Here is a 115343-nt window from a genome sequence, read left to right on the forward strand (position 1 = left end):
AGATGGGTATAAGAGACAGCCCCCAAACCCTTTTTCCTACCCACAAGGCGCGGGGGAACCCACGCCAACTAGCAACAAATTCGTAAACCATGGATTGCAAGGCTAAAGGTTTGGGTTTCATCCTTCATCCTTCATCCTTCATCCTTGTCAGAGGTTATATGAGTCACTACATTTCGATTACCGAGAGCGAACGCGCAGAGATGCTGAAGGCGATTGGCGTTGCCGATGTCGCTGATCTCTTTGTCGATGTTCCTGCTGATCTTCGGTTTCCAACGCTCGATCTGCCCGCCGCGCTTGCCGAAGGTGAAATGGCCCGCGAATTACGCCGCTTGAGCAGCAAAAACAGCGATGTGCTGAACTACAGCTGTTTCTTGGGTGCGGGAGCCTACAACCACTTTATTCCTGCCGCAGTCGATTCGTTGTTGCGTCGCTCGGAGTTCTACACCGCCTACACGCCCTACCAGCCCGAAATTTCGCAAGGCACGCTGCAAGCGATTTTTGAATATCAATCGCTGATGTGTGGCTTGTTGCAAATGGATGCCGCCAACGCTTCGCACTACGATGGAGCAACGGCCATGGCTGAAGGCGCAATTATGGCGATCAATGCAACTCGCAATCGACGCAAAATTGTGGTGGCTCCATCGGTGCATCCGCAATATCGCGGCGTGTTGCGCAGCTATACCCAAGGCTTGGGCGTAACGATCACTGGCGACGAAAATCCGGCTGCGAGCGTGGCTGATGCTGCGGCCTTGGTCGATAACGAAACTGCGGTGTTTATTGTGCAATCGCCTGATTTCTTGGGCGTGCTACACGATTTGAAACCAGTCGCCGAGCAAATTCACGCTGCTGGCGCACTCTTGTTGATGGTTACCAACCCAATTGCTTTGGGCTTGTTCCAAACTCCAGGCATGGTTGGAGCAGACATCGCCGTGATGGAAGGCCAGCCTTTGGGCATTCCGCTCAGCTTTGGCGGGCCATACGTTGGCGTATTCAGCTGTACCGAAAAGCTTTTGCGCCGTATGGCTGGGCGTTTGGTTGGCGTAACCACCGACCTCAATGGCCAATTGGGCTATGTGTTGACGCTGCAAACCCGCGAGCAACATATTCGGCGCGAAAAAGCAACCTCGAATATTTGTACCAACCAAGGTTTGATGGCCTTGGCTGCGACTATTTACACCTCGTTGATGGGCAAAACAGGCTTGCGCAAAGTTGCTGAGCTGTGCTATCAACGCGCCCATTATGCTGCCAAAGCCATTGGTCAGCTTGATGGCTACGAAGTGCTTGAGCAAGGGCCTTTCTTCCACGAATTTGTGGTGCGTTGCCCTCGGCCTGTGGCGGAAATTACCCAAGCCTTACATGCTCAAGGCATTATCGGCGGCTACGATGTGAGCAAGGATTATCCACACTTGGGTAATGCCATGCTGATCTGTGTCACCGAGCAAAATACGAAAAACGATATTGATCACCTCGTCGCAGTGTTGGGAGGCTAAGCCAATGCATACCTACGAACCACCAATTTTTGAATTGAGCAGCCCCGGCAAGATTGGCGCAGCCCTGCCCGACGCTGGCGTGCCCGAAACCGAGTTGCCAGCCCATTTGCTGCGCGACGACGATTTAGCAGGCTTGCCAGAAATTAGCGAAACCGAGGTGGTGCGCCACTTCACCCGTATCTCACAGCGCAACTTCTGCATCGACACCGGCATGTATCCGCTTGGCTCGTGTACGATGAAGTACAATCCCAAAATTCACGAAGATGCTGCCCGCTTGCCCGGCTTTGCCTTCATTCACCCCTTGCAAGCAGAAGAAACCGTGCAAGGTGCCTTGCAGTTGACCTATGAATTGCAAGATATTTTGGCCGAAATTTCGGGCTTTGATCAAGTTTGTTTGCAGCCAGCAGCTGGCGCGCAAGGCGAATTTGCGGGCATTTTGGTGTTCCGCGCCTACCACCTTGATCGTGGCGACGATCAGCGCGATGAAGTGCTGTGCCCCAACTCGGCCCACGGCACGAATCCAGCAACTGCCGCAATGGTCGGCTTCAAAGTGGTCGAAATTGCTACCGACAGCCGTGGCAATGTTGATTTGGCTGATCTGCGGGCCAAAGTTGGGCCACGCACCGCTGGCTTGATGCTGACCAACCCAAATACCTTGGGCTTGTTTGATGAACATGTGCACGAAGTTGCCAAAATTGTGCATGAAGCTGGCGGCTTGATGTATGGCGATGGCGCGAATTTCAACGCCATTTTGGGCATCGTCAAGCCAGGCGATGTTGGCTTCGACTTTATGCACTACAACTTGCACAAAACCTTTACTACGCCCCACGGCGGCGGTGGCCCTGGCTGTGGGGCAGTTGGTTGTAAAGATTTCTTGGCCGATTATCTGCCCGGCCCAATCGTGGCGCTCAAAGATGGCCAATACACCCGCCACACGCCAGCCAAGAGCATTGGCCGTCTGAAAGCCTTCAAAGGCAACTTCGGCATGTTCGTGCGCGCTTACACCTACATTCGCATGCTCAGCGCCGCTGGCTTGCGCTCGGTCAGCGAGCACGCCGTGTTGAACGCCAACTATCTGCGCGTCAAGTTGGATAAAATTTATCCTGTGGCCTACGATCGCACCTGTATGCACGAAGTTGTGTTGCAAGGCAAAATCAAAGGTGCGCCAAGCGTGCATACCTTGGATATTGCCAAGCGCTTGATCGACTTTGGTTTCCACCCACCAACAGTCTATTTCCCCATCAGCGTGGCCGAATCGATTATGATCGAGCCAACCGAAACCGAATCAAAGCGCAACTTGGATGCCTTTATTGATGCGATGAAGCAAATTGCACTTGAAGCTGTCGAAAGCCCTGAGCTCTTGCATGCAGCGCCAACCACCGCGCCAGTGCGCCGGCTCGATGAAGCAACCGCTGCCCGCCGCCCAATTCTGAAATACGATCAAGCGGCAATCGCAGCCTTGCTCAGCAAATAACCCTCGCAGTTTGGCTCTAGGCTATCGGAATTGTTTGATTTTCTCCAAATCGTTCCGATAGCCCAACGCCGCAGGCCAGAAACCGCGAAGAACACGAAGATCGCGAAGAAGGTTTTTTAGCCACAGATTCCACAGATTATTTTGATGATGTTCTACTGGCCCATAGCCTAGAGCCAAAAGCCCATAGCCTTCATTCCTCATCCTTCATCATTCCTCCTTTTCTTTAGCCACAGATTCCACAGATTGTTTCGATTATTGTTCTACTGGCCCATAGCCTGATCCCCAGCCCCTGATCCTTACAAGGGTAGGTTTTTAATAAATGGTGGTGTGTGGATCATGCCCTCACCCCCCAGCCCCCGCTCCCACGAAAACGCGAGCGAGGGGGAGCACCCGTTTTCACCACAAATTATGCAAAACCCCCGCCATTAAAGCCCCTCTCCCGTGGCGCGGGAGAGGGGTGAGGAGATCTTAAAACCTACCCTTGTAAAAGCCCCTGATCCCCAATCCCCATGTTCTCTGTTCTATGCTCTCAGTTTTTTATGCCACCTCGCTAAACATGGCGATCAATTGCTCAATCGAATTGTCGCTATGCAGCATTTCGGTCGAGGCGAGGGTCAATTGGGTTACTTCCGCAGCTCGCTTGAGCATCGTTTGTTCAAAGGCAGCAATTGCCACATGGATTGAGGAAAATTTTGCGCTGGTTAGGAATTTGGCTAGTTCAAGCGCATCTTGCAAGGCCATATTGACCCCTTCGCCAGCATAGGGCGGCATCACATGAGCTGCATCACCAATGATCGTCAGGTTTGGCTGGGCTTCCCAAGCTTGATCAAGCGGGTAATAGTATTGAGGTCGCGGCACAAACGTCATTTCATCACCAGCAAAGAGCGCTTGCCACGCAGCATCCCATTCAGCAAAGGCTTGTTTGAACCATGCCAAGACCGAGTTTTTATTGTTAAAATCGATTCCGCAGCTCTGAACCCATGCTTCGGACACCTTGCAGCCGGTATAGAAGGCTAAACTGCCATCACCTTTGGCGCTAAGAATTAACGATTGTTGCTTGCCAAGCGCAAACACTTTGCCCCCGTCAACCAGTTGATATAACACAGGCGCGTGCTTCGCCGCAGCATACAGATTGCCCTCAACAATCGTGATGCCTGAATAGCAAGGTGCAATCGGGCTAAGGTATGGGCGAATCTGCGAACGAGCGCCATCAGCGCCAATTACCACGTCGACTTGAGCCGTAGTGCCGTTTTTGAATCGAAGCAACCACCCATCACCAGCGTGTTCCATCGATGCAAACTGGCAATCCCAAACTACGGTATCGGGAGCAAGTGAATCAAGCAAGATTGTGCGTAGCGGCCCGCGATCAATCTCTGGACGCGATTCATGCTCATGCTCATTATCCCAGTCGTAGCTGATCGCTAGCTGTGGATCAACGATGCGTAATTTGCCTGCTTCTGGCCGATGGTGAGCATAAAAAGCCTCAATCAAGCCAGCTTGGCGTAAGGCCGCCAACCCAGATTCTTCGTGCAAGTCGAGCGTTGCGCCTTGAACCCGACTCGCGCGGCTGGCATCACGTTCGTATACTTGAACCTTTACTCCTTGTAATTGTAATAAACGGGCTAAAGTTAAGCCGCCCGGGCCGCCACCAACAATTGCTACCGTTTTTTCAGCAAGCAGCATATCAACTCCTTGAGCAATCAAAGCATTCAATTCAGTACCAAACCAAGCAGGCTTGGTTTACAATAAGGCCGAGTCATCAAGCGTTGATAGTGCACTCGTCAATACAAAATACTCAACCTAACAGTGTTAGTCTAACACTGTTAGGTTACTTGTTAAAAGCTTGTTTGTCAAGAGGTTAATCACGATTGTTATGCCAATTTCAAAAAGCCAAATTGTTGCTATTGCGCTCGAAATGCTTAATCAGGATGGTTTAGAAGGGGTTACGTTGCGGCGACTTGCGACGCAATTGAATGTAAAGGCTGCCTCGCTTTACCACCATATTCCGAGTAAAGAACATTTGCTCGATGCAATGGCGGGCCAGATTTTAGCCCAAGGCTTTGCTGGTTGGGATTTTACGAATGATCAGCGTGACTGGGCGGAGTGGCTCAATCTGCTGGCGCAGCAATTACGTCGTAGCTTGTTAGCCTATCGCGAAGGCGCGCGGGTGGTTGCTGGTGCGCACCCCAACGCTGCTGCTACCTTGATGCTGCTGTGGGATTTGACGGTGCGGGTTTTAGTCAATGCTGGATTTGCGTTAAACCAAACGATCGATATTACCTTGACCCTGATTAACTTCACCTTTGGCTGGGTGATTGAAGAACAAACCTCGCCGCCAACCGCCCAGAATCCGCATGCACCTGTCAGCGAACTATCGGCGCTGGCCCACCATTCGTCACTCTTTGCCCAAGCGTTCAGCGAGTGGTTGACGCGTGATACTGATAGCCATTTTTCTGCCGGAGTGCGCATGATCATCAATGGCGTTAGCATAGAAAAACCAGTCTAGCTAATTAATTCACGAAGGTTGGCTATGCTCTATGTGTACTGGTACATCACGTTAACCACCGCCTGATCCCCTCACCCCAACCCCGCTCCCGTGGCGCGGGCGAGGGGCTTGAATCCCGTGGTTCTCCCCCAATTCCTTGATAGAAAAGAGGCTGCCCCCTCGCCCGCGTTCAGTGGGCGAGGGGGGTGGGGGGTGAGGGACCATGATTGCCAATCCAATGAACCAGTACATCTATGTTCTATGTTCTTTGCTCTATGTTCTATATTCTTTGCACTGCAAGCGGGGCGCGGCTATAATGGCGCATGAATCGGTGACTGGCGACACACAAACGTGGGCAACCACGGGGGAGCCGATTTGCGCAGATGCCGCTCGCCTGGGCAAAGGGTTTTTCGCCCTATGTACACCGCGAATGGAGCTTTGGTTCATGCGAGCTATTGTCAGTGTTTCAGATAAGTCGGGGTTGGCGGATTTTGCTCAGGGCTTGAGCGATTTGGGCATCGAATTATTTTCAACTGGCGGCACCAAATCGGCCTTGGTAGGTGCTGGCGTGCCAGTGCGCAGCGTCAGCGATTTGACGGGCTTTCCCGAAATTTTGGAAGGTCGGGTCAAAACCTTGCATCCTGGCGTACACGCCGGGATTTTGGCGCGCCGCGATAAACCTGCCCACGTTGCACAATTGAGTGAGCACCATATCGGCGTAATCGATTTGGTCGTGGTCAATCTCTATCCGTTTGCCCAAACGATTGCCAAACCTGACGTTACGTTGGAAGAAGCGGTCGAGCAGATTGATATTGGTGGCCCAACCATGGTGCGGGCCTCGGCCAAAAATCATGCCCATGTGCTGATCGTGATCGATCCTGCTGATTATCCACGCGTCTTGGAGGCGTTGCGCAACCAGCAAATTACCCCCGAACTGCGTCGTCAACTGGCTGCCAAGGCTTTTGCCCACACCGCCGCCTACGATAGCGCAATCGCTGCGTACCTGACCGATGAAACCTTTCCGCAGCAATTGCCCTTGGCGTGGGAATTGGCTCAATCACTGCGCTATGGCGAGAATCCACATCAAGCAGCGGCTTTTTATCGTGCTCCCAATGCTGCCGCCAACACCTTGGCCCAAGCGGTGCAACATCAAGGCAAAGAGCTTTCCTACAACAATTTGCTCGATGCCGATGCAACGTTGCAAGTGATTCAAAACTTCGATCAGCCAACCGTGGCGATTATCAAGCACACCAATCCATGCGGGCTGGCTTCGGCAGAGGATTTAGTGGCAGCGCACAAAGCGGCGCGGGCAGGCGATCCGCTTTCGGCTTTTGGCGGGATTGTTGGGGTCAATCGTCCGGTTGATCAGGCTTTGGCCAATGTGCTGAAAAAATATTTTTACGAAGTGATTATTGCGCCAGCCTTTAGCCCTGAAGCCTTGGCAATTCTGGCCGAAAAGCCCAATTTGCGCTTGTTGAGCGTCGATACCAGCCGCTCGGCCAGCAACGATTGGGAATATCGGAGCATTGGCGGCGGTATTTTGGCCCAGCATGTCGATCGCGTTGGCAATGATCATTTGGAAGCATGGCAGGTTGTAACCAAAACTGTGCCAAGCGACGAACAACTGGCAGCCTTGCAATTTGCTTGGAAGGCTTGTGCCAGCGTGAAATCGAATGCAATTGTGCTTGTGCAAGGCGAGGAATTGGTTGGCATGGGCGCTGGTCAGCCGTCGCGGGTCGATTCGGTGTTGACCGCAATTCGCAAAGCTGGCGAGCGGGCCAAGGGTAGCGTGCTTGCTTCCGATGCCTTCTTTCCCAAAGCCGATGGCATTCAGGCGGCGATTGAGGCTGGCGTGAGCGCGATTGTGCAGCCTGGCGGCTCGCAAGGTGATGATGAAGTAATTGCTGCTGCCAACGCCGCAGGCATTACGATGATCTTCACCGCAACGCGCCACTTCAAGCACTAAAATCAACGACGAGCCAGCGCTGGTCGGTTTGCGGCCTCGCTGGCCTCTTTTTAGCTGAAAGAAAGTGATGTTATGGTCGAACTAACCTACGATAGCCAAGGCCTGATTCCGGCGGTGGTGCAGCACGCCCGCAGCGGCGAGGTCTTGATGGTTGGCTATATGAACGCCGAAGCGCTGGCCAAAACCCAAACCAGCGGCTTGGTGACCTTTTGGAGCCGTTCGCGTCAAGAATTATGGACTAAGGGCGAAACCAGCGGCAATGTGTTGAAATTTATCGCGGCCCGTACCGATTGCGATAACGATGCCTTGTTGATTTTGGCTGAGCCAAGCGGCCCAACCTGCCATACTGGCGAACGCTCGTGCTTCCATACCACGCTTGATGGCACCAAACGCGAAGGTAGCGCTGTGCCGTTGGCCTTCGTCAGCCAATTATTTGAATTTTTGCGCGAGCGTGAGCAAACCCGCCCAATTGGCTCATACACCACCTATTTGCTGGAAAAAGGCGTTGATAAAATTGGCAAGAAAATCGGCGAGGAATCAGCCGAGGTGATTATCGCGGCCAAAAATGGCAATGCAGATGAACTACGCAACGAAGCGAGCGATTTGATCTATCACTTGTTTGTGCTGTTGCTCAATCAAGGTGTTTCGCCAGAAGATGTGTGGTTTACCTTGCGCGAACGTCATGGCCGCCAACGTGAGGAAAAACACTAACTATGCCAAGTTTTCAACGTCCAGCAGATTTGGCTTCGGTCGAAATTCTTGGGGTGCGCGTCGATGACGTAACCATGGATGAAACGGTCGATTTGATTGCAGCAATGTTGGCTGCTGGCGGCGTGCATCAAATTGCCACAGTTAATCCTGAGTTTGTGATGGCGGCCCAAACCAATGTTGCCTTTCGCGCTACCTTGGCAGCAACCAGCCTGTCGGTTCCCGATGGCACTGGTTTGCTGCATGCGGCGCGCTGGCAAGGCAAACAGTTGCGCGCCAAAGTAACTGGCATCGATTTGACCGAGCGTTTGGCTGCCGAGAGTGCCGAGCGTGGCTGGAAAATCTTTTTGCTCGGCGCAGCCGACGGAGTTGCTACCAAAGCAGCGGCGGTGCTGCAAGCGCGCTATCCGAAATGCCAGATTGTTGGCACTTGGGCTGGCTCGCCGCGCGAACCAGATCAAGCGGCGATTGCTGCCGAAATTCGGCGTAGCCAGCCAGAGATTGTGTTGGTGGCCTATGGCGCGCCAGCCCAAGATTTGTGGATTCGGCGTTATGGCGCGCTGCTGGGCATTAAATTGGGAATCGGCGTTGGTGGCACGTTTGATGATCTGGCTGGTTTGCGACCGCGAGCGCCGCAATGGATGCGCAAATTTGGGCTAGAATGGTTATGGCGATTAATTCGGCATCCACAGCGTTGGCGGCGAATTTTTACTGCTGTGGTGCTTTTTGGTTGGGCGGCTTGGCGCGAAGCTCAACGCATCAAACGAGGCTAAATCTATGCAAACAACCGTAGAAGAAGAGTTATTTTGTGTTAATCACCCCAAAGAGGCAACGCTCTTACGCTGCTCGAAATGTTTGAACCCAATGTGTGGGCGCTGCGCGGTGCGCACACCAGTTGGTTGGCGCTGCCCCGATTGCACTGGTGCGGTCGCTGGCCGCACTGGCTATTATGTGCCAACCTTGCTTAGCCAAGTTACCAAGCAACAATACCTCAAAACAATTGCGGCTATGCTTGGGGTGGCTATTCTGGGCGGCATTGCTTGGGGCCAATTTCGCTTGGTTGGTGGTTGGGGTGATTGGAGTTTTTGGTTTGTGTTTGCAATTAGCCTCGTGAGCGGCGAAGTCGTTGGCCGAATCTCCAACGAGCGGCGCAACCAGCAACTGATGTGGATTGCAAGTGCAGGTGTGGTGCTAGCGGCAATCGTCGCGCTGCTTTGGACGTTGGGTGTGAGCAACGAAATTAACCCAAGCCAATGGACGCTCTATCTTGGCGAGCCACTTTCGCGGCGTTACCTTGGCCTAACCTTGCCGAATGGATTTTTTGTGGTGTTGGGAGCGCTCTTTGCTGCTCAACGAGTACGCGAGTAACATGCATCAATTATCATTGATCACCTATCCTGAAGTGTTGGCAGTGGCTCGGTTGGATGTTGGCCAGCAATGGCCTGAATGGGCTATGCAAAGCCCGTTTGTGAGTATAAGCCGCACCAGCGACGAACTCTCGATCGTGTGTGAAAGCCAGTTTGTGCCAGCAGGTGTACAGGCCGAACGCAATTGGCGTGGCTTGCGGGTGGCAGGCAGCTTAGATTTTAGTCAAGTAGGGATTTTGGCCAGTTTAGCAGCGCCGCTAGCTCAAGCCCAGATCAGTATTTTTGTGCTATCTACCTACGATACCGATTATCTTTTGCTTCGCGAGCACGAATTTAGCGAAGCTGTGGCAGTCTTGACGGCGGCTGGGCATACGATTAGCTGAACCGTGGAGCTGAAGGATTTGAGCTATGCCGACGACTGAGGCGTTGGTACGGGCACGCGCTGAGTTGGAATGTATTCAAGAATTTGGCCGCGTCATTCACACTACCCGTGATCGCTTTGTAGTCTACGAATCGTTTTACCATTTGCTTGAGCAGGTTGTGCCGATTGATCAGGGTACGATTAGCTTTTTTGATCAACAACAAGCCTTGCGCCATGTGTATGTGATTGCCCATCGGCGCGGGAGCTTTGCTGATGAGCCAGTCACGATCAAGCAGCATACGCCGAGCGCCTGGATTTTGCGCCATAAAAAGCCGTTGCTCTTTGACGATATTTATAATGCTAGCCATAGCGACATCAACCTTGAGCATGCACTAGGAGCTGATTTCCATCATGCCAGTTCTAGCTGGCTGGGCTTGCCAATTATGCTCGGCAGCCAAGTTTTGGGCTTGGTCACGATTCAACATCACGAATTGGCGGCCTACGGCGAGCGTGAATTGCAGCTCTTGCAAACCCTCAGTTTAATGCTCGCCACCACAATTAATCAAATTCAGCGCATCGAACAATTGGAAGTCGTACGTTTAGCCTTGAGTGCCCCGACGATTCCGGTTGATCAACATTTATGGATCGTGCCCGTGATTGGGCGGGTTGATCAGCAGCGCCTAAGCATTCTGCAAACGATTCTTTTGGGCCATGTCGAACGCCAGCGCATTCGCTATGTTGTGCTGGATTTAACTGGCATGCGCTCATTCGACCCGCAAGCAACGGGCTTGTTCAACAAATTAATTGGAGCGTTGCGCTTGTTGGGTGCAACCTGCATCATTAGCGGGGTGCAAGCTGAAAATAGCGCGGTGCTTAGCCCAATTCTCAGCCAGCATAACGTGGTGGTTGTGCGCGATGTGCAGCAAAGTTTGCGCTATCTCAAGCGCCAAATTTGAGCGAGGTGTGTATGAGTGTGTATGAAGGCAGCCGCCATCATCAGCCGGTGGCCCAAACGATTGTGGCGATTCACGAATTGATTCGAGCAATTTTGCTGCCGCGTGATTTGGCTGATGTGTGTCGCACAATTTTTCAGCAATTGCATAACGTTTTGCAATTCGATGCTGGCTTTATCGAGCACTATCAGCCCAAAACCGATACCATGCAAACGATCTACTCGATTGACGAGGGCATTGAGAAAACCGAGCCGTATACGTGGGATTATCGGCGCTCCAAAGTAGTAGCTTGGATTATTGCCAACCGCCAATTGATACGCTTTGATGATTTGCATGAAGATTTGAGCAAACGATTTAGCATCGAAAACACCCGCAGTTTTGGCCAAACAGAAAAACGTTCGCGAGCATGGATGAGCGTGCCATTGCTGATTGGCGACGATTTTATTGGGGTTTTGAATATTCAAAGTTACCAAGCTGCTTTGTATGGCGAGTTTGAAGAAGCTTTACTGACCACGGTTGCTAGCTCGGTGGCCTTGGCCCTCGATAACGCCCAAGTATTGGCTGAGCTTGAGCTTGAAGTGAGCGAGCTTGATATTCCACGCATCCCGCTTTCCGATGATGTGTTGATTGTGCCATTAATTGGCGTGCTTGATCGTTTGCGTTGGGAAAACCTGACCCAGACAATTCTCGAAACCTTGCGCGAGCGTGGCAATGAGCATGTGTTGCTTGATGGTAGCGGCCTGCTGACCTTCGACCCCGATGCAATTCAAGCGATTAGTACGATTGTCAAAGCGATTGAACTGATCGGAGCCAAAAGCATGCTGATTGGCTTGCGCCCAAGTTTGATCGAAGGCCTAATTCGGGCTGGCATTCATCTCAAGAATATTCGCACCGCCCGCGATTTGCCCATGGGCTTGGCGATGTTGGGCATTCGCTAATTAGCGAAGGTTATTGATAATTATGCCCATTCCAAGCCCGACAATGAGCGTACCCATGCCAGTCCAGGTTGCGATTGCGATTAGTGGCCAGTGCCACGCATGGATGAGGATGGTGCGTAGTTGCCTCCATTGAAAGTAACTAATGCCAGTTGAAATTATCAGGAACGTGGTAAAAACGATCCATAGGTAATTTATCGATGGATCTGGGTCTGAGCGTTGCATAATCGATATGATAATCACAGATACTACCAAAAATGCTGCGCCAAGCCCACTTACTGCACTCTCTGCAACCCATGATTTAACCGCTACTTGCTGATACAAGGCAGCCCGTTGAATTATACTGGCAACGCCGATGGTCAGAAAGAGCGGGAAACCGAGCAATATAGCAATCGCTTGCACTCCTGCCACATTAAACGAGAGCTTCTCGACAAATTGCTGTAATCCGTTGCGTACTGTATGTGAAATAAGTGCCATTACAAACGTGCCTAAGAGCATGCTCATGCAACTTAAGCTAAACGCTAAAATGTTGTAGCCAACCCAGCGCCGCCAACGCTTGGGTGCATTGATCGTGTTATCAACGGCGATTGGCACCCGATAGCTTGGTTGCATTTGCTGCTGATCATAAACCTGATACTGATAATTGGCATTTGGTGATTGCTGCTCATTGGCTAGGTCTGGTGGTTCTTCATGCATCTGCTGCTCCTGCAATTAGCCTTCGATTAATGATTTTAGGAAGCCGACTAAAATACAGAGAATCGGCACGATGATACAGCTGGCCATAATTGCTAGCAAAACATAGATCAGCCCACAGCCCCAGCGTTTAACGTGCTGCCCTCGGGCATTAGGGATTGCTGGCACAAAATAACCGAGTTGAGGATTATTGCGTGCATACTGCTGCTTATCATAAGGATATGGATGGCGACCATACTCATAGGGTTCGCTGATTGTGATGATTGGTTCTTGGCTATCAACTTTAATAATTGGTTGCGGTGGCTCAATTGGTGGTTGATCTTCGCTCATCGCTTGCTCCTAGCTGTACTGGTACATCAGGTTAACCTCGGTTTGATCCTCTCGCCCGTGCGTGGGGCTTTAACACGCTCATTCTGCGCACTGCGTCGGGGAAAACGCGGGTGCTCCTCCTCGCCCGCGTCCAGTGGGAGAGGGGGCTGTCAAGGGTAGGTTGTGAAGATCCCCTCACCCCAACCCCTCTCCCGTGCGCGGGCGAGGGGTTTTACTCCCGTGGTTCGCTCTCAATTCCTTGAAAAAACGCATGCTCCTCCTCGCCCGCGTCCAGTGGGAGAGGGGGCTGGGGGGTGAGGGACCATGGTTGCCAATCCAATGAACCATTAGAAATAGCTGCTTACGAGAGAGCCAATTCCTATTCCCAGAACGAACGTGCCGATGCCTGTCCAGATGGCGATGCTGACGACGACCCATTGCCATGCATGCTCGACTTTTTTGCGTAGTTCAATCCATTGTACCCAGCTAATGATACTGGAGGCAAGCACAAAGCCTTGAAACATGAAGCTAATATAATTGTCAAGCGCTGGAAATTTGATTGGCAGCTGATCATGGAGCCAAGCAAGCAAGGCAAGTGTGCCAACAATTGTGCTGTAGTTAACCCAAGTACTACGTTTAATCCCTTCTTCCATTGTTGCCCACTGAAGTAGCGTGACGAGATAGATGGTTATAAATGTAGGAATACCAACCATCATGATAAAGATTAACCCATCCGACATGGGTGCTTGGCCAGCAGAACCAGAATCTTTGAGTGTTCCAAAAATGAACATACAGCCAGCAACCAAGCTTGGAAATAGGATGCAGCTTAGCCCAAAGCCAAAACAATTGATCGCAATCCACTGCATCCAATGATTTGGTTGAACAGGATCTGCTGGCTGAGCCGCTGGAACGTAATAATTAGGTTTATTTGATGTAATTGGTTCTGGTTCTTCGCTCATCTGATTCCCCTTTTGGTTATTTCCCACTCATAGCTTTTAGCGCATAGATAATCCCACCCCCAAGAACCAGCGTGCCGATGCCTGTCCAGATGCCAATGCTTATGAGCATCCATAACCAGGCACGCTGAGTTGTTTTGCGCAGTTCGAGCCATTGCACCCAACTAATAATGCTGGAGATAAGCGCAAAGCTCTGAAATACGAATAATGTATAGTCGCCAAGCGAGGGAAATGTGATTGGCAGTTTGTAATAGATCCACGCAAGCACGCCAACTGTGCCAACGGTGGCGCTGTTGTTGAGCCACGTTGATCGATTAATTCCATCGCCAACGACCGACCATTGCAGCAAACTTGCAGCATAGATGCTTGCGAATGCAGGCACTCCGACCACAAAAATGAGGCTAAAACTCTTGGATATTGGGGCTTGTGTGGGAGATGCTGTGCGGTCGAAAGCGCCAAAAATAAAAATACAGCCAACCACCAACAAGGCAAATATTAAGCAGCTCAACCCAAACGCGAAACAATGAATCGCAATCCACCCTTCCACGTTATTCGATTCATCATTATCTGCAACTAGGGCTGATGGCACGTAATAATGAGGTTTCGTTGGGTTCGGTGGCGTTTGCTCTTCGCTCATTGGTTACTCCTTCGGCTAGTGGCGCATTAAATTGCGTAGCCAAAAGCCCAAGCCAGCCCCCCAAATCAAGCTGCCTAAAGTTGTCCAGGTAAGGATAGAGATTAATCCCCATTGCCAAGCGTTATCAACCAACTGGCGAATTCCACGCCATTGAATCCAACTAATTGCGCTTGAAGTAAACCCAAAAATAAAGAAAATCGCCCAGATATAGCTGGCGAGGGTTGTTGGCTCGTTCTTGGACAGAATCAGATACCCAATTCCAACAAAGCTCAATGTTCCAAGGGTTGCACTATTAAGGCTCCAGAAGAGCCGCTTGAAATGGTGCTTAATCGCCAAACTTTGCAGCAAACTGGCAATCCAGATTGTGATAAACACGGGAATTATGAGGATGATCCACAGATTGGGTTGCAGCGCCCGCTGGCCGTTGATCAGTGGTAGTTGCACATTGATCGATCCAATGCTGAAGATGAACGTAAGGTTGAGCACTGGATAGATGATGCTACTGACGAAAAATGCTAAACAATTTATCCCCAGCCAAGCGAGCCAGTGCCTTGGTTGCTTGTGGGCTACAAGCTGGGTCGCTGGAACGTAATATGTCGGTTTCGTTGGGTTCGGTGGCGTTTGCGGTTCTTCACTCATCAACTCAACTCCTTACCATTGGCTTGAATCTGAAATTAAGCAGTATTACCAAACAGGTATCATAGTAGCAACACCAATGCAAGGAGCAGGCTGCCAAGGAGGATGCTCATGCTGCTCCAGGTTAAACTGCTGATCCAAACCCAATCGCGCGGATATTCGACAACAGCTTGAATTTCAAGCCCTTGAATTAATGCTGTGCCAAACGAGGTTATGCTAAAAACGATCAATAAGGAAATAATCAGCGTAAAACCGTAATGTTGGTTGAGGCTTTGGAGGCTAAACTGAGCCAAAAACATACTTGTTGGTAGCAGCAGCCCAGCTGTCAAGGCCGATTTGGCGACCCAAGGCCTGCGTGGGATCGCAGCACCAAAGGCTGTATGTTGGATCATGGCAACGGGAATAGCAGTTAATGCTGCCATGATTCCCAAACCGAGCATAAAAAATAACAGATTTTCGCTGTCTAGCTGGTCAAATATCAACGGGTGCATGTTTTGGATAAAAGTAGCAATGATCACAATAATTGGAAAGATTATGATTGCGCCAAAGCAAGCCACGCCATTAACTGCAACCCAGCGTTTCCAACGATTTGGCTGATTGAGGTTGGTTAACCGCGCAATCGGCACATGATAGCCTTGGGGCGAATCGGCACTTACTCGCTGCTGAGGATTAATCGGTGGTTCGAGCATAAAAACCTCTCTTTTCTCTCGATAGGTTTGCTGATTAATTAGGTGTGCTGGGTTTCTTCGCTCTGTGTCGCTGAGGAAACCCGAGCTGGATTGGCGCTAGGCTCAATCCAGCGCTGCTCGCTACTGGGCTGTGGTTTAGATTTGGCCTGCCATTGCCATCGCAAAGAAGCCAAACATGCCGCCAACCACCAAACCACCAAGGATTGTCCAGGTTAGCCCAGTGGTGATAAGCCATTGCATTGGCCTTTGTGCAACTTCTTGGACTTCAAGATATTGCACAAAGGCTGTTCCAAACGAGGTCACGGCAAAAATAAACGTTACCATGAGCATATAAATCAAAAAATTGCCCTCGCCAATTGGCGACAGCTGAAGTAGCTCTCCAATGAGAAAGGTGCTGAGCGGCAGTAAAATTCCAACTGCGAGCGCTGTTTTGGCAATCCATGGCCACAACGAAACTTTACTATACAAGGCTCCACGTTGAATCAAGGCCACAACTGCGGCAGTAATCGCGCCAGATAAACCATAAATAATAAACCCAACCAGGTTTGTATTTTCTAAATTGTCAAAATTTTGAAAATTTGAAGTTGTGTCGGCAGCAATAATGATCGCAAGGATAAAAAAGAGAGTGATGAAGGTTGTTGCTGCGACGAAAAAACCGAGCACATTCATACCGACCCAGCGCGTCCCTCGGTCGGGTGCGTTAATATCGGCCATGATCGGTTGCGGCCCCATATACGCAGGGTTGCCATACACAACTGGTTGTTGTTGATAGCCATAGGGCGCTTGCGGTTGACCATAACCTTGTTGTTGAACATACGGCGCTTGTGGCTGACCATAGGGTGCTTGCGGTTGGCCATAGGGTGCTTGCGGTTGACCATAACCTTGTGGTTGGTAGCCTTGTGGTTGACCATAGGGCGCTTGCGGTTGGTAGCCTTGTTGCTGGCCATAGCCATATGGTGCCGGATTCGCTGGCAACTCTTGGCTTGATCCATCAAAGGCCCTCGTTACTTGGGGCTGGAGCGCTTGGGTTGGAATTGGTTGGTCTAGGTTGGCGGGATTTATAGGCGTGGTTGGGGGAATGCGATCAGACATAAACACATCTCCTGATAGATCCAGCGCGTTGCGCAGGCTTGAATTTGGAATTAGCTGCTTAGCAATTGTAGCACTAATGCAATTGAGCGTGCCTACGGGGTTATAGAGATCAATCCAACGACGCTGATGGCAAGGCCTATCCACGTTGCGACTGTAATTTTTACCCAATCGTTAGGTCGTTGGGCCATTTTTCTAACTTCGGACAGTTGAGCTAATGCAGTTGCCAAGGCAATGAGCGCAATGCTCGCAATCAAATGCAGCCTGCTGATTAAATCTTGATGGCTACTTGATATAATCCGTGGTTCAATGATGAACATAAAGATCGCTATGCTTGCCCAGCTTATAAAGGTTGTGATCAAACCGGTTTTTAATATCCATGGCCAGAATGAAACCAGCTTGTCTAATCCATCGCGTTGGGCGATAGATCCAACCATTGCACTCAAGCCAATGATTGCCCCTAGTATCCCAATTGAAAGCGTTGGATTAAGCTTTGGTTTATCGAGCCAGTCAAGGTTGAAGGGCTCATACACGGCGACCATGAGTATGCAAATCACGAATCCATAGAACACTGCAAAAGCGAACATAAAGGCCAGTACGTTATAGCCAAACCAGCGCCTCCAACGTGTGGGCTGCTTCACGTTTTGGCTTGGAACCTGATAGCTTGGGGCTTGATTATTAAGCTGTTGGGGCTGATTGGCAGCATTTAATCTGGTGCTTAATGGTTGATCTGCCATCGTTCTCTCCTCTGCATATACCAACGAGCGCCCTGAGGACGCTCGTTGGTTCGTTCGCTTAACGTTAGATAGATTGCGCCTATGGATGGCGAGGTGGTGCAATCGTCACGCCTGCTGGTGGCTTGACTCCCGGCCCGTACAAATAGAAATCTTCCCATGGGTAGTAGCGGGTGAAGAAGCGTTCGCGATTGGTTGCGCCATTGGCATTGGTGATGACGCGATACATCGTCACATCCATGCCAGCCCGACCATGGACAAGTTGCTCAACCGCACCACGGCGCATGGTTTTGTCGTATTGCCAAACCGGTTTGCCTGGTTGTTGCTCATTGGAGTAGGTTGGGCCTTCCATGCTGGCGCGCCGGCCATCGCCATAGCCCCACAACGTGAAGGTTACCCGACCTGCGCTGGTGTCGGTATCCGTCCACATGAAAATATCGGTGCCTAAATCGTTCTTCCAGCGGAAATCGACCTCGGGCACGAACACAGTTGCATCGAAGCCCAAAATATTTTCATAGTAGTAGACGATGTAGCTATGGCCGTAGCGCTCGACAATTGGCAAGCCGCTGTTGAAAACAGCCCGATACATGGTGGTTGAAACTTGACATAAACCGCCGCCAACCACTTTTTCGAGCTTACCATTGACAATCGCATAGCCATCGGTAAAGCCAGCTTCTTCGGAAACATCGCCAACATTTTGGTTGAACGAAAAGACTTGGCCAGCTTTGACGGTAATGCCTTTGAAGCGATCAGCCGAGCGCTTGATGTTGTTAATCCGTTCGGCGTTCGAACCGCGATAGTAGGTCGTTGCACCGCCGAGTTTTTGCACTTCGCGGGCTGGCTTCAGCAAATTTTGATCAATGCCCATACGGGTGATGTATTGTTTGCCCAAAAGCCCTTGCTGAATTTCCCACTTGGTGCCAGCGTGCTCTGGATGCCATTCCATCCGGGCGCGTTCAAAATATTGCACGGTATAGGTTTGGCCATCTTCGGCGTTAACTTCGGAGAATTCCTCACTAATTGGGTAGCCAAAGGTGTACAAGCCACCATGGTTGGTCCAATAATCGCGGAAGCCACCGCCTAATGAGTGCCCCGACTCAGGATAGAAGGTTGCGCCTTCGTAGCTTGGGCCAGTGCGCCAAGCGAATGGCTCTTCAGCTTCGCGACCTTCGGCGGCAACCGCGCCCAAACGGGTGGCCAAAATATAATAATCAGTATCCTTGTTTTCAGGGTGAATTTCCAAGCGAGCGCGCTCGAAATATTGCACCTGAACCCCATTCTCCCAAATCACTTCGGTTAATGGCAAGCCAAACACTTCGAGATCGCCTTGGCGTTCGTAGAAGCGTTTTACATCAAACGAGATGTTGTGGCCCGTTGCCGGAAAATAGCGATACGGCTCCCATGCAGTAGTTTGTTGGGCCTGCACGGCAGCACTAACTGGAGCTGTTGGTACTGCTGGGGCAAGCCCAAAGAGTGCCAATCCCAAGACCAGTGACGGTACAATCCGCCAACGTTGACCTGGCATAGTCCATTCTCCCAATTGCTAGTGATTCAGTATTAGGTCATTGTACGCGTCAGTTAAGCTTGCGTCAATGGTGAGAATTGGTGATTGATGGCTGGTTGCCCCAATCGTAATTGTATTTGCTGAGCTTCAAAACTTGCCATGGTTCAACCCGTTGTACACCTGGCAAGGGCGCAATATGGTCGGCCAAAAGGTCTAACAACTCATCGGTTGAGCGCAACCATGCTTCTAACACAACATCATAACTGCCCAACGTTAGGCCCACAAAATGCACATTTGGCAAATTGCATAACGCTTGTTCAATCTGGCGTTGATAGGCGCGATCGATTTGCATGCCGATGATTGCCACCACTTGATAGCCTAAGGCATAGGGCGAAGCAACTGCCACAATCTTAATCAAACCGTCTTCGACCAAACGCTCAATGCGGCGGCGCACGGTTGGCTCGCTGCTGCCAACTTTGCTGGCAATTGCCCGATTGGGGAGGCGGGCATCGGTTTGCAAGACTTCTAAAATGGCATGATCAAGCTCGTCCATTGTCATAACGTATTCCTCCAATGTGGACTGACGAAACACACTCTTCGGGGTTTGGCACAATGACGTTTTTCGTCAGCATTTTGTTCCCAAATTTGTTAGGATCATTGCATATCGTTGAACTGATGATTAATTTGGGCTATGCGACGCTGCATGCGCTTGATTAATTCCAATTTTAGGAGTTTCACAATGGCTTGGTTTTATTTAGTCGTGGCAGGTGTTTTAGAAATCGGTTGGGCTCTTGGCTTGAAATATAGCGAAGGGCTAACTAAACTTGGCCCAAGCATTGCCACTGGCGTGATGTTACTGGGGAGCATGGCGCTGTTGGGGATGGCCTTGCGTGATCTGCCCTTAGGCACCGCCTATGCAATCTGGACTGGGATTGGCACGGCGGGCACGGCAATTTTGGGCATCTGGCTGTTTGGCGAATCGGCCCAGCCTTTGCGCTTGGCCTGTTTGGTGATGATTGTTGCAGGTATTATCGGGCTAAAATTCTTGGGTGGCAAGCCTGCCTAAGCTGGTAATATTGAAGATCCCCTCACCCCAACCCCTCTCCCGTGGCGCGGGAGAGGGGCTTTAAACGGTGGTTTTACCGCAATGTGTTGGCAAACAATCGTGGCTCCCCCTCGCTCGCGTTCAGTGGGAGAGGGGGCTGGGGGGTGAGGGGCTTTAATCCTACCCTTGTAAAGTCTCTACAGGATATTGGCAATTTAGCCATGCAAATGCACGGTTAGGCACGTCCCTTCACCAACCACACTATCCACATCGAGCGTGCCACCAAGTTCTCCGGCGCGCTCCGACATACTGGTTAGCCCCAAATGTCGTCCGCTGCGCTCCAATAAATCTGGGTCAAAGCCACAACCATTATCTTTTACCATTAAGGTTGTCGATTTGCTGGCAAAGCTAAAGCTGACTCGCACGTTGGTTGCTTGGGCATGGCGCAACGCATTTGAAATCGCTTCTTGGGCAATGCGATACAAGCCAGCAGCGTGGGATGGGCTGAGCACTGAATCCTCGCCCTCACACTCCAAATTAATTGCCACATCTTGGGCATTCAAGCTAGCAATATGTTCATGCAACGATTTGATAATGCCATGTTCTTGCAACGGCGTTGGCCGCAATTGCAAGAGCAACTCACGCATTTCGCCAAGCGATTGATGGGCCGCAGCTTTCAAGCGATCAATTTGGGTGGCCGCCCGCACTGGGTTGCGCTCCACTTGGGCGCGGGCAGCTTCAGCAGTCAAGGTCATGCTAAACAATGTTTGGGTGACCGAATCATGCAATTCACGGGCTAAGCGTGAGCGCTCTTCTGCTTGGGCTGCACGGCGAGCTTGATCATACAAACGAGCTTGCTCAATCGCGATTGCCGCCGAGGTAGCCAAGCCTTCGGCCAAAACCAATTGCTGCGGCCCAAACGGGGCATCACGATCAGGCGTTGCCACCAACACAACCCCTAAAACTTGCTCCTTGATGCTCAATGGCAAGGCCAACAAGGTTTGGTAGGGAATCGTTGGCGAAACCGCATGAATTACGCGTGCGCAGCCTTGCTTGATGACTTTGGCCAAGGTTGGTTCGTTGCTCAGCGAGGTTGGGTTGGCCCAGCGCATGCGCAGATAATTGTGGTCGCCCATTGCACCTGCTTGGGGAGTCAAGCGCTCGCCCTGTTCATCAAGCAACAACACCAACACATCTTCAGCATGCAAGGCCTCGCCAATCGCGGCGGCGGCGCGTAACAACACTTCGGGCAAGTGCAAGGTCGAGCCAACCGTACGGGTCATTTCCAACAGCAAGGCCATTTCGGTGGCGCGCCGTTCTGCTGCCGCAAATAAATGCGAATTGTGCAAGGCCAAAGCTGCTTGATTGGCAAAATTGGCAACTAAGTGGCCATCATCGGCGGTGTAGGCATTTTCGCGATGGCTATCGATCGTCAGAATCCCAACCGTGCGTTCGCCAACGCGCAATGCAACTCCAATCCATGAACGAATTGGCCCAGGTTGCATCACAAACGAAGGATCTTTGCGCACATCGCCCAACACCACTGGCCCAGGCGAGCCAACCACCCGCCGCGCTAGTTCATTTTCGGGCACTGAAATGCGCAAATCATAGACTTCATTGTTCATGCCACGGGCAGCAATCACCTGCAACTCATCATCTTCGAGTTGTTGCACCGAGGCGCTATCGAAGGTAACCACCCGTTCAAGTTGGCGCAGAATACAAGCCAGCACTTCATCACGATCAAGCGTGGCATTCAAGGCAACTGAAACTTCGTTCAAGGCGGTCAATTGCGCCACATACGAACGAGTATCATCGAGCAGGGTTTGCAACTGATTGGTCGATTGATCGCGCTCGGCGGTGCGTTCGTCGATGCGGCGTTGCAGGCGTTGATGCGATTGTTGCAAATCTTCGTAGGCCCGTTCGAGCGTGGCATAATCAGCTTGGATGCTGTTATATTCGCTGTCGAGGGCGCTATGCGCTTGAGCCAATACCATGCGTTCGCGTTCGGTGCGTTGAATGCTCGTCCAGGCTTGGCCCAGCAATAAGCTCAATGAGCCAAGCGTAATCAATAATGCCAGCCAGTGTGGGGCAATCCAGAGCCAGCCAACCCCAATTAATACGCCAAGCGTTGCCAAGCCAAAACTCATGGCTGGGGTTAATCGGGGTTGTGGGGTGGGTCGTGCTTGATTGGTTGGGGCATCAAGAACACGCATAACTGGCTCCTTACTATGGTTAATCATGGCGTTGAATCGCCAAAAATGCTTGTTCAACTTGGCGGCGTGTATCCGCGAGCGAACCGCTATTATCAATTACAACATCAGCATGGGCGATTTTATCGGCCTGACTATTTTGAGCATTAATCCGTAGCAAGGCTTCGGCTTCGCACATTCCACGGTGTTCGATCAAGCGGGCCAATTGGATAGCTGGGTCGGCGCTCACCACCCAAACTGCATCACACATGGCCGGATAGCCACTTTCGATCAGTTTAATTGCATCGATCACGACGACTTTGGTTTGCAATTGCTGTTGGGTTTCCAGCCAAGCCAGAATGTATTGGCGCACTGCTGGATGCACCAAGGCTTCCAACCGCCGCAATTGGGCTTGATCGGCAAATACGATTTGGCCAAGGGCTTGGCGATTAATTGGCTGGCCCAACGTTTGGTTTTGCACAATTGCTAGACCAAAGGCTTCAACGATTGGCAGATAGGCGCTACCGTCAGGCGCTTGTACTTGATGCACCACTGCATCAGCATCACAAACCGCTGCGCCTAATTCTTGCAGCATCGCCACAACCGTGCTTTTGCCACATGCAATATTGCCAGTTAATCCAATTCGATACATACAAGCCCTTAATAAAGGATGAATTATGAATTATGAATTATGAAGTTTTTAACCACGAAGGACACGAAGAGCACTAAGGCACTAGGCTTGTGGCACTAAGCTAGCGGAACAATTGTTGGTATTTTCAAACAATCTCCGCTAGCCGATAGCCTTCATCCTATAGCCATAACTCTCTGCGCCTCTGCGTTAAAACCTTCGTGCTTTTGATTTCTGCCTTCTGCCTTTTGATTTAGCCTTCATCCCTCATAATTCATCCTTCATAATTTACTTAGGCTCCGACTTCCTCGGCCAATTGCTCCCAGCGGGCATACAAATCGCAGAGTTGCTTTTCGAGCGCGGCGTATTGGCTACCAAGCTCGCCAATTTTGCGTGTATCTTGCTTGGTTGAGGCCTGCATAATTTCTGCATCAAGCGCAGCTTTGCGTTGCTCCAATGTGGCAATTTCACGCTCAAGATTTTGCAGTTGGCGTTTGGCGCTGGCTGGCACTGGCGTGGGATTAGCTTTGTTGGCCTTGGTTTGGCGCTCGGCGGCGCGTTTGGCCTCGATGGCGGCGGCTTCAGCAGCGCGGCGTTCGTTTTCACGCTGGGCTGCTAAGGCCGAATAATTGCCCGGGAAGCGGGTAATGCTACCATCATCATTCACCAACCACAAGGTATCAGCAACCGCATCAATAAAATAGCGGTCGTGCGAGACAAAGAGTAATGTACCATTAAAATCATTAAGTACACCTTCAAGTGCTTCGCGGGCCTGAATATCCAAGTGGTTGGTTGGTTCGTCGAGCATCAAAAAGTTGCCGCCGTTGAGCATCAACTGCGATAACGCGACGCGCGAACGCTCGCCCCCAGAAAGATCGCGAATTTGCTTGAACACATCGTCGCTGGTAAACAAGAAGTTGCCGAGCATTGTGCGCGCGCGGGTTTCGCCCATTTGCGGGTTATGGCGCAGCACTTCATCTAAAATCGTATTTTTGAAATCAAGCCCTTCGTGGCCTTGAGCATAGTAGCCAAGTTGCACATTGGCCCCAACCTCAAAGCTGCCAGCGAGCGGCTTAAGTTGATCAACCACGGTTTTGAGCAAGGTTGATTTGCCGCTGCCATTTGGCCCAAGCAACGCCACCCGTTCGCCACGCATCACATACAATTCATCAAATTGCAATAGAGTGGTGTTTTGGCCGTTCTCGGTGTAGCCAACGCCAAGTTGCTCTAAAGCCAGCACCACATCACCAGAACGAAGATTGGTCTGCAAAGCAAATTTCAACTCTTTGCGACGTTGCGGGCCTTCTATTGCCTTGACATGGCCGTGAATGCTATTCCAGCCTTCTTTGAAGCGGTTGAGCCGACGTTCGCGGCCTTTGGCTTCGCGCGCGCGCACCCCAGCCTTGAAGCGCCGAATAAACTCTTCGGTTTTGGCGATCATCTGCTGTTGGGCTTCAAATTCTTTGGCCAACCGTTCCATGCGTTCAGCTTTAATTGTTTGATATTTTGAATATGAGGCGGCGTAATCTTGCAAGCGGCCCCATTCCATTTCCCATGTGCGGTTTGAAACGCGGTCGAGGAAGTAGCGGTCGTGGGAAATAACGATTAATGTGCCATCCCATTCGCGCAAAAAGCTTTCGAGCCATTCCAAGGCCGCCATATCGAGGTGGTTGGTTGGTTCATCGAGCAAGAGAATATCGGGATCGCCGAGCAACGCCACTGCCAGCGCAGCGCGGGTACGTTGGCCACCGCTAAACTGAGCGATTGGCTGCGTCCACTGGGCATCAGTAAAGCCAAGCCCTTGAATGGTGCGGGTGATGCGATGTTCTTTTTCGTAGCCGCCAGCATGCTCATAGCGATGTTGCAACTCGCCATAACGCTCCATTGCCTGCTCCCACTGCGGATCATCGGGATTGGCGATGGTTACTTCGAGCTGGCGCATTTCATCTTCGATGCTGCTCAGGGCGGCAAAAGCGGCGTGCGCTTCGCGCTCCAAGGTCGAATTGGGGGCAAACGTCGCTTCTTGGGCTTGATAGGTGACGCGCAAACCGCGTGAGCGATGCAAGGCACCTTCGCTGGCGCTATCGATGCCAGCAATAATTTTCATCAACGTCGATTTACCAGCTCCGTTAACCCCAACTAAGGCAATTTTATCGCCACGGGCCACTTGGAACGAAATAGCTTGAAATATTTGATCGGCTCCAAACCATTTGCCGAGATCATTTGCAATTAAGACAGACATTAGCGGATGCTCCTCAAGGTTTTCCCCATGATACCATTGCTTTAAGTTTTGGCTATCAGTCTTGAGGAGCACGCCTACTTGCTGCGTTCGGTCGAGCAGGAGCCGCTAAAATGCCAAAGCGGCGCGATCGTCGTTGATCGTGCCGCTTATTCCTCAAGCCACAAGCAAACCTGGTTTATTCGGCGAGTCGGTAGCCAACACCCCATTCGGTCAGCAGAATTTTCGGCTGACGGGGGTTGTCTTCTAATTTGCGCCGTAAATGCCAGATATACACTTTCAGCGAATCGTGATCTGATTCTTTGCCACTGCCCCAAATCGAGCCAAGCAATTTTTCGTGGGGCACAACTTGGCCAACGCTATCAGCCAGCAAAATCAACAACTGATATTCGGTTGGCGTGAGATCGATCACTTTATCTTTGACTTTCAACTCGCGGCGTTGACGATCGAGCACCATCAAGCCTTCGCCAGCGGTGATAATTGGCCGTTGCGGTGGAATTCGGCGCAACAAGGCGCGCACGCGGGCCAGCAGTTGGCTTGGGCTATACGGCTTGGTCATATAATCATCGGCACCGCTATCCAAGCCCGAAACGATTTGTTGGTCTTGAATGTTGGCCGTGAGCATCAGAATTGGCACATTGCTGAACTCACGAATCCGTCGACAGGTTTCGTAGCCGTCCATGGCTGGCAACATCACATCCAAAATGATTAAATCGGGTGTGAGCGAGCGGACATACTCGATGGCAGTTGGCCCGTCGTAGGCAATTTGAACCCGATATTTTTCCATGGTTAATTGCAACGAGAGCAACTGGGCTACATCGGGTTCATCATCTACAACTAAAATTAATGGTTGTTCCATACGTGAGAGATCCTCTCCAAAAAAACACTAACCCGATTTTTTAGGGCAATAATTCTGATAATACATGATCCATCTCAGTCTCGGTAATCGCATTAATCCGAGTATACCGAATAATCCCTTCAGAATCAATAAAAAAAGTCACTGGAATATTAAAAATTCCAAATGCTTGTTGGGCAACCCGCTCGTTATCGAGCGCAATCGGGTAGGTTACAGCATAACGTTGAATAAAGCGCCGAATTTCCTGATCCTTATCTTGATCGGTCAGGTTGATGCCGACGACGGCGATTTTATCACCATAGCGCTCGGCTGTGCGCACTAAAGCTGGCATTTCTTCCTTGCATGGCTCGCACCACGAGGCCCAAAAATTAATAATTAAGGGCTTGCCACGGTATTCGGTTGGGTTAAAGCTGCCGCCATCAACCGTTTTGAGCACCATAGCAGGCACTGGGCGGTCAATGCCCACCACGGTTTGCGGTTTATTACTATTGCCACTCGTTAAGATTGCCACCGTCGCAATAACGATAATCGCGACAACAATCCCTGCGCCAAGCCAAAGCCATTCTTTGCGCGAAAGGCCTTGCTTGACGCTTGTTTCTGGTTCGCTGGTCATAATTGCTCCTAGGGCTTGGCTCCATCAAGCAGGCTCTGGGCTAGTTGAGCCTGGATGCTATTGGGGCCAAGTTCAATCACTTTGCGCCATAAACGCTCGGCATCATTCATGCGTGGCTCTGGCAGCAGGGCATACACTCGCCCGACATTCAGCAACACCAGCAAGGTCTGATCATCTTGAGCCAAGGCGGTTTCAGCCTCGGCCAGCGCTTGTTCGCTATAAAATGGGTTGCCAAAGCCAATGCCATAACGCGCCAAGGCTACCGCCCGATCCGAACGGACTAACGGCTGGAAGTTATCCAAGGCCAAGGCTTGCGAATAGGCATCACTGGCTTGAATCCAACGGCTGAGGTTTTGCACGTAGGCTTGGCCGTTGGGCGCATGCTCATAAATCATCTGAATAAAATCATAATGGGCATGGCCAAGCATAATCCAGCCATTGGGATCACGCGGGTTTTGGTTGATGACGCTTTGGGCCTGTGATGTGCTGGCATCAAGCGCCAAGAGTTGGTCGCGCACGTTGGGATCGCTAATTTCGCTCAGAATTGCCGAAGCAAACAGCGGCATTTCTTGCGGCGTTCTCTCAGCTGGGGGGCGCGTATTAACCCAAATCAACCCGCCAGTACCAACCAGTACCAGCACAGTTGTGACAACCAAAACCAGCCAACCATTCAGCCAGCGCCAACGGACTGCACGCTCAACATCAATTGGTTTAATCGGTGCATTGCCGCGCCGAGGTGGCAGCGGACGATAATCTAATTCATCGGGTTGTTCCGACATGCTTTTAAACTCACTCGCTGCGGATGCAAGCAGCGCCTACATCCGCAGCGTTTACTACAATTAAGCGGCTTGGGTTGCGGCCTCAGGCACGCTTGCTTGGGCGCGCTTTTTGGCGGCATGTTCGATAAAGCGGCGCGTGGCAGCCAATGAGCCACCAAGCGTCATCACAACTGTGCCAACCCAAACCAAGCCAACCGCCGGTTTGGTGCTGACAAAAATATCAGCCCGTTCTGGTAAGATTGGCAAATTGAGGCCAACGATTTGCAATTGTACTTGGCGATTTTCCAAGCTCAGCGCTGAAATCAGCACTTGATTGCCATCGGCCAAGGTATATGGCTCTGGTTGGTTGCCAACCTCAGCAATCGCCCGCAAACCTGGCTCGATTGTGGTGGCGTTGCCAGCTTTATCGTAGAAGGTCAAACGCGCTTTGATCGTAATTTCATCGGTGTTGGTTTCAGCGCCAGTGTGGCCTTCGGGCAGGCTATAATCGAAGTTTTGAAACACAAAAGTATACGGGCCAACGCTGCCTTTTTGGCCTTGAGCCAAGGTCAGTAAATTGGGGTTGCTCTCGGCCAAATATTTACCTGGCGAGATATACAAATCGCCCCACCATTCGCGAATAATTGCCGGATTGCTGATCCATTGGCCATCGCGTGGGTTGAGATACAGCTGCGGTGCTGCATCTTGCACTGCGCCATTCTCGCGTTGCACCGCCAAATCAATCACGCCTTTTTCAGCTCCTTGGTTGTTGGTGCGGGTGGCATAGCCTTCGAAGGTGATTTTATGGCCAAACGCGGTTTGGGTGGTGTTCAAGGGAATGGTCATGTTGATGTCGGGCGAACTGTAGGCCGACGAGCCGACAAAGCCAATCACCAGCAGAGCAGCGCCAATATGTGCCGCATAGCCGCCGATGCGCATCCAGCCGCCGCGCACTGTGCGCACGATCATCAAAATATTCACACCCAAGCCTAAACTTCCAAACCCAAGGTAGGCCAGCGACAGCGGTTTGCGCACACCGAGCAGCAAGCCAACCACCGTCGCAACTACGGCGAAAATGGCTGGCATGCGCAGGGCATAGATAAACTTGCGTGTGTTGCCACCGCGCCAGCCAAGCAACGGAGCCAACGTCATCAAGCCAATCACGACCAGGCCAAACGGCGGCGTGACCGTGCGGAAGAAGCTTGGTTGCAAGCTAAAGCGGCCATCTTGGCTAGCGGCAATATCAAAGGCTTTGGCAAAGGTCGTGCGTAGGCCATCGCGCAAGACGGGCGTTTGTGAAAACAGCGGCATCGAGGTGCCAATGCCCACAATCAGCGTGATAATCACAAAACAGAACATGCCAAGCACAAACAAGCTATCGCGCGAAAACAGATTTTCTGAGAGCTTGTTGATTGGGATGTCGCGCCAGCGTCGGAAGAAGATGCCCAGCGAAATAGCTAAGCCCAAAATCAACACTACCGCCATTGTGGTGCCAAGGCCATCCTCGGTAAATGAGTGCACCGAGAAATCGCCCAAAATTCCCGAACGCGTCAGGAACGAGGCATACATCACCAAGCCATAGGTGGCAATTGCAAGGCTGATGTTGGCGCGGCGCAAGCCACCATGGGCGCGTTGCACCAACATGCCGTGCAGCAATGCCGTTACGGTCAGCCATGGCAAGAGCGATGAGTTTTCCACTGGGTCCCAAGCCCAATAACCACCCCAACCAAGCGTTTCATAGGCCCAATAGCCGCCGAGAGTTAATGCAGTGGTCAGCACAACCCAGGCAGTAATTGTCCATGGCAAGGCAGCTTTGACCCACGCATCGTAATCGCGCCGCCACAGCCCAGCGATGGCATAGGCAAACGGAATTGCCAACAAACCATAGCCCAAGAACAAAATTGGCGGGTGAATCACCATCCATGGGTTGTGCAGCAGCTCGTTCAAGCCGCGCCCATCTTCTGCATAGATGATTTGTTTGGCAACATCGAAGCGCAGAGCAAATGGATTGTTGATCAGCATAAAGCTGATAATCGCCACCTGCACTGCCATCAAGGGCATCAGCACAAACGGCTCAAACTCGCGCGAACGCCGCAGCAGCAATGGCGCTGCCAATAAGCCAACCAAAGCCCAAATCATAAATGAGCCTTGTTGCCCAGCCCACAGCGCCGAAAGTTTGTAGCGCAGTTCTAAATCGTTCGATGAGTAGTTATAAACATAATCAAACTCATAGCGCCCAAAATAGAACAACGCCAAAAGCAACAGCGCTGCCACAACGATCGCAACGGCGGCAATTCGCACGCCCCAACGCCCCCAACTCAAGGCGGTGCGCTGGCCTGCAATGAGCAACATATAGGATGTGGTTGCAGTAAACGTGGCAACTAAAGCCACCACCAGCAACAATGTGCCAAACATAAACAAATTCATGGACAATCCTCAGGATTTGATTTGCTGGCTTGACCCAAACAGGCGCAAGCCATCCGAGCTACTTGGCAGCTTGGGTATCTTCTTGATACTTCGATGGGCATTTGACCAACAAATCGTCGGCGACAAAAATGCCTTGGCTTTCATCGAATGCGCCAATCGCCACCACACTAATCGCTTGATCAAAGTTGCCTGGCTTGGGCTGGCGATACAGCACTTCAATTGGCTGTCCCATTTCATCACGCATGGTAAAGCGGAATGCGCCCGCTTCAACTGTGCCTTGGTTTTGGGGGTAGCCCATCACTTGGACGTTGCGTCCGCTGGCTTTGGCTTCGCTCACGTTGACATAGGGCGTAAGCGAATCGCCCATCGAGGTAAAGCCCAACCAGCCAGCCAAGACTAGCAGCGCGATTCCGACCATATGCAACGGTTTAAGCCGAAAACGAGGAGTTGTTGCTTCAGACATTGCTGGTTTCCTTTCGTTCGGGGTTGACCCGTTCTGGCCGAATCGGCGTGTTGGTTGCTTCGGTGCTTGGGTTGGCTTGATGTTCTTGCAAGGCTTGGCGCAAGGCTTTGGCTTGGCGGTCAATTTTCAGCAAATAGGCAAAAATGCCCAGCCAAACCACCAAGGTCACTGCCGCCGCCACATACATGGCTACGCCTGGGTCGGTTAATCCGTTCATATCGTAATTCCTTGTTGTAGTAATTGTTCATTGATGTCGAGCACATCGGCGCGTAACCACCAGAGCCAGAAAAACAGCAGCGTAAAGCCAAATAAGCTGGCAAAGAAGGTTAGCAAGGTGCGTTGCTCGGTCAGCAGGCCAATATTGCCTGTGTTGGCAATTGCAATTTCAACCATTTGGTTGCCCGGCTCGCCTACCAAGCGTTTGATTTGCACATCGCGCAGGGTTTCAGGCAAGCGCTCAATCGTTTCGGGCTTGTTGCTAGCCCGATTAAAAGACGGTTTCAGGGTGTAATTTGTGCCATTCGATAAAATACTGACCGTGGCAACCGTCAGATCAGCTTGTTGCTCGATGCCCAACAATTCAACTTTGAAATCCTCAACCGTGCCGATAATTCGCCCATTTTCGGTCAATTCAATGCCTTGACAGTTGGGCGTATTCAAAATCGCACAGTTTGGGTGCAGCGTATCATCAGTGACCCGTGGAATCACAAAGATCAAAAATGGAACGGCCACAAAGGCCAGCAGGGCATAGATCGAACCAAGGTAGCGTTGGCGTTGACGATCTTCAATCGACGTTCGCAAGGCAAAATAGGCAGCGTAAATGAGCATCAAAGCGGCAATTGCGGTTTCGCGTGGGTCCCAATTCCAGTAGGTTCCCCACACAACTTTGGCAAAAATCGCTCCCGTAACGGTTGCTAAAACACTGAAAATCAAGCCCAATTCTGCCGCAGCCAAGGCCAAGGCATCGTCGCGAGCACGGCCATGGCGCAAGTAGCGCCAGCTATAAATTGCCGAAAACAAAAAGGCGACGCTGGTCAGCCAGCCCGTTGGCACGTGCATAATCACAATTCGTCCAACGTTGCCCAAGCCCTCGTGAGCCGGCACCCACAAAAACATGGCCACGGCGACCATTCCCAGCCAAATTCCAGTAAACCACTTAAAGGTTGTCGCAAGCATGCTTAATTGTTCCCACCATGAGAGCGTTTATGCTTCCCAAACTCGTTCAAAAAGCCAAAGTGCAGCCACATGTTCAGCAATGGTATAGGCCGCAAGCAATTGTAAGCCGCTGCCAGCAGAGGCCCATGTGCCGCCGCTGAGCGCTAATTCGGTTGTTTCAACCGCAATAATCAAAAGTGGTAGTACTAAGGGAAAGGCCAAAATCGTAAACAACGAGCCTTTACCATCAGCTTTGGCTACCAAGGTTGCCAAAATCGTCGTTGCCCCAGCGAGGGCCAAGCCGCCCAAACTGAGCGTGGCCAGAAACAAGCCAACTTTGGCAATCGTGACATTCAACAAGCCAAGAAAGAGCAGCGTGACGAGCGTTTCGAGCAAGGCCAAAATCAATAAATTGACCACTAATTTGCCCAAATAGACTGCCAGCGCTGGCACATTCAAGCGCAATAAGGTTGCGGTATGAGCCTCTTCCTCACGCACAAATGTCCGTGATAAGCCATTCATCGCCGCAAAAAAGATCGCAATCCACAAGAGCACTGCCAAGGTTGCTGCCGAGCGCGGGTCGCGGCTCAGGCCCAACGGCCCTAAACGAAAGCTGACCATCACGGCGGTTGTTACTGCAAACAACGCCATTGCATTGAGCGCATAACGGGTGCGCAGCTCGATTTGTAAATCTTTGTAGGCAACGGCCCATGCAGCCTGCCAAAATGCTGGTTTAGCCACGGGCGGCTGCTCCTACAGTCAAAACAAGATCAGCCCATACTGCATCGCGCTCATCGTTGGTGGCCAAAACGGTAAGGCCATGCTGGCGCTGTTGCGCAACCAGTTGGGCCACAAATTGGCGACCATGCTCATCGAACATGGCGGTTGGCTCATCGAGCAGTAACACTGGCGGCTTGGCTAACAGGGCAATTGCATATTTCAAGCGTAGCGCCATGCCCGATGAAAAATGCGCCACCCGCTCAAGCTCGCGCCCAGCCAACCCAACATGGGCCAATAGCTCGCGCCAATAGGCTTCGTCGGCAGCCAAACCACGGGCTTTGGCCAGAAATTGCAAATGTTCCAGCGCACTCAATTCACGGTACAAGGCCACATCCGGCCCAACAAAGCCAATCCATGGCCGCATGGTGTTTGGGCTATAGGTTTGGCCTTGCCATTGATACGAAATTGTGCCAGCACTTGGGCGTTCGAGGCCACATAACAGGCGCAAAAAGGTCGATTTGCCCGCGCCATTCGGGCCACGCACGGCCAAAACTTCGCCCCGATGCAATTCGCCCGCCAACTGGTCGTAGACCGGGCGGGTGCTGTAGGTTTTGGCAAGTGCTTGCCAGCTCAGTTGGAGCGCCGCATCTGTTCGATTCATCACAGAGTCTATTGTATCATAGCCAATTGGCGCTTTGATGCTCTGTAGCTTAGGATTTCAGGTTGGGTTCTTTAAGGGGAAGATTAACATTTAACTGTCTAGATAGATTGTTTTTTTGGGCCATTTGTCCTATAGCGGGTGTAGTTCTCATCGGCAATACTAAAAGTCTAGACCTACTAGCCAATTGAGGAGGACCTCTATGAACAACAGGCGGCTGGCCCTGTTAATGAGTTTGTGTGCAGTATTATTTGGCTTTGCTGTGGCCAAACAACCTGTATTAACAAGCGCTAAAGTCCTATTAACCCAAACCCCATCAGGTAGTACTATAGTACCATCATTGATGGTTACTCCTACTGCAACGGCTACCCCATGCCCAACCTACTATCCGCTTAATAGTGAAACTGAGGCTCATGCTCCGAATGTGAGTCCAACACGAACGACAGTACCCACGCCAAATTACCATCCTTGTTATGTACATCCGGCTCTGGTTCTTAGTGGACCTAGCCAAGTTCAAGTTGGGCAATTGTTCACCTTATCGATTGCCTATGAAAATATTGGCATGCAACATACAACGATTCGCTTGAACGATGATTATCTAGCCCGCTTCGATCCACCATTAACCATGCCATGTAAATACGATCAACATCCAACCCGCTGTCAGAGCATTACCTTGCGTGCTACCAGTGCTGGTGTTTTGGTAATCGATGCGCAAGCAAGAGGCGAATCGTTTAATAATGGCTGGTTCTGGAGTACGGCAAGTGCCAAAACTCCTTTGACCATTAATATTGTCGATCCAAATGCTACGCCAACACCAACCGCAACGTGTATAGTACAGACAACAGTACCCACAGCGTATACTGCAACGCCAACACCTGCTGGCCGCCAAGCACCACAGTTGACCCAAACACCAACACCATGTCTTGCAACGCCAACGTTTACCCCAACGCCAACGGTAAATGGCTATGTTTGCGATAGCACTCCAGGCGACAATCACCAAGGCCGCGTACCCCAAATAACTCAACCACCATGTACGCCTGTGCCAACACCAGTGAGTGCTAGCCCAACGGTTACGCCAATTGTTAAGGAGTTAATTCTGAGTGCGCCAATGCTGGTTAATGTTGGCGAGCCATTCAGCCTAACAATTCAGTATGTCAATATTGGTGCGCCTTATACCGGGATCACGCTCAGTCCAACTGGAACGGTGCAATTCGATCCGCCATTGACGATGCCGTGTAAATTCAATGAGCATCCAACCCAATGCCAAACGATTGGCTTACGCGCCATTGCGCCTGGCACAATCGAAATTAATGCTGGCGCGACGGGCGAGGTCTTCGTTCCTGGCGTTGGCTGGTATTGGGGTAGTGCGCAGGCGCGCAATCCGATCACCGTGCAAGCGCTGGTTCTCGACCAAAAAGTCTTTATCCCGATCGTCAAAACCCAATAGCACGCTGATTGAAGGCTGCGCAACCGATCGTCGTTATGGCGATCGGTTGCGATTTAATGAGCTAAGTTTCAGGGTCGTTTAATGGATTTTTAATATCTATATTGCTAGATAGTGCAATTTTTGGGCCATTTGTCCTATAGCGGGTGTAGTTCTCATCGGCAATACTAAAAGCCTAGACCAATTTTCCGAATTGAGGAGGACTCTTATGAACAACAGGCGGCTGGCCCTGTTAATGAGTTTGTGTGCAGTGTTATTTGGCTTTGCTGTGGCCAAACAACCTGCATTAACAAGCGCCAAGGTCTTATTAACTCAAACCCCATCAGGTAGTACTATAGTACCGTCCGTGACGGTTACTCATACTGCAACAGCTACCCCTAGCTGTTTTCCACGGGGCGAGAATAGCCAAGCGCGGGTTCCTAATTTAACCCCTACGCTTCCGCCTAGCGGCACGCCAACAATCACCGCAACCGCCGATCCCTGTTTCGTCCAACCTGAACTGATCTTGAGTGGCCCAAGCCAAGTGGTGGTTGGCCAAGTCTTTACCCTATCGATTCAGTATATCAATCTTGGCATGCCCTACGCCAGCATCGGTTTCAACAATGCTAATTTGGCGCAGTTTGATCCAGCCTTGACCATGCCCTGTAAGTATAACCAGCACCCAACTGGTTGTAGCAGCATCACCATTCGTGCTACCAATGTTGGTACATTGGTGATTAATGCAACTGCTACTGGCGAATCATATAATCATGGCTGGTATTGGGGCTGGGGTTCGGCCCGCGCGCCACTCGCGGTCACAATTATTGACCCGAATGCTACGCCAACCTTTACCCCAAGTAATCCATGTATTACGCCAAGCGGTACGCCGACGTTTACGCCAACGCCAAATCTGGGGCAACGCCAAGCACCGCAGTTGACCCAAACGCCAACCCCAAGTAACCCATGTGTTACGCCAACGTTTACGCCAACGCCAACCGGAACGCGTACGCCAACGCCAACGTTCCCAGCGTATCCATGCTATACGCCAACGACGCTGCCAATGCAACAAGCGCCCCAAGTGACGCAAGCGCCTTGTACGCCAACGCCAACAGCGAGTGTTCCCTGTGTTACGCCAACGCCAAATTTGGGGCAACGCCAAGCACCGCAGTTGACCCAAACGCCAACCCCAAGTAACCCATGTGTTACGCCGACGTTTACGCCAACGCCAACCGGAACGCGTACGGCAACGCCAACGTTTCCAGCGTATCCATGCTATACGCCAACGACGCTGCCAATGCAACAAGCGCCCCAAGTGACGCAAGCGCCTTGTACGCCAACGCCAACGTTTACGCCAACGCCAACCACCGTGGTTACGCCATGTCCAACCAATTTAGCAGTCAATGCGAGCCCATGTCCTGGAACGCCAATCCCAACGACTGCTAGCGGTAGCCCGACGGTTACGCCAATTGTTAAAGAGTTAATTCTGAGTGCGCCAGCGCTGGTTAATGTTGGCGAAGCCTTTAGCCTGACGATTCAGTATGTCAATATTGGCGTGCCCTATACCGGCATCACGCTCAGCCCAACCGGCACCGTGCAATTCGACCCGCCAATGATCATGCCGTGTAAATACAATCAGCATCCAACCCAATGCCGCACGATTGGTTTACGCGCCGTTGCACCTGGAACGATCGAAATCGATGCTGGGGCAACGGGCGAAGTCCCAGTTGATGGTGGTGGCTGGGCATGGGGCAGCGCCCACGCGCGCAATCCTATTACCGTGCAAGTTCGCGACCTCGCCCATAAACTCTTTGTTCCTATGGTCAAAACGCAATAGAACATTGATTCACGCATGCCCAACCGATCGTCATAACGACGATCGGTTGGCGTTTAAGCAGCAATTCTCGGCTACAATGGCAGCAGTTCTTTGCTTTTGGAGGTTGCAATGGAGATCAAATGGACACCATGGCGTGGGCAGTTTGTCAAAGGCGAAACGCCCAAAGATTCGCGCTGCGTGTTGTGCGTAAAGCATGAAGAATCAAATGATGCTGAAAATCATGTGCTCTATCGGGGCCAATTTAGCTATGTGCTGATGAATTTGTATCCTTATAATCCTGGCCATTTGATGATTGTGCCCTACGCCCATACCAACGATTTTGCCAACCTACCAGCTGCAACTGCCGCCGAAATTATGCATTTGACGCAGCGCTCAGCCACAATTTTGAGCACGGTGATGAATCCGCATGGCTACAATTTGGGCATGAATTTGGGCCGACCGGCAGGCGCAGGTATTGACGAACATTTGCATATGCACATTGTGCCACGCTGGAACGGTGATACCAACTTTATGCCATTAATTGGCGGCGTGAAGCTGATCCCCGAAGCCATGGATGATACCTACGCCGCCTTGGTTGGCCATTTTCAAGCACTATAACTTATTTGCTCAAATCGATGAGGACATCGCGAATCCGCTCGGTGATTGAGCGGGCGGCAGGTGAGGGCGTGGCGCTTTGGTTAACCGATCGCTGCTGCTCAAGATAATTGTGGGTCGCTTGTTGACGCTCGGCAACCATCACGCCCAAACGTTCGGCCAACGATGGATTTTTGGCATACAACGGCGCTAAATCGTGGCGTTCAATCACAATCGTGCGCGTATCTTCTTCGGCAATCACGCTGGCCGAACGTGGCTCATCCATTAACATGCCACGTTCGCCAAACACATCGCCAGCGCCCAAATGCGAAACGACAATCGGCGGCTGATCGCCGTGGGCAACTTCGACCCGCACTTTGCCGCGCGTGATTGCATACAAAATATGTTCATGACGGCCTTGGTGGGCCAAGATTTCGCCACGTTCAAATAAGCGAATTTCCACATGCTCGGCTAAAAAACGCAATTCTTGTTCATGCATGCCATCGAGCAGCTTGATGCGGCGCAGGCGCTCGAAAATTTGTTCAGGGGTGTAATCAAGCCGTCGTTGGCGACTAGCCTGTTCTGGGCGGGTCAGCACCATCTCATTTGAGGCAAAATGAATGCCTTGGCGCTGAAAAACATACCAAATCCTGCTGAGCGCATCGCCTTGCAATTGAGGAAAATCATCGTAATTACTGATCCAACATTTAACTTCGTAGGTTGTCGAGAAGGCGGTGTAGTTGCGCACAAACACAAACGGTTCTGGTTGGGCAACAACGCCACGGCTCGAAAGCACTGCTTCTTTCAACAGTTCGCGCACCATCATCGGCGGGTGCATACAATCGACGGTGACCGCAACCCGCATTGCAACGGGCAAACCAGTTGCGCTCATATTGATAATTTGTTGTTGGGCAATAATTGTATTGGGAATGACAACCACTTGACCATCACGCGGCTTGACGCGAATCGCCCGCCAGCTCATTTCCAAAACGCGGCCATAGCCAGTTTGGGCATCGATAAAAATCCAATCGCCTGGCATAAAAGGCCGTTCCATTTGCAGCGCGATGCCCGCAATCACATTTTTGAGCAAATCTTGGAGCGCAAGCCCAACCACAGCGGTAAATACGGTTGAACTGAGCAGCACGGTGCCGATTTGTACTTGGAAGAAGTGACCAATACAAATCAGCAAGGTCATGAGCAGCACAAAGCCACGCGCAATGTCGCGCATCAAGCGTGGGATGGCATTGGGACGGCCATTGGCAGCCAAACGCCGCACCAGCAGTTGGTCGCCAATATGCAAAATCACAGCAATAATTGAAACCGTGACGATTGTTTGCAGAATTTTGGTAAGCAGCGGCCAGTGTTCGAGCTGTTGATCCGACCATAAGCCAACTAAGCCAGCAGCGCTGAGCGCCAAAAATTGACCAAGCATGTTTAAGCCGGTGATCAGCCCAACCCGCCGACCAAGCCGAATCAAAAGCCGCAACCCTGCATAGGTGCCAACTCCCCAGAGAATTGGCTGAATAATATGCTCGAACACACTCAACATAAAAACAGCTTACGGTTTTGGTTCAGCCATGTCAAGCACCCAATACGGGCGATCTTCAGCATAGGCAAGGCCGATGCCAACATGGCGATAGGCACAATTGGTAATATTGGCGCGATGTGGGCCATCGACAGGCTCATCCATCCATTGCGCTACTACTTCTTCTGGGGTTGCAAACCATGCAGAAATATTTTCGCCGCGGCGAATAAATTGGTAGCCTGCTTGCTCAAGCCGCTCGCTATAGGTGCGGCCATCGCTGCTGACGTGATCGATCTTTTGATGTTGGGCCATGTCGTCGGCGTGAGCTTGGGCGATGCGTTGCAAGCGTGGCTCAAACACCAAGGCCACACAATCGGTTTTTTGACGTTCGCGATTGACTGCCAGCAAGACATCGAGTTTCAGATCACCAGAGCTGGTAAGGCTATCGGTTACTTGGATAGTTGGCGATGTGGTTGGGCTGGCTTGGCTGGTGGCACTGGCAGCGAGGCTTGGTGTTGTGGTTGCTGCGATGGTTGTGGTTGCGCTTGGATCGGGCGTAATGCTAAAGGTTGGTAATGCACTCGGGCTGGTAGTTGGGTTAGTTGCGCTCTCAAAGCGAATCACCGTTCCATTGAGGCGTGGTGCAACCCACCACACCCCAATGATCACGCCAAGCACGAGGCCAAACAGCAATAAGCCAAGGCCGCGCAGACTATTTGCCATAGGCCGCAATTTGGCTGAGCACATCGGTAATCAATGCGCTAAACATAGGCTTGGCGGTTTCGCCTGCTTCCAGCACTTCCGCGTGGTTGGCTGGTGGAGCGTCGGGGTGGGCAATGTTGGTGATCAACGAAATGCCCAAAACGCGCATGCCACGATAGCGGGCCACAATTGCCTCGGGCGCGGTCGACATACCAACTGCATCAACGCCAATCCCGCGCAGATAGTTCATTTCAGCGCCAGTTTCAAACGATGGCCCGGCCAACATGGCATATACGCCTTCGCGAAGTGTTGCGCCAGCCCGTTCGGCGGCAGCTTTGGCCATCGCGCCTAGTTCTGCATCATAGGCGTTGAGCATGGCTGGGAAGCGTGGGCCAAGCGTATCGTCGTTGTGGCCACGCAACGGGTGAAATCCAGCCATGCCAGGCAAAAAGATATGATCGGCGATGCGCATTAAATCGCCAACCTGCCAATTGGCATTTAAGCCGCCAGCAGCGTTGGTCACAATCAGCGTATCTGCTCCCAAGGCACGCATTACGTGCACTGGCAAGGTCACTTCATCCATGCCATAGCCTTCGTAGAAGTGAAAACGCCCGCGCATGGCCAGCACTGAAACCCCGCCAAGCTCGCCTAAAACTAGTTCGCCGCGATGGCCGGGCACTGCCGAAGGTGCAAAGCCAGGAATATCGCTATAGGAAACAACAACTGGATTTTGAATATGGTCAACTAATTGGCTCAAGCCAGAGCCAAGGATAATTCCCACTTGGGGCACACGATCGGTATAACGACGAATGGCAGCGACCGCGCCATCGATTGCTTGAGTGCGGTTGGTGGTCATGAATTGAAATCCTTTGCAACAATAGCCACATTGCTATGGCCGCAGGCATTATATCCGACTTAGAATTTCGCGTTTTTTGGCTTCAAAATCAGCATCAGTAATTAAATTTTTCTGACGCAGATCGTTTAAGCGCAACAACAATTCTTCAACATCGTTATCATTTGGGCGTTGATAGGGTGGCACGAAATTTTTATAGGCATTAACCGATTGCATATACATCGCTGGTTCGCGATCATGCTCTTCTTTTGCGTTCAACATGGCGCGTTTAAATTCAAGTGGCGCGCGAATAAACGCAAAGAAGTTATCGCTGTTTTCATTGGCGGTTTGAACTTCAAGATCGCCATAATTAAACATGCGACCCATGAATGTTTGGCGCATTTGCACGTCGTTAATTTTATCGAGCGATGAATCGAGGCTCGCTTTATTAACGATGCCCCGGAGATGAATCACTCGCCGATCAGTTAATAAAAACTTCTCATTACGCCAACGAAGGAAATCGATCACAGCACTTGCCAAAATGAGCAAAATAATGGCAATTAAAATTACTTGCACATATGGTTGAATCGCTTGCCATTTGGCGCTCTCAAGTTTGGTAATAAAAAAAATCGCGGCAACCATAATTGCCATCACAACGACTTCAAAGCCAATGCGTCCCAAGAAAACGAACGGATGTTGATGGGCTTGATATTTAATCTCTTCGTTTTCAGCCAAGAGTTGCTCAACATAGCTCATTGGTTGTGCTCCTTTAGGGGGAATCGCGGCTAGTGTAGTGGTAAGCTATAGGCTTGTCAACCACGCACTAAATTGAGAAATTGGGTCGATTTTAGCTCACGCTCTAAAACTTGGCTCAATGAGGCTTTTAATACGGCCCGCGCTTCATGAACGGTTGCTGGCGCTGGCGCAAGGCTGGCGACAGTCTCTAAAGGCATGCGCGCCAAGTAGCGTAAAAATTTGAAGGTATTGAGATTGATCGGCAATGTTCGTGGCTCGCTGCTGGAACATTGTTGACATAAAACACCTCCAGTGATTGGGCTATAGCGATCGGCCTCTGGGCTAAGCTCGCGCTCACAATTGGCACAGTGAAATAGATGTGGGCGATAGCCTGAAAGAATCAGCGTGTGTAATTCATAATACCGCAAAATGACATCGCGGCGCACAACTTCATCCAATACATCGAGGGCTGCCAGCGTTTCGCATGTGAGCCGAAATAGCGCTGGATTATCGCTTTCGTCAACAGTCATTTGGTCGAGCAATTCGGCCACATAATAGCCTTGGCTGATGCGCGAAAGGTCTTCGCGCAGGCTGCGAAACGGCTGCACAACCCGACTTTCGGTTACAACATCGAACGAGCGGCCTTTGGCCAATTGCAAGCGCGTATGGATAAATAGCTCCAAATGGCCTGCCAGCTTGCTGGTCATTTTGCGCACGCCGCGCGCTGTGACGCTGAGTTTGCCATACTGCGGCGTGTAGATCGTCAAAATCCGATCGGCCTCGCCAACATCGGAGCGGCGAATAATCAGCGCCTCGGTGGTATATAATCGGTCGCGCATGCTGGCTCCTTCTAGCTTCGGTTAATGATCTGTAGCCATTGTTTGACGTTCGTTTTTAGCTGTTGGCGTTCGCTGCTCGGCAAAACATGCAGCACCCGCTCAATCAAGGCTTCGCTGACCAAACTTGGTGCTAAGCGCTGGATCGTCATCATTGCCGTGAGCAGCTGCTTAAGATCGTGGTCACTAATTCGTTGATCAAGCTCGCTGACTTGATTGAGTGCATAGCCAGCCTCGTGCAATTTGAGTGTCATCGCCGCCGCGTCAGCCAATTCAAACTCCCAGAGTTGCGGGCCAAGCTCTGCATAGGGCGGCAAATTTGGCAGCTTGGCAATCTCGCTGAGCAAACTTGTTTCGCTGGCCTCAAGCAACAAGGCTGGCCGAGCCAATAATTGCTGGCGGTCGCTTTGCCATTGCTGAAACAGGCTTTGCAAATCATGTGGCACTGGCCGATCGCACCAGCGCTGCAAAAATGCCTGCATTTGGCTGGCCTGAATGCCGCGTTGCAAGGCTTGGCTATACGAATGCGCGGTTAGCCGAACTAACATTGTGCCATGAGTATCAGTCGATTGCCACTCGGTAATGCGTTGAATTTGAAAGCGCGGCAATGGCTCGACAGTTGGTGGCACCCGAATTAAGCCATCGCTGGCAAGCTGAAGTTGGCCAGCAAATTGGCTTGGCTCATGCCCAGCATGCAGCAAATGACTCGCCCATTGAGTTAGCCGAAACGCCTGTGGCTGCTTCGTTTGATCAACATCAAGCAAGCCCAGCCAGAACAATGGGCCTTGGCAAGCAGCTTGAATCCATGCGCCTTCAACCTCGTTCCAATGCTGCCAGCCATTCAATGGCTCGCCATGCTGGTTTTCAACGCTTGGTTGCTCAAAATCGCTGCGCAAGAGTTCTGGATAGCTTGTTTGCATCTGTGCCAGTAAATCGTCAAAGCCTAACCATTGATCGCTTGGCGCAGTCTGTAAGCATTGCCAAAGCTGTTGGCGGGCGTTTTTTACATCGAATCGAGCTTGAAGCTGCAACTCGCTGAGGCTGAATTCATCAAAATCGCTGCCAAGCCAGCCATTGAAGAGCTGCTCAAGCCGTTGTTTGGGGCTTGCTTCGAGCCAATGCAATGGGTTTCCAGCCAGTTGCAATTGTTGATTATTGATGTGCAATAAGCCTGCTTCAAGCGCACAGCTCCGCAGCCAAGCCAATTGGCCAAATTGCCGCTCACTTGTTGGCGTAGAAACTGCTATGCGTTGACAGATTACCCGTAAGCCTTCCCGTTCAAGCTGCAATTGGCGCGTCAGTTTAAGCGCTTGCTGATAGCACACGGCCAAAACAGTGGTTAGCAAACTTTCAGTTTGGCTAAGATCTGCCTCGACCCAGGTGTTTGGACTGGCATGTTCGTGCCATGTTGGCAAACTTGGGGCCGAAACTGCTGGCAAAGCTTGCAACCAATCGCTAAAAATCACGTAATACTCGCCGTCTACAGCTTTGAGCGGCTGAATTAAGCCCAAAACATACAAGCGCTCAAGCACTGAAGCTTGGCCATGGAGGGCCAATAGATAGGCCCTAGGAGTGACAATATCACGATGTGAGCGAATTTTGCCATACTCGCGTTCAAGCGTTTTGGCCGCTAGCTTACCACCAGCAGCGATCACGCGATCCAACGCCGAACGTTCAGCGCTGGATAAACGTGCCACCAAGGCTTGAATTGCCGCTGGTTGACCAAGCTCGGCAGCATCGGCAACTTGCCACAAATGCGCCAGCACATGGCGTTCGCTGCTTGGCAGGCTGGCAAGCCAATCGATTGAAGCATGTGTTCGTATCATAAAGAAATTATACCCTTTACATTGCAGCATGATTGCATACAATTTGGAAGAATCCGTTTTCGCTAATTGAAGGAGCGCACCTGTATGGAATGGTTATCTGACCCGCAGATTTGGATTTCGCTTTTAACCTTGACACTGCTCGAAATCGTCTTAGGGATCGACAATATTGTCTTTATTTCGATCTTATCGGGCAAATTGCCAAAAGAACAACAAGCCAAAGCCCGCCAAGTTGGGTTGGCGTTAGCCTTAGTAACTCGGATTGGGCTGCTGTTCTCACTCAAGTGGGTTATGGGTCTTACCAACCCTATTTTTACGATTTTCAATCAAGCAATCTCAGGTCGTGACATGATTCTGATCACTGGGGGTTTGTTCCTCTTAGGCAAAGCAACCTTTGAAATTCACGAGCGCTTGGAAGGCAGCGAACATCACGAGCAAAATGTTAAAGCCAAATCATTTGCTTCAGTAATTGCCCAAATCTTGGTTTTGGATATTGTCTTCTCGCTCGACTCGGTGATTACTGCGGTGGGTATGGTTGATAATATTAGTGTGATGATTGCAGCGGTGATTATCGCCGTTGGCGTGATGTTGCTCTCAGCAGGTAAAATTAGCGATTTCGTCAACAACCACCCAACTGTCAAGATGTTGGCGCTCAGCTTCTTGCTCCTGATCGGGATGTCGTTGGTAGCTGACGGCTTAGACCAACATATTCCCAAAGGCTATATCTACTTCGCTATGGGCTTCTCGGTTTTGGTGGAAGTACTTAACTTGCGGGTTAAGAAAGCTACCCAAAAACCAGTTGAATTGCGCCAACCTTCGTATTTGCAAGAAGCCGTCGAAGAAAGCACCAAATAACCCACCCTTAAAAAGTTTGCTCAACAACAGCGTATTGGCACGTGTCGATACGCTGTTGGCGTTAAGCTGTTGTTTGCAATCGCCCTTGAGTAGTATGAGGTGATCCGCCATGAAACTGCGTTGGATTCATTACATGTTGTTGTTCGTACCGTTGGCAGTGGTCGCTGAATTCTTTCTGCATAATGACATGCTGACGTTTGTGGCTTCAGCCTTAGCGCTGGTTCCACTGGCGGGGTTTTTGGGCGAGGCAACCGAAGAATTGGCGATTCATACCGGGCCGAAAATCGGTGGTTTGTTGAATGCAACGCTTGGTAATGCCGCCGAGTTGATCATCACAATTGTCGCCTTGAAAGCTGGTAAATTTGAGCTGGTCAAGGCTTCAATTACTGGCTCAATTATCGGCAACTTGCTGTTGATCATCGGGTTTAGTTTTCTGCTTGGCGGCTTGAAAAACGGCAAGCAGAAGTTTGACCGTGGCCTGACTGGCATGTCGGCTTCGTTGATGACGCTGGCGGTGATTGGCCTGATTATTCCAACTCTGTTTGAATTATTCAAAGAAATTGCCGATCCCAACCTGACGCTTGATGTGTTTAAAACCCAAGTTGATGATCCGCAATTGCAGGCAATTTCGATTGGTGTCGCCGCCGTGCTGATTATTGTCTACATTTTGAGCATGATTTACATTCTGCGTGATGGCGATTCGGGCGCAATTTCGCATACTGGCTTTGAAGAAACCGACGAAATTGAAAGCCACAAAGCCAATATGAGCATCAAAACCGCAGTTGGCATTTTGGCCGTTTGTACCTTGGCAATCGTCTTTATGAGTGAATTTTTGGTTGGAGTGGTCGAGCCAGTGGCCCGTTCGTTGGGCGTGCGCGAGTTGTTCTTGGGGATTATCTTTATTCCGATTGTCGGTAATGTTGCTGAGCACTTGGTCGGGGTTCAGGCTGCACTCAAAAACAAAATGGATCTTTCAATGACAATCTCATTGGGATCAAGTACCCAAATTGCGCTGTTTGTTGCCCCATTGCTGGTGTTTATTAGCATGTTGTTTGGCCAACAAATGACGCTATTCTTTAGCTTGTTTGAAGTGATGGTGCTTGGCCTAAGCGTAATTATTGCCACCTTTGTTTCGATGGATGGTGAAAGCAATTGGCTTGAAGGCGCGATGCTGTTGGCGGTTTATATCATTGTCGGCATTGGCTTCTTCTTTGTGGGCTAAACCAAAACCCGCCTGTTGTAGCTCAACAGGCGGGTTGTTTTTTTAATGATGGCGTGCGCCATTGCGTTTTTTGATGTAGTCGATGCCATCGCGCAATGCTAGCGGCGGATGGCCAATTAATTGCTCGGTTGCCGATTGCGGCGCACTATTATCGAGGCTCAGCATCGTTAATTGAGCTGGCGTAACTGGCGGTTTGGGTAACAGTTTATCCATCATAAACACTGCTGGCTTCATCAAGGGCACTGGCACATAGATTTTGCTGCGTTTTTTGCCCAATTTTTGCATAATCAGATCAAGCATTTGCTCGTAAGTCAGGGCATCTGGGCCGCCCAACTGATAAATTTGCCCAATCGTGCTGCGATCATCCAAGGCTTTGATGAAGGCATCGATCACATCATCGCGCCAGACTGGCTGAAACTTGGTTTTGCCATCGCCAACCACTGGCACAAACGGCGCTGGGGCAATCATCAACGGGCGACGCACCAAATCGGCCAAGGTATTGATAAATTCATCGCCCTCGCCAAAAATCACCGACGGCTGAAACACCGTCCACTCTAAGCCGCTGGCCTCAACATATTTTTGGGCGCGAAATTTGGTGTCCATATACGGTAAATTGGGATCATTGACCACGCCAAGCGCACTCATATGCAAAAAGCGCTTGACCCCCGCTGCTTTGGCTGCATCGACGACATTGACGGTTGCTTGATAATTCATGCGCTCGAAAGTGATGCCGCCAGAACGTTCGCGAATAATTGCCACCAAATGAATAACCGTGCTGACCCCTTTCATGGCAGCCAGCAACGATTCAGGATCGCTCACATCGCCTTTGACGATGGAAATATTGCCAGCGACCAACTTTTGGGCTTTTTCCGGGGTGCGAACGAGCACCCGCACCGGCTCAGGGCGTTGGCGTAATTTTTCAATCAAGCGTGAGCCAACGTAGCCAGTGCCACCAGTTACTAAAATCATACATGCCCCCATTGATCAAGCGGAAACTCGCGGTTGAGCTTGCGCAAGCGCCAGAGAATTGTTGGTAAATAGGCTAATTTTGCCCCAAACGAAAGGCTTGCCCGCTGATTAAACACATCATAATCATTGCGCACAATCTGATCAAGAATCCCACGATAGACGGTTGCTGCGGTGGCCACCGCAAACCGCGAATCGGGGTGTAGCAGGCCAATGCCTCGCCAGCTTTCATCGTAAAGTTGATGGGCGCGCTGCATTTCGAATTGCAATAATTGCTGCATTTGTGGGCTGCGCACACCATTCAAAATATCAGCTTCGCGCACACCAAAGCGTTCTAAATCTTCTTTAGGCAAATAAATGCGGTTGCGGCGGGCATCCTCGCCAATATCACGCAAAATATTGGTCAATTGCAAAGCCACGCCCAATTTGATGGCATAGGGCACGGCTCCAGCCGCATAGCCAATAACTTGCATGCTCAGCAAGCCCACTACCGAAGCCACGCGATAGCAATAGAGCCAGAGATCAGCAAATGTTTCATAGCGATTAATCGAGAGATCCATCTCGACTCCGGCCAATAATTCGGCCTCTAGTTTGCTCGAAATTCTGAATTCGTTGCGCACATTGTGCCAGGCCAACGGCACGGGGTCGTCGTGACGGGGCGTGGAACGCAAGGTATTGAGCCAGTGTTGCAAGCGCTCTGGGGCAGTTTCTGGGTGCATGTCTACCAAGTCGTCGCTCGTTCGACAGAAAGCATACAAAACCCGAATTGCATCACGCTTACGGGCTGGCAACAATTGGGTACTAAAATAAAAACTCTTTGAATGCACATTGGTTAGTTCGGTACAATGGGCATAGGCATTATTGAGCCATTGGTTGCTGAGCTGATGTGAAACGCTCTCGGCAACCGTTGGAATAAATTGGGCTGGCAAGGTCAATCCAGCGCACATCTGAGGATCGAGCGAAGGCCAAGACATAGCACATCCTTCCTGCTACAGACTCACCATGGTTTGCTGTTAGGTGCTACGCAAACATTTCGGGTTTGGATGAGTCGGCGCAAGAATTAGGCCAATAATTGTTCGATGGTATCGCATGCTTGGTCGGCGTTGTAGCCCAAAAAGCTGCCAGGCAAGATTTTTTGCTGTTCTTTGCCGCTCAGCGCAGCCCCACCATAGCCAATAATCAGCGGTTTGGTCAGCTTATTCAGTTCCTGCAAAAGATGCGCTGCTTGGCTATAATTTTCTCTAGTGGTCGCGCTCAAGGCGACTAATTTTGGTTTCAAGCGTTGCACGGTATGCAGCAATTCTGAGGTTGGTAGGTTGCTGCCAAGATAAATCACGCGCCAGCCACGACGCATCAAAAAGAGCGCAACCATCATCACGCCAAGCTCATGTTGCTCGCCAGGCACGGTTGCCACAATAATCAAGCCGCGATTGGAGCGCGTGCGCGCTTGATGAATCAGGTTGCTTAATTTCAACGACATAAAAGCTGTGGCGGCATGTTCCTGTGAGATTGAAATCGTGCCTGCATGCCAACCATCACCAATTGCCACCATCACCCGTTCAATCACGTCAATACAGACGGTTTCAACGGGATACATGCTGAAGGCTTGGTTTAAAATCGCATCAGCTTTCAGCACATCGAAGCTGAGCAACGCTTGAACGCATTTGTTGCTGAGCTCTTGCAAGCCTGCTACATCATAGGTCGTTGACTGGTCGATCGTGCTGCCGGTTTGTAGCAAGGCGACTGCTTGGCTGATGGTCAAACCTGATTCAGTTTGTTGTCGCAACCAATCGATCAGCGCTATATCGCGTTCGGAATAGGCTCGTTGGCGGCCTTCGGTGCGCTCTGGGAATGGCACACCGTAGCGTCGCTCCCACGCTCGCAGTGTATCGGCGGCAACCCCAGTGCGTTGCACCACCGCTTTGGTGTTATACAACGGCTCTTGGTTAAATTGGCTAAAACGGTTGCTTATGTTGATCATAGGCTCCACTACCATCTTTATGAGATCACCCGCCCAATTGCCAAGGCGTTGATTGGCGCAAGCTGTTGTTTCAGAACTGTCCAGGTTCGGCCACGATCGCTTGAAACCCAAACTTCGCCAGCATTGGTGGCCGCATACAGGCTATCGATTTGATAGGCCACATGCAGCAAACAACTCCATTGGCCAACTTGGCCTAGCTGCAAGCTTTGCCAAGCAGTGCCATCGTTGCGCTCTAATTGGTTGGGATCGCTGGCAATACGAATGGTCGCCGCTGGTTGCCCAGCTAATTCCAGCTGCTGGCTTGGTAGGGGTGGCGCGGGCGTTGGCTCAAGCATTTGCCACGCTTGGCCGCCATCGTTGGTTTGCCATGCTTGCTCGTTGCTCCAAACCGTGGCTTGCATTGGTGCGTCTGCTTGGCAAGCAACGGCCCGAATCGCCTGATCAGCTAATTCAATGCCAACCGAAATCCAGCGATCAATTCGGCCAGGATTGCTGAGTAAGACCACGCCATGATCAGTGCCAATATAGAGTAATTGTGCTTGTGCCATCAGTTCGATCCTGCGCTAGAGAGTTGGATTATGGGCAAAAGCCGTAGCAGTTAAGCAATAATACGGCCACGGGTCGCGACAATCTGCACCGCGCCATCGCGCTGCTCAAACGAAATATGCAAGCCAGCAGCACGTAAACTGGCAACAAACTGGTCGCCAGCCAAAAATTGAATCCCGCCACTGAGCAAGAAGGTTTGGAATAAACGGCCTGAGCGTGAAGCAGCCTGTTGCGCTTGCATCCAAAAGCTGCGACCTGCCGCCAGCAAGCAGCGTCGAACCTCAGAGATTGCCCGATCTGGGCGCACAAACTCGTTGAGCGAGCCGCCACAAGCAACGCCAGCCAAACATTGGTCGGCAAAGGGCAAATCTTCGGCTAAACCACGAATATAGCTCATGTTGAGGCGTTTGGCGCGGCTACGGCGTTGGGCTTCGCGCAACATTGGCAACGAATGATCCAGCGCCACGCAATGGCTATCGGCAGGGAGGTTGGCTGCAATCGCTCGCGCATAGAGGCCATTCGAGCAGGCCAAATCGAGATACAGGCCGCCACGTTGGGGTGCTAGCTGGGCGATTAACAAGGCTACTTCTTCATCCAAGGGGAAACTGCGCCCGCTGAGTTTGCTCAAGGCTTGCCAGCGCCAAAGCCGTTCGTAGCCCCACGCCGCCAGCGGCAAGCGATTGACAACTTGTGCTCCATTCCAAGCAGCAGAGCGCGGCAGCAGATCAACGATCCCATCGCGAATTGGCCATTGCTGCCCAACGGCGCTTACCAAGGTTCCCGACCAAACCAGACCATCGCGCCAACGGGCATCGTGCAAGCTTAGGCTGGTTTGCGAAACCGGACAGCGTAGCCATGGCAATAAATCTGGATGCATACCCACCTCACCTAAAACGCCAATCTGCGGCGGATTGAGCTTAGTCGTTGTGCAGCACCCAACTGAGATCATTCGAGGCAACATGACCATGTTCGATCAATTCGACAAAGAGATCGACCAATTCGGCCTGCCATTGGGTGTTGCGGCCTGAGCGTAAGACTTGGACAGCTTCGCTGCGGCTCATGCCTTTGCGATACGGTCGGTCGGTCGTCATGGCATCGAAGCTATCAACCACGGCGATAATCCGCGCACCTAGGGGAATTGTATCACCAGCAATTCCATGAGGGTAGCCTTTGCCATCCCAGCGTTCGTGGTGGTGCAACACCATTGGCCCGACCGAAACTGAAAAGCGCATTGGAGCAACAATATTAGCCCCAATTTGCGGATGTTTCTTCATCTCTTCATATTCCTCGTCGGTCAGCTTGCCCTCTTTTTGCAGCACCGTTTCGCGGATGATGATTTTGCCAATGTCGTGCAACAAGCCGCCATAGCGAATCAAGCGGGCTTCTTTGGCATCGCAGCCATAGGCGGTTGCCAAGGCATGGCTATACGAGGCCAAGCGGCGCAAGTGGCCTTCGGTGTAGGGGTCGCGCGACTCGACGGTGGTGGCCAAGGTGAAAATCACGCGCTCGGTGCTTTCGAGTTCTTCGGTTAGGCGACGCACCCGCAGCAGCGAACGAATCCGCGCCAACAAAACGGTGCGCTCAAAGGGCTTGTTGATAAAATCGTCAGCGCCCATCTCCAAGCCCAAAATCCGCGATTCATCATCATTCAAGCCAGTTAACATCGCCACGGGCAGCAATTGGGTTTCCTCGCGGTCGCGCAGGCGGCGGCAAACCTCAAAGCCATTCATCACGGGCATTGTTACATCGAGCAACACCAAATCCGGCATACAGATTTGAATATCCTCAAGAGCCTCAACCCCATTGCGGGCGACGCGCACGGTGTAGCGCTCACGTTCAAGCACCCGTCGCAAGGTATCAATACTACGAGCTTCATCATCAACAACTAAAATGATCTCCGACATGCTGATACCCTCAAGGTTGATTGCAAAGTGGATCGGAAGCTGAAACGAAACGCAATTGCGGCGGTTGGTTCTGCTGATTGTCAACAAGTGCCTGCATTGTCACGATCACATGCGGTAGATCTAAAAAATCGACCCAAGCGAGGCTTGCTTGCAGCTTGGGCGCTGCTTTCTGCCAATTTAGCTCAAGCCCTTTGGGATTGCCACGCGTCCAATGCACGAGCGCCGCAGCCGTTTGAATCAGGCCTTGAAGCAAGCTGCGTTCAGCGCCGCTGCGTTGCAACCATTGCGTTTCCCACGCTTCGTGGGCATGCCAATAGTGGCCAGCGTTAAACAACTCATAGCCTTGGATAAACTCGCTCGTTTGTTGCACAGGCACTTGCATATTGCTGTATTTTAGTAGCGCTTGACGCTAGGATCAACGTGCAGCGACCAGCGATCAATTCCGCCAGTCATATTTGTCAGTTGCGTGAAGCCAGCTTGATTTGCCAAGGCATGACAAACTTGGGCCGAGCGCCCGCCATGATGGCAAAACACCACAATTTCGCGATCTTGGGGCAGTTCGCCGACCCATTCATTAATTTGGCTCATGGCTTTGCGTTCGCTTTTGGCAATGCTGGCAATGTCCCATTCGTTTGGTTCGCGAATATCAAGCAAATACAAATCTTCGCCAGCAGCAATGCGGGCGGCAATCTCTTCGGCACTTTGATTGTTGTACATCTTAAGCTCCTTGGCTAGGGGCATTCCACCGCGGATGCCACAAGTGAATCCAAGCTGACCAATCGGCGACTGGCGGTTGAATCAATTGGCTAAAATAGCGACAATCCACTAGTTCTAAATCGGGCATTGTTGGTAGCTCGGCAGGGTGACCACGCTCCCAAGCCTCGCGGCGTTGAGGAAAGTAGGCCACAGTTAGTTTGCGCGATTGGCGTGAGAGCGATGAGGCAAAGGCTAAATTGGCATAGCGATTAGGGTAAACGATCACCCAATCGCCTTGGGCTGGCGCAATATGATACGCCGTTGGCATGCCTTGGCCATTGTGTTCGCCAAAGGCTTGAGTTGGTTGCCATGCAACGGGCAGCGGAGCTTGATCCTGACATTGGGTGATCATGCGCACTGCGGCGGCAATAATTTGCTGATTTGTGCTTTGGAAACAATAAGCAGTGAGCCAATGCTCGCCATAGGCTGGATTAAGCACGATCGACTTCCCTCGTATAATGGAGCATTACGCGTTGGCTAAGCTTAGCCAACCAGCCAGCACAGCCAAACCCCAAGCTATTCAACACAACATCGTCAATATCGACAACGCGATAGCCCAGCCAATATTGGCCAAGCTCCACGATGCAGCTTAAGCCAAGCCCAATTAAGCCAAGTTGCCCGAGCCGCAGTGCTGGTCGCCAATAGGCTAAAAGCCACGCTGTGGGTGCAAACGCCGCCAGATTGCCAACGACATTAATCAAGGCAACACTCCCGCCTTGCTGGATGGCGACGCTGATCGTTGCCCCGACCTGCCACTGAATAATTGGTTGGCTACTTCCGCCATTCCAATTATGCCATGCTAGGCCAAATACGGCCAATGTATAGAGGCTGCCAAGCCACAGATAGAAGGTTGATCGTTTCATGAAACATAACAAACGGGGACGAGTCTCTCGTCCCCGCTCACTGTATCGTAGAACAGCTTAAGCTTTGGGCGCAGGCTTAGTGACAGCCGCAGCCGCCGCCAGCCCCACTGCCACAGCTACCACCGCTGGCAGCAGCTTCGCCATCTTTAGGTTTGAACGAGCTACCACAGCCACAGCTTGAGGTTGCGTTGGGGTTATCAATTTTGAAACCGCCACCCATCAAGCTATCGATGTAGTCGATTGATGCGCCGCCAATGTATTGAGCGCTCATTGGGTCGACCAAGACGCGCAAGCCGCTTGCATAGAATTCGGTATCGCCTTCGTTGGTTTGATCATCGAAGCTCATACCATATTGCAAGCCTGAACAGCCGCCACCGGCCACAAAAACCCGCAGCGCATATTCGTCGGACAATTCTTTTTCTTGCTTGATCGACAACAACCGATTTGCTGCTGATGCCGTCACCGTTACCAATGCTGGATCGATTTCAATTGCAGTCATTGGTCTTACTGCTACATCGCTCATTTGAGAGCCTCCTGTGCCGGAAAATCAGGTTGACAACATGCCTTCAAATGGCATTTGCTTCCCTGTAGCATACTTGAAAAAAGCTTGAAACGCAAGCAAGGCTTGGCTTGTTTCAAGGGTAAAAAGCACATCCGCCAAGGGCCGTTCGGCCATCAATTGACATGGGCTTGTGCTGGAATTCAGCAGGGTTAATGAAGCTGTGTAATGTGCTGATACCCTCAATAGTATAGCACGGTCTGCGGGGCATATTCAGCATAGCTTTCAATGAATAAAGTTAATCTTGGCCCAGATTTGGCTCGAAGCTATCGCCCCATTCTGCTTTGCGCGCTGCCTTCCATTGAGCATCACGTTTATTAATCGTCGTGCTGTGCAAGCCTTGGGGTGTGCACAGTTGCAATTGAATGCGCTGTGGTTGTTGAAAGGGATGGCGAATGATCCGCGCTGGCACTAGCTGAGTTGGCTGGCGGCTAACCGCAATGTAGCTCCATTTTTCATCTTCATAGCCAAGCTCTGCACCTTTGAGGCTGCGATGAAAGCGCGTTCGCTCAATGCGCGTGGCAAAATGACACCAATCGTTGGCTTGCATTGGGCAAGTAGCTTGATGCGGGCAGGGCGCAATTAAATGGGCTTGCTGGCCAAGCAAAAACTCGCGCGCCGCCAAAATTAATTCAAAGCCGCGCGGCGTGCCAGGCTCTACGATTAATAAACTGCCGCTGGTGGCTTGCCAAGCTTGAGCAAATAGTTGCTGGCGTTGGGTTACGTTTAATTCACCCAACACATAGCCAATAGTCACCAAATCATAACTGCCTAAATTGCTCGAATTGGGCAAATTGGTTTGTTGCCAATGGGCCTTTTGCAACGAGCTTGGGCCTGCTTGCATCAAGCGTTGGCCTAATTGCAGCATTGTGCTTTCGCGTTCGAGTAAATGATGGTGCTGAAGCGTCGTCCAAACGAGGCTGGCAGCCCAAGTTGCAGCGCCAGTTCCGGCCCCGAGATCAAGCTGGTTTTGGGGTTGGAAGCTTGGTTGACGTTGGGCAATTTCCGCACACGCCGCCTTGAGCGCGCCAAGGGTTGCGGGCATGCGCGTGGCGGCATAGGCCAACACGTCGGCGGCATTTTGCACAAATGGCGCAGTTGTGCGGCTATGGCCTTCGCGATAACGCTCGGAAAGCCCGCTCGCTGCCGCCGCCAAACGCTTTTGATCAGTGCCAGTTAATTCTCGTTCTAAGGCAACCCGCAAGGCTGGTGGCAACATACCCAAACTCCTAGCATAATTCAGCACTCCATGCTAGCCGATTTCGCTGAGTTATGCAAAAACGGAAACCGCGAAGAACGCGAAGAGCGCGAAGATTCGTTTTTTGCCACGAATTGCACGAATTCCACGAATGAGTATTTTTTAGCCACAGATTCCACAGATTGATTTGATTATGCTTCTCATAGTCAATAGCCTAGAGCCAATAGCCTGAATCCTCGCCCCTTCATCCCTCATCCTTCATCCTTCATCCTTCATCCTTCATCCTTATATTCTTGATCGTCGTTTGCGTGAGGGTGATAGCCTCGTTTATAATGGAAGGCAGTTTTGAAGACGAGGCATATCCTTGATAGCTTTTTGGACAACCTATGGCTTCTATCTCTGGATCGGCAGTAGCCTACTGATACTTGGCTTGCTGGTCTGGATTGGGCATTTAAGCAAACGTCTGCGTGCCACCGATCAACGGTATACTGCCCTCACCAAAGGCGTTGATGCTGAGCATCTCGAAGATATTTGGCTGCAACGCTCGCTGCAAGTTGCGCATCACGATGATCAAATAACCACCCTCGAACGTGAAGTTCGGCGTTTGGGCCGCAGCAGCCTGCATCATGTTGGGCTGGTGCGTTTTAATCCATTTGGCGATGTTGGTGGCGATCAAAGCTATGCTTTGGCACTGCTTGATGGCGAACAAACCGGGGTTGTCCTGAGCAGTATCTATAGTCGCTCAGGCGTGCGCACCTACGCCAAAGCCGTGCAACGCGGCCAATCGACCCATACGCTTTCCGAAGAAGAAGTTGCTTCAATCGCGCAAGCGCTTGGACAATTCGATGCACCGGAATCAGCAGCTCTACCCGCTACAACAGGAGGCAATTCATGAGCTTATTCGGCAACAAAAAAGTGGTACAACCTATCGCTCAATCACCAACTGGCAAGCCTGAAACCGTGATTGGAGCCAATACCACCTTTGTTGGAACCCTCAAATCCGACGGCAACGTGCGGGTTGATGGCTCTGTTGAGGGCGAAATCGAGGTGCTTGGCAATTTGATCGTTGGCTCAACTGGCCGCGTGATTGCGACGCTCAAAGCCCAAAATATCCACGTTTCAGGCGCTGTCAAAGGCCAAGTCGTGGCAACCGAGCAACTCGAAATCTCGCCTTCAGGCAAGGTTTGGGGCGATATTACCGCCGCTTCGTTGCACATCGAGCCAGGTGGTTTGTTCCGTGGCCAAAGCAGCATGACATCGAATGTTGATGAACCATTGTTGCTCGAAGCACCACGCTCACGCTTAAACGAAGAACCAAGCGGGGTTTAATTCCTCAAGCAGCGTTGTTAGCAATTTGTCATCATGGTTGGCTGATTTTGCCAAATCATTGTGCTAGGCTAACGCTGCTCTTTATCGATTGAGGAGGGTGTTATGGCTCGTTGGCGCTGGCCACAGTGGCGTAAACCCCAAATTCCGCAACCAACCCAATTGCGTAGCGGCGCAACGCTCGTGGTAACCTGGGGCTTAGCTGCCTTTGCGCTGTATCTTATGGTGCTGTTTGGCAGCTTGGTCGTTCAAGGCTATACCATGGAGCAGCAAGCCCAAGCTTTAGAGGCCGAAAATGCCCGCTTAGCAGCCGAAAGCCAAAGCTTGCGCGATCGCGCCGCCTATGTGCGCTCCGATGCAGCAATTGAACTGGCCGCCCGCGATATGCTCGATATGGCCAAGCCAGGCGATGTGGTGTTGCATGTTAGCGTGGTTACGCCAACGCTGACGGTTTCATCAACTGCGGCCTTGGATACCCCAGCCGCTGAGCCAGTTGTGCTGCCGCCAGCAAATCCAACGCCCAATTGGCGGCGTTGGTTGGCTGTACTCTTTGATTCGTAAATATACTAAGGATTGAGCGATTGGGCAACCAATCGCTTTTTTTTATATGAAGTGTTCTGTCATTATTTTAAATTGGAATGGTCGCGGGCTGTTGGCCGATTGCCTGAATGCCTTATTGCCCCAGTGCGATAGCTCGATTGAAGTGCTAGTGGTTGATAATGGATCGCACGATGGCTCTGCGGTGTGGCTGCATCACCATTATCCGCAAGTGCGTTTGCTGGCGCTACCCAAGAATCGTGGATTTAGCGGTGGGGTGAATGTTGGTTTACACGTGGCGCGTGGCGATGTGCTGCTGTTGTTGAATAATGATGCAATCGTTGAGCCAAATTTCATCGCGGCCATTTTAGCGCCATTTGAACAACAACCAACCCTCGCTGCGAGCGCTGGCGTAATGACTTTTGCTCATCAGCCCACAATTATCGCCTCTGCTGGCATTCAGCTCTATCGTGATGGGGTGGCCACCGACGCAGGCTTATTGCAAGCGCTCGATCAATTGACGCTGCAACCAAGGGCGATTTGGGGTGGCAGTGGTGGTGCGGTGGCCTATCGACGCGCTGCTTTAGCCGATGTTGGCATCTTTGATGAAGGCTACTTTGCCTATTTGGAAGATGTTGATTTGGCGTGGCGGTTGCAATTGCGCGAATGGCAAACTGTGCTTGCGCCACAGGCCGTGGCGCGGCATATCTACTCGGCGACTGGTGGCGAAGGTTCGCCCTTCAAGGATTGGCTGATTGCGCGTAATCGTTGGCGGGCAATTCTGCGTTGCTGGCCAACGCCGTTGTTGGCCCGTGATCTACCGTTGATGCTGGCCTACGATAGTCTAGCTTGTGCTCAAGCGCTTGTGCGCCGCCGCTGGACGACGATCAGTGGCCGTTTGCATGGCTTGCGCCAATGGCCCCAATTGCGTCAGCAACGCCAAGCAATTCAAAATCGTCGTACTGCGGCAATCAACGAACTTGATCGCTGGATTCAGCCAGCCCGTTCGCCGCTTGCTATTTGGCGTGAGAATCAAGCTTTGGCCCGCCTGATCAAGCAACGTTAGGCTTGGCTTGCGGCGATCATGCGTTGCATGCGTTGGTTGGCAGCGCCAGTTGCGATTGCCGCTTGTGCTTGGCTCATAGCCTCGCCAAATGATGCGGCGCGTTCGCAGGCAATGAGCGCAGCAGCAGCGTTCAGCAACACAATATCGCGGCGTGGGCCAGTATCGCTGCCATCAAGAATCGCCTTGGTCATGGCAACATTTTCGGCAACTGAGCCACCAGCAATTGCTTCACGTGGGGCAATGTTCAAGCCAAAATCGCTGGGGCTAATTGTCGAGGCTTGCGGAGTTGTGCCAGCGCGTACATCAAACACCAAGGTTGGGGCGCTGATCGAAATTTCATCAAGCCCATCGCTGCCATGCACCACAAGCGCGCGCCGAATGCCCATTTTGCTCAGCGCATTCGCCAATTTTTCGGCTAGCTCGGCGTTCGCAACCCCAATCACCTGATATTCTGCCCGCGCTGGGTTGGTTAGCGGCCCCAACACATTGAAGATTGTGCGAATACCTATTTCGCGGCGCACTGGCCCAGCGTAGCGCATGGCGGGGTGAAACTTGGGCGCAAACATAAAGCCAATGCCAGCTTGGCGCAAACAGCGCGCTACGCCTTCTGCATCGAGTTCGATATTCACGCCTAAACCTTCGAGCACATCAGCTGAGCCACATTTCGATGACATAGCGCGATTGCCGTGTTTGGCCACGGTTGCGCCAGCTCCAGCAGCCACAAACGCCGCAGTCGTCGAAATATTGAAGGTATTCGAATGATCGCCGCCAGTGCCACAGGTATCGACCACGCCGCCATCATGTGGTACAGCCAGCGATTTGGCGCGCATCACTTGGGCCATACCAGCAATTTCTGCGTCTGTTTCACCTTTGAAATGTAATGCTGTTAGCAAGGCCGCGATTTGGGCTGGCGTGGCCTCGCCATTCATCATCTGCTCCATCACCGCCGCCGCATCGTCTTGGCTTAAATCCGCCCGATTGGTAACCGCAATAATTGCATCGCGAATCTGCATGGTCGCTCCTTGCAGCAAAACAACAAAAAAAACAACGAGAGCAATTTGCTCTCGTTGTTAGTGGTCGGGGTGATAGGATTCGAACCTACGACCTCAACGTCCCAAACGTCGCGCGCTACCAACTGCGCTACACCCCGTTGCTTTTTTTTATCGTTGCGCGGAGCATTATAGCGGAGAATAGTTTGTTTGTCAAATTACACGAAACCGAGCAGCAAACCACACTTTTTGAGCGTCATTTGCTGCTCGATTACACCTAACCGATCTTTTTCAACAAGGCCTGAATTGCGGCAATTTCATCGTCGTTGACGGTGTGGCCCATATTTGGGTAAAGCCGCATATCGACAGTTGCCCCAGCTTGCTCGAAAACACTGGCGCTTTCACGCACCCGCTCGGCAGCAATATGGAAATCGCGGTCGCTACAGCCGAGAAATGCGGTTGTGCCTTCAAGCTTTGTGCTATAGCTTGGCAAATGCGTGCCTGCGCCAATCAAGCCGCCGCTTAAGGCCACCACGCCAGCGATGCCCTGCCCATTGCGCGCCACCCATTCCAAGGCCAAACATGCACCTTGCGAGAAGCCCAGCACTACGATTTTGTTGCGTGGAATATTATGCGCTTCAGCGTGGGCGATGACTTGGCCAACTGCTGCCAAAGCAAAATCCAGTGCTGGTTGATTGCGCGCAACTGGCTCGATAAAGCGCTGCGGATACCAGGTGTGATTATCTGCTTGGGGCGCAAGATAAGCCCAATCTGGCCGCTCAAAAGCTTGGCTCAAACTCAAAATACTTTCAGCATCAGCGCCCCGCCCATGAACCATAATCATGGCTCCTGTGGCTTGTTCGAGGCTGCTGCCAGTTTGAAGAATCGGATTAGAATGCATGAGTTTGCTCCACAACTGCCAATGTGCTACATGGAATAACCAACGGCGTAAGATGTTCTTCGATCAGGCTGCGTTGTTGTTCGAGCCACGGCGGCAATTTGAGCGTTTTGCCCAATTGCTCAACTGGCTCATCGACGGCAAAGCCTGGCCCAACGGTCGCAAGTTCGATGATATGGCCATCGGGATCGTTGGTGTAAATGCTTTTGAAATAGGTCCGATCTTGGACTGGCGAAACCCGTTTGCCAAAGCTCAGCAAGCGTTCGCGCCAAGCCAATTGCTCATCGTCGTTGGCAACCGCAAAGGCAATATGATGGGTTTGGCCAGCGCCCATGCGCACAGGTCGGGTATGGGCTGGATCACGCTCAAAATAGGTCATCAACGTGCCAGGTCGGCCATTATCAGCGCCCCAATACCAATGTGCTGCCGTTGGATCGTCGAAGTTGTAGGTCATTTTGACCCGTTGCAAGCCCAAGACCTCAGCATAAAACTCGTGCGAGCGCTCGACGCTTGCGCCGATGGCTGAAATATGGTGCAAGCCTTCGTGCAACGACATATCGGCAGTAATTTCCGGCACTGGTTCGGGCCAATTAATGGTGGCAATATCGCATTCGTTGCGGTTAATGCTCATCAATTCCATGGGGGGCAGGATTGCTTTTTGGCCAAGGCTTTCCAATGGCTCATCGACCGTCCAATCTGGGCCTTTGGTGGCGATTTCCAAAATCGTGCCATCGGGATCGCGGAAGTACAGCGATTTGAAATAGTTGCGATCATATGGCCCGTTGACTTGCACTTTAGCATCGAGCAAACGCCGTTTCCATTTGAGCAAGGCTTGCTCATTGGCGACGCTCAGCGCAAGGTGATGCGTGCCACCAATACCAGTTGCGCCACGCGGCGCGCGCGGCCATTCAAAAAAGGTGATGATCGTCCCAGCAGAGCCATGTGCATCACCAAAATAAAGATGATAGGAGCCCGGATCGTCGAAATTCACGGTTTGCTTGACTAAGCGCAGACCCAATACTCCAGTGTAAAAATCGACGGTCCGCTGCGCATCTGCACTAACAATTGTAATATGATGTAAGCCCAAAATCGACATAATCAACACTCCTTTGTGTGAACATGCGACGACCCGGTTGCCCTAATTAAAGATTTATTGACTTAACCGTTTCGTCCAAGCCACAAGCGCTTCTAAATGAGTACGCACAACCTTGCGGGTTGGTTCATCGTGTAGTTGACCAGCGCTAAACTTTTTATCTGCGAAGGTAATCATCACCTCAGGTTTATTTAAGGGATGCATGTTGGTATTAACCGTAACTTGACGTAAGTGATGTTGGCCGCGCGCAGTGCCATAGGCTCCGACGCTTGCACCGATAATGCCCAATGGTTTGCCACTCAAGGGCATCTCGCCATTGCTGCTTGGCCGCGAAGCCCAATCGAGCGCATTTTTCAACACCCCAGGAATCGAGTAGTTATATTCTGGCGTGGCGATCAGTAAGGCATCGGCGCTGCTAATGGCCTCACGAAAGGCAACGACAGCGGCGGGAAAGCCCTCGCGTTCCACATCCTCGTTGAATAACTCGATTTCGTGCAACGTAACGATGCTAAATTCCACTCCAGCGGGCATTAATTCGGCTGCGGCGTGCAACAACGCTGTGTTGAACGAATCCTTGCGCAAGCTGCCCGAAATTCCAACAATCTTGAGTGTGTCTGCCATAGACGAACTTCCTCCAACAATGAGTTATTGATGATCACACACTGATTGTATCGCGATAATACGATCGTGTTGTCCGCACGCTTGTCCATCTTTTTGTCCTTGGTAGCGTCCGTATTCTCGTTAAATAATAAAAGAGCAGCAGGTGCTGCTCTTGGAAGTGCGGTTGCAAAAATCTTAGTTTAGGGGCGTTTCCATTTACGGCAGGTAATTTTGGTACCTTCGCCGACGATCGATTCAATTTCGAACTCGTCCATGAGCCGCTTTGCACCTGGCATCCCCATCCCCATCCCCTTGGAGGTGGTGTAGCCATCCTGCATTACGAGGCTAATATCCTCGATGCCTGGCCCTTGGTCTTCGCAGACGACCTGAAGCCCTTTGCGGAGCCCCTGTTGTATTTCGCTCACTGTGACAGTACCTTCACCGGCGTAGAGATAAATATTCCGTGCCAGTTCGGAGATCGCGGTAGCAATCCGTGCTTGGTCGATAGCGCCAAAGCCCATTGACTTAGCCATATCGCGGGCTGCCATCCGTGCCGCCACAATGTCGAGGTCGCTCTGAATTGTGATGACTTTATTAGGCATTGCCATCCGCATTGTTCTCCGTAATCAGCCGCAGCTTAGCGATGCCTTTTTCCAAATTCAGCGCCGTTGTGACACCAGGCAACTCAAGCCCCAGCTCTACCAACGTAATTGCGACGGCGGGTTGCAACCCTGTAATAACAACGGTTGTCCCCATCAGGCGTGCCATCGCCGCAATATCACTAATTAAGCGGCCTACGAAGCTGTCTAGTACATCCATCGCCGTTAGATCGATGATGACCCCTTTTGCTTTGGTCTCATAGATCTTCTGGAGAACCGCGTCTTTGAACTGAATTGCTTGCATGTCATACAGGGCAACCTGAACTGAAGCAATTAAAAAGTTCTCGATCTTAAGAATTGGAATATTAACGATGTCCAAGCGGCCTCCCTGAAGTCGAACGCGAAGATGAGCCACAACAAAAGCTTGCGAATGGAGTCTATGCGTATTATACGGTATGATATTGCTACTCGGCAAGCGTGAGTTTGTTGCTCACTCCGGAGTAATTTTCGCTATCATACCGCATAAATCGTCTTGTTGCACAGCTTTTTAGGGCTGGCCTAGGCTATAACAGGACTTATGGATTATGCATGGTCTGTTTTGGCGCAAGGGAAGCAGATGTTTAACGCACTTTTGATGCTCTGGCGCGGTTTAGCTGGGCGTTGCCCCACATGCGGCTATGGGCGCATGTTCAAAACATTTTTTGGCCTGAACGAGGGTTGTGCTGCCTGCGGTTTGCGCTATGAAGGCACGGGCGATCAAAGCACCGGCGCAATGGGCATTTCATTAACGATCACGGTTGCGCTTGGCTTTGCTGGCGCATTAATTTTGGTTTGGCAATGGCCAGGCCATTTAATCCTTGGCACTGCTGGTTTAATTAGTGTGCTTAGTATTTTTCAACTCTTCTGCTATCGAGTGTCACGCGGCTTCTGGATTGGCATTCTCGCCATCACTGGGGCTGTCCACGAGGATGAAAATCGCGATCAGTTCTTTCTTTAAACCTTGGTTAAATTTCAGCAAAATGGGCGATTTTGGGCTTGCTTGGCATCGTTTTTGCCCTACAATGGTCAAGCCGTTTTGATTATGTATGAATGTGGAAAGAAGCGTCCCATGGCTGAGTTGCTTGTATACGACACAGTTGCTGAACCACTGAATCTGGCTGACCCGAAAAATTTTCTCAATCGTGAATTGAGTGCGCTGGCCTTTCATCGCCGCGTTTTGGAAGAGGCGCTTGACCCTTCCTTGCCCTTGTTGGAGCGGGTAAAATTTTTGGCGATCTTCAGCACCAATCTCGATGAGTTTTTTATGATTCGGGTTTCGGGCATTCGTCAGCAAGTTGCAGCGCGGGTATTCGAGCGCTCTGCTGATGGTAAAACGCCGCTTGAGCAGTTGCGGGCAATTCGCGCTGCGGTTGCGCCATTGATGGAATTGCAACGATCATGCTTCGCCCAAGATTTGCAACCAAAATTGGCTGAAGAAGGCGTGTTTATTCATGAATATGACCAGCTTTCGATTCATCAACAAGCGTGGCTGAAAAATTATTTTGATAATGAAATTTTCCCCGTATTAACTCCCTTAGCCTTTGATCCAGGCCACCCATTTCCGCATATTTCCAATTTGAGCCTCAATTTGGCGGTTGTGATTCACGACCCTGATAACGATGAGCATTTTGCGCGGATTAAAGTGCCTGCTTCGTTGCAGCGCTTGGTAGCAGTGCCCAGCGAGCAGCCAAATACGGTCTGTTTTACTTGGCTCGAACAAATTATTGCCGAAAATATTAGCACGCTTTTTCCTGGCATGCAGGTTTCCGAGGCCTATACCTTTCGGGTTATTCGCAACGCCGATGTTGAAATTGAAGAAGATGAAGCAGCTGATTTGCTGGAAACGATTCAGGCTGGCGTGCGTCAACGCCGTTTTGGCTCGGTAACCAAGCTCTCGGTGCATTCGACCATGCCGCCGCGCATTGTTGAATTGCTGATCGAGAATCTCGAAGTTGAGCGCGATGATGTCTATCAATTAAATGGTGCGCTTGATTTGAGCAGCCTCATGAGTGTTGTGCGCTTGGATCGTTGGCAGTTGAAGTTGCCACCATTCAAGCCAAGCGTGCCAGCGGTGCTTTCCACTGGCGAAGATTTGTTTAATGTGGTGCAACGCCGTGATGTGCTGTTGCACCATCCCTTTGATTCATTCACCCCTGTTGTCGATTTTTTGCAGGCGGCAGCGCGTGACCCCAATGTTTTGGCGATTAAGCAAACCCTCTATCGGGTTGGCTCGAACTCGCCAATCGTCAAGGCGTTGCTCAAAGCCCGTGAGAACGATAAGCAAGTTGCGGTGTTGGTGGAACTGAAGGCACGCTTCGACGAAGAAAATAATATTGAATGGGCCAAGGCGCTTGAACGTGAAGGCGTGCATGTGGTGTATGGTTTGATGGGCTTGAAAACGCACTGCAAAGTAGCTTTGGTTGTGCGCAAAGAGCGTGATGGCTTATCGCGCTATTTACACCTTGGCACTGGCAATTACAATGCAGTGACCGCCAATATTTATACCGATCTTGGCTTGTTGACCTGCAATCAGGAATTTGGGGCTGATGCCTCGGATTTGTTTAATTATTTGACTGGTTATTCGCGCCAAAATCACTTTCGCAAATTGTGGATTGCGCCGATTAACTTGCGCCGGCGCTTGACCCAAATGATTGAGCGCGAGATTCAGCATCAACAAGCTGGGCGTGGTGGCAAACTCTTTTTCAAAATGAATTCGCTGGTTGACCCAACCATTATTCAGTTGCTGTATCGTGCTTCGCAAGCTGGGGTTGAAATTCAGCTATTGGTGCGTGGTATGTGTTCGTTGCGGCCTGGGGTTGAAGGTTTGAGTGAAACTATTCAGGTACGCAGCATTGTTGGGCGCTTTTTGGAGCATAGTCGGCTGTATTATGCGCGTAACGGTGGCGACGAGCAATTGTATGTTGGCAGCGCCGATTTAATGGAGCGCAACTTAGATCGACGGGTCGAGGTGTTGTTTCCAATCGAAGATCCTAGTTTGTTGAGCTATATTCGCGAAGAAATTTTGGGCGTAGCATGGCGTGATACTGCCAAAGCGCGCGTATTGCTGCCCAATGGCCTCTATGGCTGTGCGCTGCCACCCGTTGGCGAGGAACCATTTGATAGCCAACTGTATTTTTTGCGTCGCCACACCGCTTAAGCTACCATAAGAGCGAACTCACACGAGTTCGCTCTTTGCTTTAACCTCTCCATCAATCCATAATTGCAATTTGTTTGGGGGAATCACAATGACTGCTTGTGGTGGGGCCCAGTTTTCGTGTAGCCAGCTTTTGCTGCAATTGGTTATTTTTGGTTTGGCCAATGGGGCGATTATTGGCTTGAATGCAATCAGCGTCACGTTGGTGTATAGCGTTGTGCGCATGCTCAATTTTGCCCATGGCGATTTATTTTCGTTGCTTACGGTGCTGGCTGCCGAATCGATTGCGATTTTGGGCTTGCAGGTTGGTCAAACTTGGTGGTGGCTTGGCTTTGGCTTGCTGGCAGTTTTATTAATATGTACTTTGGTTGGGGCTGGCACAGGCGTGATTATTGAGCAGATTGGCTTTCGACCTTTTCGCGCCTCTTCCCGTTTAGCGCCATTGATGGCAACGCTCGGCATCTCATTTATGCTGTATCAAGCAGCTTTGTTTGTGCGCACCCTGACCAACGCAGTGATTCCGGGCGAACATCGCAGCGTGCCTGGTATTCCTGAGGTAGCACGGATTAACGTGCCCGATTTGTTGCCGCATGGCAATTTGTTTGGTGATGCGGCGCTGGTGTTGCAGGGCAAAGATTTGATTGTGCTGGGGTTGGCGATCGCGGTTGCATTCGGCATACATTGGCTGCTCAAGCGCACTCGTTTTGGCTGGAAATTGCAAGCTAGCGCTGCCGATCCAACGATGGCGCAACTCTGTGGCATCAACTATAGCGCGACCTTGCGCCAAACTTTTGCGCTTGGCGGGGCTTTGGCAGGCTTGGCGGCTTTGCTATTTGCCTTGTATTACACCGCGCCCTATACCAATTATGGGGCGCAAAGTGGCTTAATTGCCTTTACTGCGGCCTTGCTTGGCGGAATTGGCCGCCCATTGGGAGCCTTGCTGAGTGGCTTGGCGTTGGGTTTGTTGGCCGCCTTCAGCGATTATTTTATTGCGGCCCAATGGACTCCGGCGCTAACGCTTGGCTTGTTGGTATTGATTGTCGTGCTCCGCCAACAGCCAAACAGCGATAACCCGATCAATACAGCGATTGTTGGCACAGTTCAGTCTGTGAAACAAAATTGGCGTTGGTTGTTTATTCCTGCCTTGCTTGCCTGCGTGCCATTGCTCGATAGTTGGTTTGAATTGGGCATCCAAGTGGCGGCAATCCAAATTTTAATTTATGGCTTGCTAGCCTTGGGCTTGAATGTGATTGTTGGTTGGGGCGGCATGCTTGATCTTGGCTATGCTGCGCCCTTTGTGCTCGGCGCTTATTTGGTGGGCTTGATGAGCACTGGCTTGCATGGCGGCTGGCAAACATGGTTAGCATCAGGAGAGTTGGCGGGAATCATCGTCGTTTGCTGTTTGGGTGGCGGCGTGTTTGGTTGGTTGATTGGCGTTTTGGCAGCGCGCTTGGATAATGAATTGTTGGCGATTGTCACGTTTGCCCTTGGCGTAATTGCTCATCGCATTGGCCAAAACTGGCGGAGCGTAACTAATGGTGCAAGTGGCATTGCTGGCGTGCCGCCGCTTCAGCTGTTTGGCCTTGATTTAGCTGCGCCAAGCGCAAGCTATTATGCAATTTTGGCGGTTGTGGCTGGAGTTGGAGTGCTTGGCTATAACCTGTTGCGTTCGCGCTATGGGCGGGCATTGGCGGCCTTGGCCAGCGATGAATTGGCGGCGGCGAGCGTTGGGGTTGAGCCAATGGCAATCAAGCGTTTGGCCTATACGTGGGGCGGCAGTGTAGCGGCGTTGGCTGGCGGCTTATTTGCTGCGAGTTTTAGCTATATTTCGCCTGGTTTAGCCGAATTTCGAGTTTCAGCAATCGCCTTAATTATTGTAGTTTTGGCTGGCTCGCGGCGGATTATTGCCCCGTTGATTGCTGCATCGTTGGTGTTGGGCTACGATCTTTTGTTGATTCCCAAGGTTGGCAAGCTGTTTGATGATTTGCGTGAGCAAACTGGCAATTGGCTATGGAGCGCGATTAATCCACGGGGGGCGAATTTTCTGAGTTTTGGCTTGATGCTCTATTTGACTGTGCTGTATCGGGCACGATCGCGCCGTGGATAGGGTTGATCCACGAAGAGCACGAAGAGCACGAAGGATTGAAACCGCGAAGAACGCGAAGAACGCGAAGGGGATGTGGCTTTTGGCTCTAGGCTATGGGCTATCGGAACAATTGTTGCCATTGCAAGAAATCCCCGATAGCCAACAGCCCATAGCCTCATTCTCTCTGCGCCTCTGCGTTAAACTTCATCCCTCATCCCTCATCCTTCATCCTTTCGCTTTATGTTCTATGCTCTATGCTCTTTGTTCTTTTTGATTTCATCCCTCATCCTTCATCCTTCATCCTTTCAAAAACGGTTGCAACTCCCCCGCTTTTAAGCCATAATAGGCACTAACGTTCAGGCTCAAAACAAACAACGCGATGTTGCGGCAGGCTCTTTCTGGCTAGCGGCATCGTTTTTTAATTAATCGTAGTACAAGGAGTTGCAATGAACGTTGCTGAATTACCACCGCAGTTTGCCCCACTGCCCCAACGGATTAACCGACTCTATGAGTTGGCGTATAACCTTTGGTGGAGTTGGCAACCAGAAGCCCAAGCACTCTACCAAACGATTGATGCAACGTTGTGGGAGCGCACGGGTCATAATCCAGTGAAATTTTTGCGTGAAGTTAGCTTGGCTAGCCTTGAACAAAAAGCCCTTGATAGCAATTATTTGGCACAGTATGATCGGGTAACGATCAAATTTGATCATTATATGCGTGATGATCGCACCTGGTTTGCTCGTAATCATCCTGACCACAAAGATCACACGATTGCCTATTTTTCGGCTGAGTTTGGCATTCATGAATCGTTGCCAATTTACTCTGGTGGCTTGGGCATTTTGTCTGGCGACCATTGTAAAGAAGCGAGCGATATTGGTTTGCCATTTGTTGGGGTTGGCTTTTTATATCCCCAAGGCTATTTTCGCCAATTTATCAATAGCGAAGGCACGCAAGAAGCGCTTTACGAACGCTTGAATTTTGCCGAATTGCCAGCCTTGGTGGTGCGCAATAGCGATGGCAGCGAACTGCGCGTGAGCGTCGATCTGCCCGGGCGCACGGTGTTTGTTAAAGTTTGGCGCTTCCAAGTTGGCCGCATTACCTTGCTGCTGATGGATACCGACGTTGATGAAAATCGCCCTGAAGATCGCGAATTGTCGGCCCGTTTGTATGGCGGCGATCAATGGCTGCGGGTGGCGCAAGAAATTATCTTGGGGATTGCAGGCGTGCGGGTTTTACGCGCCCTCAACATCAACCCAACTGTTTGGCACATGAACGAAGGCCACTCAGCATTTTTGGGCTTAGAATTGTTGCGCGAACGGGTGCAGCGTGGCGAAAACCTTGAGCATGCCGTTGCTGAAGTGCGCAAGCGTTCAGTCTTTACCACCCACACCCCAGTGCCAGCTGGTAACGATGCCTTCCCACTTGATCTGATCGATCAATTCTTCCACAACTATTGGCCGCAATTGGGCATCGATCGCGATACCTTTATGAATATTGCCTTGCAGCAACAAAGCTGGGGGCCAACGTTTAGCATGACGGTGCTGGCGTTGCGCTTATCGGAATATCATAACGGCGTGAGCGAATTGCACGGCGCAGTTGCCCGCCAAATGTGGCAATTCTTGTATCCAGGCAAATCGGTTGATGAAGTGCCAATTGGCCATGTGACCAACGGTGTGCACTCGGATACCTGGCTGGCTCCAGCGATGGCCAATATGTACGATTCGGTGCTTGGCGCTGGTTGGCGCGAGGTGATGGACGAACCTACAACTTGGGAACGCATCACCAATATGCCCGATGAAGTGCTTTGGGGCGTGCACTCTGGTTTGAAGCACGATTTGGCTCGCTTTATTCGTGAACGAGCTTGGCAGCGACAACGCCGGCTTGGCTACCACCGCGACGATGCAATTAGCGGCGATGTTAACCCCAACGCCTTGTTGATTGGTTTTGCTCGGCGGTTTGCCACCTACAAACGCGCAACCTTGATTTTCCGCGATTTGGATCGGATCAAGCGAATTTTGAATAATCCAGAGCGCCCAGTGCAAATCATTTTTGCTGGTAAATCGCACCCAGCAGATGAGCCAGGCAAGAGCTTTATTCGCGCCGTCTACAACATGGCTCGCGATCCAGAGCTGCGCGGCAAGATCTTCTTTATTGAAGAATACGATATTAACGTTGGCCGCCATTTGGTGCAAAGTGTTGACGTATGGTTGAATAACCCACGCCGACCATTGGAAGCATCGGGCACGAGCGGCGAAAAAGCTGGCATGAACGGTGTGCCAAACCTGAGCGTGCTTGATGGTTGGTGGCGCGAAGCCTACAATGGCAAGAACGGCTGGGCAATTGGCCGCGAAGCTGGCTACGACGATCTCGAACAACAAGATATTGATGATGCAGAATCGTTGTATAGCTTGTTGGAAAACGAGGTTGTGCCAGCATTCTACGAGCGCGATGCTAATGGCTTGCCCCACAAGTGGATTGCAACCATGAAGGAATCGATTCGCACGGTTGCACCAGAATTTAGCTTCCGTCGCATGCTCAAAGAATATGTGGCCCAATATTACGTGCCAGGCATGCAAGCCGAATAAGCCGCCGTTTGTAGCGTGAGCCTGTGCTACAGTAGCGCTTTTTTGGCGTATAAACAATGTTTGTCAGTCAAACAAACGAGCATGGTTTTGAAAAAGCTCAAAATCGTGCTCGTTTGGCATATTTAGCTCAAAACTTCGTTCGCTCATCGATCTTTCTCTACTGAAGTTGTGTGATCGCTGTTTACTACCTGTAATGGTTGATCACATTAATTATCATGATCCTTTTCCACCCTTCCGTCCCGCCAGCGGGAGACGCAGGGGGCTTTAATCCCCCTGCACCCCCTCAATGATAATCCGCGACCAAACGGCATTTATCGATGAACCTGCGGATTGGTGGTGTTCAGCAGAACCCAACCGTTGGCTGGGCTTGGATTGCAGGAATATGCCGGTTGTTAATTCAATGAGCTATTACAACTAACTGCTACGCCTATGGGCTTGATGAAGCCAAAATTCACACTTGACAAGCTTGCAACTTTACTATATCGTAATGGAAACGCTTCCATTGCTGCAAATAACCAAGATTCAAACTAAACACCTATTTTTTCAAGCTAATGCTCCACAAACTCGTTTTTGTTCGGCTCATCATGTGCCTAAAACGAGCATTTTTTTATCCGAATGATGGAAACGTTTTCATGGAAAAATAGCGTATGATAAAGGAGTCTGCTCAGCATTAATTGCCAGTCTAAGCCAATCAATTCCGCAGGAGCCTGACATTTGGTTTCATCAATGAGGATACACCACCATGAAACGACCATGGATTCGCTCGTTTAGTTTGCTTGTCTGCTTGATTTTGGCTGGATGTGGCGCGACTGCCACGCCAACCACGCTGCCCATTACTTCAACAATCGATGCCAATGCTGGTGCTGCGAGTGGCACGGTTACGCTTTGGTTTCACTCAGGCCAAGGCGCTGAACGCGATGCCTTGAATGCAACCCTCCAAGCCTTCGCCGCCAAAAATTCAGCGATTAAAATCGAAGCTATTGAATTGCCCGAAGGCGCATATAACGATCAGGTTAATGCTGCTGCCTTAGCTGGCGAATTGCCATGTTTGCTCGATTTTGATGGGCCGTTTGTCTATAACTATGCGTGGTCGGGCTATTTGCAGCCCTTAGATTCGTTGATTGCTGCTGAGGTTAAAGCCGATTTCTTGCCCTCAATCATTCAACAAGGCACCTACAACGGCAAATTGTATAGCCTTGGTCAGTTCGATTCGGGATTGGGCTTCTATGCTAATAAAGCTCTGTTGGAAAAAGCTGGCGTGCGTATTCCAACGCTTGCGCAACCATGGACGCGGGCCGAGCTTGACCAAGCCTTGAGCAAACTCAAAGCCAATGGGTTGCAATATCCGCTTGAATTGAAAATGAATTATGGGCGTGGCGAGTGGTTTAGCTATGGCTTTTCGCCCTTCTTGCAATCGTTCGGTGGCGATTTGATCGATCGCTCGAATTATCAAAAAGCCAGTGGCACATTGAATGGAGCGGCTTCTGTTGAGGCAATGCAATGGTTTCAAAGCCTGTTTACGAATGGCTATGTTAACCCCAAGCCTGCTGGTGATACCGATTTTGCTGAGGGCAAGGCTGCGTTGAGCTGGGTTGGCCACTGGGCGTATCCCGATTATGCCAAGGCACTGGGCGCTGATTTATTGGTTTTGCCTGCTGCCGATTTGGGCAAGGGCGCGAAAACTGGCATGGGTTCGTGGAATTGGGGTATTACTAGCAAGTGTGCCAACCCTGCTGCCGCTGCCGAAGTGCTGTCGTTTATTGTTTCGCCAGAAGAAGTGTTGCGCATGAGCGATGCCAACGGCGCAGTTCCAGCGCGTACCTCGGCAATTGCCAAATCGACATTATTTGGTGATGGCGCGCCGCTGAATATCTATGTGCAGCAATTAACCAATGGTGTTGCTGTGCCCCGCCCAATCACGCCCGCTTATCCGGTGATTACCAGCGCGTTTGCTGAGGCAGTCGATAATATTGTGGCTGGAGCCGATGTGCAAACCGAGTTGGATAAAGCGGCGCAAAAAATTGATGCCGACATTGAAGATAACCAAGGCTATCCGGTGAAGTAGTGCCTTCAACAATCAAGCCGTTGGCTTCAGCGGCTTGGTTCTTCCCAAGGAGTCTTGCTGATGACGATTTCAAAATCGCCGACCGCGCAGCCACAAGCCACTCCACGCACGCCAATGCTGGGCTGGAAACGGCGCGAGCAGCGAGTTGCTTGGGCCTTCGTTGCTCCAGCGCTGCTGTTGCTCAGCATCTTTTTGATTGCACCGTTTGGCTTGGCATTTTATCTCTCGCTGACCGACCAACGCTTGGTGCCAAACCTCAATCTACCAACCCGTTTTGTTGGCTTCAAACATTATTTGGCAATGTGGCAAGACGCAACCTTTGTGCGTGCGTTGCTGAATAATTTCTTGTTTGTGCTGATTGTTGTGCCAGTACAAACCAGTTTTGCCCTATTTTTGGCAATCTTGGTTAACCAGAAAATCAAAGCGATCAACTTTTTTCGCACCATCTATTTTATGCCAGTTGTCACGATGATGGCAATTGTGGCGGTGGTTTGGACCTTTCTCTACAATCCCGATCAGGGCATCATCAATAGCTTTATTCAAACCATCAGCTTTGGCCAACTAGGCCCGTATCGCTGGCTTGAAGACCCAAAATTGGCCTTTCCAGCAATTATGTTGATGTCGATCTGGCAGGGCGTGGGCTTTCAGATGGTGATTTATTTGGCAGGTTTGCAGGAAATTCCTGGCGAATTGTACGAAGCAGCTCAATTGGATGGAGCCAATGCTTGGCAACAGTTTCGCTTTGTAACGCTGCCCCAATTGCGCAACACCTCGATTTTTGTCGTGATTTCGACCACGATTATGGCCTTCAAATTGTTCGATCAAGTTGAGATTATGACCAAAGGCGGCCCTAACGATGCGACCGTCACGGCAATGCTGCATATTGTGAATAGTGGCTTTCGCAATCAAAAAGTTGGCTATGCCTCGGCGCTTTCGGTGGTGTTTTTTGTGATTGTGTTGCTGATTTCGTTTGGCCAACGCATAGTTACTCGTTCAGAAAGGTAGCTTGTTGATGCAACGTCCTGCAATTGAACCAACCAAGCGCTGGCAAAAAAGCCCACGTCGTTTTGGCTCGTATCTGTTAATGACGATCATTGCGCTATTTAGTCTGTTTCCGATTGTATTTATGCTAGTTACAGCGCTTAAAGCCGATGAAGGCCAAATTTTGCGCGAGATGAGCACATTTGCAGCGTTTTTGCCAACTGGCGAGCTTTCATTGCAAAATTTTCGCGATGTGTTTGAACGTGTGCCATTTGCGCAATATTTGATCAACTCAGGATTGATCGCGCTCACAATTGTGCTCTTTGGGCTGGTGGTTAATAGCTTAATTGCCTATGCGTTGGCGCGCATGCAATTTCGGGGTCAAAAATTGCTATTGGCAATTATTGTGGCCTTGATTATTATTCCGTTTCAGGCAGTAGCTGTGCCATTATTGTTGATCGTCAACCAATTGCCGTGGTTTGATGGTCGAATGACCTGGCTCGATAGCTATCACGTTCAAATCATTCCATTTATTGCCGATGCTTTTTCGATTTTTCTGTTCTATCAGTTTTTTTTGAATATTCCTAAGGATATTGAGGAAGCGGCGTTGGTCGATGGAGCTAGTCGTTTCCGCATGTATGCCCAAATTATTGTGCCACTTTCCCGACCTGTGTTTGCTACCGTCGCAATTCTCCAATTTCTGACGCATTGGGGCGATTTTCTCTGGCCATTGATGGTTGTGCGTAATCCAGCGGTGCGCCCGTTGACCGTTGGCATGCAAGCCTTTTTCGGCCAAATGCCACGCCAATGGGGCGATATTATGGCGTTTGCCACGATGGTAACGCTCCCAGTGCTGATTATTTTTCTGCTATTTCAAAAATGGTTTGTGCAATCGGTGGCTTCATCAGGGGTTAAGGGTTAATCGGCATAACGCGCAGGAGGAGCTTTGTTATGCAAAAAGCTACTGTTCAATCGAGCCAAACTGCCAACATTGCTGGGCTATTCGATGGCTTGTTGGCTCAACAGATTGCCAATTCCCGCGATCGCGATATTTTTCGCGTGCGCTGGCAACGCCATTTTAACGATTGTTTTGAAGGATTACAGGCTTTGTATGGCCAGCATCCTGCGTGGCCAGCGTTGCTTGAACAACTGGCCGCCCGCTTGGTTGCGGCCTATGCCCAACGCCGTGATGTGCTGAAAATTCACGATTTAGCTCGTGAAATTGAGCCTGATTGGTTTGCTCAATCGCGTATGGTTGGCGGCATTTACTACGTCGATCGCTTGGCTGGCACGTTGCGCGGCGTAATTGAGCAGATTGATTATTTGCAAGATCTGGGCTTGACCTATGTGCATCTGATGCCACTGTTGCAGCCGCGGTGTGGCCCCAACGATGGTGGCTATGCAGTGCAGGATTATCGGGCGATTCATCACGAGCTTGGCTCAATCAGCGATTTTGTCGAATTAAGCGATTTGCTGCGAGCCAACGGTATGAGTTTATGCATCGATGTGGTCGTCAATCACACTGCCAAAGAACATGAGTGGGCGCTCAAAGCGCGGGCTGGTGATCCAGCTTATTTGGATTATTATCTGACGTTTGCTGATCGCAGCTTACCTGATGCCTATGAGCAACATTTGCCCGAAGTGTTTCCCGATTTTGCGCCTGGCAATTTTACTTGGTACGCCGAGCTTGGCGAGCATGGCCGTTGGGTTTGGACGACCTTCAACGAATTTCAGTGGGATTTGAATTATGCTAATCCCATGGTTTGGCTTGAGATGCTGGATATTTTGTTGTATCTGGCCAATTTGGGCGTTGATGTGTTGCGCTTGGATGCAGTGCCATTTATGTGGAAGCGCTTGGGTACAAATTGTCAAAATCAGCCAGAAGTGCTTGATTTGTTGCAAGCGTGGCGCGCAGCCATGCGGATCGTCTGCCCGGCGACGATTTTTAAGGCCGAGGCGATTGTTGCGCCCGATGATTTGGTGCAATATTTGGGCTTGGGCAAACGCACGGGCAAACTTTGCGAAATTGCTTACCATAATTCATTGATGGTGCTGTTGTGGAGTGGTTTAGCCTCGCAGCGCGCCGATCTGCTGACCCAATCGTTGCTGAATATGCCGGTGACTGCTGGCAACGCCACTTGGATTACTTATGTGCGCTGCCACGACGATATTGGTTGGGCAATTACTGACCAGAATGCGGCTTTGGTTGGCGAAGATGGGCCGTTGCATCGCCAGTTTTTGAGCGCTTGGTATCGTGGCGAATTTGCTGGCAGCTTTGCGCGGGGTGAAGTTTTTCAATACAACCCAATCACCAACGATCGGCGTATTAGCGGCATGACCGCTTCGTTGGCTGGGCTAGAACAAGCCTTGGATAACGCCGATCCGACGGCGATTGAACTAGCAATTCGGCGGATTTATTTGCTGTATGCAGTGATTTTTGGCTTTGGCGGCATTCCATTAATGTATATGGGCGATGAATTGGGCATGCTCAATGATCACAGCTATTTGAACGACCCATGCAAAGCCAATGATAACCGCTGGTTGCATCGCCCAGCCATGAATTGGGCTTTAGCGGCACAACGCCATGACCCAACGACGATTGCTGGACGCTTATGGCAGTTAATGCGCAGTTTAATTACCATTCGCCAACAAACACCAGCCTTGCATAGCGCTGGCCAAACGATTCCGATCTGGACGCAGCAACGCCATGTTTTAGGGGTGATTCGCGTTCACCCATTGGGGCGAATTTTAATTCTTGGAAACCTTTCCGCTGAGCCGCAACGAGTGGCGTTAAGCGTTGTTCGTGAGGCTGGATTGCTGGGCAACTTGCACAATTTGTTGGAGACAGCACGATTAAATATCGATGTACAAAGGGCAGAAATCGTGCTTGATAGCTACCAATGTTGTTGGCTTTGCACGCAAGCAAAAAATTTTTGAGCCTGCTGGATACGATTCCGGTAACGATTGCAGCCAAGGCCCGAATCAAGTATAGTTGCAGCGATTCCCCGTTCTTTTTGCAGAAGGAGCGCAACGATGCGAAATGTTCAATTACGCATTCTATTGCTTGTTGGGCTTGTAGCCGGTTTAAGTGGCGGTTTAGGGCTGCGTCGGCCAGTCGTTCATGCTGTGCCAAGCGCCACCAGCCAGCTTCAGCCACCACCAGCCAGAGTTGCGGTGACGACCCGCAGTTTTGATAATGCCCGCACCGGAACGACCGCCGCCGAGCAATTGCTTGCGCCAACCAATGTTGTCTCAAATACGTTTGGTAAATTGTTTAGCCGCACGGTTGATGGCCAGATTTACGCCCAACCCTTGTATGTACCCGATCTCACGATACCTGGGGTTGGCGTGCGTAATGTTGTTTTCGTGGCAACCCAGAAGAACAATGTTTATGCCTTCGATGCTGATGATCCGGCCATGAGCGCGCCGTTGTGGTCGCTCAACCTTGGTCAATTTGCCACCAGCAGCCTGCGTGAATTTGGCACGCGCTACAATGGTGGCGTGTATCAAGATATTAAACCCTATGTTGGGATTACTGGCTCGCCAGTGATTGATCCTGCGACCAATACGCTGTATGTTGTGCCATTTATTCGCTTGGGAGCCTATCAATATCAGCATCGCATGGTCGCGATCAACATTTTAACTGGCGCGATTATTCAATCGACCGCTATTCAAGGCTCAGTGCCAGGCGATGGCAACGATGCGAATCCTAATGATGGCTTGGTGGTGTTTGATAGCCGCCAACATTTGCAACGTTCTTCGTTGTTGCTTGACGGCAATCGGGTGTATGTGGCTTTTGCTGGCTATGCAGACACCGATCCCTATCATGGCTGGGTGTTTGGCTACAACAAAACCACGCTGCAACGCGAGTTGATCTATAACACAACCCCGCAAAAAGAAGTGACTTCGCAGCCAAACGCTGCCAACGATGGCGAAGGCGGCATTTGGATGAGTGGTCAAGGCTTGACTAGCGATGGCCAAGGCAATTTGTATCTTTCGATTGGCAATGGCAGCTGGAACGCCAATTTGCCCAATGGCCGCGATTATGGCTCGTCGGTCAGCAAATTGAACATTAGCAACCCGCTTACGCCAACAGTCCAAACCTGGTTTACGCCTTATGATTATAAAACGCTGAACACCAACGATACCGACCTTGGCACAACTGGCGCAATCCTCATTCCGAATACGAATGTGATGATTGCAGGCAGCAAGGGCGGCAAAATCTATGTCTTCAATCGCAATGATATGGGTGGTTTAGGCATTCAACAAGGCACAACGGGTTTTGATAAGCCAGTAGCTGGCAAGTTTTATCAGAGCTTCAAGCCGCATGGTGGCTCTGGCTTTCGCGGGATCTTTGGCTCGCCGGTGGTTTGGGCTGCTGGTGGCTCGACAGGTACGCGCATGTTTGTTTGGCCAGTTAATTCGCCGCTGAAGGCCTTTCAATTCAGCACCACTCAACCACTGACTCCAAGCTTTATTACCACGCCGGTGGCAACCAGCACCTTACAAACTGTTCAGATGCCTGGCGGGGTTATGTCATTGTCATGGAATGGCACAAATGCCAATACAGGGATTGTTTGGGCTACGCACTCGACTGGCGGCAGCGCCAATACCACCACCCAGCCTGGTGTACTGCGCGCTTATAATGCCTTGACCTTGCAAGAAACATGGAATAGTAACCAAATTGCTAGCCGCGATGCGATGGGCAATTTAGCTAAATTCAACACGCCGTTGGTTGCTGATGGCAAAGTCATCGTTGGCACGTTCTCGGTTGATAGCATTACCAACACCGACAAATTGGTGGTTTATGGCCATTTGACTCCGCGCATTGTGCGCGAACCAGTTGATACCACAGTTTCGTTTGGCCAAAATGCTAGCCTGAACGTAACCGCAACTGGAGCTGCTACCCTGAGCTATCAATGGTATCGTGGCGCAACTGGCGATACGAGCAACCCAATTGCTGGCGCAATATCACCAACCTTGACCTTAACGAATGTGCAAACCAATAGCCAAGTTTGGGTGCGGGTATCCAATCAACAAGGCAATGTTGCGAGTATTACCGCCAGCGTGATGGTAACGAATATCCCAACCAACACACCGACCAATACCAGTACGCCAACCAATACGCCAACTCCAAGTAACACGCCGACCAATACCAATACCCCAACCCCAAGTAACACGCCAACGATTACCAACACCCCGGTTGTGAGTCAATGGCGGGTTTGGTTGCCCATGACAATTCGAGGCCAATAATGTTGATTGATCGTCAATTGGCGGCTCAGCTTGAGGCTGCCGATGCGCATAATTTGCGTCACTATACAACAGCTGTTGGCCAAATTGTACCAGCGAGCAATGCAACAACTGCCTTGATTGGCGATGCGGCTGCCTGTTACACCGGCCCCGACTTGCCGATTAATCGCGCGGTTGGGGCTGGCAGCCAACAGCAATGGGATGCTAAGCTTTTTGGCAAATTAGCAGCATTTTATCATCAACGCCAACTGCCAGTGAGCCTAGAATTAACCCCATTTTGCGACCCTAGCCTACAAGCACTGTTGGCATTGGGCAATTATCGGATTAGTCGTTGGTGGAGTGTGCTGGCTTTTGACATGCTGCGTTATACCCCTTTTAGCCTAAGTAGTGTACAATCGCGCATAATCGCAGCTGAACAACGCCACCTTTGGGTTGAGGCAATGACTGAGCGTGGCCAGAGTAGCCCAATGGGCATAACCATGGCCAATGCAGCCGCTGCTCGCAGCGATAGCCAGCTTTTTGGAGCTTGGCTTGACGATGAGTTGATTGGCTGTGGTGCATTGAGCATCAATGCAGAGGTTGCGACGCTGTTTTCGACCTTTGTTAGCCCTGCTTGGCGGCGACGCGGTGCCCAAACGAGCCTGATTGCTGCGCGTTTGGCCCATGCTCAGGCACAGGGTTGTCGTTGGGCGACGGTATTGACCATCAGCGGCAGCGATTCGCAACGGATTGTAACGCGAGCCGGATTTAAGCTTGCCTACAATAAAGTAACGCTAGAAGAGCAACGAGGATCGTAGACAATCTATCTAGGAGGAAGCTGCACATGTATCGTGTGGAATCGGTAGCGGAACGACAAACCTTGGCCGATCTTGGGCGAAGCAAATCACTTGGGCGTGATCTTGCGCTGATTGTCGGGTTTAGTTTGTTTGTTGCCCTCACCGCTCAAATTGCTATTCCGTTGCCTTGGACTCCCGTGCCAATTACGGGCCAAACCTTGGGTGTGCTGTTGACGGGAGCGATTTTGGGGCCACGGCGTGGCGCTTTGGCAATTTTACTCTATCTGGTCGAAGGCTTGGCGGGTATGCCCGTGTTTGCTGGCATGACCAGTGGCATGGTTAAGTTACTTGGCCCAACCGGCGGCTATTTGATGGCCTTGCCAGTTGCTGCTACGTTGGTTGGCTGGCTGGCTCAACGTGGCTGGGATCGCCGAATTCCAACGGCCTTGGCAATGTTTGGCCTTGGCAATCTCATCATTTATGCAATTGGGGCATCGTGGCTGAATATTTATAAAGATACCTTTGGTCAAATCAGCGTTATGTGGGCTGGGGTTTATCCCTTCTTGCTGGGCGATGCGCTGAAGATTGTGGTTGCAGCCTTGGTTTTGCCTGGAGCTTGGGCTTTATTTGGGCGTAACGAACGCTAATTTTCGCCAATTAAACAAACAACACGGCTGAAGTCAATTCAGCCGTGTTGGCATTTAACGGCGGAACATACCGAAAAAGCTGCTTTTTGGTTGGAGCTTGTGCATCAGCATCAAGCGATATTGGCCCCAATCGCCGGGATCGCGCTCGATGCGCAAATCGTAGTGATGGTTGATATAGACTGGGCCATATTCGTTATTGGCCGATTGGCTCAAGCCACGTTTGGAGCCTTCCTCTTTAAGTCGCTCGACGATTGGTGCAAGCTCTACGCCTTGCATCAAGATTTCACGCTTCACGTTCATCTCAAGAACTCCTTGGTTATTTGAATATGTAGATATGAATTGAAGAATGCCGTTGTAGTTTGTATCCTATCATGCTGTGCAAGAGCTATGCCAGAACCATCAGGCCTATTCAACGATGCAAGGTAGTAGAACATAGAGCATAGAGCATAGAGCATAGGGGTCAGGGATTGGGGATCAGGGGTCGGGATTTAACGCAGCAACACAGAGCTGTGAACAAGGATGAAAAATCAAAAGGCAAAAGGCAGAAGTCAAAATAGAAATGCAAAAGTCAAAAGTCAGAAGTCAAAAAGAATAAAGAGAACGAGGGCTATTGGCTGGATGCTATAGGCTATTGGAACATAATCACACAAATCTGTGCAATCTGTGGCAAGAAAATACTCATTCGTGTCATTCGTGCAATTCGTGGCTAAAAAATGTTCTTCGCGTTCTTCGCGGTTTCAACCTTTCGTGGATCAAACCTTTAACGCAGAGACGCAGAGGAATGAGGGTTATTGGCTGGAGGGTATAGGCTATTGGAACAATAATCAATCAAGCTAATCTGGGCAGTCTGTGGCCAACGGAAAGGATGAGGGATGAAGAGAATGAGGGCTATTGGCTATAGAAAACAAAACATAATCCCAATAATCTGTGCAATCTGTGGCTAAAAAAGCCAATAGCCAAAAGCCTATAGCCTCATTTCATTCGTGGATCAAAAACTATGCTCTATGTTCTATGCTCTAGGCTCTTTACTCGTGCTGCGGGCCACGTAGTGGCGGGCCTGCTGCTTGCAGTTCTGCATGTTCTGCATCGCTAAACACCCGCGAACGCGTGAGAAAGCGCACACCTTCGGGGGCTTCGACCGAAAAGCCACTACCACGACCTTTAACCACATCAATCGTTAATTGGGTATGTTGCCAATATTCAAATTGCGGCCCGCTGATATAAAACGGGCAGCCAGCAATCTCGCCGAGATAAACATCGTGCTGGCCAACCCGAAATTCTTTGCGCGGATAGCACATTGGCGCGCTGCCATCGCAACAACCGCCTGATTGATGAAACATCAATGGCCCATGCACTTGGCTGAGTTTGTCAATTAAGGCTGTAGTTTGTTCAGTTGCGAGCACTCGTTCAACGGTCATGCTACAACTCCTTGTTGCGCTGGCAGCACTACCGCAAGCCTCAAACCTGCGGTAGTGCGCCATTTGGAATTTAGAAGAAGCCCATTGGATTTGGATCGTAGCTGACCAACAAGTTTTTGACTTGTTGATAGTGATTGAGCATCATCTTATGGTTTTCCCGGCCAATCCCCGATTGTTTGTAACCACCAAAGGCGGCGTGGGCTGGGTACAAGTGGTAGCAGTTGGTCCAGACGCGGCCTGCTTGAATCGCCCGACCCATGCGGTAGGCGGTGTTCATATCGCGCGTCCACAAACCAGCACCCAAGCCATAGAGCGTATCGTTGGCAATGCTCAGCGCATCGTCAAAATCATCGAACGAGGTTACGGAAACCACAGGCCCGAAAATTTCTTCTTGGAAGATGCGCATGCGATTATTGCCAGCAAAAATCGTTGGCTGAATGTAATAGCCTTCGGCCAGATCGCCGCTCATTTCAGCTTTGGCTCCGCCAACCAAGGCTTTCGCACCTTCGTCGCGGCCAATCGCCAAGTAGGATAAGATTTTTTCGTATTGATCGTTTGAAGCTTGTGCTCCAACCATGGTAGCTGGATCAAGCGGGTTGCCCTGAACGCAACGTTTGGTGCGCTCGACGGCTCGTTCTAAAAATTCACCATAAATTGATTTTTGAATTAATGCCCGTGATGGACAGGTACAAACTTCGCCTTGATTGAGCGCAAACATCGTAAAGCCTTCGAGCGCTTTATCAACAAAGGCATCTTGTTTGCTCAACACATCCTCAAAGAAGATGTTGGGCGATTTGCCGCCAAGCTCTAGGGTCACAGGAATAATATTTTCTGAAGCATATTGCATAATCAAGCGGCCTGTGGTGGTTTCGCCAGTAAAAGCAATTTTGGCAATCCGATTGCTGCTGGCCAACGGCTTACCAGCTTCGATGCCAAAACCATTGACCACGTTCACCACGCCTGGCGGTAGCAAATCGCCGATCAATTCCATCAACACAAGAATTGTGGTGGGCGTTTGCTCTGCTGGCTTGAGCACAACACAATTGCCCGCAGCAAGGGCTGGGGCCAATTTCCAAGTCGCCATCAAAATTGGGAAATTCCAAGGGATAATTTGGCCGACTACGCCCAATGGTTCATAAAAATGATAGGCAATGGTGTTTTCATCGACGGTGGCGGCGGTGCCTTCTTGGGCACGAATTGCCCCAGCAAAGTAGCGGAAGTGATCGATGGCCAGTGGCATGTCGGCAGCGAGCGTTTCGCGCACTGGTTTGCCATTTTCCCACGTTTCGGCGACTGCCAACATTTCAAGATTGGCTTCCATTCGGTCGGCAATCTTATTCAGAATGTTGGCTCGTTCTGCTGGTGAGGTTTTACCCCAAGCAGCTTTGGCAGCGTGAGCCGCATCGAGCGCTTTTTCGATGTCTTCGGCGGTAGAACGCGGAACTTCACAGAACGGCTTGCCATTGACGGGGCTGATGTTTTCGAAATACATGCCCTTGACTGGCTCGACAAACTCGCCATTGATGTAGTTGCCATAACGCGACTTAAAACTGACCTTACTGCCCGGCTGATTGGGATTGGTGTAGACCACAGTGTCCTCCAATAGCATGTTTCAAGCTTGGGCCAACATGGGTGGGGGATGTTCCAAAACCAGAGGTGAAGCGTTTCCAAACGTCGTGTTCCTATCATATCACAAAAGACATGAGAAAGGATGAAGGATGAGGGATGAAGGATGAAGTTGGAAATTGACATGAAAAATAGTTATTAATCGAGCAGATAATCGGTTATCTAGAAATAAATCTGAGCCAATCTGTGTAATCTGTGGCTAAAAATAATTATAAATGACTTTAACGCAGAGGCGCAGAGTGTGTGAGTTATGGGCTGTTGGCTTTGGGCTAGCACAAACTGAATCAAAATAATCTGTGGAATCTGTGGCTAAAAACATTCATGGCTATGGGCTATTGGCTTTGGGCTATCGGAGCATTTATTCGTGGAATTCGTGGCTAAAAACAGCCTTCGCGTCCTTCGTGGATCAGTTTTAACGCAGCGGCGCAGAGTTACGAAAGTATGAAGGATGAGGGATGAGGGATGAAGTAAAATCAAAAGTCAGAAAGCAAAAGCCAACAGCCCATAGCCTCATATAGCCCAATCTTCGTGCCCTTCGCGTGCTTCGCGGTTTCCAACCTTCCTTCTATGCTCTATGTTCTTTGCTCTATGCTCTACGTTCTTGCTTCAGCCAAAATAAGGTAGAGCTGGCTAATTGCATCTTTGCGGCGGCGATAGTATTCGCTTTTCGAGAGGTGTAACTGCTCTGCTTGGGCTTGCGGAGCTTGTAAATGCACAAATTCGCCCTCTAAAATCGCTAAGGTTTCCAGCACGTTCAATTGCATTGCCTCGCGAATAACGCTGGCAATTTTGGTTTGGGTTTGCAGCCCTCGTTGATAATCACCAGCAGTATGCGGGAACAAATAGTTGGCCAAATGGCTTGCTCCTAGCCCGACCAACCCTTGACGATGCAATTGAAGTAGCGCTTTGGTCAGATCGTCTTCGCTCAAACTGGCGCTAGGGGTTGGTGCAAGCAGCCGCAGCCGCAAAATATTCAGCAAGGCTTGGCTGCCAACCGGCGCTTGTTGGCTGCTTGCAGCCAGCGCTTGCTCGATTCGTTGGGCTAAATCTGGCGTGGCTGGTTTTTCAAGCACTGCATCACAGCCAAACGCAATAGCCGTTTGATGAATTTCGCTGGCACTTAACGCAGTTAATGCCACGATTGCTAACTTGGGTAGACTGCCATTGGCGATCTGAATTTGCAATTGCAAGGCTAAATTTGCCCCGGCCAACGACGATGCAACCACCTGCTGAAGCGCTGGATCGTTGGGCAAATTCAGGTCGAGCAACAACAGCATTTGGCTTGGCTGATAGATCGTCAAGGCGTGCTGCAATTGATCGGTCGCTTGTTTGCTCGAACGCGCCAGGCTGGTTTGATAGCCTGCTGCTTGTAAATAGCGCGCTGCCAGCTGGCGATCGACCGCTAAATCATCAACAATAATGCAATACTTGCTCATTCAATACCCTGTGGAAAACGCATGTGCAGCGTGCAGCCGATTGTTGAATCGAGCACGTGCAATGTTGCTGTTGCTTGCTTGAGCATTTGCTGCACTTGCTTCAAGCCCAAGCCTTGACTAATCAGGCTAAAATCGCCACGATTCAGTGCTGCGCGTAAATCTGGATGCATTCCCGCGCCATCATCACGAATTTCGAGCACCAAATAATCGTTTTGCTGAAAGCTGCGAATAGCCACCTGCTGCTGACAACGACTTAAACTATTATCAAGCACATTAAACAGTGCTCGCTCAAATTGCTCACGATCGGCCACAATCTGGCTGCCAGCGGCAATTTCGATGCTTACATTGGCAATAGGTTCGGTGTAGTAGGCGGCCAAGCCGTTGATTGCTGGTTGCAGTTGCATCAAACATTGCTGAAGGTCGATGCTTGTAAGGTTGGCGCGTTGGGTTGCCAATTGTTGCCGCGCTTGATCGAGCAAATTGTTGAGTTGGCGTTCGACGCGCTGGGTTGCCGCCAAGGCAGGCTGAATCGTGGAGTTGCTGGCTGGTTGCTCAAAGGCCAAATGGTGCAGCAAGCCTTGGACGCTTTTCAAGGGCTGGCGCAAATCGTGTTTGAGCAAACTAAGCTGTTGCACATGCTGTTGCAAATCGTGGAGTTGCTGCTGCATGCTCGTGCGTTGCTGCACCAACTGGGTCGTTTGGGCATGTTGCTGGCTGGCGTAGCGCAAGGTTTGGCGCGAAACGAGGCCAATTGCGCTGCACATCAACATAATGCTCAGTACAACAATAATCACCAATAACCATTCGTTGAAGATAATTAAGTGGCCTGCTGCCAGATAATTCAGGCCAATCAAGCCAGTGCTATAGCCCAAAACCTGCCAAAATGGCATGACGACTGCAAAACCACAGACTGCAAATAATTCAAAAATTAGCACATTCGGCGAACGCATGGCATATGCCAAGCTTGCATTATGGATAATTGCAATCAGCATGCTGGTATGCCAAGCCCAATTAATCTGTTTACGCCGTAGCAACCACCAAACCAGCAACGGATTGAGCAGACTGCGGGCAAGGTGTAAGCCAAAAACCCCCAACGATTGCTGCTGATTGATCACGCCCAAGCCAAGCACAAGGGTAAATGGCAACGCCAACCCACACGCCAACAGTGTAATTAACTGAATCAATCGCCGTTTGTGATGCGCAAGCAATTGCTGATAATGCTGTTGTACTGGCTCGTCAAGGCTTGGTTGAATCATAGCCAATTCGCGATTTAAGCAACTTCAGCATTGCATGATAATCGTCATCAAACAGCCGACCAAAACAGCAAAATAGCATAAAACTATTGAGCAAGCTACTTACAATTAATGCTCCTAGCTCGAATGGCAGCAAATAAGCCACAATGCTATGCAAAAAATCAATGCAACCTATGATCAATAGCCCAATCAGCCCAAATATGATTATTTTGAACAAGTCTCGTGGCCGAAGATTATAAATCAATAGCAAAGCAGTAAATAGGCTAACGCTGGCATGAATTGGCAATTGATGACTCAACATTAGCTTACCAACGTTCGATCATTAGTTGCAGCACCAAACAGCTAAATAGCCCTAGCCCACAACCCAAGCCAATGCCGATCATGGGCCAAAAAAGCCGCTTTGCCTCTGGATCAAACTTCAATACCATTCACTCCTCGACTAGCTCCCCAGCGCTTTACTCAACCCTAGTGTACTCAAAATTGATTGAATTGAGTTGAGCTTTTTCCCAAGTTTTTCCCAAGCTAAATCGCTAAAATGCTGGCTGGACTGGGCACGAGATCGCGGCTAACCACGCGCTCGTTATCGCGGTCGGGGGCTAAAATATCGATCGGTTCTTGGGGTTCGAGTTTATTTTCAGGCCCCGTCGTAAACCACGGCGTGATGCGCAAGCGCCAGCCATTCAGCGTTTCATCAACATTAAATATCAGCAAGCTTTGTAACAATGGCCAACGGTCGTGATTGAGCGCATTGGTGTAGCCGCGATTTAAGATGTTTGGCTCTTGACCAACCAACCAGCGCCGCAAGCCCCAAACTTGATCTTCGACCTCGATTTTGCCGTTGAATTTGGCCCGCAATTGTTGGGCGGTGGGGAAAACTTCGCGTAACATCACCTGATCAACAATTTCTTGATCATCGTCGCGATAGACAAAGCGCGATTCCAAGGGTGTCATGCCGCTGGGCGTGTGCCAATGCAAATCAACCGGCTTGCTGAGGTATGCGCCACCACCGCCATTAACAAAGTGGTGGGCAATGTGTTGGGTTCCGCGCAAGGTGATGTAGCGCGATTCATAATGTTGGTAGGCGTGGGTATCGCCGCCAATAACGACATGGGTTTCGTAGCGCCGCAACAACTCGTATAGCTGCCGCATCCCTGGGTGATCGGCAAAGGCTCCATTGACATACAATGGCTCGCTCAGCACAACCGCGATAATTTTTTGTTGATTGAAGGCCGCCAGCAAACAACTTTCTAACCATTCCAATTGGATTGCATCGACATTGCCAATGCAGCCTGTATCGACCGCTAACAACACAAATGGCACTGGGTCGAAGCTTAATTCAAAAAATGGCAAGCGTTGCTGGGTTTGCGGTTCGTTGAGGTCGCCGCCAAGCCTCGTTAGGCCATAGCGTTCGCGCAAACTGCGCACTTCGTTCCAGCGCAATTGGCCCCACGGATAACCATAGCGTGCCCAAGGCCCAGTTTTGAGCGCTTTGGCCCATTGTTGTAGCTGTGGGTCGCGGCTATCGACATGGGCAGCAGCATAGCCAAAATTCAGCATCAAGCCTTTTAAATCGTTGTACCAATCGTGATTACCTGCCAAGCCGTAGATCAACGGTGGCGTTTCGCTTTGGCTGGCATAGGGCCGATAGAGCGTGCGCTCATAATCCATCAACTCGCCAGCTGGGTAAACAATATCCGAGCTGAGAATTGTAAAGGTTGGGTAGGCAGGATTGGCCGGCCCTTGTTGGGCGAGACGGCTATCTTCACTGACAATTGGCGGGGCAATCTGCGATTCATCGCCCTCGCCCGGGTCGCCAATCACGGCGAAGGTGAAGCCACGTTGCGGATTTTGCACAGGCTTGATTCGCGCAGCTTTGGCCACATCACGCGCTGCTTTGCTGCCCACAATATGCTCGATATAGGCCATGCGCACTGTATCGGCCAAATCGCTTTCGGCCCATGGTGGCACGCCCCAACGCGGCATTAATGTATATTTCAAATGTGGCAACAACGTGCGCCAATTGGGCGGGTCAATCCACGAGAAGCTGCCACTTTTGAGCAACCGTCGTACCAAGTAGAAGCCCAAATAATAAATCGTTAGCAGCACAGATAAGGTTGCCAGCAATTCAACCCAATTTTTAATCGCATCGATAAAGCGCGTTTCGCTATCCAAAATTCGGGCGGGCACTAACAACAACTCTAAAATAATCGCAATGCCGCTGACCGTGAGCAGCACCATACATAAAAATTGCACTACCAGCAAGACCCCGCCGATGTAGCTTGATGGTGAGCGATCGCCAGCTCGTAAGCGGCGACGTAGCTCGCGATAGAGCGTTAGCAAGCCCATAATTGCCAAAGAGCTAGCAATTACTGTGCGCAGTTGCGGAAACGGCAGTAAGGCCAAGGTGAGCATGGTTGTGCTAACTGCAAAGACTTTAATCAGCAACAATGCCGCTCCAGCAAACTCCATCATCATAATTCTGCGATGGGCCCAGTGCGAGGTTTCGATCCAAATTAAACTAAGCACTAAGATCGTTGTGATGATCAAATAGGTGCGGGCCGAGCTGGGCATGCCCAAGGCCACCAGATAATCAGCAATTGTTCCAAGTAGCATAATTCACCTCATCACAACACGTTTTGGGGCAAGATTCGATTGATTCAAGTATCCCTGCTTGGGCTGATTTTTCCAAGCAGGGATGATTGCAATTGCCTAACAAACTTAGCGCGATTTTTCTTTGGCGAGGCGTTCGTTGCCACGTTTGAAGTTGCCAGTGATTTTGGCCATCACCAGCTGGGCTGCTTCGCCTTCAAGGTCGGCGATGTTGGCGAGAAAACGTTGGGCTTTTGGTCCGTTCAAAATCATCACTTGTTTGCCATACCAGCTAATAAAAACTTTACCAGCTTTGCTGACTGAATAATCGAAGGCTTCGGCTTCGACGGCGTTGAGTTTGCGTGAGGCTGGCTCTTCGTTCGGTTCTTGATCAACGGTTTCTGGCTCGGTTGGTTCGCTCAAGGTTGGCGACTCCTTCGCAAAAAAAGTTAGCGTCGGCGCACTTCGGGCGGAATTGCCGCAAGCCAGCCAAGCTGAACCACCGCCCATAAGCCCAACAGAATTGCTTCGGCTGCATCGTGACGCAATGAGGTGGGGCGTGGTGCATCCGACCATTCAATGACGCGGCGGGCTAGTTCATCGGCAACGGCTTTGGCTTGCTCTCCGGTGCGTTGTTCACGAGCATATAACAATGTGGCGCGCCAAACCTCAGCACTTGTACGGATCAATTCTAGGTCGCGGCGGGTAGCTTCGCGCTCCCAAACATCAGCAATTTGGCCGCCGCCTTCGAGCACCAACACACTCAAATCGCTAATTTCGGCCAATTGACCGCTGCTGCCCTTGCGCAAACGCGCCAACGAGCCATAGTTATGCGAACGATACCACACGAGTTTGCCTGCGCGGTTGTAGCACGCAAAGCCGGTGCGAATGCCTAAATCAACCGCGAGTAAACTCATTAGCGTTCTCCAAAACTATCGCCGCGCTGCTGGTTGCTCAGCTCTTGATTGTAGGCATCGAGGCCACCAATCGCCCGTTGCAGATGGCCATCAGCCTCTTGCAAACGCAAAGCTGCGCGGTTGGCAATTGCCACGTTATAGTTGGTATAGTATTCCAAAATGTCATCGAAAGCAGCTTGTTCTAATTGCAGGCCTTGTTTGTATTCATCGTGAATTTCGGCCAAAATATCGGGCGCTTTGATGCGCTCCAAATCGGTGTAGGCTTGGCGCACAACATCGCGATAGCGTTTGGCGGCCTCGATTTGGTTGGTGGCCACGGTTGATCGATCGCTGGTTTCGCGATAGATTGTTACTGCTTGATCGAGGCGCTGGCGAATTTCGCCAACTTGGCTTAAATAACGCAACAGTTCAGCTTGATTAATTTCCGAGGCCGCAACTACCGCCTGTGCATCAGGTTGATCAGGGTTGGCCAGCTCGAGGATTGGCGGCACTTCTGGCAAGGGCTGGGCTTTGGCCACTGCCAGCATCACCCCAGTAAAGCTAATTGCCAGAATCAAGGCAATCAAGGAAGCCACGCGCACAACTTTGCCGCTGCGTTCAGAATCGCGCCATTCTTGCCACCAAGCTTTTTCAGCCATGGGGGCCGCTTCTGCAGCTCGATCCTCGACGGTGGGAATGCTAATTTGCTGCAAGGCGCTTGGTGGTTTGGGCGTGGTAATGCTGGCAGCCTTGGTTTGCTGTTGTTGCTGAATCCATGCTAAGCCTTTGCGGGCTTGTTGATTATCGGGGTTGATTTTGAGCGCCGATTGCAAACAAAATTCTACATCACGCTGCTCGTCGAGCACCCCGCTAAGCCAAAGCCAAGCCTGCTCATGGCGTGGGTCAAGCTGAACTGCCTTGGTCAACAAACCAGCAGCAATTCGGCGTTGACCGCCGCGCGCCGCCGCCAAACCACGCTCATACAAGCGCTGCGCCTCAACACTGTAGGTTGTAATGCCTTGTTCCATAATCCTCTGTAGGGATGAAGGATGAAGTATGAGGGATGAACTTTATCCTTCAAGATTAATATATTGAGAAATAATGCAGAAGTAATAAGCTTAACCGAAGGTTTCATCCTTCATCGCTCATCCTTCATACTTTGCTTAATGGCCTGGAATATAGCGATTGATTGAGCGTTGAACGATCAACGGATCTTGCTTTAACGATTCGCGAATGTAGGTCCAGTTTTGGGGATCTTCGCTGCCCAAGCGCCAAATCGCGATGCCAGCTAAATCGTTTTCGCGAATCATCTCCATTTTCGCGGTCAGCGAACGATAATTCGAAAACCAGACCGTTCGTCCAGCGTAGCTAAATGTTGATTCTTGCACTTGCTGGCCGCCATCTTCTTCGACCAAGCGAATTTGCGGCTGATAGGCTGCCTTAATTTCTTCGACCTCGGTATAGGTGCGGGCAATGCCAAAGCCGCCATTATTTGGCCAATCGTAGGCGTAAAACGAAATGCCAATTTGAATTTTGCTGGGGTCGACTTGGGTTTTGGCATATTCGGCGACTGCTTTGACCCAAAACATTGGCGCAATTGGGCCTGGTTCTGAGCCACGCCAACTATAGTCGTAGGTCATAATCCGCAAGCGATCGACCACTTTGCCCAAATCGGCATAGTTTTGGTAATCGGGGCGGCCTGTGTGGGCATGCACGGCTACGGTCAGCAATTTATTTTCTGCATGCAGCGCCGCGCCCAATTCAGTCATAAAGGCAGTAAATTCATCTTCATAATCAAGCGAAAGCGATTCGTAATCGATGTCGATGCCATCGTAGCCATAGGCGCGCACTTCTTCCATAATAATTCTAATATGGTTGGTACGACTTTCTGGTGTAGCCAAGGCCACCGATGCTGCTTCCAAATCTTCAATATTATGAATTGTTGGAATGATTAGCACATTATTTTCTTTGGCAATTTGCACCAATTCTGCATCGCGCGAGCCAACATCGGCGATCAGTGTGCCATCGGGCCGCACGCCATACCAAAAGGGGCTGACCTCATCGAGAATGTCTTTATTGGCCTCGAAGGTGGCGCGGGCAGCTTCTGCATCAAACGAGGTTGGCAGCCAAGCAGCGACATAGCGACCAGTTTTGGGGTGCACTCCGCGCACATCATTGGCGCTCGCAGGCAGCTCAGAGCCACCTTGGCCATCGGCAACCGTGTTTGGTAGTGGCTGCAACGTTGGGGCAACGAAGGTAGGCATCGGCAGGGCGGTTGATGTTGGACGGGGTAGCAGGGCTTGGGCGGCGGCATCGGCGGCGCGGTTATGTTTGATTCGTAAATCAATAAACTGCCAAAGAAAGACGATCCAAACCAAAATCCCGATTGCCAAGGCCCCACGAAAAAGATGACGAAACATAACAATTCACTCGATCAAAGAAATGCTTAGTAAAAGAACAACCAAAGTATAACCGATTAAACATGGCTTTCCAAGAAAAGCTAGATTAAAGTCAAAATTCAAAAGTCAAAAGGCAGAAAGCAAAAGCCCATAGCCAAAAGCTCTAACCCCTGACCCCTCGTCCGTTTTGACACGAACCGATCATCAAGGCTACAATTGAACCAGACCTCGCACTTGTCCCGCCGCTTGTGAGTAATAATTAGGAGGCATCTCAATGACTGAGAATGCTGCACCAACAACTGTTGGGCAATTTTCGGCAAGCAACGCCGCTGAATCAGCACTCTACTACCCACCTGCTGCCTTGGTTGAAAACTCGAACGTGATGGCCTACGCCCGCGAAAAGGGCTTCGCCGATGCCGAAACTATGCGTCAATGGTCAATTGAACACTATCAGGAGTTCTGGGCCGACATGGCAACCCGCCTTGTCGATTGGTATGTGCCGTTTAGCAAGGTGCTCGACGATAGCAAAGCCCCATTCTATCAATGGTTCAACGATGGCAAAATTAACATCGTGCACAATGCGCTTGATCGCCACGTTAAAACCTGGCGCAAAAACAAGTTGGCCTTGATTTGGGAAAGCGAAAAGGGCGATAACAAAACCTATAGCTATTGGCAATTGTTCAAGCGTGTTAATAAATTTGCCAATGTGCTCAAATCGATGGGAGTCAAAAAAGGCGATACGGTCACGATTTATCTGCCCCGGATTCCCGAAATTGTGATTGCAATGCTGGCATGTGCCAAAATTGGCGCAATGCACAGCGTTGTTTATGGTGGTTTTAGCGTTGAAGCGCTGCAAACACGCATCCAAGATGCTCAATCGCGGGTGGTGATTACTGCCGACGGCGGCTACATGAATGGCAAAGTGATTGAGCTGAAGAAGATCACCGACGATGCGATTAAGCACTCGCCTGTTGTCGAAATTGTGATTGTGGTCAAACGCACTGGCCACGAGGTCGAAATGCAGCAAGGCCGCGATTTGTGGTACGAGGAGTTGATGGCGCTGCCAATCGCCTCTCCCAAGTGCGAAACCGAGCAACTTGATGCAGAACATCCCTTGTATATGCTCTATACCTCTGGCACGACTGGCACGCCAAAAGGCTTGGTGCATACCCATGGTGGCTATCAAGTTGGGGTTGCAACCACGCTCCACTTTAATCTTGACATAAAAGAAGATGATGTGTATTGGTGTGCCGCTGATCCCGGCTGGGTGACTGGCCACTCCTACATTGTCTATGGCCCGCTGATGCTTGGCGCAACCCAAGTGATGTACGAAGGCGCGCCAACCTTCCCCTTCCCCAATCGCTGGTGGAATATCGTCGAGCGCTATGGCGTGACCGTGCTGTACACCGCGCCAACGGCGATTCGCGGCTTGATGCGCTTTGGCGAGGCTTGGCCAAATCGCCATGACCTTGGCTCGTTGCGCTTGCTTGGCTCGGTTGGCGAGCCGATTAATCCCGAAGCATGGCGTTGGTATCATCGGGTAATTGGCCGCAACAATTGCCCAATTATGGATACATGGTGGCAAACAGAAACCGGCAGTATGATGATTACGCCCAATCCAACCACGCCACTCAAACCAGGCTCTGGCACGCGTTCATCGTTTGGCATCGATGCTGATGTGGTTAACGAGCAAGGCGAACATGCCAGCGACGATGAAGATGGCTTGTTGATTATTCGCAATCCATGGCCTTCGATGTTGCGCACGATCTACAACAATCCCGAGCGCTATATCGAACAATATTGGAGCCGCATTCCAGGCGTATACACTGCTGGCGATTCTGCCCGCAAAGACAAAGATGGCTATTTCTGGGTCATTGGCCGGATCGACGATGTGATCAAGGTTTCAGGCTATCGGCTTGGCACTGCTGAAGTCGAATCGGCCTTGGTTTCGCATCCTTCGGTTGCCGAAGCTGCCGCGATTGGCTTGCCGCACGAAGTTAAGGGCAACGCCATCCACACCTACGTGATTCTCAAAAATGGCTATGAAGCCAGCCAAGATCTCGAAGATACTTTGATTGCGCACGTTGGCAAGATGATGGGGCCAATTGCGCGGCCCGAAAATGTGCAATTTGTGGCCAGCTTGCCGAAAACCCGCTCAGGCAAGATTATGCGCCGCGTGCTCAAAGCCCGAGCATTGGGCTTGCCCGAAGGCGATTTAAGCACCCTAGAACAATAAAAAATAAACCAGCCCGTGATTGTGCTGATCACGGGCTGGTTTATTTGTGTGTTGGTAAGAACCTCGTTGAAGGCTTATTTCACCATATCGACACGTGATTGAACCCAGAAGTTTTTGCTAGCAAAGCCGCTTGCGACCAAGCTATAGCCCCAACCTGATTCAAAGCGCAAAGCTGGCGTGGTAAACAAGACAGTTGAGCTGCCTGCTGGGCTAATATCAAAGCTATAGCTGCCTGCTGGCACTTCTAAGGTTGCTGCATCGCCGAATTTAGCGCCTTTGACAACGATATTTTGCGTGCCTGCAATTTTAATATCGACTGCTGGTGCATCTGGTGAGCCGTGAATAACCCGCACGCGGCTCATGCCTGGTTTTGTCATCGAGAAATCATCGTCATACACGTTGACATCAAAATTACCCAAACCCAAGCTACCAACTGCGGCAACCGTACCAGTATAGCCACCTTCAACTGTTAATTTGGTTTCGAATACTGAAGCTGCAACACCTGCGCCAGCTGGAGCAATATCAATTGTATAGGTTCCATCTGGTAATGCCAATTGGCCGCTTAGTGCAAAGAATGGCACACTGGTTAACACTGCTTTGCCATCGACAAAAATATCGACCGCTGGTGCATCTGGTGAGGCGTGCATAACCCGAACATAGTTCATCGTCGCAGCTTTGGTTGCTTGCGGGGTGCTTACGCCGAGAATTGCCAACAGTGCCAACGCGATAACCATACATCGTCGTAACATTCGAGAATCCTCCAAAAACAACAATCTTCAAGGAAACTGTTTTGCCTTGGCCCATCTCAACTCGTTATAGCGCTATTGTGTTGTTCTACGCGACGTGGTTTTGAATGGATGTATCCAAGATGGGTAAATTTGAGCAATTTTGCAAAATTGGCAAAAATTGATTTATTTAAACTTCAGGCATCCACATTTGTGCAGCTACCCATGCGTTATGCTACGCCCAAGCATTTTGAGTTAGAAAGGGAATCGCAATGAACTATCAACCACCAACCGTGATCATCCACAATGGTAATAGCGGGCCGGGCTGCCTGATTCGCGGCCTCTGGTTTATTTGTGTGGGCTTGTGGTTGGGCGCATTGGTGACAGGGTTGGCTTGGTTTCTCATTATCAGTGTGATTGGCTTGCCGTTGGGTTTGATGTTGCTCAATCGCTTGCCCCAAATGATGACCTTGCGTCCAAACCCTGCCAATACGCCGCTGATTGTGGTTGCAAATGGTCAGGTTGTGGTGGCAAATGGTCGCCCACAACAAGCATTTATTGTGCGCGCCATTTACTTTGTGTTGGTTGGTTGGTGGCTAAGCGGGCTGTGGCTGGGCGCTGCATGGGCAATCGCTGGTTTTACATTTGGCTTAGGCTTGCCAATTGCTTTTTGGATGTTCAATCGCGTGCCCGCCATCACAACCCTTGGCTAAGCTCGCCCAACCAATGTTTTGAGATTTGCCCGCGTCACCTCAAGCTGTGGCGTGGGCAAGTTATGTTGCAGGCAATAGCTGTGTAATGCTGCTAATGCTGCATCAAGCGCCGCACCTGCGCTGACCCCATAGCCAACAACTCCCGCAATTTGCGGACAGATTGCGCGAAATTGGCCAGCCTCAGCCCGAACGACAATTTCATAGTGCATTGAATAGCTCCTTAAACCATCAGTAACCAAATTCCCAAAACGGCTGGTTAGCTCCTAATCCGTGATTGGTAGTACGGTTTATTATTGCGCATACCTCGTTTAATGGTAGGCCCAAAATGTGCAGCAACGATCTGCTGAACAAAGCTTGAGCAACCAAAACTCATTGGTGGCGTATCGTGTGGTAGTAAAAGAGTGTGAGGATTATGATGCAAATCGACCATTTAACCGCAAATTCAGTGCCGTTGGCCCTACGATTAATTGGCTGGCGCTCCTATTTAACTGCTGCGATGCTTGGCTATACAACCATTACTGAGTTTTCCAGCGCGGATTTTGGCACGCAATTATTTATCTGGCTGGTGTTTGGAGCGATAGCATGGCTCTTTGTGTGGGTTGGCAAGCGCTTAATTCAGCAAAAAGCCGAAGCGCGGCGCACCGCCGTTTTGTTTGAGTCGCTGCGCATTGTTGCTTATGGGCTGAGCTTTTTCGTAGGCTGGACAATTTTAGGTCTCGTAGATTGTGGGCTGGCGATTGTAAGCCTTTGGTATCTGACCCGCCATGAGATTATAGCACTTTGCAACCATTAACCAGCTTCTCCGTATCTAGCTACGAAGATTTTGACCGACTGGAGAGAGTATGTATAACGTTCCCTCAACTCAGACCAAATTACCCGCCCCAATTGGCCTGAAATTAGTTGGTATTCGCTACGGCTTAGGTACGCTGATGATGGCTGCCGTGACTGTCCTCATGGGTTTGGAGCTACAAGCTTGGCGCAGTGATACCTTCTTTATTCCATTACTGTTGTTGGTGGCGTGTGCAGGCATTACTGCGTTGTATGCGCGGGTTACCTGGGGCATTTTTAAGCAACAAGAGCAAGCGCGCAAATATGGCGTTTTCCTTGAATTTCTGGCGTTGGCAATTTCAGCATTCAACCTACTAACGGGGAATTTCGAAGCAACGGATTTGATTTCGGTTGGAATCAGCGTTGCGGTTGTTTGGTACTTACGTCGCACAGAAACCTTAGATTATTTCTACGAAGCTTAATCGAGCACCAATTAGCGAGTGAGATCAATATGCAATGGTTATTTATACCATCATTAAAGCCAACTCCATTGCCAGTAAAACTGATTGCTGGCTATCAATTTACGACTGCGCTTTTTGGTTGCTACGCCTTATTTTGGGCTTTACAACAAGGCTCAGGGGTGATTGATCCACTTAGTGCTGGCAGTACAGGCTTTGATTTGCTGCAACATTGGATTCAAAACCGCCATTGGTTAGCGTTGGTATTTATCGGGGCTATTGCGGTTGCCACTTGTATCCATACGTTGCTTGGCATTGGCTTACTCAAAAAATATCCGTTTGCCCGAACTGCGACTATTTGGTGGGATTGGACAGTCATTGGCTTGGCTGGATTGAGTATTGCGCGATTCAATTGGTATTTTTGGGTCGAAGCGGTGGTGATTGCCCTTAGTTATGCAATTATTTATTATCTGCAACAGCCAGAAACAATATATGTATTTGAACCTGAGCCTTAATCAGCGACTATTGACCAAAATAAGAAGGAATCGCAACCATGCAACAGATTCAACAAATACGCTATGGAAAGAAGCCGCTAGGATTAGTATTGATTGGCTTTATGTTTGCAGGCCGTGGAGCTTTAGCAGGAATTATGCTATTTATTTATGGCTTGCGGCTGTTGGATATGGAGTCTAAATATTTGATAACAACGGTCTTTATGATGTCGTTTTTTGGAGTTGCTACATTTTTTCATTTCAAAATTGCGCAAGGTTTGTTTAATTTGCGCGAGCAAGCACGTAAATGGGCAGTGATTGTTGAAGCAATTATTTTGGTTTGCTATGGTATCTATATGCGGTTTTTTGCCGAGCAAATAACCTTATGGACGATTATTGCAGCTTTACTCACAATGCTAATTATGTGGTATTTATCACGTGATATAACGCGAGCGTGGTTTGCGCCAAGCAAAAAAGCTGCGCAACATTAAATTGATTGAAAGCAGTAGCGCAAAACTACTGCTTTTTTGTTGCTCATTCTCCGTTTGTCACCGATCAACTATTGGTTGCGCCAAATAAGGCGCGGCGATAGACGGCCTCTAGCTCACGGGCCAGCACAGTGTAACCAAAATTGCTGGCTACTCGTTCGTGTGCTGCTTGGCCCATCTGCAAGCGGCGGGCTGGATCTTCGCCAAGCTCCTGAATTGCTTTGACAAAGGCGTTCACATTATCCAATTCGCAGAGCAAGCCAGTTTCGCCATGGTTGACGACTTCGGGCAAGGCCGAAGCATTCGTGGTGATGACGGGCCTGCCACAGGCTCCTGCTTCGGCGGCGACAATGCCAAAGCCTTCAACCCGCGCTGGAAACAGCAACATATCGCACGAACGATAGGCAGCAATTAAGCCATCGCGGTCGGGCGTGCCGATGCGCACCATCTGCGGATGCGGCGGCGCTGCTTGTACGCCTTGAAACGATTCGGTGTAATACAGCACATACTGCGGCCCAAGCTGATCCATAATTTTTGGCAATAAATCAAAGCCTTTGCGCCGCGTGCGATTGCCCACAAACAGCAAACGAATTGGCGCTGGATGCTCAGGCAGATCGTTGGTGCGTTCAAAATCGGGTGCTGGCGTAAAAGCTTCGGTGTCAATTCCATCGTAAATCACGGTTGTTGGGCGATCGCCATAGGTACGGCGGGTTTGCTCTTGGGTGTAGCGGCTGACGCAAATCACCTCATCGGCCAAGCGCACCGACAAGCCATCGTAGGTTTTTTCGACCAAGCGATAGAACAAGCGTTGTTGCGGCGAGCTGTAGGGTTGCAGCAAAGGGTCTGTCACAATGTGATGCACGGTGGTAACGAGGGGCAAACCAGGTGCGCGCAAGGCCCAAGCACAGCGCGAACGACCCTGAACCAAATCATGGCCTTGCCACCAATTGCGGCCTAGGGCTAATTTTGCCGCCATGGGAGCGAAATTAAACAGGTGCGATAAACGGCGTAAGCTTGGCTGATGGCCAGCCCGTTGCATTGCACGGGTGATATTTTGAATGCCAATATCAACGCCGCCCTTGCCGAGCGGCGAGATGTAGAGTGGCTTTAGCATAGTGTTTGTAATTCCTATCGCGGCTTATGGCCTAGGAATGGCAACCGAGGCTCTAATCGTCACTTCATAGCGGATGCCACTAGCATCGGTGCCGATATTGCGTGGATTTCCGCCCACGAAGGTCAGCGATGCCTCGTTGATTTTAGCAGTATTGCTAAATTCGGCAACTATTGCTTGGCGATATTGCTGCTTGAGTTGGTTGGCAATCTCCGCATCTGGTGTGCCTTCAGCCACGCTGACCACAATATTGCGCTCAATCCAGCGATTGCTGGCTGCTTGCGGAATTGGCGTGACGCTCGCAGTTGGACTGGTGTTGAAGAAATTAAGAATCTTTTGATCCATGCCTGGAATACCCAGTGCCAACAAGGCTCCTACCACCATCAGCGTTAAGAGCGGAATCCATGGGCGGAAGCGCTTTTGCGGTTTGGCATTTGGCTTGGTCGTTGGCTTGCTGGGCAAGGGTTGGCTTTTTGGTTTTGGTTTTGGCTTGGTGCTGCTGGTTGGCGCTGCTTTTTGCGGCTGCGGAATTGAGCCAACGCTGGCGGCCATGGCTGGTTTTTGTGGTTTTTGCTCAAGAATGACGGTTGGCTGTGGTTTGGGCTTGGGCTTGGGTTTATGCAACGATTCCAAGGGCAAGGCTGCACGAAAGGCTGCGGCGCTCTTCCAGCGCTTGCTAATTTCCATCTCCAAGGCCACGCTGATGGCTTGGGCGGTGGCAACCGAAACTTTGGGCGCTAAATCGCGCACTGGTGGAAAGGAAAAAGGCGCTTCATCACGCGGGTCGCGGCCAGTTAAAAGATGATGCAAGGTTGCGCCCAAGGCGTAAATATCCGATTGGGGCGTGGCTTGGCCTTGATATTGCTCAGGTGGCGAATAGCCAGGCGTGCCAATTAACGTGCCACGTTCGTTGGGCTGAAATAGTTTGGCGATGCCAAAATCGACAACTTTAACATTGCCAGTTTTGCGCTCGATCATGATATTCGAGGGCTTAACATCACGGTAAATCAAGCGTCGTTCGTGCAAATAATCGAGCACATTGGCAATTTGCTCGGCCCAGCGCAAAACAGTTGGCTCATCGAATTGCTCATTGGGTTGTTGGCGCTGCAAATCTTCTAAATCGTCGCCTTCGACAAAATCCATGGCAAGGTAATAGCGCCCGCCATGTAAAAAATCGCCATAAACATGCGGAATTTGCGGGTGTTTTAATTCGCGCAGAATTGAGGCTTCTTCTTTAAAGCGTTCAATCGCCTCATCGCGTTCGGCTTTATCGTTGAAACGATCGATCAACGATTTGAGCGCATAGCGTTTGCCACTCTGATCGGTTGCTGCATACACCGCTCCCATTCCGCCTTCTTTGATGGCACGGGTGATGCGGTAGCGATTGTTGAGAACTATATTATTGCCACATTGTTGGCAGAATTTGGCATCATTGCGATTATCGGTGCCACAGATTGGACACAACGTTCGCTCGTTTTCTATACTCATATCGATGGTTCCTTAGGCTCAGCACCCTTCCCTGTTGTATGCTACGCTATGCTGTGGGCAACTGTTGCAAGTCTAACACAGAAGTTCCAACGATGGCAGCGTTGCACTATTAACAGTTGATTGGTTATGGAGGTTGATAATGGCTCTATCAATTGATCAAATTTATGATTATGCAGAAGCCCTAATTGCCCGTAAAACGCTTGATGGCGGCCAAATTGAGTTGCGTCAGATGCAGCGTTTGTGCGAATTTTTGGCCGAACTGGCAAGCCAAAATGGCGATTCCGCCAATGCCCAGCGCTTTACCCACTTAGCCCAATCCAGTCAAGCCTAAGGAGCAGCAAAATGTTAACAATTGAATCAATTCAACAACATATCCGCGAGGCCATTGCCGAAGCGATTGCAGCCAAAAACCCTGCCGAACTGGCTCATTTGCAACAGATGGCTGGCCTATTGATGAAACCTGCGAATTTACATAACGATCAAGAAGCCGAATATGCTTTTCGGGTGCTGGCCGCCAAAGCTGCGAATGCCCGTGAAGCTTTGCTGCAAAAAGAGGATTAAGCATGAGCGAGCTTGAACATGCGACAGCCTTGATTAATGGCCTCAATTTGCATTATGTGCGGGCTGGTAGTGGGCCATTGGTTGTGCTCTTACACGGCTTTCCTGAGTTTTGGTATTCGTGGCGGCACCAAATTCCAGCCTTGGCTGAAACTCATACGGTGGTTGCGCTCGATCAACGGGGCTACAATCTCTCGGATAAACCAGCGTTATGGCAGCATTACACGATTGATCTTTTAATTGATGATGTGCGTGCGCTGATCGAGCATTTGGGTTTTGAACGAGCGACGATTGTTGGCCACGATTGGGGCGGGGCGGTGGCGTGGACGTTTGCCATGCGCTATCACGGCTATGTTGAGCGCTTGGTGGTGATGAATCTGCCGCATCCCAAGTTGATGATCAAGAATCTTTGGACGAATCCACGCCAGATGCTGCGTTCGTGGTATATCTTTATGTTTCAAATCCCTGGGTTGCCAGAGTGGTTTGCCAAACGCAACAATTTTGAGTTCTTGACGAAAGCATTGACGAGTGCAGTGCAACGGCCTGGTGTATTTAGCGCCGACGATATTCACGCCTATAAGCAGGCTTGGAGCCAGCCTGGAGCATTAACTGCGATGATTAATTGGTATCGGGCGTATGTTCGGCAGGGATTGAAACATTTAAACCAATTAAGCACCCATGCGGTGCATGCGCCAACCTTGTTGATTTGGGGCACTGCCGATGGAGCGCTTGGCCAAGAATTAACCTACGGCACCGAGCGCTACGCCACCGACCTGCGAATTCGCTATTTAACTGATGTCAGCCATTGGGTGCAGCAAGAAGCTCCCAACGAAGTCAATGCCGTCTTGATCCCATTTGTACGGGGCGAGGGGTAGGCCATGGTGAATTTTGCTAGACCAGATGTCTACCCCGCAAATGAGACACTAGTCATCCTGACGAACCTGTGAAGCCTTGTTATGATCTGCCTTGCCCAATTGGCTGATCATGAAAGGCGGTGCGGGTATGGGTTTTCTTCAACAATCTGATGCTGATCCATCACCAACGATGCCGCTTGAGCAGCAAGCGACGGCCTGGAATAGCGCATTAAACCAGTTTGTGAGCTGGATTGCCAATGAAAGCCTCGCTTGCGAAAGCCTTGTGCCCTATTTCAAACCTTGGCTTAGCAACCTCACCTCATGGCTCCTGTTCCTGCCAACTGATCCTAAAACGTTGCTTCAGAGCTTCGTAATTGGGCAGCACGAACTATACCAAGTAGTACCACAATCAATTCGTTTGGCTTGGCTCGAAACCCATTATTTCAATCCAGCCCAAGCCTTGCAAATGCCGCAACGCTTGGCAAATCCTGCTGAGGCTGGTTTGCTTTTGCCGCCGAGCGATGCGCCGATTTGGTTGATTCCACTGCAAGCGTATGGCCGTTTATGGGGCATTGTGCTGCTAGAAGTTGCTGAGGCTAGCCCACCCAGCCAGCATCCACTTTATATCATGCTCGCCCAAGCAATTGCTAACCTCAGTTTGCACCTCGATGCGCGCTATGCCCGCGAATACGAGGTGCAAGCCTACCAACGTATGCATATGATGAGCGAATCATCGCATATTTTGGCTCACACTGGCTTGAATTTGGATCGCATGCTTTTGGCATTAAGCAAGCATTTATGCGAGCATTTTAGCGATGGCTGTATGCTGCAAATTTTGAGTATCCGTGAAACAAGCCAGATTCAGCAAGAGATGTTTTATCATCAACAAGCGGAGTATCGAACCCAGCTGTATCGAATGTCGGCGGAGTGGGCTGATCAATTAGCTGCTGATTCATTACGCAATCAGGTATTAATTTCCAACCAAGCTTTAGCATTAAATATTTACGAACATCAAGCGCTTTTGCAAGCCAGTGAGTTTCAACCGCTACTTGGTGAGTATCAACTGAATAGTGTTTTGATTGTAGGCTTATATTGGAATGATCATCCTGTTGGTATATTAACCTTATTGCGTACCCACATTAATTTGCCATTTATGCAAGAAGATCTTGATATTGCACGTGATATTGGTACTCGTTTTGTTGAAGCCCTTGAGCAAACCCGTTTATATACCGAATTGCATGAACAAGAGCAAGCATTAATGTTGATGGTGCGTCGTTTAGAAGAACAGGTTGAAGAACGCACTAATGCCTTATCAACGACCAACGTGCAGCTAAATCGTGAACTAGATCGCCGTCGCAATACTGAAAAAGCCTTAGTCGAAAGTCAAGCGCTATTACGCAGTTTTTATGAGAGCACACCAGTTATGATGGGTGTTGTAGAAATTACGCCTGAAGCTGATTTAGTGTTGCTAGCAGCAAATACGATGACGATTAAGCAATGGCGCTTGGCAGCTAATTATTGTGAAGTGACCATGAGCGAGCTGGGGATTCCACGGATTGATATTGATCGCTGGATTCAATTTTTTCAGCGCAGCCGCACCAAAGGCCAACCAGAACACTTTGATTATATTGATCCGTTTGATCAAACAATTATGTACAAAGCAACCTTAAGTCCCGTTGTCACAACCTCGCCAATTGACCAGCGGTTTTGTTTTGTGCTCGAAGATATTACTGAAAGCCGTAACCTACAACAATCGTTGGAAGAAAGCAAACGTTTGGTTGAGCAAATTAATAATTCAATTCCATGTATTGTTTATATGTATGATGTCCGCATTAATCAAGTTACCTACATCAATCGTTCATTGAATTCGATGCTTGGTTATGCAGTAGACGAAATGGTTGGCATGGAAGAAATGGATTTACGCAGTTTAATTCATCCTGATGATTTGATTGAAATTGATGCCTATCTGCCAAGTTTATATAACTCAAAACCTGGGACGATTATTCAAAATCGGTTTCGGATTAAGCATCGTGATGGTCAATGGCATTGGATTGTGAGCTATGATACCGTATTTGAAAGCGATGAAACTGGCTATGCAACTTCAGTTTTATCTGCTTTGCAAGATGTAACCGAGCTTTATTTGCAGCGTGAACAACTGCAAGCATCGTTACAAGAAAAAATGGTGTTGCTGCAAGAAATTCATCATCGCGTAAAAAATAATTTGCAAATTGTTTCCAGTTTGCTTAATTTACAAGCTCGCCAGATTAACGATGCGACTACTCGTGATCGCTTTTTGGAAAGCCAAAGCCGCATTCAGGCCATGGCTTTAGTTCATGAACAGCTCTATCGTTCATCAGATTTGCGTTCGATCGATTTGGCTGAATATATTAAACACTTAGTACAATTTTTTCGCCGTTCGCATACCAATCGGCCCACAATTTCGGTTCAGGTTATACTTGAACCAATTACGCTCAATACTGATACAACGGTTCAAATAGGATTAATTATCAATGAACTATTGACGAATAGTTTTAAACATGCTTTTATTGCGCGAGAAGGCGGCACGATTTGGCTCAAAGGCACGAGTAATCAGCAACATGTTGAGCTTGAAATTGGTGATGATGGGATTGGGCTACCAGTCGATCGTGAAACCTCGAACTCCATGGGCCTTGAATTGGTGTATGCACTGATTCGGCAGTTGGGTGCCACAATCCAGCAACTTTCAACGTCTGGCACAGTCTTTAAGTTAACAATTCCACATAAATAAAGGATTTTGCGCAATGAGTAAAGCAAGTATTGTGATAGTTGAAGATGAAGTGATTGTGGCCTTGGATATGCAGCAAGCGCTCACGGCGGCTGGCTACAAGGTGCTTGGCAGTTTTAGCCGCGGCGAAGATGCACTGGATTTTATTGCCCAACAATGCCCTGATTTGGTGGTGATGGATATTCATTTGCAGGGCGAACTTGATGGCATCAGCACCGCCGAGCAGTTGCAAAAAGTCTATGGCCTGCCGATTATTTATCTGACCGCCTATTCCGATTCGGAAACCTTGGGCCGCGCCAAAGCGACCGAGCCATATGCCTACTTGGTCAAGCCGTTTGAAGATCGCGATTTGCTGAGCGCGATTGAGATGGGCTTATATCGCCATCGGGTTGATCAACGCTTGCGCCGCATGGAGCGCCTGTATTCAAGCACCTTGAATAGTGTTGATGATGCAATTATTACGACCGATATTGCTGGCTTGATCAAATTTGCTAACCCAACTGCGAGCACGTTGTTGGCTATGCCGAATGATACGTTGGTTGGGCAATTTATTGGCGATGTGGTAAAAATGCTCGATCGCGAAAGCCAAATGACCTATCAATTTGATCTAGAATACTTAATTCAGCAACCAAATCACCATCTTCTATTACCACGCCAAATGCTAGTACACGATCAAGAACAATTGATGGTTGCCCCAAGTATTTCGCAAATTCGCGAAGAAGATGATACAATTGCTGGAATCGTGTTGGTATTGCGTGATATGCGCGATCTTGATGCTGCTGAAGAACATATTCGCCATCAAGCAATGCACGATGCCTTAACTGGCTTATCGAATCGAAATGTGTTTATCAATCGCTTGCAATATATTCTTGATCATTATCATCTGCAACATCACCATGCGGTACTATTTATCGATCTTGATCGGTTTAAAGTTATCAATGATAGTTTAGGCCATATTGTTGGCGATAAATTATTAATTCAAGTTGGTCAACGCTTAGAGCGCTGTATTCGCTCACATGATTTAGTAGCTCGCTTAGGTGGCGATGAATTTACGATTTTGCTCGATGGAATTCATGATTTGCATGATGTATTACGCATAACCGATCGTTTATTAACTGTTGTTGCTGAGCCATATCATATTGATGGCTATAAAGTATTTACGGCGGCCAGCATTGGCATTGTGGTGATCGACGATCATTACAAGCATTATCACGAAGTGCTGCGTGACGTGGATAGCGCAATGTATCGGGCGAAATCGCAGGGCCGTGGTTGTCGGGCGGTGTTTGATGCTGAAATGCATGTTGAGGCCTTACGCACCTTGCAAATTGAGGTTGAATTGCGGCGTGCGGTTGAGCGCAACGAATTGTGTTTGCACTATCAGCCAATTATCAAGCTAGCGACTGGCGAATTGTCGGGCTTTGAGGCCTTGTTGCGTTGGAATCACCCAACCCAAGGCGTAATTGGCCCAGCCTCGTTTTTTGCGATTGCAGAAGAAACTGGCATTTTGGCGCAAATTGGCTGGAAATTGTTGCGCGAATCATGCGAGCAAATTTGGGCTTGGCAAACCGAGTTTCAGTTTCATCCGCCGTTGGAGTTGAGTGTTAATTTTACCCATCGCCAATTTTTTCAAGCCAACTTAATTCAACAAGTGCAAACTATTTTGGCTGAAACTGGCATGCCTGCGCGGCATTTGTGCGCCGAAATAACCGAAGGCGTGATGATGCAAAGCAATCGCGCGGTCGAGGTGATGCGCGAATTGCATGAAATGGGCGTGCAAGTGCATATCGACGATTTTGGTACGGGCTATGCCTCGCTGAGCTTGTTACATGGTGCGCCCATCGATGTTTTAAAGATTGATCGGGCTTTTATTCATAGCGAAGGCGGGGCCAGCAATCATTCAATCGCCCAACTGATTAGCTTGGTGGCGCGTTCGTTGGGCTGTGCTGTGGTGGCCGAGGGCGTGGAAGATGCCAAAACTGCCCAAATGTTAATTGAAATGGGCTGTGATTTTGGCCAAGGCTGGTGGTATTCCAAAGCGCTGCCGCCGGAAGAAGCCCACGCATTAATTAGCCGTTTTGCCCAAGGCCATGTGATGGTTCCGTTGAATGCTAATGTTGCGCAGTAGGAAATTGACTTATCCCTCACCCCCCAACCCCCTCTCCCACGAGAACGCGGGCGAGGGGGAGCCAACTATTGTCTACCAACACATTGTGTTAAAACCGCGAGGTTAAAGTCCCTTGCCACGAGAACGCGGGCTAGGAGTTGAGTGAGGCAATCAGCTTATAGTGCTACGATTGCGCGATCACATCCATTTCTGGAGCCATCGGATTATCGCTGGCTTCGTCGTGTAGCGAATTATCCTTCGTTTCTTTGAGCAAGACCATGCCAACCACAAACGTCAACAGAGCGATACCAATCGGAAACCACAGCCCAGCGTAGATATTGCCAGTGCTGCTGACCACGGCGGTTGCGATAAATGGCAGCCAACCGCCAAAATAGCCATTGCCAACGTGATAGGGCAGCGAAACCGAGGTATAGCGAATTTTGGCCGGAAACGATTCCACCAAAAAGGCTGCAATCGGGCCATAGACCATACAAACACACAATACTAGGCCGAAAATGATTAACGTGAGCAAGACCGTGTTGGGATTGCTGGCTACCGCAGGTGTGATAACCTTTCCAGCCTGATCGAGAACTGCTGGCGTAATTGGCCCAGCTGCCCATTTGAGAGCCATAAATGCGGGATAAATGGCAATTGCCCCGATTAAATTGCCTGCCATCATTACCGTTTTGCGCCCCCATTTATCTGAAAGCGCTCCCATGACCACAAAAAACGGCATGCCCAACAGCAACGCGATGGCTACAATCGTATCGACGGTATTGGCTGGAACTTTGGCTTGAGTTTTGAGCCATGAGTTAACATAAAATTGGGCCGTATACCAGATGACCGCTTGGCCAGCAGCAGCGCCAAAGAGCACGGTCAAAATTACTTTCCAATTCCGACGATTGCCAAAGCTATCTTTGAGCGGGGCTTTGGAGGTTTTGCCTGCGTGTTTAAGTTTGGTAAATAACGGCGATTCGCTCATTTTGGAGCGAATGTAAACTGAAACGCCGACTAGCACGATTGAAAGCAAGAAGGGAATCCGCCAGCCCCAACTATCAAAGGCTTCCTTGCTCATTGAGCCGCGTACAATCAAAATCACGATCAACGAGACAAATAAGCCAAGCGTGGCCGTAATTTGGATAAAACTGGTGTAGAAGCCACGTTTATCATCGGGAACATGCTCAGCGACGTACACCGCCGCGCCGCCATATTCGCCGCCAAGCGCCAAACCTTGAATAATTCGAATAATCACCAAGATAATTGGGGCTAGAATGCCAATTGAGGCATAGGTTGGCAGTAGCCCGATGACGGTGGTAGCGCCGCCCATAATCAGCAAGGTGACCAAAAAGGCATATTTCCGCCCAACAATATCGCCGATGCGGCCAAACACCAGCGCGCCAAATGGTCGAGCCGCAAAGCCAGCCCCAAAGGTTGCAAAGGTTTCAAGCAAAGCGGCAGTTTCGTTGCCTTGCTGATAAAAATTGGTCGCAATGACCGCAGCCAAACTACCAAAAATATAAAAATCGTACCATTCGATCATGGTTCCCAAGGCCGATGCAAGAATGACCTTCCAAATTGTGGCTTGTGAAACGACGGTGGAATGCTGTGATGGCAAGGGATTGCTTGACATAGGGTTGCTCCTTAATTGCAACAACCAACTTCAATCCAAAAATATGTGCCTTAGACAGCGAACAGGGGTAGGGAAATTAATGGGGTGTCCTGCCAAATCAAATCTACACACCTCCGGTTAACTTAAGCAAAGTTGGAGATATTGGCATAACAGCGTGGTGGTTTGAACGCTCAGCAGGGAGCAATTCAGCGGTTTGGGCATCAGCTGCGCAGATTGAGGATTGATTAACTGATGCATAAAGAGGTTAAATATTGCTTAAAGCCGTTATGTTGGCGCTACGATAGCACTAGAATAATAGGCTGTCAAATTGCTGCGTGGGCCTTCGGCTCTCACTTCTCAAAGCCTGGCTATGGCTCGATCATGCCACGGCGAATGGCATATTTAACCAGATCAGTGCGATCGTGCAGGTCGAGTTTTTCCATAATATTCGTGCGATGGCTTTGCACAGTTTTGACGCTAATGACCAATTGGGCGGCAATTTGGCGGTTGGTCAAGCCTTCAGCGACCAATTTCAACACCTCTAATTCACGCTCGGTCAAATCGGCAAACTTCACGGTATCGCTATCGCCCAACTGGTTGAGCTTGGCAATCAAGGCTGGGTCGAGGTAGGAATCGCCACGTTGCACTGCGCGAATTGCCGAAACCAGCTCGGTGGCAGCGGCGCGTTTGAGCACATAGCCAGTTGCGCCAGCCCGTAGCGCTTCCTTGAGATATTCCTCGCCTTCGTGCATGCTCAAAAAGATAACTTTGGTTTCTGGTGAGCGCGAACGAATTTCGCGAGCTGCGGCTAGGCCGTTCATGCCAGGCATGGCAATATCCAAGACGGCTAAATCGGGATGCAGCGCATCGGCCAGATCGACAGCTTCAGTTCCATCGTTGGCCGTGCCTACAACCCGAAAATCGGGCTGGGCTTCCAAAACCATGCGCACGCCATCACGCATCACGGCGTGATCATCGGCCAATAAAATTGTTATTTCGGCAATTGCCATAGCACAATCCTTTAGGCGACGCTGGCTTGGGTAACTGGCTCTAGCGGAACGGTGATTGTCAATTCTGTGCCAATGCTTGGGGCACTATCAATCACCATGGTTCCGCCGAGCAGGTTAATCCGCTCATACATGCCGAACATACCGACCCCACGGCCATCACGTTCGGGATTGATTGTATTGGGATCGAAGCCAACGCCATTATCTTCAACCCTCGCCCGTACAATTTGGGGATTGGTAAGGTCAATATCGACCTCAACATACGAGGCTTGGGCATGTTTTACAATATTGCTGAACGCTTCTTGGAGCATGCGATAGAGCGCAGTTTCGACGGCTGAGGGCAAACGCCGTTCCTCGCCACGCACCTGCACATCAACCCGAATGCCGCGATGGGCTAGACGTTCGGCTGCTTGCGCGCGTACGGCGGCAGCCAAACCAAGGTCATCAAGTTGCGATGGACGTAAATCGGCAATAATCGTGCGCACGCCTTCGAGCGTCGTGCCAGCCAAATCGCGTAAGCCAATCAACCGTTCGCGGACTGCTTGCGCTTGCGGATTTTGGGCGGCGGTTTCTGCATAGATCACCAAGGTTGCCAGCGATTGAGCCGTATCATCGTGCAATTCACGGGCGATGCGCCGCCGCTCTTCTTCTTGGGCATTGATCACTTGCTGGGTTAGGCGCTCGGTCAAGGCCCGTGAACGCTCGATGGCGCGCGTATCGTCCTCAACTTGATCAAGCATTGCATTGAAGGCTTGCGAAAGTTGGGCAATTTGGGTATCGCCGGCGCTAGTTTGCGGCACGCGCACACTCAAATCGCCATCGGTTACGCGTTCGGCGGCAATTTGCAGGTTGGTGAGCGGCCCCAAGGCCACGCGCAATACCACATAATTGACCGCAACGCTGAGCACGACACCGATCAACGAAAAAACAACCGTCAAGGTCAGGCCTTCGGTTGTTGCTAAGCGGCGTGTGATCGCCGTGCCAGCGATTGCGCCTAAACAAACTATTGCACTATTGCCAATTAAAATCTGGTAAATCAGTGGTATCCGTCGCATAGGTGTATTGTATCATCAACCATCAATCTTTTAAATCAAGATTGAGCCCTAGATTTTAGCCCAATAGAATCAGCAGAACGACCCCAATGCCAGCAGTGCAGCCAAGCAAAACCAAGCCATACGCCGCGCGGGCAAAATGCCATGGCATCCAGCTAAATCGCAGGCTCAGCAAATCACGCAGGCTGCGGCGATAGCGATGATGGTGATTTGGCGTTCGTTGCACCGCCAAAGCATAGACCGCGATTAATCCGGCCACGCAGCTATGCACAATTGTTTGCAAAAGCAAGGCCCATGAAAATGGCTGCCAAAGCAGGTTAATCAAGGCGGCGCTGGCGATCAAGGCAGCAGCAAGCCAAAATAGCATAACAAAGCGGATTTTTGTTCGTAGCACATCATCCTCGCAGTGCTAAAACAAAATACGGACGTAGAGTGTTCTACGTCCGTATCGTCTGGCGGGCCCGAGGGGATTCGAACCCCCGATCTCCACTGTGACAGAGTGGCATGTTAGGCCGCTACACCACGAGCCCCGATCAGGTTGTTGTTGTTGCGCTGGCAGATAAAAATTGGCGGGCCCGAGGGGATTCGAACCCCCGATCTCCACTGTGACAGAGTGGCATGTTAGGCCGCTACACCACGAGCCCGCGTTTTTGCTTGCCTCGCGACAACGGGGATATACTACCACAGACTCGTTTTTTTTGCAAATGGAACGAAGCGTGGAGAATTCCCTCATGCCAAGCCCTCGCCCATGCGCTGGACGAGGGGCTTTAAACCCATGGTTCTACCGCAATGGGTGCTGAAACCTTTTGCTCAGTTAATCGGCTCATGATTAACCCGATCCAAGCCTTCGTCATCCCAGGCGGCTGGGTCTTCGAGTGGTTCGAGATGGGTGATGGCGTGGCTATCAGGTAGGGCTGCGGCAATCGCCAATTCGATTGTTTCACACACATCATGGCCTTTTTGCACGCTCCACGAGCCAGGCACCAGCACATGTAACGAAACAAAGCGCCGTGGCCCGGCAACGCGCGTGCGCAGCGCATGAAAATCTAAACCGCGTTGGCGATAGCGTGACAGAATATCCTCAATTACTGCCTGATCTTCTGCAGACAGGGCGCTATCGAGCAAGCCGTAGCCCGATTCGCGCAGAATGCGAAAGCCAATCCAGATGATGTGTAAGGCTACGGCGATAGCAATTAGTGGATCAAGCACCAGCCAGCCAGTAATTTTGGTTAGTAAAATACCGCCGATGACCCCAATCGTTGTCCAAACATCAGTAAATAAGTGCTGTGCATCAGCTTGGAGGGTGATTGAGCGCAAGCGTTTGCCTGCTCGCATAATAATCCAGGCAACGCCGCCGTTGATCGCGGTGGCCAAAATCGATAGCCCCAAACCAAGGTCGAGTCGCGTGATCTCGGTTGGGTTGAGCACCCGTGGCCAGGCTGTCCAGATAATGCTGCCCGCCGCGAGCATAATCAACATGCCTTCTAAGCCGCTAGCAAAATATTCAGCTTTGGTGTGGCCGAAGGCATGATCATGGTCTGGCGGGCGCATGGCGATGGTCAACATCCACAAGGCCATCATGGCGGCAATTAAATTAACAACTGATTCAGCAGCGTCCGAAAAAAGCCCGATTGATCCGGTCAAAAGATAAGCGCCAAACTTTAAACCAATCGTGATGCATGCAGCAGCAATTGATAATAAAGCATAGCGCTGTTTCCCACTTAACATAACTTACAAGGCGCTTTCTAAGGCCCGCAACTCACGTTCATAGACAACGAGGCCAACCCGTAGCGTATCATTTGGCACCATAGCATTGAGCTGATGAATGATCGTATTCAGATCACGCACCCAAATATGCAACTCTTGGCGCAGCCGTTCTTGCTCATTGAAGCTGGTTGTTGCCCATGTTTCACGATTATTGCGCAACCAAATCTGGTAGCGATTCATGTGGTTATTATAATCGTGTTGGGCAGCGCCCCATGGCGAGCCTGCTTGATGGCCTTTCATCACCCGAAAGGCCATGCGCATCTCTGTGGGAATGTACATATCGTCGTTTAAATCGATTGGCTGGCCTTCGCCGGGCAAATTATTGAACATGCCATCTTGCATGGCCGCTTGGATGCGCTGTTCGGCAATTGAGCCAGCGCGTTGAGCGGTGAGCGATGGGCCACGTTTAGGTTTTTCTTCTTCGCTTGGCGTTTCTGGTGTTGGTGTTGCTGGTTTGACTTTGCCTACAGTCCGGCTTTGCTCACGGAATCGGTCAAGAAATGGATTGTCGCTCATGCTAAAACCCCCTTGTGACGCTGCTCGCCAGTTCAATTGCCCCATGCGCTTGGACTCGCCACAGCTATGTGCAGAATATCACAAAGATTTGCGAAATACAAGGTTATCAACAACCCCAATATTTTGAGAAATTTGTTACAATAGGCCAAATTTTATGCCGATTTGGATGGTTGGAGCATAGCGATGGCATTTGAATATCCACTTGAAGTACGTTTTCGCGATTTGGATGGGCTTGGGCATGTCAATAATGCTGTCTATTTGACCTATTTTGAAACGCTGCGGTTACAGTTTGCGATTGAATTATTGGGTGCTGTAAACTTGGCTGATGTGCCATTTATTTTGGGCGAGGCCACGGTGCGCTACCTCAAACCAGTCTTTTTTGGTGACCAATTACAAGGCAGCGTAGAAGTTTCGCGGATTGGCAACAAAAGCTTTACCATGCTCTACACACTCAAGCGCGGCAACGAGATTGTGACCCAAGGCGCGACCGAATTAATTTGGTTTGATTTCAAAAGCCAGCGCTCGGTGCCAATTCCCGCTGCGTTTCGCCAGCAGGTTGCCGACTATCAACGTGCTTAAATCTCGGTCGTGAGCACGATCTTGGTTTGTTGTAGCTAGGCTAGACTGGCCCTAACCCAACGATTATTTTTGATTGATGAGAGAGTGTTATGCAGCAACAAACCTGTCCCCAGTGCCAGCGTCAGCTTGCACTCAATGCTGCCTATGTGCCATGGTGTGAATGTGGCTGGAATATCAAGCCGCATGCACTGCCCGAAAGCTATGGCATGTTCGAGCAAATGTATACCAATGTGAGCAAGCGTTTGGGCAAGCAAATGTTGCATCAAATGCGCTCGCTGAATGATTTAAAGCCCCGCTGGACGGCCAGTAAAGTGATTGTTGGGCTGATGGCCTGTAGCATTCATGGGTTTACTCTGCTGATTCTTGGTTTAGGCTTGCTGCTACTGATCGATGGTTGGCCGAATCCGTTTGCCGTGGTTTTTGGCGTTGTATTATTGGGGATGGTCTGGATTTTGCGGCCAACTTGGGGCAAGTTGCCTAAAGATGGCTTGATTTTAACCCCCAAAGAAGCGCCAAACCTCTTTGAACTGCTTAACCGCATGACGACTAGCCTTGGAGCCAAGCCAATTGAAGTCGTGGTGATTGACGAAGATTTTAATGCGTTCTTCGGGCGTTTGGGTTGGCGGCGCACTCACGTCTTGGGTTTAGGTTTGCCCTTATGGCTGGCCATGAGCAATCAAGAACGGATTGCCTTGATTGCCCATGAAATTGGCCATAGCATTAATAACGATAGCAATCGATCATTATTAATTTCTTCAGCAATTCATGCTTTAGCAACTTGGATCGAAACGATCTATCCGCCGCGTTTGGTAATACCTGAATTGGGCTTGAAGGGATTTTTGCTCGCGCCATTCAATCTCTTGCTGCGAGGGTTTTGTCTGATTCTGCTGTGGTGGCTGAAGCTGATGGTGCTATTGGCTGGGCGTGAGCGCCAACGTGCTGAGTATTTGGCCGATTATAAAGCCGCCGAATTGGCTGGCAGCAGTGCAGCGATTGATCTTTTGGATCGGCTGCATTTGGATGATTCATGTCATTTGGCGATTCAGCGAGCCGTGCTTAGCCCAGCCAAACCGCATATTTTGCAGAGCATGGCCGAGCATGTGGCGACGATTCCAGCGCATGAACGTGAGCGCTTGCGGCGAGTAGCACGCTTGGAAGGCTCATTGCTTGACGCTTCGCATCCACCAACCGCCCATCGAATTGAATTTTTGAGCACGATTGCGCCGCGCCAAGCCTTGATTCAGGCCGAGCCAACCGCCATGTCCTCAATTACCAATGAATTATTGGGCTACGAAGCCCAAGTTATGCAGCGTTTACGCCGCCAATGGATTCGGAACAGCTGAATTGCTTGAATTGCTACGCATATGCTACGATGGACTAGAACTGGTTTAGGTGACAAGGATTGGCCAATCGTGCAGCGTAGAATTATTCAAATCAGCAGTTTTCTGGCTATTTTAGCCCTTTGTTTAGCAATAACCTTGGTTTGGGTGCTACAGCGCAGCCCAGCCCAGATAGCAATTGGCGGCAAAACCGATTCGCCATGGCTGGTTGAAGGCTTTCAAACCAAAGAACGTTCAGAGTTGGGAGCCTATCGCTGGACAAACGGCGAAGGCATCATTGGCTCGCCAGCCACGCATACGAGCTATATGCTTGGTTTGACGCTGGTTTCGCCAGTAACCACAACGTTGGTGCAACTCAACGCTGCTGGCCATGAAGTGCTGAATTTACCAGTTAGCAATGCTCCGCGCTATTATCAGATTTTTTGGCAACCAGATGCCTCGTTGAATTGGCTGCGTTGGGCGAGCGATCAGCAACTGAGCCTCAGCAGCGAGCTACAAATTCTCGCAGGCAGCGATCAACGAGCCTTAGGCGTGGTTTTGCAAAATCTTAGTTGGTCGCCAGCTGGCCGTATCTCGCTCTTGCCATTTGCCTGGATTACGGCCTTGGTGGTGAGTTTGACCGCCTTGATCAGGCCGCAACAGCGCAAAGCATGGCTGTGGTTGGCAGCAGCAGCGGTTGGCGCGAGCTTGCTATTCGGCGGCTTGACGTGGTTGGCCAATGATCAAGCGGTGTGGTGGCCAATTCGCTTTGCGCCAAGTTTGCTGATTTTGCCGTTGGCGGCGTTGGCGTTGTTGCGTTGGCCTTGGCAAGGTTGGCGGCAAGCGCTGCCAGTGCTTGGTTTAATTGGGATGGCGGCAATCGTCATGCTGCTTTCGCGCAGTTGGTGGCTGGTGCAAGGGCCTGATTTTGGCTGGCACTCCAATCATGGTAGCTCAGCTGCCTCAGTTTTTCGTGCGCATCCCTTTTATCCGCTCGGCTTTCCGTTGATTTTATGGCTTGGCCTGTTGTGGGATGGCGATCAATTAGCGATTGGCCAGACGGCGGGCTTTATCAGCATCATTATTACGTTGCTGCTAACAGGATTAATTGCCTATCGAATTTTGGCTTTGCGTGGCGCGCTGCTGGCCTTAGGATTGGCCTTGGCAACCCCATTATTGCTAGCGTTTGGAGTGGTTGCAAGCAGCGATAGCGTGCAATTGCCAGCCTATTTGGCAGCCTTGCTGGTTTTAATTTGGCAGCCAGAGCTAAGCAAACGCAGGGTTGCGGTCGCTGGCTTGCTTTTGGGCGTGGCCTACTTATTCCGTTTTCAATCGATTGTGATGATGGTGTTGGTGTTGCCTTGGTTGTGGTTGCAGGCGTTGCCCGCGCCAGCGCGTTGGCCGCAGCGTTTGAGCCGTTTGTTTGCGCCTGCATTGCTGGTGGCGGGATTTGTGCTTGGCTCTGCGCCGCAGTGGGTGCTCGATATTCGCGATACTGGGCGACCCTTCTTTTCGCAACAATATGAAAATATCTGGCAAGCCGCCTACAATCGGGTTGATCCGGTGGTGGCTGCTGATAGCCCCGAGGCGATTGCAACCACAGCCAGCGAAACCGGCCTCTACGACATTGTGGCCTTTGATCCGTATGGCTTATTTGGTCATTGGCAAGCGAATTTAAGCCAATTTTTCAGCTTCACCTTGCACACCATTTTTATCTGGCCCTTTGGTTTATTGATGCTTTTGGGGCTTGGTTTGGCATTGCTGAAACGAGCTGATACCCGCTTGGGCTTGTTGGCATGGCTGAGCTTGTGCTACATTCCGATTATTGCCCTGACCTGGAACAAAGATCGCTTTTATTTGCCGATTGTACCGTTGTTATTGGTATTGGGGGCGTATTGGTTGGAATGGTTGCGCGGGCAATCGTGGCGCTGGCCGCATGGCAGTCGTTGGCTGGCTGAGGCAGTTCAAGCCGTCTGTTTGGCATGGGCTTTGAGCCACCTCAGCGCAATCGATCCCATTTTACGGGTTTATGGCAGCTTAAAGTAACGCTATGAAACGATGCCCATAATGGTGAAGATGATGCCAGCGACGGCTGTGCCAGCAGCGCCATAATATAAGTTGCGTGACCATCCGGCGGCACTTTTGGCAAGCTCGCGTTCAGTCTCGCGGCTGATAATCATGCGCTTGAGCTTCTTATCGCGGTACGCGATTGTTGGTTCACCCTCATCATCAACCACGCAGCCAAGAATATATGCTCGTCCATCATCGGTAAAAAGCTCTTCTTGAGCACGATAGCCAGTGGTGCGGCGAGCACCTTTGTTTGCGGCTGGGGCAGCAAATTCAAAATCACCAAATTGCAGAATCGAGGCTTTATCTGGTGAAGGCATCAAAATATTTTGACCAGCTTCATAATCAATTTCAGCATCTGTTGGGTCAACCCAAGCCTTGCCAAGATTATCGTTGATCCAGAAATAGGCGCATTCTTCCTCGGTTTTGATCGTTTCGCTGCCGGTTTGGGTGCGGGTTTGTTTACGACCTTCGCTATCAGTATCGTGGAC

Annotated in this window: 113 protein-coding genes, 3 tRNA genes and 1 riboswitch (1 of these 117 running past the window's edge); of the genes, 45 read left to right on the forward strand and 71 right to left on the reverse strand. The window is 50.5% G+C overall.

Features of this window, described 5'->3' with window-relative positions:
• Window positions 1–158: 158 nt before the first annotated feature.
• Both gcvPA and gcvPB read left to right on the forward strand, forming a co-directional pair.
• A complete protein-coding gene (gene gcvPA / locus C5S61_RS04490; RefSeq protein ID WP_110513894.1) occupies window positions 159–1490 on the forward strand; it encodes an aminomethyl-transferring glycine dehydrogenase subunit GcvPA in 1332 nt (443 codons plus the stop codon).
• Between the two features lie 4 nt (window positions 1491–1494).
• Complete coding sequence (gcvPB, locus tag C5S61_RS04495; RefSeq protein WP_110513895.1) at window positions 1495–2964, forward strand: aminomethyl-transferring glycine dehydrogenase subunit GcvPB; 1470 nt, start codon at window positions 1495–1497, stop codon at window positions 2962–2964.
• Window positions 2965–3501: 537 nt separating this feature from the next.
• Here gcvPB and C5S61_RS04505 read toward each other — a convergent pair.
• Window positions 3502–4647 carry an FAD-dependent oxidoreductase gene (locus C5S61_RS04505; protein ID WP_110513897.1) on the reverse strand — a complete coding sequence of 382 codons (1146 nt, stop codon included), beginning with the start codon at window positions 4645–4647 and terminating at the stop codon, window positions 3502–3504.
• Between the two features lie 190 nt (window positions 4648–4837).
• Here C5S61_RS04505 and C5S61_RS04510 point away from each other — a divergent pair, with 190 nt between their 5' ends.
• From C5S61_RS04510 to C5S61_RS04545, 8 genes are all read left to right on the forward strand, one after another.
• Window positions 4838–5470, forward strand: a complete 633-nt coding sequence (locus tag C5S61_RS04510) for a TetR/AcrR family transcriptional regulator C-terminal domain-containing protein (protein ID WP_110513898.1) — start codon at window positions 4838–4840, stop codon at window positions 5468–5470.
• A gap of 300 nt (window positions 5471–5770) precedes the next feature.
• Window positions 5771–5856, forward strand: a riboswitch (ZMP/ZTP riboswitch).
• 38 nt (window positions 5857–5894) lie between these two features.
• A complete protein-coding gene (purH, locus tag C5S61_RS04515) occupies window positions 5895–7415 on the forward strand; it encodes a bifunctional phosphoribosylaminoimidazolecarboxamide formyltransferase/IMP cyclohydrolase (RefSeq protein WP_110513899.1) in 1521 nt (506 codons plus the stop codon).
• Between the two features lie 72 nt (window positions 7416–7487).
• Window positions 7488–8126 carry a bifunctional phosphoribosyl-AMP cyclohydrolase/phosphoribosyl-ATP diphosphatase HisIE gene (gene hisIE / locus C5S61_RS04520; RefSeq protein ID WP_110513900.1) on the forward strand — a complete coding sequence of 213 codons (639 nt, stop codon included), beginning with the start codon at window positions 7488–7490 and terminating at the stop codon, window positions 8124–8126.
• Window positions 8127–8128: 2 nt separating this feature from the next.
• Window positions 8129–8896: a WecB/TagA/CpsF family glycosyltransferase gene (locus tag C5S61_RS04525; protein WP_110513901.1), complete on the forward strand. Its 768-nt coding sequence runs from the start codon at window positions 8129–8131 to the stop codon at window positions 8894–8896.
• 4 nt (window positions 8897–8900) lie between these two features.
• Window positions 8901–9491: a hypothetical protein gene (locus tag C5S61_RS04530; protein ID WP_110513902.1), complete on the forward strand. Its 591-nt coding sequence runs from the start codon at window positions 8901–8903 to the stop codon at window positions 9489–9491.
• Window position 9492: 1 nt separating this feature from the next.
• Window positions 9493–9873: an ACT domain-containing protein gene (locus C5S61_RS04535; protein ID WP_110513903.1), complete on the forward strand. Its 381-nt coding sequence runs from the start codon at window positions 9493–9495 to the stop codon at window positions 9871–9873.
• A gap of 25 nt (window positions 9874–9898) precedes the next feature.
• Window positions 9899–10807, forward strand: coding sequence for a GAF domain-containing protein (locus C5S61_RS04540; RefSeq protein ID WP_110513904.1), 909 nt, complete (start codon window positions 9899–9901; stop codon window positions 10805–10807).
• An 11-nt stretch (window positions 10808–10818) separates the two neighbouring features.
• On the forward strand, window positions 10819–11742 hold the full coding sequence (locus C5S61_RS04545; RefSeq protein ID WP_110513905.1) for a GAF domain-containing protein: 924 nt from the start codon (window positions 10819–10821) through the stop codon (window positions 11740–11742).
• On the opposite strand, the gene C5S61_RS04550 is transcribed toward C5S61_RS04545, so the two are convergent.
• The 10 genes from C5S61_RS04550 to C5S61_RS04595 form a co-directional block, all read right to left on the reverse strand.
• Window positions 11743–12435, reverse strand: a complete 693-nt coding sequence (locus C5S61_RS04550) for a hypothetical protein (protein ID WP_110513906.1) — start codon at window positions 12433–12435, stop codon at window positions 11743–11745.
• Between the two features lie 15 nt (window positions 12436–12450).
• The gene (locus C5S61_RS04555; RefSeq protein WP_110513907.1) at window positions 12451–12762 is read right to left on the reverse strand and encodes a hypothetical protein; all 312 of its coding nucleotides are present in this window, start codon (window positions 12760–12762) and stop codon (window positions 12451–12453) included.
• Between the two features lie 326 nt (window positions 12763–13088).
• The gene (locus tag C5S61_RS04560; protein WP_110513908.1) at window positions 13089–13700 is read right to left on the reverse strand and encodes a hypothetical protein; all 612 of its coding nucleotides are present in this window, start codon (window positions 13698–13700) and stop codon (window positions 13089–13091) included.
• Window positions 13701–13716: 16 nt separating this feature from the next.
• The gene (locus C5S61_RS04565) at window positions 13717–14334 is read right to left on the reverse strand and encodes a hypothetical protein (RefSeq protein WP_110513909.1); all 618 of its coding nucleotides are present in this window, start codon (window positions 14332–14334) and stop codon (window positions 13717–13719) included.
• Window positions 14335–14349: 15 nt separating this feature from the next.
• Window positions 14350–14973, reverse strand: coding sequence for a hypothetical protein (locus C5S61_RS04570; RefSeq protein ID WP_110513910.1), 624 nt, complete (start codon window positions 14971–14973; stop codon window positions 14350–14352).
• A gap of 59 nt (window positions 14974–15032) precedes the next feature.
• On the reverse strand, window positions 15033–15659 hold the full coding sequence (locus C5S61_RS04575) for a hypothetical protein (RefSeq protein ID WP_110513911.1): 627 nt from the start codon (window positions 15657–15659) through the stop codon (window positions 15033–15035).
• 135 nt (window positions 15660–15794) lie between these two features.
• Window positions 15795–16751, reverse strand: coding sequence for a hypothetical protein (locus C5S61_RS27060; protein ID WP_205701362.1), 957 nt, complete (start codon window positions 16749–16751; stop codon window positions 15795–15797).
• Between the two features lie 92 nt (window positions 16752–16843).
• A complete protein-coding gene (locus C5S61_RS04585; RefSeq protein WP_110513912.1) occupies window positions 16844–17485 on the reverse strand; it encodes a hypothetical protein in 642 nt (213 codons plus the stop codon).
• 79 nt (window positions 17486–17564) lie between these two features.
• Window positions 17565–19007, reverse strand: coding sequence for a VanW family protein (locus C5S61_RS04590; RefSeq protein WP_110513913.1), 1443 nt, complete (start codon window positions 19005–19007; stop codon window positions 17565–17567).
• A gap of 64 nt (window positions 19008–19071) precedes the next feature.
• On the reverse strand, window positions 19072–19545 hold the full coding sequence (locus C5S61_RS04595; protein WP_110513914.1) for an Lrp/AsnC family transcriptional regulator: 474 nt from the start codon (window positions 19543–19545) through the stop codon (window positions 19072–19074).
• A 180-nt stretch (window positions 19546–19725) separates the two neighbouring features.
• On the opposite strand from C5S61_RS04595, the gene C5S61_RS04600 reads away from it, so the two are divergent.
• Window positions 19726–20052 carry a DMT family transporter gene (locus tag C5S61_RS04600; RefSeq protein WP_110513915.1) on the forward strand — a complete coding sequence of 109 codons (327 nt, stop codon included), beginning with the start codon at window positions 19726–19728 and terminating at the stop codon, window positions 20050–20052.
• Between the two features lie 194 nt (window positions 20053–20246).
• Here C5S61_RS04600 and C5S61_RS04605 read toward each other — a convergent pair whose 3' ends face one another.
• The 12 genes from C5S61_RS04605 to C5S61_RS04660 form a co-directional block, all read right to left on the reverse strand.
• Window positions 20247–22244, reverse strand: a complete 1998-nt coding sequence (locus C5S61_RS04605; RefSeq protein ID WP_164689229.1) for a sensor histidine kinase — start codon at window positions 22242–22244, stop codon at window positions 20247–20249.
• A 19-nt stretch (window positions 22245–22263) separates the two neighbouring features.
• Window positions 22264–22872 (reverse strand): dephospho-CoA kinase, encoded by a 609-nt coding sequence (gene coaE / locus C5S61_RS04610; protein WP_110513917.1) that lies wholly within the window; start codon window positions 22870–22872, stop codon window positions 22264–22266.
• A 268-nt stretch (window positions 22873–23140) separates the two neighbouring features.
• A complete protein-coding gene (gene abc-f / locus C5S61_RS04615; RefSeq protein WP_110513918.1) occupies window positions 23141–25090 on the reverse strand; it encodes a ribosomal protection-like ABC-F family protein in 1950 nt (649 codons plus the stop codon).
• 175 nt (window positions 25091–25265) lie between these two features.
• Window positions 25266–25946 (reverse strand): response regulator transcription factor, encoded by a 681-nt coding sequence (locus tag C5S61_RS04620; RefSeq protein WP_054534225.1) that lies wholly within the window; start codon window positions 25944–25946, stop codon window positions 25266–25268.
• A 40-nt stretch (window positions 25947–25986) separates the two neighbouring features.
• Complete coding sequence (locus C5S61_RS04625; protein ID WP_110513919.1) at window positions 25987–26556, reverse strand: TlpA family protein disulfide reductase; 570 nt, start codon at window positions 26554–26556, stop codon at window positions 25987–25989.
• An 8-nt stretch (window positions 26557–26564) separates the two neighbouring features.
• Window positions 26565–27335 (reverse strand): tetratricopeptide repeat protein, encoded by a 771-nt coding sequence (locus C5S61_RS04630; RefSeq protein WP_110513920.1) that lies wholly within the window; start codon window positions 27333–27335, stop codon window positions 26565–26567.
• A gap of 60 nt (window positions 27336–27395) precedes the next feature.
• Window positions 27396–29741, reverse strand: coding sequence for a heme lyase CcmF/NrfE family subunit (locus C5S61_RS04635; protein ID WP_110513921.1), 2346 nt, complete (start codon window positions 29739–29741; stop codon window positions 27396–27398).
• Window positions 29742–29799: 58 nt separating this feature from the next.
• On the reverse strand, window positions 29800–30204 hold the full coding sequence (locus C5S61_RS04640) for a cytochrome c maturation protein CcmE domain-containing protein (RefSeq protein ID WP_110513922.1): 405 nt from the start codon (window positions 30202–30204) through the stop codon (window positions 29800–29802).
• Window positions 30197–30421, reverse strand: a complete 225-nt coding sequence (locus C5S61_RS04645; RefSeq protein ID WP_110513923.1) for a CcmD family protein — start codon at window positions 30419–30421, stop codon at window positions 30197–30199. The genes C5S61_RS04640 and C5S61_RS04645 overlap by 8 nt, the downstream gene beginning before the upstream one ends.
• A complete protein-coding gene (ccsA, locus tag C5S61_RS04650) occupies window positions 30418–31380 on the reverse strand; it encodes a cytochrome c biogenesis protein CcsA (RefSeq protein WP_110513924.1) in 963 nt (320 codons plus the stop codon). Before ccsA ends, C5S61_RS04645 begins: the two co-directional genes overlap by 4 nt.
• Window positions 31381–31407: 27 nt before the next feature.
• Window positions 31408–32100: a heme exporter protein CcmB gene (locus C5S61_RS04655; RefSeq protein ID WP_110513925.1), complete on the reverse strand. Its 693-nt coding sequence runs from the start codon at window positions 32098–32100 to the stop codon at window positions 31408–31410.
• Window positions 32093–32740: an ABC transporter ATP-binding protein gene (locus C5S61_RS04660; protein WP_110513926.1), complete on the reverse strand. Its 648-nt coding sequence runs from the start codon at window positions 32738–32740 to the stop codon at window positions 32093–32095. Before C5S61_RS04660 ends, C5S61_RS04655 begins: the two co-directional genes overlap by 8 nt.
• 559 nt (window positions 32741–33299) lie before the next feature.
• Between C5S61_RS04660 and C5S61_RS04665 the strand changes: the two genes are divergently transcribed.
• The 3 genes from C5S61_RS04665 (at window position 33300) to C5S61_RS04675 (ending at window position 36591) form a co-directional block, all read left to right on the forward strand.
• Window positions 33300–34184 (forward strand): hypothetical protein, encoded by an 885-nt coding sequence (locus C5S61_RS04665; RefSeq protein WP_124033381.1) that lies wholly within the window; start codon window positions 33300–33302, stop codon window positions 34182–34184.
• A 205-nt stretch (window positions 34185–34389) separates the two neighbouring features.
• Complete coding sequence (locus C5S61_RS04670; protein ID WP_110513928.1) at window positions 34390–35994, forward strand: hypothetical protein; 1605 nt, start codon at window positions 34390–34392, stop codon at window positions 35992–35994.
• A 108-nt stretch (window positions 35995–36102) separates the two neighbouring features.
• Window positions 36103–36591, forward strand: coding sequence for an HIT family protein (locus C5S61_RS04675; RefSeq protein ID WP_110513929.1), 489 nt, complete (start codon window positions 36103–36105; stop codon window positions 36589–36591).
• 1 nt (window position 36592) lies between these two features.
• Here the strand turns inward: C5S61_RS04675 and C5S61_RS04680 are convergent, their stop codons facing one another.
• The 6 genes from C5S61_RS04680 to C5S61_RS04705 are packed head-to-tail and all read right to left on the reverse strand — an operon-like array spanning window position 36593 to window position 43023.
• A complete protein-coding gene (locus C5S61_RS04680; RefSeq protein ID WP_110513930.1) occupies window positions 36593–38116 on the reverse strand; it encodes a mechanosensitive ion channel family protein in 1524 nt (507 codons plus the stop codon).
• A 9-nt stretch (window positions 38117–38125) separates the two neighbouring features.
• Complete coding sequence (locus C5S61_RS04685) at window positions 38126–38815, reverse strand: CAP domain-containing protein (protein WP_124033382.1); 690 nt, start codon at window positions 38813–38815, stop codon at window positions 38126–38128.
• Window positions 38805–39650, reverse strand: a complete 846-nt coding sequence (locus C5S61_RS04690) for a purine-nucleoside phosphorylase (RefSeq protein ID WP_110513932.1) — start codon at window positions 39648–39650, stop codon at window positions 38805–38807. The genes C5S61_RS04685 and C5S61_RS04690 overlap by 11 nt, the downstream gene beginning before the upstream one ends.
• 48 nt (window positions 39651–39698) lie before the next feature.
• The gene (locus C5S61_RS04695) at window positions 39699–40382 is read right to left on the reverse strand and encodes a PH domain-containing protein (RefSeq protein WP_110513933.1); all 684 of its coding nucleotides are present in this window, start codon (window positions 40380–40382) and stop codon (window positions 39699–39701) included.
• Between the two features lie 56 nt (window positions 40383–40438).
• Window positions 40439–41200, reverse strand: coding sequence for a DNA repair protein RecO (gene recO, locus C5S61_RS04700; protein ID WP_110513934.1), 762 nt, complete (start codon window positions 41198–41200; stop codon window positions 40439–40441).
• Window positions 41201–41211: 11 nt separating this feature from the next.
• On the reverse strand, window positions 41212–43023 hold the full coding sequence (locus tag C5S61_RS04705) for a helicase-associated domain-containing protein (RefSeq protein WP_110513935.1): 1812 nt from the start codon (window positions 43021–43023) through the stop codon (window positions 41212–41214).
• Between the two features lie 84 nt (window positions 43024–43107).
• Between C5S61_RS04705 and C5S61_RS04710 the strand changes: the two genes are divergently transcribed.
• Together C5S61_RS04710 and cax are read left to right on the forward strand one after the other, a co-directional pair.
• Window positions 43108–43875: a TerC family protein gene (locus C5S61_RS04710; protein WP_110513936.1), complete on the forward strand. Its 768-nt coding sequence runs from the start codon at window positions 43108–43110 to the stop codon at window positions 43873–43875.
• A gap of 109 nt (window positions 43876–43984) precedes the next feature.
• Complete coding sequence (gene cax, locus C5S61_RS04715; RefSeq protein WP_110513937.1) at window positions 43985–45097, forward strand: calcium/proton exchanger; 1113 nt, start codon at window positions 43985–43987, stop codon at window positions 45095–45097.
• A gap of 42 nt (window positions 45098–45139) precedes the next feature.
• Here the strand turns inward: cax and C5S61_RS04720 are convergent, their stop codons facing one another.
• The 12 genes from C5S61_RS04720 to C5S61_RS04775 all read right to left on the reverse strand — a co-directional run bounded on the left by C5S61_RS04720 (window position 45140) and on the right by C5S61_RS04775 (window position 53891).
• Window positions 45140–46066, reverse strand: coding sequence for an SDR family oxidoreductase (locus C5S61_RS04720; protein WP_164689230.1), 927 nt, complete (start codon window positions 46064–46066; stop codon window positions 45140–45142).
• A complete protein-coding gene (locus C5S61_RS04725; protein WP_110513939.1) occupies window positions 46063–47037 on the reverse strand; it encodes a phytoene/squalene synthase family protein in 975 nt (324 codons plus the stop codon). The genes C5S61_RS04720 and C5S61_RS04725 overlap by 4 nt, the downstream gene beginning before the upstream one ends.
• A gap of 86 nt (window positions 47038–47123) precedes the next feature.
• Window positions 47124–48044 carry a MerR family transcriptional regulator gene (locus C5S61_RS04730; RefSeq protein ID WP_164689231.1) on the reverse strand — a complete coding sequence of 307 codons (921 nt, stop codon included), beginning with the start codon at window positions 48042–48044 and terminating at the stop codon, window positions 47124–47126.
• Window positions 48045–48061: 17 nt separating this feature from the next.
• The gene (locus C5S61_RS04735) at window positions 48062–48592 is read right to left on the reverse strand and encodes a beta propeller repeat protein (protein ID WP_110513941.1); all 531 of its coding nucleotides are present in this window, start codon (window positions 48590–48592) and stop codon (window positions 48062–48064) included.
• 50 nt (window positions 48593–48642) lie between these two features.
• Entirely contained in the window at window positions 48643–49467 is an 825-nt protein-coding gene (locus C5S61_RS04740) for a methyltransferase domain-containing protein (protein ID WP_164689232.1), read from the reverse strand.
• Window positions 49468–49507: 40 nt separating this feature from the next.
• Complete coding sequence (locus C5S61_RS04745; protein ID WP_110513943.1) at window positions 49508–50494, reverse strand: HD-GYP domain-containing protein; 987 nt, start codon at window positions 50492–50494, stop codon at window positions 49508–49510.
• Between the two features lie 10 nt (window positions 50495–50504).
• Window positions 50505–50864, reverse strand: a complete 360-nt coding sequence (locus tag C5S61_RS04750) for a DUF309 domain-containing protein (RefSeq protein ID WP_205701363.1) — start codon at window positions 50862–50864, stop codon at window positions 50505–50507.
• Window positions 50865–50887: 23 nt separating this feature from the next.
• Window positions 50888–51211, reverse strand: coding sequence for a rhodanese-like domain-containing protein (locus tag C5S61_RS04755; RefSeq protein ID WP_110513945.1), 324 nt, complete (start codon window positions 51209–51211; stop codon window positions 50888–50890).
• A gap of 1 nt (window position 51212) precedes the next feature.
• Window positions 51213–51689, reverse strand: coding sequence for a hypothetical protein (locus C5S61_RS04760; protein ID WP_110513946.1), 477 nt, complete (start codon window positions 51687–51689; stop codon window positions 51213–51215).
• Window positions 51682–52113 (reverse strand): VanZ family protein, encoded by a 432-nt coding sequence (locus C5S61_RS04765; RefSeq protein ID WP_110513947.1) that lies wholly within the window; start codon window positions 52111–52113, stop codon window positions 51682–51684. Before C5S61_RS04765 ends, C5S61_RS04760 begins: the two co-directional genes overlap by 8 nt.
• A gap of 76 nt (window positions 52114–52189) precedes the next feature.
• Window positions 52190–52612, reverse strand: a complete 423-nt coding sequence (erpA, locus tag C5S61_RS04770) for an iron-sulfur cluster insertion protein ErpA (protein ID WP_164689233.1) — start codon at window positions 52610–52612, stop codon at window positions 52190–52192.
• A 298-nt stretch (window positions 52613–52910) separates the two neighbouring features.
• Entirely contained in the window at window positions 52911–53891 is a 981-nt protein-coding gene (locus C5S61_RS04775; RefSeq protein ID WP_110513949.1) for a small ribosomal subunit Rsm22 family protein, read from the reverse strand.
• A gap of 343 nt (window positions 53892–54234) precedes the next feature.
• On the opposite strand from C5S61_RS04775, the gene C5S61_RS04780 reads away from it, so the two are divergent.
• From C5S61_RS04780 to C5S61_RS04795, 4 genes are all read left to right on the forward strand, one after another.
• On the forward strand, window positions 54235–54765 hold the full coding sequence (locus tag C5S61_RS04780) for a DUF4446 family protein (RefSeq protein ID WP_164689234.1): 531 nt from the start codon (window positions 54235–54237) through the stop codon (window positions 54763–54765).
• The gene (locus C5S61_RS04785; RefSeq protein ID WP_110513951.1) at window positions 54762–55199 is read left to right on the forward strand and encodes a bactofilin family protein; all 438 of its coding nucleotides are present in this window, start codon (window positions 54762–54764) and stop codon (window positions 55197–55199) included. The genes C5S61_RS04780 and C5S61_RS04785 overlap by 4 nt, the downstream gene beginning before the upstream one ends.
• Window positions 55200–55301: 102 nt before the next feature.
• Entirely contained in the window at window positions 55302–55757 is a 456-nt protein-coding gene (locus C5S61_RS04790; RefSeq protein WP_110513952.1) for an FtsB family cell division protein, read from the forward strand.
• Window positions 55758–55803: 46 nt separating this feature from the next.
• Entirely contained in the window at window positions 55804–56799 is a 996-nt protein-coding gene (locus C5S61_RS04795) for a glycosyltransferase family 2 protein (RefSeq protein WP_110513953.1), read from the forward strand.
• Here the strand turns inward: C5S61_RS04795 and trpD are convergent.
• The 7 genes from trpD to C5S61_RS04830 form a co-directional block, all read right to left on the reverse strand.
• Window positions 56796–57812 (reverse strand): anthranilate phosphoribosyltransferase, encoded by a 1017-nt coding sequence (gene trpD, locus C5S61_RS04800; RefSeq protein WP_110513954.1) that lies wholly within the window; start codon window positions 57810–57812, stop codon window positions 56796–56798. The genes C5S61_RS04795 and trpD overlap by 4 nt on opposite strands.
• A gap of 61 nt (window positions 57813–57873) precedes the next feature.
• Window positions 57874–57949 (reverse strand) — tRNA-Pro (locus tag C5S61_RS04805).
• Window positions 57950–58065: 116 nt separating this feature from the next.
• Window positions 58066–58689: an alpha/beta hydrolase gene (locus tag C5S61_RS04810; protein WP_110513955.1), complete on the reverse strand. Its 624-nt coding sequence runs from the start codon at window positions 58687–58689 to the stop codon at window positions 58066–58068.
• On the reverse strand, window positions 58679–59782 hold the full coding sequence (locus tag C5S61_RS04815; RefSeq protein WP_110513956.1) for a VOC family protein: 1104 nt from the start codon (window positions 59780–59782) through the stop codon (window positions 58679–58681). Before C5S61_RS04815 ends, C5S61_RS04810 begins: the two co-directional genes overlap by 11 nt.
• 54 nt (window positions 59783–59836) lie before the next feature.
• Window positions 59837–60400, reverse strand: coding sequence for an NADPH-dependent FMN reductase (locus C5S61_RS04820; protein WP_110513957.1), 564 nt, complete (start codon window positions 60398–60400; stop codon window positions 59837–59839).
• 179 nt (window positions 60401–60579) lie between these two features.
• Window positions 60580–60993: an anti-sigma regulatory factor gene (locus C5S61_RS04825; RefSeq protein ID WP_110513958.1), complete on the reverse strand. Its 414-nt coding sequence runs from the start codon at window positions 60991–60993 to the stop codon at window positions 60580–60582.
• Window positions 60974–61357: an STAS domain-containing protein gene (locus tag C5S61_RS04830; protein WP_012190223.1), complete on the reverse strand. Its 384-nt coding sequence runs from the start codon at window positions 61355–61357 to the stop codon at window positions 60974–60976. The genes C5S61_RS04825 and C5S61_RS04830 overlap by 20 nt, the downstream gene beginning before the upstream one ends.
• Before the next feature lie 237 nt (window positions 61358–61594).
• Here C5S61_RS04830 and C5S61_RS04835 point away from each other — a divergent pair, with 237 nt between their 5' ends.
• The 11 genes from C5S61_RS04835 (at window position 61595) to C5S61_RS04885 (ending at window position 78561) form a co-directional block, all read left to right on the forward strand.
• Window positions 61595–61975, forward strand: coding sequence for a DUF983 domain-containing protein (locus C5S61_RS04835; RefSeq protein WP_164689235.1), 381 nt, complete (start codon window positions 61595–61597; stop codon window positions 61973–61975).
• Between the two features lie 111 nt (window positions 61976–62086).
• The gene (gene ppk1, locus C5S61_RS04840; protein ID WP_110514008.1) at window positions 62087–64174 is read left to right on the forward strand and encodes a polyphosphate kinase 1; all 2088 of its coding nucleotides are present in this window, start codon (window positions 62087–62089) and stop codon (window positions 64172–64174) included.
• An 88-nt stretch (window positions 64175–64262) separates the two neighbouring features.
• Window positions 64263–66278, forward strand: coding sequence for an ABC transporter permease (locus tag C5S61_RS04845; RefSeq protein ID WP_110513960.1), 2016 nt, complete (start codon window positions 64263–64265; stop codon window positions 66276–66278).
• Window positions 66279–66703: 425 nt separating this feature from the next.
• Window positions 66704–68842, forward strand: a complete 2139-nt coding sequence (gene glgP / locus C5S61_RS04850) for an alpha-glucan family phosphorylase (protein WP_110513961.1) — start codon at window positions 66704–66706, stop codon at window positions 68840–68842.
• Between the two features lie 742 nt (window positions 68843–69584).
• Complete coding sequence (locus C5S61_RS04855; RefSeq protein WP_110513962.1) at window positions 69585–70907, forward strand: ABC transporter substrate-binding protein; 1323 nt, start codon at window positions 69585–69587, stop codon at window positions 70905–70907.
• A gap of 60 nt (window positions 70908–70967) precedes the next feature.
• A complete protein-coding gene (locus C5S61_RS04860; protein WP_110513963.1) occupies window positions 70968–71912 on the forward strand; it encodes a carbohydrate ABC transporter permease in 945 nt (314 codons plus the stop codon).
• Window positions 71913–71919: 7 nt separating this feature from the next.
• Window positions 71920–72810 carry a carbohydrate ABC transporter permease gene (locus C5S61_RS04865; RefSeq protein WP_110513964.1) on the forward strand — a complete coding sequence of 297 codons (891 nt, stop codon included), beginning with the start codon at window positions 71920–71922 and terminating at the stop codon, window positions 72808–72810.
• Between the two features lie 29 nt (window positions 72811–72839).
• Entirely contained in the window at window positions 72840–74825 is a 1986-nt protein-coding gene (locus C5S61_RS04870; RefSeq protein WP_110513965.1) for an alpha-amylase family protein, read from the forward strand.
• Between the two features lie 96 nt (window positions 74826–74921).
• Window positions 74922–77141, forward strand: a complete 2220-nt coding sequence (locus tag C5S61_RS04875) for a hypothetical protein (RefSeq protein ID WP_110513966.1) — start codon at window positions 74922–74924, stop codon at window positions 77139–77141.
• Complete coding sequence (locus C5S61_RS04880; RefSeq protein ID WP_164689236.1) at window positions 77141–77935, forward strand: GNAT family N-acetyltransferase; 795 nt, start codon at window positions 77141–77143, stop codon at window positions 77933–77935. The genes C5S61_RS04875 and C5S61_RS04880 overlap by 1 nt, the downstream gene beginning before the upstream one ends.
• A gap of 26 nt (window positions 77936–77961) precedes the next feature.
• Window positions 77962–78561, forward strand: coding sequence for a biotin transporter BioY (locus C5S61_RS04885; protein ID WP_110513968.1), 600 nt, complete (start codon window positions 77962–77964; stop codon window positions 78559–78561).
• 54 nt (window positions 78562–78615) lie between these two features.
• On the opposite strand, the gene C5S61_RS04890 is transcribed toward C5S61_RS04885, so the two are convergent.
• The 10 genes from C5S61_RS04890 to C5S61_RS04940 form a co-directional block, all read right to left on the reverse strand.
• Complete coding sequence (locus C5S61_RS04890) at window positions 78616–78861, reverse strand: hypothetical protein (protein WP_110513969.1); 246 nt, start codon at window positions 78859–78861, stop codon at window positions 78616–78618.
• Window positions 78862–79586: 725 nt separating this feature from the next.
• The gene (locus C5S61_RS04895) at window positions 79587–79979 is read right to left on the reverse strand and encodes a DUF779 domain-containing protein (RefSeq protein WP_110513970.1); all 393 of its coding nucleotides are present in this window, start codon (window positions 79977–79979) and stop codon (window positions 79587–79589) included.
• A 70-nt stretch (window positions 79980–80049) separates the two neighbouring features.
• Window positions 80050–81570, reverse strand: a complete 1521-nt coding sequence (gene exaC, locus C5S61_RS04900) for an acetaldehyde dehydrogenase ExaC (RefSeq protein WP_110513971.1) — start codon at window positions 81568–81570, stop codon at window positions 80050–80052.
• A 628-nt stretch (window positions 81571–82198) separates the two neighbouring features.
• Entirely contained in the window at window positions 82199–83041 is an 843-nt protein-coding gene (locus tag C5S61_RS04905; protein WP_110513972.1) for a response regulator, read from the reverse strand.
• Window positions 83038–84297, reverse strand: a complete 1260-nt coding sequence (locus C5S61_RS04910) for a sensor histidine kinase (protein WP_110513973.1) — start codon at window positions 84295–84297, stop codon at window positions 83038–83040. The genes C5S61_RS04905 and C5S61_RS04910 overlap by 4 nt, the downstream gene beginning before the upstream one ends.
• A 519-nt stretch (window positions 84298–84816) precedes the next feature.
• The gene (locus C5S61_RS04920; RefSeq protein ID WP_110513975.1) at window positions 84817–86907 is read right to left on the reverse strand and encodes a metallophosphoesterase; all 2091 of its coding nucleotides are present in this window, start codon (window positions 86905–86907) and stop codon (window positions 84817–84819) included.
• A 105-nt stretch (window positions 86908–87012) separates the two neighbouring features.
• Window positions 87013–87306, reverse strand: coding sequence for a hypothetical protein (locus C5S61_RS04925; protein ID WP_205701364.1), 294 nt, complete (start codon window positions 87304–87306; stop codon window positions 87013–87015).
• A 26-nt stretch (window positions 87307–87332) separates the two neighbouring features.
• Entirely contained in the window at window positions 87333–87800 is a 468-nt protein-coding gene (locus C5S61_RS04930) for a hypothetical protein (protein WP_054534281.1), read from the reverse strand.
• Window positions 87800–88807, reverse strand: a complete 1008-nt coding sequence (locus tag C5S61_RS04935; RefSeq protein ID WP_110513976.1) for a tetratricopeptide repeat protein — start codon at window positions 88805–88807, stop codon at window positions 87800–87802. The genes C5S61_RS04930 and C5S61_RS04935 overlap by 1 nt, the downstream gene beginning before the upstream one ends.
• Window positions 88808–88942: 135 nt before the next feature.
• Window positions 88943–90199, reverse strand: coding sequence for a glycosyl hydrolase family 18 protein (locus C5S61_RS04940; protein ID WP_110513977.1), 1257 nt, complete (start codon window positions 90197–90199; stop codon window positions 88943–88945).
• Window positions 90200–90452: 253 nt separating this feature from the next.
• Between C5S61_RS04940 and acs the strand changes: the two genes are divergently transcribed.
• Window positions 90453–92414 (forward strand): acetate--CoA ligase, encoded by a 1962-nt coding sequence (gene acs, locus C5S61_RS04945; protein WP_110513978.1) that lies wholly within the window; start codon window positions 90453–90455, stop codon window positions 92412–92414.
• Between the two features lie 74 nt (window positions 92415–92488).
• Here the strand turns inward: acs and C5S61_RS04950 are convergent, their stop codons facing one another.
• Entirely contained in the window at window positions 92489–93163 is a 675-nt protein-coding gene (locus tag C5S61_RS04950; RefSeq protein WP_110513979.1) for a DUF4397 domain-containing protein, read from the reverse strand.
• 248 nt (window positions 93164–93411) lie between these two features.
• On the opposite strand from C5S61_RS04950, the gene C5S61_RS04955 reads away from it, so the two are divergent.
• Complete coding sequence (locus C5S61_RS04955) at window positions 93412–93852, forward strand: YccF domain-containing protein (RefSeq protein ID WP_110513980.1); 441 nt, start codon at window positions 93412–93414, stop codon at window positions 93850–93852.
• Here the strand turns inward: C5S61_RS04955 and C5S61_RS04960 are convergent.
• Window positions 93849–94061 carry a hypothetical protein gene (locus C5S61_RS04960; RefSeq protein WP_110513981.1) on the reverse strand — a complete coding sequence of 71 codons (213 nt, stop codon included), beginning with the start codon at window positions 94059–94061 and terminating at the stop codon, window positions 93849–93851. The genes C5S61_RS04955 and C5S61_RS04960 overlap by 4 nt on opposite strands.
• Window positions 94062–94264: 203 nt before the next feature.
• On the opposite strand from C5S61_RS04960, the gene C5S61_RS04965 reads away from it, so the two are divergent.
• Genes C5S61_RS04965 through C5S61_RS04980 form a run of 4 tightly spaced genes read left to right on the forward strand, consistent with a single transcriptional unit; the run spans window position 94265 to window position 96060 of the window.
• On the forward strand, window positions 94265–94645 hold the full coding sequence (locus C5S61_RS04965; RefSeq protein WP_124033383.1) for a hypothetical protein: 381 nt from the start codon (window positions 94265–94267) through the stop codon (window positions 94643–94645).
• A gap of 49 nt (window positions 94646–94694) precedes the next feature.
• Window positions 94695–95102 carry a hypothetical protein gene (locus tag C5S61_RS04970; protein WP_110513983.1) on the forward strand — a complete coding sequence of 136 codons (408 nt, stop codon included), beginning with the start codon at window positions 94695–94697 and terminating at the stop codon, window positions 95100–95102.
• A gap of 29 nt (window positions 95103–95131) precedes the next feature.
• Complete coding sequence (locus C5S61_RS04975; protein ID WP_110513984.1) at window positions 95132–95593, forward strand: hypothetical protein; 462 nt, start codon at window positions 95132–95134, stop codon at window positions 95591–95593.
• A gap of 38 nt (window positions 95594–95631) precedes the next feature.
• A complete protein-coding gene (locus tag C5S61_RS04980) occupies window positions 95632–96060 on the forward strand; it encodes a hypothetical protein (RefSeq protein WP_110513985.1) in 429 nt (142 codons plus the stop codon).
• 64 nt (window positions 96061–96124) lie between these two features.
• Here the strand turns inward: C5S61_RS04980 and C5S61_RS04985 are convergent, their stop codons facing one another.
• Both C5S61_RS04985 and C5S61_RS04990 read right to left on the reverse strand, forming a co-directional pair.
• Window positions 96125–97171, reverse strand: a complete 1047-nt coding sequence (locus tag C5S61_RS04985) for a glycosyltransferase family 4 protein (protein WP_110513986.1) — start codon at window positions 97169–97171, stop codon at window positions 96125–96127.
• A 24-nt stretch (window positions 97172–97195) separates the two neighbouring features.
• On the reverse strand, window positions 97196–98656 hold the full coding sequence (locus C5S61_RS04990) for a serine/threonine protein kinase (RefSeq protein ID WP_110513987.1): 1461 nt from the start codon (window positions 98654–98656) through the stop codon (window positions 97196–97198).
• 139 nt (window positions 98657–98795) lie between these two features.
• Here C5S61_RS04990 and C5S61_RS04995 point away from each other — a divergent pair, with 139 nt between their 5' ends.
• From C5S61_RS04995 to C5S61_RS05015, 5 genes are all read left to right on the forward strand, one after another.
• Window positions 98796–98987: a hypothetical protein gene (locus C5S61_RS04995; RefSeq protein WP_110513988.1), complete on the forward strand. Its 192-nt coding sequence runs from the start codon at window positions 98796–98798 to the stop codon at window positions 98985–98987.
• 11 nt (window positions 98988–98998) lie between these two features.
• On the forward strand, window positions 98999–99217 hold the full coding sequence (locus C5S61_RS05000; RefSeq protein WP_110513989.1) for a hypothetical protein: 219 nt from the start codon (window positions 98999–99001) through the stop codon (window positions 99215–99217).
• Between the two features lie 2 nt (window positions 99218–99219).
• The gene (locus tag C5S61_RS05005; RefSeq protein WP_110513990.1) at window positions 99220–100089 is read left to right on the forward strand and encodes an alpha/beta fold hydrolase; all 870 of its coding nucleotides are present in this window, start codon (window positions 99220–99222) and stop codon (window positions 100087–100089) included.
• 127 nt (window positions 100090–100216) lie between these two features.
• Window positions 100217–102835, forward strand: coding sequence for a histidine kinase dimerization/phosphoacceptor domain -containing protein (locus C5S61_RS05010; RefSeq protein ID WP_164689237.1), 2619 nt, complete (start codon window positions 100217–100219; stop codon window positions 102833–102835).
• Between the two features lie 13 nt (window positions 102836–102848).
• Complete coding sequence (locus tag C5S61_RS05015) at window positions 102849–104957, forward strand: putative bifunctional diguanylate cyclase/phosphodiesterase (protein WP_110513992.1); 2109 nt, start codon at window positions 102849–102851, stop codon at window positions 104955–104957.
• A gap of 163 nt (window positions 104958–105120) precedes the next feature.
• Here the strand turns inward: C5S61_RS05015 and C5S61_RS05020 are convergent, their stop codons facing one another.
• The 8 genes from C5S61_RS05020 to C5S61_RS05055 form a co-directional block, all read right to left on the reverse strand.
• On the reverse strand, window positions 105121–106566 hold the full coding sequence (locus C5S61_RS05020) for an MFS transporter (protein ID WP_110513993.1): 1446 nt from the start codon (window positions 106564–106566) through the stop codon (window positions 105121–105123).
• Window positions 106567–106913: 347 nt separating this feature from the next.
• On the reverse strand, window positions 106914–107555 hold the full coding sequence (locus tag C5S61_RS05025) for a response regulator (RefSeq protein WP_054534299.1): 642 nt from the start codon (window positions 107553–107555) through the stop codon (window positions 106914–106916).
• 11 nt (window positions 107556–107566) lie between these two features.
• The gene (locus C5S61_RS05030; RefSeq protein ID WP_110513994.1) at window positions 107567–108607 is read right to left on the reverse strand and encodes a sensor histidine kinase; all 1041 of its coding nucleotides are present in this window, start codon (window positions 108605–108607) and stop codon (window positions 107567–107569) included.
• Between the two features lie 55 nt (window positions 108608–108662).
• Window positions 108663–108998 (reverse strand): hypothetical protein, encoded by a 336-nt coding sequence (locus C5S61_RS05035; protein WP_124033384.1) that lies wholly within the window; start codon window positions 108996–108998, stop codon window positions 108663–108665.
• A 59-nt stretch (window positions 108999–109057) separates the two neighbouring features.
• Window positions 109058–109134: transfer RNA gene (locus C5S61_RS05040), tRNA-Asp, on the reverse strand.
• A 37-nt stretch (window positions 109135–109171) separates the two neighbouring features.
• Window positions 109172–109248 (reverse strand) — tRNA-Asp (locus C5S61_RS05045).
• Window positions 109249–109414: 166 nt separating this feature from the next.
• Window positions 109415–110332, reverse strand: coding sequence for a cation diffusion facilitator family transporter (locus C5S61_RS05050; protein WP_110513996.1), 918 nt, complete (start codon window positions 110330–110332; stop codon window positions 109415–109417).
• A gap of 3 nt (window positions 110333–110335) precedes the next feature.
• Window positions 110336–110887, reverse strand: coding sequence for a DnaJ family domain-containing protein (locus tag C5S61_RS05055; RefSeq protein WP_164689238.1), 552 nt, complete (start codon window positions 110885–110887; stop codon window positions 110336–110338).
• A gap of 183 nt (window positions 110888–111070) precedes the next feature.
• Here C5S61_RS05055 and C5S61_RS05060 point away from each other — a divergent pair, with 183 nt between their 5' ends.
• From C5S61_RS05060 to C5S61_RS05070, 3 genes are all read left to right on the forward strand, one after another.
• Window positions 111071–111466 carry an acyl-CoA thioesterase gene (locus C5S61_RS05060; RefSeq protein WP_110513998.1) on the forward strand — a complete coding sequence of 132 codons (396 nt, stop codon included), beginning with the start codon at window positions 111071–111073 and terminating at the stop codon, window positions 111464–111466.
• A gap of 89 nt (window positions 111467–111555) precedes the next feature.
• Entirely contained in the window at window positions 111556–112809 is a 1254-nt protein-coding gene (locus C5S61_RS05065) for a M48 family metallopeptidase (protein WP_110513999.1), read from the forward strand.
• Between the two features lie 69 nt (window positions 112810–112878).
• Window positions 112879–114831 (forward strand): hypothetical protein, encoded by a 1953-nt coding sequence (locus C5S61_RS05070; RefSeq protein WP_110514000.1) that lies wholly within the window; start codon window positions 112879–112881, stop codon window positions 114829–114831.
• Between the two features lie 2 nt (window positions 114832–114833).
• Here the strand turns inward: C5S61_RS05070 and C5S61_RS05075 are convergent, their stop codons facing one another.
• Window positions 114834–115343, reverse strand: partial view of an E3 ubiquitin ligase family protein gene (locus C5S61_RS05075; protein WP_164689239.1) — the 3' portion only. Its footprint extends 285 nt past the window's final position; 510 of the gene's 795 nt are visible here — the last part of the coding sequence; its start codon lies beyond the right edge, outside the window; it ends in the stop codon at window positions 114834–114836.

The sequence above is a fragment of the Herpetosiphon llansteffanensis genome, assembly GCF_003205875.1.
GTDB lineage: Bacteria > Chloroflexota > Chloroflexia > Chloroflexales > Herpetosiphonaceae > Herpetosiphon > Herpetosiphon llansteffanensis.

Excerpts from the sequence above, each read along its gene's own strand:
- gcvPA (WP_110513894.1), top strand. The coding sequence starts at position 159 with ATGAGTCACTACATTTCGATTACCGAGAGCGAACGCGCAGAGATGCTG.
- gcvPB (WP_110513895.1), top strand. The coding sequence starts at position 1,495 with ATGCATACCTACGAACCACCAATTTTTGAATTGAGCAGCCCCGGCAAG.
- C5S61_RS04505 (WP_110513897.1), bottom strand. The coding sequence starts at position 4,647 with ATGCTGCTTGCTGAAAAAACGGTAGCAATTGTTGGTGGCGGCCCGGGC.
- C5S61_RS04510 (WP_110513898.1), top strand. The coding sequence starts at position 4,838 with ATGCCAATTTCAAAAAGCCAAATTGTTGCTATTGCGCTCGAAATGCTT.
- purH (WP_110513899.1), top strand. The coding sequence starts at position 5,895 with ATGCGAGCTATTGTCAGTGTTTCAGATAAGTCGGGGTTGGCGGATTTT.
- hisIE (WP_110513900.1), top strand. The coding sequence starts at position 7,488 with ATGGTCGAACTAACCTACGATAGCCAAGGCCTGATTCCGGCGGTGGTG.
- C5S61_RS04525 (WP_110513901.1), top strand. The coding sequence starts at position 8,129 with ATGCCAAGTTTTCAACGTCCAGCAGATTTGGCTTCGGTCGAAATTCTT.
- C5S61_RS04530 (WP_110513902.1), top strand. The coding sequence starts at position 8,901 with ATGCAAACAACCGTAGAAGAAGAGTTATTTTGTGTTAATCACCCCAAA.
- C5S61_RS04535 (WP_110513903.1), top strand. The coding sequence starts at position 9,493 with ATGCATCAATTATCATTGATCACCTATCCTGAAGTGTTGGCAGTGGCT.
- C5S61_RS04540 (WP_110513904.1), top strand. The coding sequence starts at position 9,899 with ATGCCGACGACTGAGGCGTTGGTACGGGCACGCGCTGAGTTGGAATGT.
- C5S61_RS04545 (WP_110513905.1), top strand. The coding sequence starts at position 10,819 with ATGAGTGTGTATGAAGGCAGCCGCCATCATCAGCCGGTGGCCCAAACG.
- C5S61_RS04550 (WP_110513906.1), bottom strand. The coding sequence starts at position 12,435 with ATGCATGAAGAACCACCAGACCTAGCCAATGAGCAGCAATCACCAAAT.
- C5S61_RS04555 (WP_110513907.1), bottom strand. The coding sequence starts at position 12,762 with ATGAGCGAAGATCAACCACCAATTGAGCCACCGCAACCAATTATTAAA.
- C5S61_RS04560 (WP_110513908.1), bottom strand. The coding sequence starts at position 13,700 with ATGAGCGAAGAACCAGAACCAATTACATCAAATAAACCTAATTATTAC.
- C5S61_RS04565 (WP_110513909.1), bottom strand. The coding sequence starts at position 14,334 with ATGAGCGAAGAGCAAACGCCACCGAACCCAACGAAACCTCATTATTAC.
- C5S61_RS04570 (WP_110513910.1), bottom strand. The coding sequence starts at position 14,973 with ATGAGTGAAGAACCGCAAACGCCACCGAACCCAACGAAACCGACATAT.
- C5S61_RS04575 (WP_110513911.1), bottom strand. The coding sequence starts at position 15,659 with ATGCTCGAACCACCGATTAATCCTCAGCAGCGAGTAAGTGCCGATTCG.
- C5S61_RS27060 (WP_205701362.1), bottom strand. The coding sequence starts at position 16,751 with ATGTCTGATCGCATTCCCCCAACCACGCCTATAAATCCCGCCAACCTA.
- C5S61_RS04585 (WP_110513912.1), bottom strand. The coding sequence starts at position 17,485 with ATGGCAGATCAACCATTAAGCACCAGATTAAATGCTGCCAATCAGCCC.
- C5S61_RS04590 (WP_110513913.1), bottom strand. The coding sequence starts at position 19,007 with ATGCCAGGTCAACGTTGGCGGATTGTACCGTCACTGGTCTTGGGATTG.
- C5S61_RS04595 (WP_110513914.1), bottom strand. The coding sequence starts at position 19,545 with ATGACAATGGACGAGCTTGATCATGCCATTTTAGAAGTCTTGCAAACC.
- C5S61_RS04600 (WP_110513915.1), top strand. The coding sequence starts at position 19,726 with ATGGCTTGGTTTTATTTAGTCGTGGCAGGTGTTTTAGAAATCGGTTGG.
- C5S61_RS04605 (WP_164689229.1), bottom strand. The coding sequence starts at position 22,244 with ATGCGTGTTCTTGATGCCCCAACCAATCAAGCACGACCCACCCCACAA.
- coaE (WP_110513917.1), bottom strand. The coding sequence starts at position 22,872 with ATGTATCGAATTGGATTAACTGGCAATATTGCATGTGGCAAAAGCACG.
- abc-f (WP_110513918.1), bottom strand. The coding sequence starts at position 25,090 with ATGTCTGTCTTAATTGCAAATGATCTCGGCAAATGGTTTGGAGCCGAT.
- C5S61_RS04620 (WP_054534225.1), bottom strand. The coding sequence starts at position 25,946 with ATGGAACAACCATTAATTTTAGTTGTAGATGATGAACCCGATGTAGCC.
- C5S61_RS04625 (WP_110513919.1), bottom strand. The coding sequence starts at position 26,556 with ATGACCAGCGAACCAGAAACAAGCGTCAAGCAAGGCCTTTCGCGCAAA.
- C5S61_RS04630 (WP_110513920.1), bottom strand. The coding sequence starts at position 27,335 with ATGTCGGAACAACCCGATGAATTAGATTATCGTCCGCTGCCACCTCGG.
- C5S61_RS04635 (WP_110513921.1), bottom strand. The coding sequence starts at position 29,741 with ATGAATTTGTTTATGTTTGGCACATTGTTGCTGGTGGTGGCTTTAGTT.
- C5S61_RS04640 (WP_110513922.1), bottom strand. The coding sequence starts at position 30,204 with ATGTCTGAAGCAACAACTCCTCGTTTTCGGCTTAAACCGTTGCATATG.
- C5S61_RS04645 (WP_110513923.1), bottom strand. The coding sequence starts at position 30,421 with ATGAACGGATTAACCGACCCAGGCGTAGCCATGTATGTGGCGGCGGCA.
- ccsA (WP_110513924.1), bottom strand. The coding sequence starts at position 31,380 with ATGCTTGCGACAACCTTTAAGTGGTTTACTGGAATTTGGCTGGGAATG.
- C5S61_RS04660 (WP_110513926.1), bottom strand. The coding sequence starts at position 32,740 with ATGAATCGAACAGATGCGGCGCTCCAACTGAGCTGGCAAGCACTTGCC.
- C5S61_RS04665 (WP_124033381.1), top strand. The coding sequence starts at position 33,300 with ATGCAACATACAACGATTCGCTTGAACGATGATTATCTAGCCCGCTTC.
- C5S61_RS04670 (WP_110513928.1), top strand. The coding sequence starts at position 34,390 with ATGAACAACAGGCGGCTGGCCCTGTTAATGAGTTTGTGTGCAGTGTTA.
- C5S61_RS04675 (WP_110513929.1), top strand. The coding sequence starts at position 36,103 with ATGGAGATCAAATGGACACCATGGCGTGGGCAGTTTGTCAAAGGCGAA.
- C5S61_RS04680 (WP_110513930.1), bottom strand. The coding sequence starts at position 38,116 with ATGTTGAGTGTGTTCGAGCATATTATTCAGCCAATTCTCTGGGGAGTT.
- C5S61_RS04685 (WP_124033382.1), bottom strand. The coding sequence starts at position 38,815 with ATGGCAAATAGTCTGCGCGGCCTTGGCTTATTGCTGTTTGGCCTCGTG.
- C5S61_RS04690 (WP_110513932.1), bottom strand. The coding sequence starts at position 39,650 with ATGACCACCAACCGCACTCAAGCAATCGATGGCGCGGTCGCTGCCATT.
- C5S61_RS04695 (WP_110513933.1), bottom strand. The coding sequence starts at position 40,382 with ATGAGCTATGTTGAGCAACTCTTGGCTGAAAACGAAGAGATTAAATAT.
- recO (WP_110513934.1), bottom strand. The coding sequence starts at position 41,200 with ATGCGCGACCGATTATATACCACCGAGGCGCTGATTATTCGCCGCTCC.
- C5S61_RS04705 (WP_110513935.1), bottom strand. The coding sequence starts at position 43,023 with ATGATACGAACACATGCTTCAATCGATTGGCTTGCCAGCCTGCCAAGC.
- C5S61_RS04710 (WP_110513936.1), top strand. The coding sequence starts at position 43,108 with ATGGAATGGTTATCTGACCCGCAGATTTGGATTTCGCTTTTAACCTTG.
- cax (WP_110513937.1), top strand. The coding sequence starts at position 43,985 with ATGAAACTGCGTTGGATTCATTACATGTTGTTGTTCGTACCGTTGGCA.
- C5S61_RS04720 (WP_164689230.1), bottom strand. The coding sequence starts at position 46,066 with ATGATTTTAGTAACTGGTGGCACTGGCTACGTTGGCTCACGCTTGATT.
- C5S61_RS04725 (WP_110513939.1), bottom strand. The coding sequence starts at position 47,037 with ATGTCTTGGCCTTCGCTCGATCCTCAGATGTGCGCTGGATTGACCTTG.
- C5S61_RS04730 (WP_164689231.1), bottom strand. The coding sequence starts at position 48,044 with ATGATCAACATAAGCAACCGTTTTAGCCAATTTAACCAAGAGCCGTTG.
- C5S61_RS04735 (WP_110513941.1), bottom strand. The coding sequence starts at position 48,592 with ATGGCACAAGCACAATTACTCTATATTGGCACTGATCATGGCGTGGTC.
- C5S61_RS04740 (WP_164689232.1), bottom strand. The coding sequence starts at position 49,467 with ATGCATCCAGATTTATTGCCATGGCTACGCTGTCCGGTTTCGCAAACC.
- C5S61_RS04745 (WP_110513943.1), bottom strand. The coding sequence starts at position 50,494 with ATGTCGGAGATCATTTTAGTTGTTGATGATGAAGCTCGTAGTATTGAT.
- C5S61_RS04755 (WP_110513945.1), bottom strand. The coding sequence starts at position 51,211 with ATGTACAACAATCAAAGTGCCGAAGAGATTGCCGCCCGCATTGCTGCT.
- C5S61_RS04765 (WP_110513947.1), bottom strand. The coding sequence starts at position 52,113 with ATGAAACGATCAACCTTCTATCTGTGGCTTGGCAGCCTCTATACATTG.
- erpA (WP_164689233.1), bottom strand. The coding sequence starts at position 52,612 with ATGACTGCAATTGAAATCGATCCAGCATTGGTAACGGTGACGGCATCA.
- C5S61_RS04775 (WP_110513949.1), bottom strand. The coding sequence starts at position 53,891 with ATGTTGCCACCAGCCTTGCGGGTTGCCTTAGAACGAGAATTAACTGGC.
- C5S61_RS04785 (WP_110513951.1), top strand. The coding sequence starts at position 54,762 with ATGAGCTTATTCGGCAACAAAAAAGTGGTACAACCTATCGCTCAATCA.
- C5S61_RS04790 (WP_110513952.1), top strand. The coding sequence starts at position 55,302 with ATGGCTCGTTGGCGCTGGCCACAGTGGCGTAAACCCCAAATTCCGCAA.
- C5S61_RS04795 (WP_110513953.1), top strand. The coding sequence starts at position 55,804 with ATGAAGTGTTCTGTCATTATTTTAAATTGGAATGGTCGCGGGCTGTTG.
- trpD (WP_110513954.1), bottom strand. The coding sequence starts at position 57,812 with ATGCAGATTCGCGATGCAATTATTGCGGTTACCAATCGGGCGGATTTA.
- C5S61_RS04810 (WP_110513955.1), bottom strand. The coding sequence starts at position 58,689 with ATGCATTCTAATCCGATTCTTCAAACTGGCAGCAGCCTCGAACAAGCC.
- C5S61_RS04815 (WP_110513956.1), bottom strand. The coding sequence starts at position 59,782 with ATGTCGATTTTGGGCTTACATCATATTACAATTGTTAGTGCAGATGCG.
- C5S61_RS04820 (WP_110513957.1), bottom strand. The coding sequence starts at position 60,400 with ATGGCAGACACACTCAAGATTGTTGGAATTTCGGGCAGCTTGCGCAAG.
- C5S61_RS04825 (WP_110513958.1), bottom strand. The coding sequence starts at position 60,993 with ATGCGGATGGCAATGCCTAATAAAGTCATCACAATTCAGAGCGACCTC.
- C5S61_RS04835 (WP_164689235.1), top strand. The coding sequence starts at position 61,595 with ATGTTTAACGCACTTTTGATGCTCTGGCGCGGTTTAGCTGGGCGTTGC.
- ppk1 (WP_110514008.1), top strand. The coding sequence starts at position 62,087 with ATGGCTGAGTTGCTTGTATACGACACAGTTGCTGAACCACTGAATCTG.
- C5S61_RS04845 (WP_110513960.1), top strand. The coding sequence starts at position 64,263 with ATGACTGCTTGTGGTGGGGCCCAGTTTTCGTGTAGCCAGCTTTTGCTG.
- glgP (WP_110513961.1), top strand. The coding sequence starts at position 66,704 with ATGAACGTTGCTGAATTACCACCGCAGTTTGCCCCACTGCCCCAACGG.
- C5S61_RS04855 (WP_110513962.1), top strand. The coding sequence starts at position 69,585 with ATGAAACGACCATGGATTCGCTCGTTTAGTTTGCTTGTCTGCTTGATT.
- C5S61_RS04860 (WP_110513963.1), top strand. The coding sequence starts at position 70,968 with ATGACGATTTCAAAATCGCCGACCGCGCAGCCACAAGCCACTCCACGC.
- C5S61_RS04865 (WP_110513964.1), top strand. The coding sequence starts at position 71,920 with ATGCAACGTCCTGCAATTGAACCAACCAAGCGCTGGCAAAAAAGCCCA.
- C5S61_RS04870 (WP_110513965.1), top strand. The coding sequence starts at position 72,840 with ATGCAAAAAGCTACTGTTCAATCGAGCCAAACTGCCAACATTGCTGGG.
- C5S61_RS04875 (WP_110513966.1), top strand. The coding sequence starts at position 74,922 with ATGCGAAATGTTCAATTACGCATTCTATTGCTTGTTGGGCTTGTAGCC.
- C5S61_RS04880 (WP_164689236.1), top strand. The coding sequence starts at position 77,141 with ATGTTGATTGATCGTCAATTGGCGGCTCAGCTTGAGGCTGCCGATGCG.
- C5S61_RS04885 (WP_110513968.1), top strand. The coding sequence starts at position 77,962 with ATGTATCGTGTGGAATCGGTAGCGGAACGACAAACCTTGGCCGATCTT.
- C5S61_RS04890 (WP_110513969.1), bottom strand. The coding sequence starts at position 78,861 with ATGAACGTGAAGCGTGAAATCTTGATGCAAGGCGTAGAGCTTGCACCA.
- C5S61_RS04895 (WP_110513970.1), bottom strand. The coding sequence starts at position 79,979 with ATGACCGTTGAACGAGTGCTCGCAACTGAACAAACTACAGCCTTAATT.
- C5S61_RS04905 (WP_110513972.1), bottom strand. The coding sequence starts at position 83,041 with ATGAGCAAGTATTGCATTATTGTTGATGATTTAGCGGTCGATCGCCAG.
- C5S61_RS04910 (WP_110513973.1), bottom strand. The coding sequence starts at position 84,297 with ATGATTCAACCAAGCCTTGACGAGCCAGTACAACAGCATTATCAGCAA.
- C5S61_RS04920 (WP_110513975.1), bottom strand. The coding sequence starts at position 86,907 with ATGCTACTTGGAACAATTGCTGATTATCTGGTGGCCTTGGGCATGCCC.
- C5S61_RS04930 (WP_054534281.1), bottom strand. The coding sequence starts at position 87,800 with ATGAGTTTACTCGCGGTTGATTTAGGCATTCGCACCGGCTTTGCGTGC.
- C5S61_RS04935 (WP_110513976.1), bottom strand. The coding sequence starts at position 88,807 with ATGGAACAAGGCATTACAACCTACAGTGTTGAGGCGCAGCGCTTGTAT.
- C5S61_RS04940 (WP_110513977.1), bottom strand. The coding sequence starts at position 90,199 with ATGTTTCGTCATCTTTTTCGTGGGGCCTTGGCAATCGGGATTTTGGTT.
- acs (WP_110513978.1), top strand. The coding sequence starts at position 90,453 with ATGACTGAGAATGCTGCACCAACAACTGTTGGGCAATTTTCGGCAAGC.
- C5S61_RS04950 (WP_110513979.1), bottom strand. The coding sequence starts at position 93,163 with ATGTTACGACGATGTATGGTTATCGCGTTGGCACTGTTGGCAATTCTC.
- C5S61_RS04955 (WP_110513980.1), top strand. The coding sequence starts at position 93,412 with ATGAACTATCAACCACCAACCGTGATCATCCACAATGGTAATAGCGGG.
- C5S61_RS04960 (WP_110513981.1), bottom strand. The coding sequence starts at position 94,061 with ATGCACTATGAAATTGTCGTTCGGGCTGAGGCTGGCCAATTTCGCGCA.
- C5S61_RS04965 (WP_124033383.1), top strand. The coding sequence starts at position 94,265 with ATGATGCAAATCGACCATTTAACCGCAAATTCAGTGCCGTTGGCCCTA.
- C5S61_RS04970 (WP_110513983.1), top strand. The coding sequence starts at position 94,695 with ATGTATAACGTTCCCTCAACTCAGACCAAATTACCCGCCCCAATTGGC.
- C5S61_RS04975 (WP_110513984.1), top strand. The coding sequence starts at position 95,132 with ATGCAATGGTTATTTATACCATCATTAAAGCCAACTCCATTGCCAGTA.
- C5S61_RS04980 (WP_110513985.1), top strand. The coding sequence starts at position 95,632 with ATGCAACAGATTCAACAAATACGCTATGGAAAGAAGCCGCTAGGATTA.
- C5S61_RS04985 (WP_110513986.1), bottom strand. The coding sequence starts at position 97,171 with ATGCTAAAGCCACTCTACATCTCGCCGCTCGGCAAGGGCGGCGTTGAT.
- C5S61_RS04990 (WP_110513987.1), bottom strand. The coding sequence starts at position 98,656 with ATGAGTATAGAAAACGAGCGAACGTTGTGTCCAATCTGTGGCACCGAT.
- C5S61_RS04995 (WP_110513988.1), top strand. The coding sequence starts at position 98,796 with ATGGCTCTATCAATTGATCAAATTTATGATTATGCAGAAGCCCTAATT.
- C5S61_RS05000 (WP_110513989.1), top strand. The coding sequence starts at position 98,999 with ATGTTAACAATTGAATCAATTCAACAACATATCCGCGAGGCCATTGCC.
- C5S61_RS05005 (WP_110513990.1), top strand. The coding sequence starts at position 99,220 with ATGAGCGAGCTTGAACATGCGACAGCCTTGATTAATGGCCTCAATTTG.
- C5S61_RS05010 (WP_164689237.1), top strand. The coding sequence starts at position 100,217 with ATGGGTTTTCTTCAACAATCTGATGCTGATCCATCACCAACGATGCCG.
- C5S61_RS05015 (WP_110513992.1), top strand. The coding sequence starts at position 102,849 with ATGAGTAAAGCAAGTATTGTGATAGTTGAAGATGAAGTGATTGTGGCC.
- C5S61_RS05020 (WP_110513993.1), bottom strand. The coding sequence starts at position 106,566 with ATGTCAAGCAATCCCTTGCCATCACAGCATTCCACCGTCGTTTCACAA.
- C5S61_RS05025 (WP_054534299.1), bottom strand. The coding sequence starts at position 107,555 with ATGGCAATTGCCGAAATAACAATTTTATTGGCCGATGATCACGCCGTG.
- C5S61_RS05030 (WP_110513994.1), bottom strand. The coding sequence starts at position 108,607 with ATGCGACGGATACCACTGATTTACCAGATTTTAATTGGCAATAGTGCA.
- C5S61_RS05050 (WP_110513996.1), bottom strand. The coding sequence starts at position 110,332 with ATGTTAAGTGGGAAACAGCGCTATGCTTTATTATCAATTGCTGCTGCA.
- C5S61_RS05055 (WP_164689238.1), bottom strand. The coding sequence starts at position 110,887 with ATGAGCGACAATCCATTTCTTGACCGATTCCGTGAGCAAAGCCGGACT.
- C5S61_RS05060 (WP_110513998.1), top strand. The coding sequence starts at position 111,071 with ATGGCATTTGAATATCCACTTGAAGTACGTTTTCGCGATTTGGATGGG.
- C5S61_RS05065 (WP_110513999.1), top strand. The coding sequence starts at position 111,556 with ATGCAGCAACAAACCTGTCCCCAGTGCCAGCGTCAGCTTGCACTCAAT.